At 55.3% G+C, this 114,884-nt stretch carries 113 protein-coding genes and 1 pseudogene (1 of these 114 only partly in view); 83 read left to right on the forward strand and 31 right to left on the reverse strand.

Annotated elements, in window-relative coordinates; translation table 11 throughout:
• The 9 genes in view from ACN1CO_RS03085 to ACN1CO_RS03125 are tightly spaced (at most 28 nt apart) and all read left to right on the forward strand, a layout consistent with a single transcriptional unit that may run on beyond the window.
• Positions 1-1,568, forward strand: partial view of a hypothetical protein gene (locus tag ACN1CO_RS03085; protein ID WP_419137568.1) — the 3' portion only. The gene continues 109 nt to the left of window position 1, outside the view; the window shows 1,568 of its 1,677 coding nt (coding positions 110-1,677); its start codon lies beyond the left edge, outside the window; the stop codon is at positions 1,566-1,568.
• On the forward strand, positions 1,565-2,035 hold the full coding sequence (locus ACN1CO_RS03090) for a phage tail protein (protein ID WP_242634072.1): 471 nt from the start codon (positions 1,565-1,567) through the stop codon (positions 2,033-2,035). The genes ACN1CO_RS03085 and ACN1CO_RS03090 overlap by 4 nt, the downstream gene beginning before the upstream one ends.
• Complete coding sequence (locus tag ACN1CO_RS03095; protein WP_419137570.1) at positions 2,010-2,225, forward strand: tail protein X; 216 nt, start codon at positions 2,010-2,012, stop codon at positions 2,223-2,225. The genes ACN1CO_RS03090 and ACN1CO_RS03095 overlap by 26 nt, the downstream gene beginning before the upstream one ends.
• Before the next feature lies 1 nt (position 2,226).
• Entirely contained in the window at positions 2,227-3,318 is a 1,092-nt protein-coding gene (locus ACN1CO_RS03100) for a late control protein D (RefSeq protein ID WP_419137571.1), read from the forward strand.
• A 28-nt stretch (positions 3,319-3,346) separates the two neighbouring features.
• Entirely contained in the window at positions 3,347-3,694 is a 348-nt protein-coding gene (locus ACN1CO_RS03105; RefSeq protein ID WP_419137573.1) for a GPW/gp25 family protein, read from the forward strand.
• Positions 3,684-4,598 (forward strand): baseplate assembly protein, encoded by a 915-nt coding sequence (locus ACN1CO_RS03110; protein ID WP_419137575.1) that lies wholly within the window; start codon positions 3,684-3,686, stop codon positions 4,596-4,598. Before ACN1CO_RS03105 ends, ACN1CO_RS03110 begins: the two co-directional genes overlap by 11 nt.
• Positions 4,591-5,145: a phage tail protein I gene (locus ACN1CO_RS03115; RefSeq protein WP_305819899.1), complete on the forward strand. Its 555-nt coding sequence runs from the start codon at positions 4,591-4,593 to the stop codon at positions 5,143-5,145. Before ACN1CO_RS03110 ends, ACN1CO_RS03115 begins: the two co-directional genes overlap by 8 nt.
• Positions 5,146-5,147: 2 nt before the next feature.
• On the forward strand, positions 5,148-6,563 hold the full coding sequence (locus ACN1CO_RS03120; protein WP_419137578.1) for a phage tail protein: 1,416 nt from the start codon (positions 5,148-5,150) through the stop codon (positions 6,561-6,563).
• A 3-nt stretch (positions 6,564-6,566) separates the two neighbouring features.
• Entirely contained in the window at positions 6,567-7,004 is a 438-nt protein-coding gene (locus ACN1CO_RS03125) for a tail fiber assembly protein (protein ID WP_419137580.1), read from the forward strand.
• Between the two features lie 36 nt (positions 7,005-7,040).
• On the opposite strand, the gene ACN1CO_RS03130 is transcribed toward ACN1CO_RS03125, so the two are convergent.
• On the reverse strand, positions 7,041-8,126 hold the full coding sequence (locus ACN1CO_RS03130; protein WP_419137582.1) for an acyltransferase family protein: 1,086 nt from the start codon (positions 8,124-8,126) through the stop codon (positions 7,041-7,043).
• Positions 8,127-8,733: 607 nt separating this feature from the next.
• Here ACN1CO_RS03130 and ACN1CO_RS03135 point away from each other — a divergent pair.
• On the forward strand, positions 8,734-9,594 hold the full coding sequence (locus ACN1CO_RS03135) for a hypothetical protein (RefSeq protein ID WP_419137584.1): 861 nt from the start codon (positions 8,734-8,736) through the stop codon (positions 9,592-9,594).
• A 372-nt stretch (positions 9,595-9,966) separates the two neighbouring features.
• On the opposite strand, the gene ACN1CO_RS03140 is transcribed toward ACN1CO_RS03135, so the two are convergent.
• Together ACN1CO_RS03140 and ACN1CO_RS03145 are read right to left on the reverse strand one after the other, a co-directional pair.
• The gene (locus ACN1CO_RS03140) at positions 9,967-10,371 is read right to left on the reverse strand and encodes a hypothetical protein (protein ID WP_419137586.1); all 405 of its coding nucleotides are present in this window, start codon (positions 10,369-10,371) and stop codon (positions 9,967-9,969) included.
• Positions 10,368-11,234 carry a hypothetical protein gene (locus tag ACN1CO_RS03145; RefSeq protein ID WP_419137588.1) on the reverse strand — a complete coding sequence of 289 codons (867 nt, stop codon included), beginning with the start codon at positions 11,232-11,234 and terminating at the stop codon, positions 10,368-10,370. Before ACN1CO_RS03145 ends, ACN1CO_RS03140 begins: the two co-directional genes overlap by 4 nt.
• Positions 11,235-11,942: 708 nt before the next feature.
• Here ACN1CO_RS03145 and ACN1CO_RS03150 point away from each other — a divergent pair.
• Positions 11,943-12,281 (forward strand): phage repressor protein, encoded by a 339-nt coding sequence (locus ACN1CO_RS03150; RefSeq protein WP_419137590.1) that lies wholly within the window; start codon positions 11,943-11,945, stop codon positions 12,279-12,281.
• Between the two features lie 306 nt (positions 12,282-12,587).
• Here the strand turns inward: ACN1CO_RS03150 and ACN1CO_RS03155 are convergent, their stop codons facing one another.
• Positions 12,588-13,016 (reverse strand): hypothetical protein, encoded by a 429-nt coding sequence (locus tag ACN1CO_RS03155; protein WP_419137592.1) that lies wholly within the window; start codon positions 13,014-13,016, stop codon positions 12,588-12,590.
• A gap of 282 nt (positions 13,017-13,298) precedes the next feature.
• On the opposite strand from ACN1CO_RS03155, the gene ACN1CO_RS03160 reads away from it, so the two are divergent.
• Positions 13,299-14,144 (forward strand): substrate-binding domain-containing protein, encoded by an 846-nt coding sequence (locus tag ACN1CO_RS03160; protein ID WP_419137594.1) that lies wholly within the window; start codon positions 13,299-13,301, stop codon positions 14,142-14,144.
• A 33-nt stretch (positions 14,145-14,177) separates the two neighbouring features.
• Here the strand turns inward: ACN1CO_RS03160 and ACN1CO_RS03165 are convergent, their stop codons facing one another.
• Positions 14,178-14,369 carry a hypothetical protein gene (locus tag ACN1CO_RS03165; protein WP_419137596.1) on the reverse strand — a complete coding sequence of 64 codons (192 nt, stop codon included), beginning with the start codon at positions 14,367-14,369 and terminating at the stop codon, positions 14,178-14,180.
• A gap of 193 nt (positions 14,370-14,562) precedes the next feature.
• Between ACN1CO_RS03165 and ACN1CO_RS03170 the strand changes: the two genes are divergently transcribed.
• Entirely contained in the window at positions 14,563-14,763 is a 201-nt protein-coding gene (locus tag ACN1CO_RS03170; protein ID WP_003849972.1) for a DUF6404 family protein, read from the forward strand.
• A 35-nt stretch (positions 14,764-14,798) separates the two neighbouring features.
• Here the strand turns inward: ACN1CO_RS03170 and ACN1CO_RS03175 are convergent, their stop codons facing one another.
• From ACN1CO_RS03175 to ACN1CO_RS03190, 4 genes are all read right to left on the reverse strand, one after another.
• Entirely contained in the window at positions 14,799-16,304 is a 1,506-nt protein-coding gene (locus ACN1CO_RS03175; RefSeq protein ID WP_419137598.1) for a SulP family inorganic anion transporter, read from the reverse strand.
• Between the two features lie 138 nt (positions 16,305-16,442).
• Entirely contained in the window at positions 16,443-16,703 is a 261-nt protein-coding gene (locus ACN1CO_RS03180; protein ID WP_090962383.1) for a biofilm/acid-resistance regulator YmgB/AriR, read from the reverse strand.
• A gap of 393 nt (positions 16,704-17,096) precedes the next feature.
• Entirely contained in the window at positions 17,097-17,504 is a 408-nt protein-coding gene (locus tag ACN1CO_RS03185; protein WP_419137601.1) for a DUF2000 family protein, read from the reverse strand.
• Between the two features lie 40 nt (positions 17,505-17,544).
• Positions 17,545-18,393 carry an AraC family transcriptional regulator gene (locus ACN1CO_RS03190; protein WP_419137603.1) on the reverse strand — a complete coding sequence of 283 codons (849 nt, stop codon included), beginning with the start codon at positions 18,391-18,393 and terminating at the stop codon, positions 17,545-17,547.
• Positions 18,394-18,538: 145 nt separating this feature from the next.
• Here ACN1CO_RS03190 and ACN1CO_RS03195 point away from each other — a divergent pair, with 145 nt between their 5' ends.
• The 23 genes from ACN1CO_RS03195 (at position 18,539) to ACN1CO_RS03305 (ending at position 37,949) form a co-directional block, all read left to right on the forward strand.
• The gene (locus ACN1CO_RS03195) at positions 18,539-18,970 is read left to right on the forward strand and encodes a MarR family winged helix-turn-helix transcriptional regulator (protein ID WP_090962378.1); all 432 of its coding nucleotides are present in this window, start codon (positions 18,539-18,541) and stop codon (positions 18,968-18,970) included.
• 2 nt (positions 18,971-18,972) lie between these two features.
• The gene (locus ACN1CO_RS03200) at positions 18,973-20,658 is read left to right on the forward strand and encodes an MFS transporter (protein ID WP_419137606.1); all 1,686 of its coding nucleotides are present in this window, start codon (positions 18,973-18,975) and stop codon (positions 20,656-20,658) included.
• On the forward strand, positions 20,655-21,749 hold the full coding sequence (locus ACN1CO_RS03205) for an HlyD family secretion protein (protein WP_419137608.1): 1,095 nt from the start codon (positions 20,655-20,657) through the stop codon (positions 21,747-21,749). The genes ACN1CO_RS03200 and ACN1CO_RS03205 overlap by 4 nt, the downstream gene beginning before the upstream one ends.
• Positions 21,749-23,131 carry an efflux transporter outer membrane subunit gene (locus ACN1CO_RS03210; protein WP_419138962.1) on the forward strand — a complete coding sequence of 461 codons (1,383 nt, stop codon included), beginning with the start codon at positions 21,749-21,751 and terminating at the stop codon, positions 23,129-23,131. The genes ACN1CO_RS03205 and ACN1CO_RS03210 overlap by 1 nt, the downstream gene beginning before the upstream one ends.
• Before the next feature lie 269 nt (positions 23,132-23,400).
• Entirely contained in the window at positions 23,401-23,787 is a 387-nt protein-coding gene (locus tag ACN1CO_RS03215; protein WP_419137610.1) for a hypothetical protein, read from the forward strand.
• Positions 23,788-24,017: 230 nt separating this feature from the next.
• On the forward strand, positions 24,018-24,749 hold the full coding sequence (locus ACN1CO_RS03220; protein ID WP_419137612.1) for a beta-ketoacyl synthase chain length factor: 732 nt from the start codon (positions 24,018-24,020) through the stop codon (positions 24,747-24,749).
• Complete coding sequence (locus ACN1CO_RS03225) at positions 24,742-25,542, forward strand: lysophospholipid acyltransferase family protein (protein ID WP_419137614.1); 801 nt, start codon at positions 24,742-24,744, stop codon at positions 25,540-25,542. The genes ACN1CO_RS03220 and ACN1CO_RS03225 overlap by 8 nt, the downstream gene beginning before the upstream one ends.
• Before the next feature lie 13 nt (positions 25,543-25,555).
• Complete coding sequence (locus ACN1CO_RS03230; RefSeq protein ID WP_419137616.1) at positions 25,556-25,813, forward strand: phosphopantetheine-binding protein; 258 nt, start codon at positions 25,556-25,558, stop codon at positions 25,811-25,813.
• A gap of 16 nt (positions 25,814-25,829) precedes the next feature.
• A complete protein-coding gene (locus tag ACN1CO_RS03235; RefSeq protein WP_136198985.1) occupies positions 25,830-26,084 on the forward strand; it encodes an acyl carrier protein in 255 nt (84 codons plus the stop codon).
• A gap of 6 nt (positions 26,085-26,090) precedes the next feature.
• Entirely contained in the window at positions 26,091-26,654 is a 564-nt protein-coding gene (locus ACN1CO_RS03240) for a hypothetical protein (RefSeq protein WP_419137618.1), read from the forward strand.
• Positions 26,651-27,970: an AMP-binding protein gene (locus tag ACN1CO_RS03245; protein ID WP_419138963.1), complete on the forward strand. Its 1,320-nt coding sequence runs from the start codon at positions 26,651-26,653 to the stop codon at positions 27,968-27,970. The genes ACN1CO_RS03240 and ACN1CO_RS03245 overlap by 4 nt, the downstream gene beginning before the upstream one ends.
• Positions 27,957-28,304 carry a 3-hydroxyacyl-ACP dehydratase FabZ family protein gene (locus tag ACN1CO_RS03250; RefSeq protein ID WP_419137620.1) on the forward strand — a complete coding sequence of 116 codons (348 nt, stop codon included), beginning with the start codon at positions 27,957-27,959 and terminating at the stop codon, positions 28,302-28,304. The genes ACN1CO_RS03245 and ACN1CO_RS03250 overlap by 14 nt, the downstream gene beginning before the upstream one ends.
• Positions 28,298-30,007: a glycosyltransferase family 2 protein gene (locus ACN1CO_RS03255; protein ID WP_419137622.1), complete on the forward strand. Its 1,710-nt coding sequence runs from the start codon at positions 28,298-28,300 to the stop codon at positions 30,005-30,007. The genes ACN1CO_RS03250 and ACN1CO_RS03255 overlap by 7 nt, the downstream gene beginning before the upstream one ends.
• Entirely contained in the window at positions 30,000-30,413 is a 414-nt protein-coding gene (locus tag ACN1CO_RS03260; RefSeq protein ID WP_031594668.1) for an acyl-CoA thioesterase, read from the forward strand. The genes ACN1CO_RS03255 and ACN1CO_RS03260 overlap by 8 nt, the downstream gene beginning before the upstream one ends.
• On the forward strand, positions 30,407-31,015 hold the full coding sequence (locus ACN1CO_RS03265; protein ID WP_419137625.1) for an outer membrane lipoprotein carrier protein LolA: 609 nt from the start codon (positions 30,407-30,409) through the stop codon (positions 31,013-31,015). Before ACN1CO_RS03260 ends, ACN1CO_RS03265 begins: the two co-directional genes overlap by 7 nt.
• Entirely contained in the window at positions 31,002-33,308 is a 2,307-nt protein-coding gene (locus tag ACN1CO_RS03270; RefSeq protein ID WP_419137627.1) for an MMPL family transporter, read from the forward strand. Before ACN1CO_RS03265 ends, ACN1CO_RS03270 begins: the two co-directional genes overlap by 14 nt.
• Positions 33,305-33,877 carry a DUF3261 domain-containing protein gene (locus ACN1CO_RS03275; RefSeq protein WP_419137629.1) on the forward strand — a complete coding sequence of 191 codons (573 nt, stop codon included), beginning with the start codon at positions 33,305-33,307 and terminating at the stop codon, positions 33,875-33,877. The genes ACN1CO_RS03270 and ACN1CO_RS03275 overlap by 4 nt, the downstream gene beginning before the upstream one ends.
• Positions 33,874-35,034 (forward strand): beta-ketoacyl-[acyl-carrier-protein] synthase family protein, encoded by a 1,161-nt coding sequence (locus ACN1CO_RS03280; protein WP_419137631.1) that lies wholly within the window; start codon positions 33,874-33,876, stop codon positions 35,032-35,034. Before ACN1CO_RS03275 ends, ACN1CO_RS03280 begins: the two co-directional genes overlap by 4 nt.
• Entirely contained in the window at positions 35,024-35,500 is a 477-nt protein-coding gene (locus ACN1CO_RS03285) for a 3-hydroxy-fatty acyl-ACP dehydratase (protein WP_419137633.1), read from the forward strand. The genes ACN1CO_RS03280 and ACN1CO_RS03285 overlap by 11 nt, the downstream gene beginning before the upstream one ends.
• Positions 35,497-36,228 (forward strand): 3-ketoacyl-ACP reductase FabG2, encoded by a 732-nt coding sequence (locus ACN1CO_RS03290; RefSeq protein WP_419137635.1) that lies wholly within the window; start codon positions 35,497-35,499, stop codon positions 36,226-36,228. Before ACN1CO_RS03285 ends, ACN1CO_RS03290 begins: the two co-directional genes overlap by 4 nt.
• Positions 36,225-37,460: a beta-ketoacyl-ACP synthase gene (locus tag ACN1CO_RS03295; protein WP_419137637.1), complete on the forward strand. Its 1,236-nt coding sequence runs from the start codon at positions 36,225-36,227 to the stop codon at positions 37,458-37,460. The genes ACN1CO_RS03290 and ACN1CO_RS03295 overlap by 4 nt, the downstream gene beginning before the upstream one ends.
• 133 nt (positions 37,461-37,593) lie before the next feature.
• Positions 37,594-37,737, forward strand: a complete 144-nt coding sequence (locus ACN1CO_RS03300) for a hypothetical protein (protein WP_165439225.1) — start codon at positions 37,594-37,596, stop codon at positions 37,735-37,737.
• Between the two features lie 38 nt (positions 37,738-37,775).
• A complete protein-coding gene (locus ACN1CO_RS03305) occupies positions 37,776-37,949 on the forward strand; it encodes a hypothetical protein (protein WP_010246427.1) in 174 nt (57 codons plus the stop codon).
• Here the strand turns inward: ACN1CO_RS03305 and ACN1CO_RS03310 are convergent, their stop codons facing one another.
• Positions 37,950-39,107, reverse strand: coding sequence for a beta-glucosidase (locus tag ACN1CO_RS03310; protein WP_419137640.1), 1,158 nt, complete (start codon positions 39,105-39,107; stop codon positions 37,950-37,952).
• 155 nt (positions 39,108-39,262) lie between these two features.
• Here ACN1CO_RS03310 and ACN1CO_RS03315 point away from each other — a divergent pair, with 155 nt between their 5' ends.
• Positions 39,263-40,723, forward strand: a complete 1,461-nt coding sequence (locus ACN1CO_RS03315) for a phospholipase D family protein (RefSeq protein WP_419137642.1) — start codon at positions 39,263-39,265, stop codon at positions 40,721-40,723.
• Positions 40,724-40,891: 168 nt separating this feature from the next.
• On the opposite strand, the gene mdoC is transcribed toward ACN1CO_RS03315, so the two are convergent.
• The gene (gene mdoC / locus ACN1CO_RS03320) at positions 40,892-42,034 is read right to left on the reverse strand and encodes a glucans biosynthesis protein MdoC (protein WP_419137644.1); all 1,143 of its coding nucleotides are present in this window, start codon (positions 42,032-42,034) and stop codon (positions 40,892-40,894) included.
• 268 nt (positions 42,035-42,302) lie between these two features.
• On the opposite strand from mdoC, the gene ACN1CO_RS03325 reads away from it, so the two are divergent.
• From ACN1CO_RS03325 to ACN1CO_RS03335, 3 genes are all read left to right on the forward strand, one after another.
• On the forward strand, positions 42,303-43,838 hold the full coding sequence (locus tag ACN1CO_RS03325) for a glucan biosynthesis protein G (RefSeq protein ID WP_175501468.1): 1,536 nt from the start codon (positions 42,303-42,305) through the stop codon (positions 43,836-43,838).
• Positions 43,831-46,383, forward strand: coding sequence for a glucans biosynthesis glucosyltransferase MdoH (mdoH, locus tag ACN1CO_RS03330; protein ID WP_419137646.1), 2,553 nt, complete (start codon positions 43,831-43,833; stop codon positions 46,381-46,383). Before ACN1CO_RS03325 ends, mdoH begins: the two co-directional genes overlap by 8 nt.
• 130 nt (positions 46,384-46,513) lie before the next feature.
• Positions 46,514-46,753, forward strand: coding sequence for a YceK/YidQ family lipoprotein (locus ACN1CO_RS03335; protein WP_419137648.1), 240 nt, complete (start codon positions 46,514-46,516; stop codon positions 46,751-46,753).
• On the opposite strand, the gene ACN1CO_RS03340 is transcribed toward ACN1CO_RS03335, so the two are convergent.
• From ACN1CO_RS03340 to ACN1CO_RS03350, 3 genes are all read right to left on the reverse strand, one after another.
• Positions 46,744-47,145, reverse strand: a complete 402-nt coding sequence (locus ACN1CO_RS03340; protein WP_419137650.1) for a MysB family protein — start codon at positions 47,143-47,145, stop codon at positions 46,744-46,746. The two genes, ACN1CO_RS03335 and ACN1CO_RS03340, sit on opposite strands and share 10 nt — an antisense overlap.
• Before the next feature lie 131 nt (positions 47,146-47,276).
• Positions 47,277-47,543: a hypothetical protein gene (locus ACN1CO_RS03345; protein WP_255434135.1), complete on the reverse strand. Its 267-nt coding sequence runs from the start codon at positions 47,541-47,543 to the stop codon at positions 47,277-47,279.
• A gap of 536 nt (positions 47,544-48,079) precedes the next feature.
• Positions 48,080-49,003 carry a Kdo(2)-lipid IV(A) acyltransferase gene (locus tag ACN1CO_RS03350; RefSeq protein ID WP_419137652.1) on the reverse strand — a complete coding sequence of 308 codons (924 nt, stop codon included), beginning with the start codon at positions 49,001-49,003 and terminating at the stop codon, positions 48,080-48,082.
• 253 nt (positions 49,004-49,256) lie between these two features.
• Between ACN1CO_RS03350 and ACN1CO_RS03355 the strand changes: the two genes are divergently transcribed.
• Positions 49,257-50,306 carry a rhodanese-related sulfurtransferase gene (locus ACN1CO_RS03355; RefSeq protein ID WP_419137654.1) on the forward strand — a complete coding sequence of 350 codons (1,050 nt, stop codon included), beginning with the start codon at positions 49,257-49,259 and terminating at the stop codon, positions 50,304-50,306.
• A gap of 39 nt (positions 50,307-50,345) precedes the next feature.
• On the opposite strand, the gene ACN1CO_RS03360 is transcribed toward ACN1CO_RS03355, so the two are convergent.
• The 9 genes from ACN1CO_RS03360 to grxB all read right to left on the reverse strand — a co-directional run bounded on the left by ACN1CO_RS03360 (position 50,346) and on the right by grxB (position 56,730).
• Positions 50,346-50,921 (reverse strand): YceI family protein, encoded by a 576-nt coding sequence (locus ACN1CO_RS03360; protein ID WP_419137656.1) that lies wholly within the window; start codon positions 50,919-50,921, stop codon positions 50,346-50,348.
• A gap of 1 nt (position 50,922) precedes the next feature.
• A complete protein-coding gene (locus ACN1CO_RS03365) occupies positions 50,923-51,498 on the reverse strand; it encodes a cytochrome b (RefSeq protein WP_419137658.1) in 576 nt (191 codons plus the stop codon).
• A 295-nt stretch (positions 51,499-51,793) separates the two neighbouring features.
• Positions 51,794-52,906, reverse strand: a complete 1,113-nt coding sequence (gene solA, locus ACN1CO_RS03370; protein WP_419137660.1) for an N-methyl-L-tryptophan oxidase — start codon at positions 52,904-52,906, stop codon at positions 51,794-51,796.
• Between the two features lie 94 nt (positions 52,907-53,000).
• Positions 53,001-53,255: a biofilm formation regulator BssS gene (gene bssS / locus ACN1CO_RS03375; protein WP_003849911.1), complete on the reverse strand. Its 255-nt coding sequence runs from the start codon at positions 53,253-53,255 to the stop codon at positions 53,001-53,003.
• A 246-nt stretch (positions 53,256-53,501) separates the two neighbouring features.
• Positions 53,502-53,774, reverse strand: a complete 273-nt coding sequence (locus ACN1CO_RS03380; protein ID WP_419137662.1) for a hypothetical protein — start codon at positions 53,772-53,774, stop codon at positions 53,502-53,504.
• Positions 53,775-53,918: 144 nt separating this feature from the next.
• Positions 53,919-54,164 (reverse strand): DNA damage-inducible protein I, encoded by a 246-nt coding sequence (dinI, locus tag ACN1CO_RS03385; RefSeq protein ID WP_003849907.1) that lies wholly within the window; start codon positions 54,162-54,164, stop codon positions 53,919-53,921.
• 62 nt (positions 54,165-54,226) lie between these two features.
• Positions 54,227-55,270, reverse strand: coding sequence for a dihydroorotase (gene pyrC, locus ACN1CO_RS03390; protein ID WP_419137665.1), 1,044 nt, complete (start codon positions 55,268-55,270; stop codon positions 54,227-54,229).
• Positions 55,271-55,403: 133 nt separating this feature from the next.
• A complete protein-coding gene (locus ACN1CO_RS03395) occupies positions 55,404-55,967 on the reverse strand; it encodes a lipoprotein (RefSeq protein ID WP_419137667.1) in 564 nt (187 codons plus the stop codon).
• Between the two features lie 115 nt (positions 55,968-56,082).
• On the reverse strand, positions 56,083-56,730 hold the full coding sequence (gene grxB, locus ACN1CO_RS03400; RefSeq protein ID WP_419137669.1) for a glutaredoxin 2: 648 nt from the start codon (positions 56,728-56,730) through the stop codon (positions 56,083-56,085).
• A gap of 298 nt (positions 56,731-57,028) precedes the next feature.
• On the opposite strand from grxB, the gene rimJ reads away from it, so the two are divergent.
• The 4 genes from rimJ (at position 57,029) to murJ (ending at position 60,859) form a co-directional block, all read left to right on the forward strand.
• Complete coding sequence (rimJ, locus tag ACN1CO_RS03405) at positions 57,029-57,619, forward strand: ribosomal protein S5-alanine N-acetyltransferase (protein WP_419137671.1); 591 nt, start codon at positions 57,029-57,031, stop codon at positions 57,617-57,619.
• Positions 57,620-57,635: 16 nt separating this feature from the next.
• Complete coding sequence (locus tag ACN1CO_RS03410) at positions 57,636-58,277, forward strand: DUF480 domain-containing protein (protein WP_419137673.1); 642 nt, start codon at positions 57,636-57,638, stop codon at positions 58,275-58,277.
• A gap of 1 nt (position 58,278) precedes the next feature.
• Positions 58,279-59,199 (forward strand): Gfo/Idh/MocA family protein, encoded by a 921-nt coding sequence (locus ACN1CO_RS03415; protein WP_419137675.1) that lies wholly within the window; start codon positions 58,279-58,281, stop codon positions 59,197-59,199.
• A 121-nt stretch (positions 59,200-59,320) separates the two neighbouring features.
• A complete protein-coding gene (murJ, locus tag ACN1CO_RS03420) occupies positions 59,321-60,859 on the forward strand; it encodes a murein biosynthesis integral membrane protein MurJ (RefSeq protein WP_419137677.1) in 1,539 nt (512 codons plus the stop codon).
• A gap of 68 nt (positions 60,860-60,927) precedes the next feature.
• On the opposite strand, the gene flgN is transcribed toward murJ, so the two are convergent.
• From flgN to flgA, 3 genes are all read right to left on the reverse strand, one after another.
• Positions 60,928-61,359, reverse strand: coding sequence for a flagellar export chaperone FlgN (flgN, locus tag ACN1CO_RS03425; protein ID WP_090962254.1), 432 nt, complete (start codon positions 61,357-61,359; stop codon positions 60,928-60,930).
• A 5-nt stretch (positions 61,360-61,364) separates the two neighbouring features.
• Positions 61,365-61,676: a flagellar biosynthesis anti-sigma factor FlgM gene (flgM, locus tag ACN1CO_RS03430; protein ID WP_419137679.1), complete on the reverse strand. Its 312-nt coding sequence runs from the start codon at positions 61,674-61,676 to the stop codon at positions 61,365-61,367.
• Between the two features lie 104 nt (positions 61,677-61,780).
• Complete coding sequence (flgA, locus tag ACN1CO_RS03435) at positions 61,781-62,440, reverse strand: flagellar basal body P-ring formation chaperone FlgA (protein WP_419137681.1); 660 nt, start codon at positions 62,438-62,440, stop codon at positions 61,781-61,783.
• Positions 62,441-62,594: 154 nt separating this feature from the next.
• Here flgA and flgB point away from each other — a divergent pair, with 154 nt between their 5' ends.
• The 11 genes from flgB to flgL all read left to right on the forward strand — a co-directional run bounded on the left by flgB (position 62,595) and on the right by flgL (position 72,566).
• Entirely contained in the window at positions 62,595-63,008 is a 414-nt protein-coding gene (gene flgB / locus ACN1CO_RS03440) for a flagellar basal body rod protein FlgB (RefSeq protein ID WP_013357439.1), read from the forward strand.
• Between the two features lie 2 nt (positions 63,009-63,010).
• A complete protein-coding gene (flgC, locus tag ACN1CO_RS03445; protein WP_010246371.1) occupies positions 63,011-63,415 on the forward strand; it encodes a flagellar basal body rod protein FlgC in 405 nt (134 codons plus the stop codon).
• Positions 63,416-63,427: 12 nt separating this feature from the next.
• The gene (gene flgD / locus ACN1CO_RS03450) at positions 63,428-64,102 is read left to right on the forward strand and encodes a flagellar hook assembly protein FlgD (protein WP_419137684.1); all 675 of its coding nucleotides are present in this window, start codon (positions 63,428-63,430) and stop codon (positions 64,100-64,102) included.
• 26 nt (positions 64,103-64,128) lie between these two features.
• The gene (gene flgE, locus ACN1CO_RS03455; RefSeq protein WP_419137686.1) at positions 64,129-65,385 is read left to right on the forward strand and encodes a flagellar hook protein FlgE; all 1,257 of its coding nucleotides are present in this window, start codon (positions 64,129-64,131) and stop codon (positions 65,383-65,385) included.
• A 20-nt stretch (positions 65,386-65,405) separates the two neighbouring features.
• Positions 65,406-66,161 carry a flagellar basal body rod protein FlgF gene (locus ACN1CO_RS03460; protein ID WP_010669843.1) on the forward strand — a complete coding sequence of 252 codons (756 nt, stop codon included), beginning with the start codon at positions 65,406-65,408 and terminating at the stop codon, positions 66,159-66,161.
• A gap of 17 nt (positions 66,162-66,178) precedes the next feature.
• Positions 66,179-66,961 carry a flagellar basal-body rod protein FlgG gene (gene flgG, locus ACN1CO_RS03465; RefSeq protein WP_090962243.1) on the forward strand — a complete coding sequence of 261 codons (783 nt, stop codon included), beginning with the start codon at positions 66,179-66,181 and terminating at the stop codon, positions 66,959-66,961.
• A 60-nt stretch (positions 66,962-67,021) separates the two neighbouring features.
• Positions 67,022-67,732 (forward strand): flagellar basal body L-ring protein FlgH, encoded by a 711-nt coding sequence (locus ACN1CO_RS03470; RefSeq protein WP_419137689.1) that lies wholly within the window; start codon positions 67,022-67,024, stop codon positions 67,730-67,732.
• A 9-nt stretch (positions 67,733-67,741) separates the two neighbouring features.
• Positions 67,742-68,851 carry a flagellar basal body P-ring protein FlgI gene (locus ACN1CO_RS03475; RefSeq protein WP_090962241.1) on the forward strand — a complete coding sequence of 370 codons (1,110 nt, stop codon included), beginning with the start codon at positions 67,742-67,744 and terminating at the stop codon, positions 68,849-68,851.
• Positions 68,851-69,813, forward strand: a complete 963-nt coding sequence (flgJ, locus tag ACN1CO_RS03480) for a flagellar assembly peptidoglycan hydrolase FlgJ (protein WP_419137691.1) — start codon at positions 68,851-68,853, stop codon at positions 69,811-69,813. The genes ACN1CO_RS03475 and flgJ overlap by 1 nt, the downstream gene beginning before the upstream one ends.
• Before the next feature lie 123 nt (positions 69,814-69,936).
• A complete protein-coding gene (gene flgK, locus ACN1CO_RS03485) occupies positions 69,937-71,586 on the forward strand; it encodes a flagellar hook-associated protein FlgK (protein ID WP_419137693.1) in 1,650 nt (549 codons plus the stop codon).
• A gap of 14 nt (positions 71,587-71,600) precedes the next feature.
• Positions 71,601-72,566: a flagellar hook-associated protein FlgL gene (gene flgL, locus ACN1CO_RS03490; RefSeq protein ID WP_419137695.1), complete on the forward strand. Its 966-nt coding sequence runs from the start codon at positions 71,601-71,603 to the stop codon at positions 72,564-72,566.
• 215 nt (positions 72,567-72,781) lie between these two features.
• Here the strand turns inward: flgL and rne are convergent, their stop codons facing one another.
• Complete coding sequence (gene rne / locus ACN1CO_RS03495) at positions 72,782-76,198, reverse strand: ribonuclease E (protein ID WP_419137697.1); 3,417 nt, start codon at positions 76,196-76,198, stop codon at positions 72,782-72,784.
• 573 nt (positions 76,199-76,771) lie between these two features.
• On the opposite strand from rne, the gene rluC reads away from it, so the two are divergent.
• Complete coding sequence (gene rluC, locus ACN1CO_RS03500; protein WP_419137699.1) at positions 76,772-77,728, forward strand: 23S rRNA pseudouridine(955/2504/2580) synthase RluC; 957 nt, start codon at positions 76,772-76,774, stop codon at positions 77,726-77,728.
• Positions 77,729-77,741: 13 nt separating this feature from the next.
• On the opposite strand, the gene ACN1CO_RS03505 is transcribed toward rluC, so the two are convergent.
• Positions 77,742-78,329, reverse strand: coding sequence for a Maf family protein (locus ACN1CO_RS03505; RefSeq protein WP_419137701.1), 588 nt, complete (start codon positions 78,327-78,329; stop codon positions 77,742-77,744).
• 140 nt (positions 78,330-78,469) lie between these two features.
• Here ACN1CO_RS03505 and yceD point away from each other — a divergent pair, with 140 nt between their 5' ends.
• The 14 genes from yceD to ptsG all read left to right on the forward strand — a co-directional run bounded on the left by yceD (position 78,470) and on the right by ptsG (position 90,678).
• Positions 78,470-78,991, forward strand: a complete 522-nt coding sequence (yceD, locus tag ACN1CO_RS03510; RefSeq protein ID WP_283545701.1) for a 23S rRNA accumulation protein YceD — start codon at positions 78,470-78,472, stop codon at positions 78,989-78,991.
• A 14-nt stretch (positions 78,992-79,005) separates the two neighbouring features.
• On the forward strand, positions 79,006-79,176 hold the full coding sequence (rpmF, locus tag ACN1CO_RS03515; protein WP_003849870.1) for a 50S ribosomal protein L32: 171 nt from the start codon (positions 79,006-79,008) through the stop codon (positions 79,174-79,176).
• Between the two features lie 25 nt (positions 79,177-79,201).
• Complete coding sequence (plsX, locus tag ACN1CO_RS03520; RefSeq protein ID WP_419137705.1) at positions 79,202-80,242, forward strand: phosphate acyltransferase PlsX; 1,041 nt, start codon at positions 79,202-79,204, stop codon at positions 80,240-80,242.
• On the forward strand, positions 80,243-81,196 hold the full coding sequence (locus ACN1CO_RS03525; protein ID WP_090962220.1) for a beta-ketoacyl-ACP synthase III: 954 nt from the start codon (positions 80,243-80,245) through the stop codon (positions 81,194-81,196).
• 16 nt (positions 81,197-81,212) lie between these two features.
• Complete coding sequence (gene fabD / locus ACN1CO_RS03530; protein ID WP_419137708.1) at positions 81,213-82,145, forward strand: ACP S-malonyltransferase; 933 nt, start codon at positions 81,213-81,215, stop codon at positions 82,143-82,145.
• A gap of 10 nt (positions 82,146-82,155) precedes the next feature.
• Positions 82,156-82,890, forward strand: a complete 735-nt coding sequence (fabG, locus tag ACN1CO_RS03535) for a 3-oxoacyl-ACP reductase FabG (protein ID WP_419137710.1) — start codon at positions 82,156-82,158, stop codon at positions 82,888-82,890.
• Between the two features lie 154 nt (positions 82,891-83,044).
• On the forward strand, positions 83,045-83,281 hold the full coding sequence (acpP, locus tag ACN1CO_RS03540) for an acyl carrier protein (protein WP_003849865.1): 237 nt from the start codon (positions 83,045-83,047) through the stop codon (positions 83,279-83,281).
• An 85-nt stretch (positions 83,282-83,366) separates the two neighbouring features.
• On the forward strand, positions 83,367-84,608 hold the full coding sequence (gene fabF / locus ACN1CO_RS03545) for a beta-ketoacyl-ACP synthase II (protein WP_419137713.1): 1,242 nt from the start codon (positions 83,367-83,369) through the stop codon (positions 84,606-84,608).
• Positions 84,609-84,699: 91 nt separating this feature from the next.
• Entirely contained in the window at positions 84,700-85,515 is an 816-nt protein-coding gene (gene pabC, locus ACN1CO_RS03550; protein ID WP_419137715.1) for an aminodeoxychorismate lyase, read from the forward strand.
• Positions 85,512-86,531 (forward strand): cell division protein YceG, encoded by a 1,020-nt coding sequence (gene yceG, locus ACN1CO_RS03555; protein ID WP_419137717.1) that lies wholly within the window; start codon positions 85,512-85,514, stop codon positions 86,529-86,531. Before pabC ends, yceG begins: the two co-directional genes overlap by 4 nt.
• A complete protein-coding gene (gene tmk / locus ACN1CO_RS03560) occupies positions 86,521-87,153 on the forward strand; it encodes a dTMP kinase (RefSeq protein ID WP_419137719.1) in 633 nt (210 codons plus the stop codon). The genes yceG and tmk overlap by 11 nt, the downstream gene beginning before the upstream one ends.
• Positions 87,153-88,142, forward strand: a complete 990-nt coding sequence (gene holB / locus ACN1CO_RS03565) for a DNA polymerase III subunit delta' (protein ID WP_419137721.1) — start codon at positions 87,153-87,155, stop codon at positions 88,140-88,142. The genes tmk and holB overlap by 1 nt, the downstream gene beginning before the upstream one ends.
• Before the next feature lie 18 nt (positions 88,143-88,160).
• Positions 88,161-88,952 (forward strand): metal-dependent hydrolase, encoded by a 792-nt coding sequence (locus ACN1CO_RS03570; RefSeq protein ID WP_419137723.1) that lies wholly within the window; start codon positions 88,161-88,163, stop codon positions 88,950-88,952.
• 289 nt (positions 88,953-89,241) lie between these two features.
• Positions 89,242-90,678 carry a PTS glucose transporter subunit IIBC gene (gene ptsG, locus ACN1CO_RS03575; protein WP_283545692.1) on the forward strand — a complete coding sequence of 479 codons (1,437 nt, stop codon included), beginning with the start codon at positions 89,242-89,244 and terminating at the stop codon, positions 90,676-90,678.
• A gap of 54 nt (positions 90,679-90,732) precedes the next feature.
• Here ptsG and ACN1CO_RS03580 read toward each other — a convergent pair whose 3' ends face one another.
• Positions 90,733-91,872 carry a glycoside hydrolase family 88/105 protein gene (locus ACN1CO_RS03580; RefSeq protein WP_419137725.1) on the reverse strand — a complete coding sequence of 380 codons (1,140 nt, stop codon included), beginning with the start codon at positions 91,870-91,872 and terminating at the stop codon, positions 90,733-90,735.
• 3 nt (positions 91,873-91,875) lie between these two features.
• Positions 91,876-93,474, reverse strand: a complete 1,599-nt coding sequence (locus ACN1CO_RS03585) for an MFS transporter (protein WP_419137727.1) — start codon at positions 93,472-93,474, stop codon at positions 91,876-91,878.
• Between the two features lie 360 nt (positions 93,475-93,834).
• On the opposite strand from ACN1CO_RS03585, the gene hinT reads away from it, so the two are divergent.
• From hinT to ACN1CO_RS03635, 10 genes are all read left to right on the forward strand, one after another.
• Positions 93,835-94,185 carry a purine nucleoside phosphoramidase gene (hinT, locus tag ACN1CO_RS03590; protein ID WP_009090851.1) on the forward strand — a complete coding sequence of 117 codons (351 nt, stop codon included), beginning with the start codon at positions 93,835-93,837 and terminating at the stop codon, positions 94,183-94,185.
• A gap of 15 nt (positions 94,186-94,200) precedes the next feature.
• The gene (locus tag ACN1CO_RS03595; RefSeq protein ID WP_090962192.1) at positions 94,201-94,569 is read left to right on the forward strand and encodes a YcfL family protein; all 369 of its coding nucleotides are present in this window, start codon (positions 94,201-94,203) and stop codon (positions 94,567-94,569) included.
• Between the two features lie 11 nt (positions 94,570-94,580).
• The gene (gene lpoB, locus ACN1CO_RS03600) at positions 94,581-95,177 is read left to right on the forward strand and encodes a penicillin-binding protein activator LpoB (protein ID WP_419137730.1); all 597 of its coding nucleotides are present in this window, start codon (positions 94,581-94,583) and stop codon (positions 95,175-95,177) included.
• Positions 95,164-95,976, forward strand: coding sequence for a thiamine kinase (gene thiK / locus ACN1CO_RS03605; RefSeq protein ID WP_419137732.1), 813 nt, complete (start codon positions 95,164-95,166; stop codon positions 95,974-95,976). Before lpoB ends, thiK begins: the two co-directional genes overlap by 14 nt.
• Before the next feature lie 39 nt (positions 95,977-96,015).
• Positions 96,016-97,056, forward strand: a complete 1,041-nt coding sequence (nagZ, locus tag ACN1CO_RS03610) for a beta-N-acetylhexosaminidase (protein WP_419137734.1) — start codon at positions 96,016-96,018, stop codon at positions 97,054-97,056.
• A 37-nt stretch (positions 97,057-97,093) separates the two neighbouring features.
• Positions 97,094-97,636 (forward strand): alpha/beta hydrolase YcfP, encoded by a 543-nt coding sequence (gene ycfP / locus ACN1CO_RS03615; RefSeq protein WP_419137736.1) that lies wholly within the window; start codon positions 97,094-97,096, stop codon positions 97,634-97,636.
• Between the two features lie 212 nt (positions 97,637-97,848).
• The gene (locus ACN1CO_RS03620) at positions 97,849-99,153 is read left to right on the forward strand and encodes an NAD(P)/FAD-dependent oxidoreductase (protein WP_419137738.1); all 1,305 of its coding nucleotides are present in this window, start codon (positions 97,849-97,851) and stop codon (positions 99,151-99,153) included.
• Between the two features lie 590 nt (positions 99,154-99,743).
• Positions 99,744-101,462, forward strand: a complete 1,719-nt coding sequence (locus ACN1CO_RS03625) for a ShlB/FhaC/HecB family hemolysin secretion/activation protein (RefSeq protein WP_419137740.1) — start codon at positions 99,744-99,746, stop codon at positions 101,460-101,462.
• Positions 101,463-101,501: 39 nt separating this feature from the next.
• Positions 101,502-112,157, forward strand: coding sequence for a hemagglutinin repeat-containing protein (locus ACN1CO_RS03630; protein ID WP_419137742.1), 10,656 nt, complete (start codon positions 101,502-101,504; stop codon positions 112,155-112,157).
• Entirely contained in the window at positions 112,154-112,642 is a 489-nt protein-coding gene (locus tag ACN1CO_RS03635; RefSeq protein WP_419137744.1) for a hypothetical protein, read from the forward strand. Before ACN1CO_RS03630 ends, ACN1CO_RS03635 begins: the two co-directional genes overlap by 4 nt.
• Before the next feature lie 42 nt (positions 112,643-112,684).
• Here ACN1CO_RS03635 and ACN1CO_RS03640 read toward each other — a convergent pair whose 3' ends face one another.
• Complete coding sequence (locus ACN1CO_RS03640) at positions 112,685-112,900, reverse strand: SymE family type I addiction module toxin (protein ID WP_419137746.1); 216 nt, start codon at positions 112,898-112,900, stop codon at positions 112,685-112,687.
• 359 nt (positions 112,901-113,259) lie between these two features.
• On the opposite strand from ACN1CO_RS03640, the pseudogene ACN1CO_RS03645 reads away from it, so the two are divergent.
• A pseudogene (locus tag ACN1CO_RS03645) lies at positions 113,260-113,452 on the forward strand (hemolysin); the annotation flags it as partial.
• Between the two features lie 580 nt (positions 113,453-114,032).
• A complete protein-coding gene (locus tag ACN1CO_RS03650; protein WP_419137748.1) occupies positions 114,033-114,596 on the forward strand; it encodes an Ail/Lom family outer membrane beta-barrel protein in 564 nt (187 codons plus the stop codon).
• The last annotated feature ends 288 nt before the right edge of the window (positions 114,597-114,884 follow it).

Here is a 114,884-nt window from a genome sequence, read left to right on the forward strand (position 1 = left end):
GAAAAGAATCCGAGCGTCTTACTAAGGACCAGACAAAACTCGCCACCGAGATCAAAAAAGCCAAGTTGGCTGGAAACAGCATCAGCGATTTGAAACGTCAGTACAGTTCGGTGACGCGTGAGATACGCAAAACCGAGGCCGAACAGCAAAAACTGAACCGCCAGATTCAGCGTGGTGAACGGATTAATGCCTTTAAAGGCAAGGCGGGCGGGCTTTTCAGGCGCGGTTTAAACGTCGGTGGCCACCTTGGGGGCATGGTGGCACCTGGTCTTGGGATTGGCGGCGGCGGTGTGGTTGCCACCGCGCTGGCGTCACTCATTGCGCCAGCGGCCACCAATGCAGAAACAGCACGGCAGACGGGTGTGGCGCGCAGCTATGGCGTTGATGTAGAGACCTATAACGCGTGGGACTCGCTGGCAAAACAGTACGACATGACCGGCGAGAATTTTGGCGATCTCTTTGAGGAGTACCTGCACAAATCCGGGGAGTATAAGCAGAACGGCAAGCAGGGTGCGCTGCAGGACGCCTTTGAAACGCTGGGGTTCAAAGCGGGTGACATGGCTGGCCTGAGCGACATGGCGCAGTTCAGTAAAATCATTGAGCGTGCGCTGAGCCTGAAAGATGAGTCAAAAGCCTCGTTCGCTCTGGATTCTCTTTTCGGCGGCGAGGCCAGCAAGTTGTTGATGCTGGTGAAACAGTCCGGCAGGAGCTATCGCGACTTAATGGATGAGCAGCACCGCTATAACCTCGTCACCAAAGCGGGTGCTGACGGCGCGGTGGAGGGCAATAAAGCGGTTGAGAACCTTAAAACCGTTCTCTTCAGCGCCGGGGCGGAGATATCGGGACAGCTTGGCAATCAGCTTGCTCCCCACATCAGGGAACTGACTGATGATTTGGCTGAGTGGTTTAAAGGCGGCGGCATCAGCAGGGTCGTAAAATTTCTGCGCGATGATCTTTATCCCGGCGTACTGACGTTCGGCCAGGGCGTGGTGTATGTCGGGAAAATTATTTATGCCCTGGCTAAAAAACTCTCCTGGCTGCTACCAGATGAGCGGGGGGATCAAAAAAATGTTTTGAAATCGCTGGCGATGACGGGATCGGTCGATATCGCCAGACTGACGGCAAAACGTAACGGTCAGGAAGAGTGGTTTGATCAGCAGTTGAAGCAGCACCCGGAATTGCCGGAACAGGTTAAAAAATCTTTTACCGCTACCCGTAGTTTTTTCAACGATGACGATGAGACGTTTGATAAATCGCTCGATCCTTTTCTGACTGCGAAGAAAGAGGGATTGCCGGATTTCACGGATGCCCTGAAAAACAATTCTGCAACGTCGGATACTCAGTTAGGCAGGAGCTGGGATGACTTAAACAGTGGTCTTGCTGCAGCTGACAGTCAGCAGAAAGCGTATCAGATGACCGATAACCGGAAATTTGAATACCGGTTCGAAATCAACGGTGCGCAAGGACAGAGCGAGCGTGGGATTGCCGACGAGCTGGAGTCCATTACCAAAACCAACCCGGCATTCACGGGAGATAACAGCATGCTGGATGGAGGCGCTATCTGGTGAGTGAAATAATCCCTTTAATTGAGGCATCCGGACAGGCACAGCAGTCCGCCATTCGTGGTAGTCAGGCTGACCGCGTCATGATGATGCTGGGCGATTTTGCCTTCTCTATTGATACCACAGCGTTTAAATCACTTTCACGTGAGGCTAGCTGGAACTGGAGTGAACAGGAGAGGATAGGCAAACAGAGTCTGCTGCAGTACACAGGAAAACCCGGGCGGACGGTGCGGCTTGATGGCGAGGCACATGCGTTCTTTCGTAACGGCGTGGATGCGGTTAATGACCTTTACGACCTGGCTGATTTGGCTCAGCCCCAGTTGCTGGTGAGTGGTGAGGGCGATGTGCTGGGCTGGTGGGCGGTAACTCAATTCAGCGATACAACTGATCGGTTCCTGCCGGGAGGCGGACACCGTAATAAAAACTGGACGATGACGTTAAAACATTATGCCGACGATATATCAAACCCGTGATGGCGATGTGCTGGACGCTATTTGCGCAGATCATTATGGCACTGCAAATCTCTCATCCAACGTTTCAGCGGTACTGGAGGCAAATCGGGGGCTGGCAGACAGGGATGCCATTCTTACTGCAGGAGTCGCTATTACGTTCCCGGACCTGACCACGCCGGTTACTGATTCGGCATTTAGTTTATGGGATTAACATGGCTGAACAGATTGTAAATCCAGAGTATGCGCCAGCATTCAGTGTAAGCGCAGAGGGCAAGGACATTACCCGCGCTCTGCAGGAGTGTCTGAGCGAACTAACCCTGACGGATAATGGCGGGGCAACAGCCAAAGCGGATGAACTTAAAATCACGCTGATTTCTCAAACTCTGCCACTGCCATCTAAGGGAGCACGTTTAAGGGTGGCGATGGGCTTTAATGATCAGCTGGTCGATAAGGGGTGGTTTGTTGTTTCGGGGGTGGGCAGTAGTGGGCCACCTCGCCGCGTTGAAATCTATGCCACTGCCGCACCAATGAACGCCCAGAAACATCCCGGTAACGTGCTGAGCCACAAAACGCGAAGCTGGGATGATATCCGGCTGGCCGATCTCGTTAAAACCGTTGCCACAGAAAATGGACTGAAACCGAAAGTGGCCGCAGAACTCGCAGAAATTCATATCGATCACATCGACCAGGTTGCAGAGTCAGACGCGAATCTGATGTCGCGGCTGGCGAGAATGTACAATGCAATCAGTAAACCCGCTGGCGGGTTCTGGTTATTTCTGAAGCAGGGTGCATCGAAAACCGCTACCGGAAAATCGACAGGAAGCATCACGATTAGCCCTGATGAACTGTCCACCTGGTCATACAGTGAAGGTCAGCGCGGCAGCTCAACCGGGTCAGGGCAGAAAAAAGAGAAAATCAGCGTGCGCTATTTTGATGAGGCTGACGGCAGGACGAAAACCACATCCGTAGATCACGATGGCCCGGCACTGACTAACCCCTACACCCAGCCTAAAAAATCCGCAGCAGACCAGCAGGCCAAATCCCGCAAAACTCAGGCACAGCGTAACGAAAAGAAAATGACGCTGAACGGTCCATGTCGGCCCAGACATATTGCGCTAACCGCAGAGTCCGGCGTGATTACGTCTGGGTTTGGTTCCAGAGAGGATCGCTCGTGGCTGGTGGAATCCCTGGTTTTTTCTCTGACGCCATCGGGGCTGAGTTTCACCTATAACCTGGTGGTAAACATTAAAGCAAAGGGCAAGAAGGGCAAAAAAGACAAAACTGGCCCAGCCTATTTCGGTTAATCCCCCTCTACGCTAACGGATAACTCTCATGAACGGTGTAAATATCCGGACGGGCAAACGCCTGTCGGGTTCGGCGCATCTGCGCCAGTCGTGCAGCGACATTCTGACCACGCCGATAGGCAGCAGGGTTTTAGTTCGCGATTACGGCAGTGAGCTGCCGGATTTGGCAGATGCGCCTCGTGACGATCTGACCCGGTTACGGATTATTGCGGCCACTGCAAAAGCCCTGGCGCGCTGGGAACCGCGACTGCAGGTGACGCGGGTTGTTGTTTCACTTCCCGACGATGAATCCACGTTCATTGTGGATGTTGAGGGAATCAATAAAGAAAGCGGCACCCCAACAACTACCGGAGACATAGCTATCAATGGCAATTAGTTCTGATGTTATTAATCTGTCTGAGCTGGAGGTTCCGGACGCCATTATCGTGCCTGACGCGTCAAACATTTTTGCCCGGTGGCTGGCGCGTCTGCGCGAACTGGACCCGGAGTTTGATGCGCTGGTGGAGTCGGACCCAGCCTATAAACAGGGCGAGGTAAATGCGTATCAGCTGACGCTGGCATTTCAGCGCGTCAATGACGCCGTGCGTGCCGTATTTCTGGCAAGCGCCAGAGGTGCAGACCTGGATCAGATTGGTGCAAATTTCAATGTTAAACGCTATGTCATTACTCCTGCTGACCCTGATGCTGTTCCGCCTGTGGATGCGGAACCGGAGGACGATGATGCCTACCGGGAACGTATCCAGCTGTCATGGGCGCAGCTTAATACCGCAGGAGCGCGTAACGCATATCGCTTTCATGCGCGGTCGGCTGATGCTGACGTGCTGGATGCAGATGCATACGGGCCAGAGGATCACAGCCGTCCGGGAGAGGTCGACGTATACGTGCTGTCGAGAACGGGTGACGGCACAGCCCCTCAGACACTTCTGGATAAAACGGCAGCCAATCTGAGCGCTGATGAGGTTCGCCCGCTGACGGATTTCGTGAGCGTTAAAAGCGCGATCATACAGCGATACAGCATCACGGCAGAGCTGGAAATCCCCGATGGGCCGGATGCGCAGACGGTGCTGGATAATGCGATCAGCGTTGCATCGAGTTACGCAGCACTCTCTCACCGAATTAATACGGTCATACCTTTGTCCGCCATCTATGCCGCTCTGCAACAGCCTGGTGTGGTCAGGGTGAGGCTGGCAAGCCCTGCAGCAGATATTGAGGCTGAGATGGGGAAAGCGCCGTGGTGTCAGGCAATCAGCGTCACGATAAGAGGGTCTGGGAATGGCTGATAAATTTCGCTCGCTGTTGCCACAGAACGCTCTTCATCAGGAGCGAGCGCTGGAGCAGGCATCACGGGAACAGATTCTCGCCATCAAAACCGGCATGGTCAGAAGCGTTAAAAGTGCAGATGACTGCCCTTACCATCTGCTGCCCTGGCTGGCATGGGAGCTATCGGTCGATTTCTGGGATGAAAGCTGGACTGAGGAAGAGAAGCGCCAGGTCTGCCGCGATGCTGCCTATGTGCATCAGCATCGTGGCACTGCAGGCGCTGTTAGGCGTGCGCTGGGGGCGGTGAGCCTGCCCACTACAGTTATTGAGTGGTGGCAGGAAAACCCGCGCAGAGCGCCGTACACGTTTCGGATTGAGGTCTACAGCCTGCAGGGCATAGATGACAGCCTGTATAGCCGCATACGGCGTCAGGTGAATAAGGCTAAAAATTTACGCAGCTATCTCAGCAGCATTGATGTGATCGCTGACGTTGGCGCAGCAGGAAATTATTACACAGGCGGTGCGGTAACTGCGTACATCGACGCTGTGATTCAGACTGGAGAATAATCGTGGCAGAGCAATATTACAGCATCCTCACGAACCGGGGAAAAGAGCTGGAGGCGGCGTCGTCTGCAAACGGCACGCCGGTCGTTATCAAAGATTTTGTAATCGGTGATGGTAACGGGAAGGCCGCAACGCCAAATCCGTCGCAAACTGCACTGATTCGTGAAGTATACCGCCATGCTATATCCGGGCTGGACGTATCTCAGGAGCAATCTAACCAGTGGGTAGCTCATCTCGTTGTTCCGGCTGATGTGGGCGGGTTCACTATTCGTGAAGTGGGACTGTTAACTGATACCGGAGAACTCTATGCAGTGGCGAATTGCGCTGCCATTGAAAAGCCGGTCAGCGGTATCAACGTCAGCCTGCAGTTTCGTTTGGCCGTAAATGAAACCGCCAGCATTGAACTTAAGGTGGCCACAGGCGATGGCTTGTTTTTGAGGCAGGACGCAAATCTTAGTGACCTGAATAATATTGCTAAAGCGCTGGAAAATTTAGGGCTGAATCTCGTCGGTAACTGGCAAGCCGTGCAGGCTAACGGCGGTAAACATTCGTCCGGCAAACACCGTATTTACATGGATTGGAATGATGGTGACCGCAAATTATATATAACCGTTGATGAAACGGACGTCGGCGAGTTGTTCTCAACGCAAAATCCTCCCACAGCAGCGCAAACTGGCGCATATCCCCGTACGGGAGGGAATCTGGATGAAGAGGCAAGCATTTCTCTGATATCTAACTCAAAAAATCCCACTACAGGCACTGTGATTTATTCGCCCATGTACCGCGTTGTAATAAAGGGGCGAGGTGGCGATCAGGATTTTAAAGACGGTGCTAGTGGATTTATGCGGATCGTCGAGGAGGTCGGGACTCGGGCCTATTTGCAGCTCCAATGGGATGGGTTCGGCACCATACATGAGTTCAGGTTTGATCAGAACGGCAACACACAAATTTATGGTAAAGCCTACACCGGCAGCGGAGCCAGTTTTCTGGCTGAGGACGGCAATGTCTATGGCCCCGCATGGGGCGGCTACCTTAGCACTTGGGTGGACGCACAAATCGGCGGGCAGATAAGCAACAACAACAATTGGGTTAACAATACTTTTCAGCCAAGAAATACCGGTAACCCAGGGGGAGGCTGGTGGAGAGACAGCGCAACTGGTTTGATTATTCAGGCTGGTACGGTAGCTGTACCTGTATCGGGCAGCGCTGGTAGCGCCTCATTCTCGTTTCCACTGGCGTTTCCCAACGGTGTGGTATCGATTGTTGGCAGCACTGCGGATCAAGCGTCATCAGCTGGGTATGTAGCCTGCGCTGCATTTCTTAACCTGAGCACGACTGGGGCATACGTTATGGTTGATACTAACGCCTCGCGAAATATGGACCGAACTCAATACGTTCGATATATAGCCTATGGAGTTTAATTAATGGAAAGCGATAAATATTACTATAGCGCCAAGACAGGTGGTTTTTATCGGGAGTCCGATAGAGGTTTATATGAAAACACCAATTCCGGCTGGCCTGAAGACGCGGTGGTTATAACAAATGATGAATATAAATCTTTGTTTGAGGGGCAGGCGGTTGGGAAAATAATTACAGCTGACAGTAAGGGTAAGCCGACTCTCAAAAATCCCATTATTGAATGGAATGAAATAGCAGAAACGCAGCGGCAGAGCCTGCTTAGTCAAGCAAACACGACCATTGCTGATTGGCGTACAGAGCTTCAATTAGATGTTATAAGTGATTATGATAAGGCTATTCTTATTAAGTGGATGGCCTACATTAAAGCTCTTAAGGAATTAGATCTAAGCACTATCCACGACGAGTCAGGGTTAAGCTTGGTCACATGGCCCAGCAAACCATGAATTAAAATAATTGCCGCCGTCTCAGGCGGCTTGATTTTAGCTAACTGCAATAACTGGCTTGTGGAGTTTATTTAACAATTTCCTTCTCAAATAATTACTTAGTCCTATCTCGAATAACTTATAAAAAGCCATCGAGAACAACGCAGTAAAGATTAATGCCAGAATTGCTGTTGTTACTCCCGTAAATGAACCGTGGTAATGACGGGAGATGAGCTTCCGAGCCAGAGATAGACCATGTGGATGCATTAAATAAATAGAAAATGATATTGTGCCAATTGATGTTAAAAGTTTAGGAGGGTTTATTCCATATTGATATTCATAACATGAAAGCGAAAGTAAGAGAAAAAATGAAGCTGCCGCAAAATCATAATTACCGTTCCCCGGAGTATTGCCGAAGCCCAAGGTAATATAGATAAAGTATGTAGTAGCTAAGCATATAACCGCCCAGCCCGCATACATAGAGGGATATAGTTTCATGTTGACTGCAATGTAGCCGATAAATATACCCGCCACAAACTCTAACATCATGCCATTGGTTGTCAGAGCTAAATAACCGTGATAGCCATAATTAATGTTAGATAACGGTATGCCATAATCATTAACCAAGCGTGGCAATGCGACGAATGAAACTATAAATACAGTGAGTACAGTATATTTATGCTTTCGAAAAAGAAGAGCGAATCCACAGATAGTATAAAAAACGAATTCATAATTTAGGGACCAACCTACAAACAGCCTTGGATAGCCGAAGTAAGGAGCGGCCTGAGTAATATCAGCCGGAAGGAACGAAAAAGAGCGAAAAGTTGAAGACCATTTATCCCATGAATTCCCGGCTATGAAAAGTGTGGCTATAAAGTATGGCGGAAAAATACGGCATATTCTTTTTATCAAAAAAATCTTTGACGATTTCATTCCATTGTTTTCATTTAATGTAACATAGTAAACAATAAATCCGCTTATCATAAAAAATAGGTCAACCCCGATAGCACCCTGAGCAAATAGCCAGTTAGCTACAGGAAAGTCCGTGGCGAGGTCGGTTCGAAAATGGAACATCACAACCAACATTGCTGCAAGACCGCGTAGAGATTGAATTGAATTTAACTTTTCATTAGTGCTGTGCATGCTGAATAAAAATCCCTTTGAGAATACTAATGTTGGGATTAATGATATCTGGCAAATATTCTCAATATTTGAGTTAGATCATTGCTACATGAAAATAATCTAACTAAGGAGTTTTTTTAACCACTTCTCAATTCATCGAACATTTGGAACGCGCCTCGAAAATTCCAACTGTCCGCGTGCAGCTAGTGAATTATGAAGCTACCCTGACGCCTGATTTAATAAGGGGGCACTATGGATCAGCGATTCGAGGAACAGGCACACGACGCAGCATGTAGGGTTATGGGGGAGGCTGTCTGGCAACTCATTGCCACAGGGCAGGCAGTATCGCAGGAGTCAATAGCCAGAATGGTTGTTAAGTTTTCAGAGCACCCAGCAGAACTAGCGGAGAGCATAGCGCTGTCAGTGCTCAATGGCACATGATCACTACCAAGACAAACAGTTGCAACTTCTATCTTTGCAGGCAGTCTAGAGATCCGCTTTGTGCCAGAAGTGGACACTGTTAAAACTATTCAAAAGGTATGAGTAACGATTTGGTTTTGTTCTTTAAGGAATTACTGATAGTGTTAGTTGCGCATTGTTTACAGTAGCATTATCTTAGGAGGAGAGTATGGACCATATGGTTTTAGTTCTTGATGAATCTGGTGCGAAGGGATACGCAGATAAAACTGAAGAATTTGAAGGCGACTTGGGAGTTATGGCTGGGTTTTTATATACCCGGCAGGAAATGCTCAAGATAGAGCTGATGTTGAGTCAAATAATCAAGCCTTTTAACGAGCACGTTGCGGGTAAGCTCCATATTGCCGAATTGAAAAAAGAACATCAAAATGAACTAAGAGACCTAATATTTTCAAATTTACGCCTTATTAAATTAAGGTGGTTTTATAAAGCAATTTACAGCCAAGGTTTTCATCAATCAGAATTTAAAGAAAAAAGGGGTGGTATAGGCAATGTGAACGCATCACTCCATGTTGCGTTATTCAGCCAAGTATTTCTCCACAGCCTTATGCTGGCAGCATCAGTTAATAAACTGAACCTTAACCTTTTAGTGGTAACCGATACTATCGATAATGGTGTTTTGAATAAATTCAAGAAGGAAGCTAACTATCTTATAGATGTTATAATGGGTAAAAAGAGGGAGATTTTCAGACATGTCAAGAGTGAAGTTGACGGCAAATATAATAAAGAATACGCTAGCATATTAACGTCATCAGATTTAATCCCTAAATTCGAAAAAATCCAATTTGAAATTAAGTGCAAAAATACACCTTTAACACTTGCCGCTGATGTTTTGGCAAATTCGGTTTACTATTATTTACGCAAGGAACCAAAAGTAAATAAAAGTTCATATCTTAATAATTTAAAGGCTATAGCTGATCATCCATTATCGGATTTAGCGTTGGTGCAAAAAGACGAAAATGATATATTACCCATACTTGATATTATTTACCGCCGAGAATGCCCTAAGTAATGACCTTTATTTTACATAATAAAAAAAAGACATGATTGATATTGCGATTGGTACTTTCAATCCAGAACGAAAATTTATTAATATAGTTCAAACATCTTATTTTTATTACCACGCCCGGTTGGCCGCCGGTTCCCCGGTGATTCATACAGATTGCTGTTAGCAATGTCTGCGGATCGCTTATAGCGGACGTTGGCCAGCACATAATCAGCTTTGTGCCAAAAGTGGAAATCGCTCTGCGGCTCATACTAGCCAACACGAGCAAAATTTGCCGTCCTTCTAGTCAAGTCGGTTTACTCCCATAGACCTGATATGAAGGGAGTTTAAGATAATATATCCACTTGAGGAGGGATATTTTTTTAGGTGAGTGGATTTTTAATCCCCGGCCGTTTCTTCTTTTTTACTGTCTATATCTTTTTTTTCGAGAGCATTAATACGCTTGTAAATTGCCTCTGAATACATGAGTCTTTTCTGATGATCGGGCAAATCTACACTATGAATTAGATTCAAAGTTTGCATTATGTCCTCACTCAAAACTTTTCCCGTAAAACCTTCTTTAAGCGTCTTGCTATGTATGAGTAAGTAACCTAGCAGTGAGAAAAAGAATTTTGTACTCCGGCTATGTGAGCTTTGTAAAAGTTCAAATAATATCGGATAGGCATCAAACCCAAACCAAATAACCATGCCTACCAGTACGCCGACGGCACTTCTTATCGGGTAATTGAAAAATAATACGCTCAATGCTTTATTCGACCAGCGGCTCGCGTCATCTTTATTCATTGGTAAATACCTCCGACAATACCAATGGGAGGCATGTTTGACTCATGAGCAATGTCTTTGAATATCTTGCGTTTATTACCGCCAGGTCCATTAAGATCTAAATCTTCTTTATTGTTCTCAATGTATTGCAGGAGCTGAATCGCTTCAAATCTATTTGCGCCAAAGTAACCCATGTTTACCCGATATGTTAACAAATATTCTTTTATAAACAATAAGATGTAGCCCGCAGCAGGGATCAAAATTAAGTTATGCAGGGTAGGGAAAAAGAAGTAGGAGAGTCCGGCTGAAGTTGCGGTTGCAAAAATAAGGATATTTTTAGCCCAGAAGAGTTCCTGCCTTTTGGCGACAAGAAAAAGCTGAGTCAATGTGTGGTTTTTTAAACGCTCATCAAGTTTTTTCTTATTTTCTTCAGTCGAAGTTGGGATTGCTTTCTCAGCAACTAGCAATCTATCAACTGCATCAGTGTCAAGGACAATTCCTTGGTTTTTATATTTTTGAACCAGACCAATTAGGATTTCTTTTCTAGCGAGACTGATTGGTTTACCATGCGCCTCATCGTGAATAATTTTCTTTAACTCACGCTCAACTTTGCTCATTAGTATAATCTTATGACTTTTTTTAACTTTGCGAGACGTATAAAGAATATCAATATTTATATTGACATCTTTTTTTATCTGTTCTGTTTTTTTATTCGATCTCTTTTCAAAAAACGATGCTATTAGCCCTCCGATAGCGGCACAAATACTCACTGTAAAGGGAGCAGTTATTACATCCTTAGGCAGAATAATAATCATTAAAATCAGTATACAGCACGCAATTGAAAGTGCGGATATGACTTTATTACGATTTCGATTTTTGGACATTCCTGCAATTCCCTCACATCACTTTGGACGAGAACATTTTTTGCCCCATAACGCGAGATTGTTGTTTGAGCAAGTTTAGATGACTATAACTAGCTTTTGGCCGACTTTTTAGTAGATAGTCATGACATGAGCAAGATAACGTTAAGAACCTTTACTTTTCAATAAAAATTTATCCTGATCCCAATAATTATGACAGAAAAATTTGAGTAATAAGTTCGCTTTGAAAGTAGTTGCAGACTTCCGATCCTCGCTCATATAGGACAGGTGCGGACTCAATAATGTGTTAATCGCATCAGCCTGCGGGGTGGTTGATTTGAGATTAGTCACTCACTCTTTCAAGCGCCAAAAACAAAAACCTTGTGGCATCAGACCCTTTACAAATCTGTATCTCACTTCACCTTGCTCGAATCCCCCTTTAGATATTACTGTTTATATGTACAGTATTTTTCTAAAGGGGGGATTTATCATGCCGAGAGACAGCGAAATCACGCCAGCGTTCGTTAGGGCTATAAGGAAAGATAGCCGGGGGCGTCAGGTGCTGACCACCGGAGCATTCCAGAAACAGTTGCACGACGTGAATCACATATGGACGCTAAAACAGTGCAATCAGTGGATCAGATACTATCAGCCGCATTTTATGGAACTGGTAACTGAGGAGCGTGAGAACAAAACTTGGGCGTTACGCAACATGGGTTATGTGAGGTAAATATGGGATTTCCATCACCGGCACAAGACTATGTTGAAGGACGCATTGACCTTAATACGCTCCTGATGCCTCATCGCACCAACATGATATTCATGGAGACACCAGAGGGATTTGTGATCGTTGATCGTTCTCTGAAAACTAAACCAGGCGACACAGTGGCATTCCAAATTGGTGAGTATCAGCTCGACGTTAACCTGCGGCTGGGCAAAATGTTTAGCTCGGGGATCATCACTCAGGATGGTGAAACCATCGATGGCGAGGGGCTGGAAGGGGTTATCGTGCTGGGTAAGGTTACGGCAACGGTTCTGGCTGTTTATGAGCCGTGTAGGCCTATAATTTGAGCGATTTTCTTCATAATATAGCCCCATAACCATCTCTAAGCTATTGAATCTATTAAGGTAGCTTTTGGGGCTATATTATGAAAAATTAGCTTAATTAATTGATTTAACTGGTTAAAGTGCCTGATTTAAAATCCCTCGGCTTATGGCTGTGCGGGTTCAAGTCCCGCCCCGGGCACCATATTTCTGCCACAGAAAAAAGAATAAAAAGTAATATGCAGTAATGTCGTAACCGCCCAAGGGCGGTTTTTTTGTGCCTGAAAACTGGGGTAACTGACACTGCACCTGCCGTTAGCGCTTCAGGCTGCATCACGCCTCAGAGCTGAACACCAGTTCGTCATCCGTGTCACTCACCAAAACCATTCGCTGCGCCTCACCGCTGGATGAAACAAACGTCACTTCATGTCCGATGCTGATAGCCTCAAAGGCGTCGGTGGGCTGTGACTGCTTCCGGATCTCCAGTAACATCCTTGATGAGTAGGGTTTGTCACTGACCGTATCAATATGATAATTGGCCGTAAAATTCAGTTCGGGTTGATCAACCACGTAAAATTGTCCTGAAGGCATAGTCTTGACCTCTGTTTGATGATGGCCGTAGTTCCGGCCGGAACAGGCTGCCTGAAACATAAGGTTAGCTGAATAATCAATGCCGACAGGCGAAGGCACCTCTTTTTTGGTTTCAGACGACGGTTGCTGAAAATAGCTGCCGCTTGCGCTTGCCTGATCACAGAGTGACACTACCCTTGTTCACACAGCGCGGCTTTTCCAGGCACGCCATTCGGGCATGGTATAAAGGTATTACTGCAACTCTTTAGGGGTTGACGATGCGGGTTCAACTCCTGCTGCCCGGTCCATCTTCTGTATCTGATGACTTCTGTTCCATCTCTCCTGTTCAGCCACTACAACCCAATTACATCTGATTTCACTCATTTTTGCGGCCTGCGTCGAATGCCATAACCTGTTGAAACAGGGTGGTTTACCGTAAAGTGGTGGATATTATTTGCCGTCGCAGAGAAGCCCATGATTACATCTTCTACCCCTGACTTCACGGGTTCGGCTTTACCCCCGGTTATCGGTGTTGTCGCCAGCCCGTTGCTCAATCCGTATCAGCAGAAAGTGCTGGACGAGGTCTCGCGCCAGCTTAATGAACGCGGTGTCATTACCGTGCTGCTTAGCGCCGGAAACGACGAGGAACTCACAGTTCTCATCCGGCAGGCTGCGCCCCTTGCGCTGCGGGGTTTGCTGCTGCTACCCGGCAGCAGGGTAACCGATTCCTGTGATCTGTCCGTCCTTGAGATTGATGCTGAACCCGAACTGCAGGCGGATGCGCTGCGGGCGGGGAAAGTGACAGCAGAGTCACTGCTCGCACAGGAGCACCAGCGGTTTGGCTTTATGCAGAGTCAGCCCGGTGAAAGCGCGCAAAAACAGGGTTACACCACCACGTTGCAGGCAGCGGGCAGGGCATTGAACGCCGAACTGCTTGCGGAGGGTGCTGATCGTGAGGGCGGTTATCAGGCGATGATGCACTATCTGAAAAAGACCCGAGCTTCTGAGCGTATTCAGGCACTCTTCTGTGAAAGCGATCTGCTGGCCTTTGGTGCAATGCAGGCGATCCGTGATTTCGGTCAGGGTGCCCATCTGGCGGTGGCAGGATTTGGAGACAGTGAGGAAGCCCGAAGTTCTACCTGGCATCTCACCAGCTGGTCACCTGATATCAGGCAAATCACGGGCAACGCAATAGATCGCTGGCTGGGCCAGCAGGCAGAAAACAGCCCTGGAGAGGGGCAACTAAAGCAGCGTCACTCCCATTTCGGCAAAATCGTGCCGGGCGAGATGTCAGCCTGCGGCTGCGCCTTTCGGCATTAGCCAGCCTGCAAAATGCAGACTGGCTGAATAATATTACGCCTGCGGCTGTCCTGCCGGGCCAACACCGCCCGGTGCGCCAACCGGCTGCTGCCCGCTCGGTGGAGGCGGTGCGGCTTTGCCAGGTTTTGGTGGTGGTGGGGCGTCTCTGCCCGGTGGTGGTGGTGCACAGGCGGTGAGTGTGGCAAGGACAGCCAGCGTCGATAACAGGTAAGCAGTACGTTTCATCGTAATTCCCTGATCAGTTAAGCGGAACGTTGAGTATAGAGAATCACCACAAAATCGCCCGACCAGGGCTAAACGCCTGTACTACAGGGCGAATGAGTAGTGATTATATGAGACGCCTCGCAACTCGCGCATGATGGCAATGCGTTTCGGACAGGAGCAGGCTAAGGTAGCGCTTCATTTAAGAGGAGTCGTTATGAATGGCATTATGAAGTTCGTCCGCGGATGGCTGGTGTTCTCTGTACTGTGGGGCGTGTTCATGTGGTTTATGTCATGGCATCAGCAGGGCAAAGAGCCTGGTCTGGCGATTCTGACAAGTCTCTACGCCGGTTTAATCTATCAGGCGCTGATCACCATGGTTGGCCGCTACCGGGCGCGGCGACAACAGGCTGAGTAAAGTCTGCTGCCTGAGAGGCAGCAGAACGGAGTCATTTAGCCAAAATTACCGGTCAGGCGCTGATGGAAGTCAGTGCTGCGCGGATCCAGCCCCTCAATCGTCACTTCCGTACCATAACGCTGATAGCGATATTCAATACCATCCAGCGCCGCGACGCTGGATGCATCCCAGATCTGCGCGTGCGTTAAGTCGATAGTCACTTTTTTCGGGTCATGCGCATAATCAAAATGCTCAAACAGATCGTTGCTGCTGGCAAAGAACAGCGGACCGCGCACCTCATAGCGTACCGACTCGCCATCTTCGCTCAGCTGGCGTTCCGCATGAATCACGTGCGCAATACGGCGGGCAAACAGCAGCATCGCCAGGATCACCCCAGCCAGTACGCCCAGTGCCAGATTACCTGTCCAGACCGTCACCGCCACCGTCAGCACCATAATCAGCGTCTCTGACCACGGCATACGTTTCAGCGTCGCGGGCTGCAGGCTATGCCAGTTAACGGTTTTCACCGCCACCACCATCATGATCCCGGCCAGTACCACCATCGGGATTTGCGCCATAATCCGGCTGAGTCCTGTCACCAGTAACAGCAGCACCAGACCGGCGGCTACGGTAGAAACGCGACTGCGCGCCCGGCCCAGCTCAACATTGACGATGGTCTGACCGATCATCGCGCATCCGGCGATACCGCCATAAAATCCCGCCAGAATATTCGCCACACCCAGCCCCCAGGATTCACGACGCTTACTGGAGGGGGTATCGGTCAGGTCATCGACCAGTTTGGCGGTCAGCAGTGACTCCATCAATCCGACAAAGGCGATGCTCAGTGCGGTAGGCCAGATAATCTGCAGGGTCTGCAGGTTAAGCGGCACCAGCAGGCTGTTAAAACCGGGCAGGCCGGGACTCATCGGCCCCTCATCGCCTACGTTCGGCATGCGATAGCCCATTAACAGCGCGACGCCCGTCACCACTACAATGGCAACCAGCGGCGAAGGAACACTTTTTAACAGGCGTGGCAACAACAGTACGATAGCCAGGGTCACGGCAAAGAAGATCCACACCAGTGATGACTGGCCCCAGACATGTGGCACCTGAGCAAAGAAAATCAGCACGCCCAGCGCATTCACAAATCCCAGCATCACCGAGCGGGGAATATAGCGCATCATGCGCGCCAGGCCAGCCACGCCAAACAGAATCTGAATCACGCCGCCCATCACTACCGCGGGCAGAATATATTCCACGCCATGCAGATGGACCATCGGCCCGATCACCAATGCTACAGAGCCGGCAGCGGCTGTCACCATCGCCGGGCGTCCGCCCAGTATCGACAGCGTCAGGCAGAGCACGACCGAGGCGACCAGGCTGACTTTAGGGTCTACACCGGCAATAACGGAAAAGGAGATTACTTCAGGGATTAATGCCAGCGCGGTAATCACCCCGGCCAGGCATTCGCGGGTCAGCAGTCCAGGCGAACGCAGAACGCGGCCCACACTGATATCGCCCGCCACAACGTCGGTTGCGGCAACATCATTGGTTTGAGTCATAAAGGTTTGCAGGCTCTTTAGTTGTTTTGCTCCCGCGCGAAGGGCGGGAAGATTTTGATAATGGTGAGGGGCAGATAGTACCGGGCGACTGGCGAAGATGCCAGAAAAAGGGGGGCGACTCCTTCCGTGGAGTCAGTCTTACAGTGAGAAATCGTCCGGGGTTTTATGGACCACCAGTTCGAGCAGCTGCCGGTAGATATCCAGCATCTCCCTGTCACTTTCCAGTTCCAGCCGATGAATGAGTTTGGAAATAATTGCTTTATTATTCACTGGCATGCCTGACTGCAGGATCTCTGCAACAAGGATACCCAGCATTTCCATCTCGCTGGCAGGTTTATTGGCCGCAGGGTTAAAATAATCAGCAATTTCCTGATTAGTCCGGGGAAGAATATATTGCATGTGTAAGCCCTTCAGAACAGCCCGATTCCGGTTCGGATGTCAGGACAAAAGCGATCAAAAAAACCACCGCATGGACAGATGCGATGGTACCAGTGTCACAAATTGATCAAGCAAAAAATAACCTCTGAAGGTGGAAATCCACTGACACCTTCAGAGGCGACGCAAATGCATCATTCGTTACAGAGTCGCATGACAACTCGTGGCGCTAAAGTTATACAATGAAGGCCAATCTGTACAATCGAATCCTTTAACAAAAGGTGCTATTTGACACTTATCAGCAGGTTATAAGGATTATTCCTAAACCTAAATTGTACAGATAACCTATACAAGCGGCGGAATTGACGCCCGGAGTGGGTAAAAACGGAAAGCCCTGGCCAGCTTCCCGCAAAAAGATTAACTGAATAACGCCAGTTTTGCCGTCAGCTTACGCAGGGCTTTTTTATCCCCGACGATGGCGATGCCGAGCAGACGCCATTGTTGACGGGGTTGCTGTCGCAGCACGGCGCTCAGCGCCTGATAATCGGTGGTGGACTGTCCCTCTTCGGGAAACAGCACCAGGTCCAACTCAGCCTGTTCACACTGTTCCCGCAATGCACTGAGCTGTTCGTCGGTGGCGGACAGCACCGGAATCCCGGTGGTGATTAAACCGGGAGAAGGGCGGCTCTCCGCATCCTGAAGGCTATCGCCAACCAGCGCCGGATGCCGTTGACCCAGGGTTAAGGCCATCACGGCGGCGGCATTGGTGGCTTTGCCTGGCGGCAGCGTGGCATTGAGTATCATCACACATCGTGGGTCTTGCATTGCGCTTCTCCTGACTAAAAAACGCATTGTGGCAAGAGGCTTAAGCCAGGTCTGGAAGATTTGTGCAGGCGTGCTGATAACGCGCAGGGGAGAGCTGGCAGGCGCGTTTAAACCAGCGGCCAAGGTGACTCTGATCGGCGAAGCCCAGCGCGGCAGCGACATCGGCAACCGGCTGGCCCTGCGCCAGCTGACGGCGCGCCTGGCTCAGCCGCCACTGCACCAGCCAGGCGTGCGGCGGCAAACCCCAGTACGTCTGAAACAGGCGTGATAAACGGAAACGATCCACCTGCAGCTGCTGCGCCATCTGCGCCAGGCCGGGATTATCCGCATGATGGGCAATCAGCCAGTCACGCGCCTGCAGCGCCAGCCGGACATCTTTATCCACGGGCTGCGCGGGGAGTGACCTCTGCCGGTGCGGAGTAAGCTGACCGAACATCCGTTCCATCGCCGCCTCTTTGATGATGGTGGGATGGTTGTGCCATAGCGCATCAAATGCGTGCCAGACGGCATACGCCAGCGGGCGATCGTCACGCAGCGTAGCGGCAAATCGAAGCTCGTGCGGTGAGGGGACATCAGCCTGCTCAGGAGCGAGGTGCTGTACAATCTGCTGCGGTGAAAGATAGAGCATCCGGTAGGTGAAGCCGCTGTCGTTGATGGCATCACCATCATGCAGCTCCTCCGGCTCAAGCATAAAAACGGTGCCGGGACGGCTCTGATGCTGTTTGCGCCGCGAATGAAACTGCTGTACACCTTGCTCGGTCACGCCAATCAGATAACTGTCGTGCCAGTGGGGATCATAGGCGTGGCCGGTAAAGTGAGCGCGCAGGGCCTCAATACCGCTGACAGCATCACGGCGCAGATCGACCCAGTTTGTTGATGCCTGTTTCATATTCTCTGGCTCCCGGTTGCGGCCTCTGGACATTCTGCCGCGATCCACTAATTTTTAACAGACCGGGCGCTTTTCAATCGCGTTTCGCTTTGCGTATAATAACGTTGACTCTCAATTAGATCTCTTACTATTAGGCTGCTAACATTTGTCTCAGAACACGCGTACCTTTACCCACTTACTGCATCTGACCGCACATGCCTGGCGCCTGGCGGTGGATCGTCACCTTAAAGATAGCGGCTTGAGCATGAGCAGCTGGATGGCCATCGGATTGATCGCCAGTGAACCGCAGCGCATGACGCAGACCGAGCTAGCGCAGATGCTGGGGCTGGAAGATGCCAGCATGGTGCCGCTGGTTGATCGGCTGGTAAAACAGTCACTGCTGACGCGGGTACAGCCGCCAGAAGATCGACGTAAACGTCATCTGGTGCTGACTGACAAGGGTAACGAAGCGTTCGCTAAAGTGAAAACCGAGGCTGATGCACTCCGCACTGAAATGCTGGCCGATATCGATCCCGATGATCTGGCCGTGACCGAACGCGTACTGCAACAACTGCTGAGCCGCATGGGAAGTATGTAGCAGTGGCAAAGCGAAATCCCTACGCTGCACGCGAGTGGTTACCGCACGAAAAACCGATGATGCCGGGCTCGCCTTCAACGCCGCTGCATTCGATGCCGAAGCGCGTGGCGTTTGGTCTGATCGGTTTACTGATCTCCCTGACCGGTGCACTAAGTAACGCGCTGGTCACGGCGAATCTGGTTAACCTGCAAGGCACCTTCGGGGCCTGGTCGAATGAGATTGCGTGGCTGCCTGCAGTCTACGTGATGGGCAACATCTCTATTAATCTGCTGCTAGTCAAGTTCCGGCAGCAGTTTGGCCTGCGTGTCTTTACCGAGGCGTTTCTGGTGCTCTATGTGCTGGTGGCGTTTTTCCACTTATTCGCCAACGACCTCAGTTCGGCGATCATTGTGCGCACCGCTCATGGCATGGTGGCGGCGGCGCTCAGCTCACTGGGTATCTTCTATCAGGTTCAGGCCTGGCCCGCGAAACATCGGCTTAAAGCGCTGGTAATTGGCCTGACGGTCTCGCAACTGGCTATTCCGCTGGCGCGCTTATTCTCGTCTGAATTGCTGCAGCTCAACGAGTGGCGCGGTCTCTATCTGTTTGAACTCGGTCTGGCGCTGATTGCGCTCGGCGGGGTGCTGATGGTCAAACTGCCGCCGGGCGATCGCATCAAAACCTTTGAGAAGATGGATTTCCTGACCTTCATCCTGCTGGCACCCGGCATGGCGCTGCTGTGCGGCGTACTGACGCTGGGCCGTATTGAGTGGTGGTTCACCACGCCGTGGCTCGGTATCTGCACCGCGATCGCCCTGACGCTGATTGTCGCGGCGATCGTCATCGAACATAACCGGCGCAACCCGCTAATCAACACCCGCTGGCTCAGCAGCGGCATGATGCTGCGGCTTGGCATTGTGATGATCATGATCCGTATCGTACTGGCGGAACAGAACACCGGCGCAATCGGCTTTCTGCAGCAGATTGGTCTGCAGAACGATCAGATGCGCGGTCTGGCGCTGGCGATCATGGCCGGGGTGATCGCAGGCATCGCCGCCAGTGCGCTGACCATCAAGCCCAATCATCTCAACTGGCCGATTGTCGCCTCGCTGGTAGTGATGATTATCGCCTCGCTGATGGATGCGCAATCCAGTCCGCTGACCCGTGGCTCCGAGATGTATTTCAGTCAGTTTTTGCTCGGCTTCAGCAGCGCCTTTTTCATGGCACCGGCGATGCTGATGGGTATTGGCAGCGTGGTGACCCAGCCGAAAAACCTGGTGAGCTTTGTGGTGTTGTTTGGTATGAGTCAGAACCTGGGCGGGTTAATCGGCTCGGCGATTCTGGGCACGTTTCAGGTCTGGCGGGAAAAATATCACTCCAGTCTGCTGGGCGATCAGCTCTCCCTGCTCGATCCTAACGTTACCGAACGGCTCAGCCAGTACAATGCGCTGTTTAATTCGCTGGTAGGTGATGACGTTCTGCGCGGCGCGCAGAGCACCAGCCAGTTACAGACGGTCGCCACGCTGCAGGCCAACGTGCTCGCTTATAACGATACCTACCTGTTAACCGCCGCGCTGGCACTGGTCACCCTGATGTGGGTGATGTGGCGTTTAACCCGGCGTCGTTATCTGGACTGGCGTCAGGCACAATTTAACCTGCGTGAGCAGCACCAGCTGGCCGCGTTACAGGAATCAACGGAGAAACAATGAGTCAGCAGGATGAGCTTCAGGCGGCGGAACGCGAACGCGCGAATCGCCGCCGTATTCTTTCTATCGCCGCAGGCAGCGGCATTGTGATCATTGGCGTACTGGTCATCCTCTATGCCTGGCAACTCTGGCCCTTCACCAGCGCAATCGAAAGCACCGAGAATGCCTACGTGCGCGGCCAGGTGACCTTTATCAGCCCACAGGTCAACGGCTATCTCACCTCGGTAGAGGTGATCGATCTGCAGCCGGTGAAAAAAGGGCAGCTGCTGATGACGATCGATGACCGTATCTATCGCCAGCGGGTGCATCAGGCACAGGCGCAACTGGCGATGAAGCAGGCGGCACTGAACAATAACCTGCAGCAGCGGCGCAGCGCGGAAGCGACAATCGAGAGCAATAAAGCGGCGCTGGAGAATGCCAAAGCTCAGGCGCTGAAAGGCGGCTTCGATCTGAAGCGCGTTGAAAATCTTACGGCGGATGGCTCGCTGTCGGTGCGCGAGCGTGATGCTGCCCGTGCCGCCAACGCCCAGGCCCAGGCGCAGGTGCGGCAGGCTGCCGCCCAGATCGCCGTCGCTCAGCAGAATCTGCAGACCGTCATCGTCAACCGCGACGCGCTGGAAGGCGATGTTGAGAGCGCCCGCGCCGCGCTGGAGCTGGCTGAGATCGATCTGGCGAATACGCGGATTACCGCGCCCGACGACGGCCAGCTCGGTCAGCTGTCGGTGCGTACCGGCGCCTATGTCACGGCGGGTACGCGCCTGACCTCGGTGGTGCCGAATCACAAATGGATCATTGCGAACCTGAAAGAGACCCAGCTGGCCCATATCCGGCCTGGCCTGCCGGTGACGATTCGCGTTGATGCGCTGGATGGCAAACGCTTTAACGGTCAGGTGGAATTTATCTCTCCGGCCGCAGGCTCCGAGTTCAGCGCCATTTCCCCCGACAATGCCACCGGTAACTTCGTTAAAATTGCGCAGCGCATTCCGGTGCGCATCCGCATCGACGAGCAGGATATGCATCAGCTGCGCCCGGGTATGTCGGTCGAAGTCAATATCGACACTGCCGCCCAGCCGGCGGGTGAGGATGCACGATGATGCGGCGCGGCTTACTGGTTAGCGCGCTGACGCTGGCACTGACAGGCTGCGCTACGCAGGTTGAAAAGGCTCCGGCCTCTCTGCCGATCCCTGAGGCCTGGCGCAATAGTGTCGGGCCAAAGGCTGCGCCGGAAGCAGAGTGGTGGCGTGCGTTTCATGATGAGTATCTCAACCGGCTGGTGACGCAGGCGCTGCGCAATAATCCGGATATCCTCACGGCGCGATCCCGGGTTGATCAGTATCGGGCCCAGCTGCGTGCCACGCAGGGTGATAACTTTCCGACCCTGAGCGCCGGCGTAGCCGCGACCCGTGAGCGTACGCTCTCGTCAGTGACGGGCCAGCCGTATGAAACCGATGTTTTCCAGGGCTTGTTACAGGCGAACTACGAGGTCGATCTCTGGGGGGCGCGCAGCAGCAGTATCTCGGCATCGCAGGCGAGCTTAGCGGCGCAGCAGGCCGCCGCGTCCGCCGCGGAGCTGACCATCGCCAGTTCGGTGGCGTCGGGTTATCTCAATCTGTGCGCACTGGATGAGCAGCTGCGGGTAACGGAAGCGACGCTGGCGACCCGTAACAATTCGCTGCAGCTGGCACAGCGTCAGTTCGAAACCGGCTACACCTCCAGGCTGGAGTGGATGCAGGCCGCCTCGGAATATCAGTCGGCCAAAGCGCAGATGCCGCAGTTGCAGCATCAGATCACGCAGCAGGAGAATGCGCTGAGCATTCTGGTGGGCATGAATCCGCGAACGATTGCCCGTCGTCAGCAGTTCGACCAGATTTTACCGCAGCAGATGCCATCGTTGCTGCCATCTGAGCTGCTTAATCGCCGCCCGGACATTGTGCAGGCGCAGCGTCAGTTACTGGCCGCCGATGCCAGCCTGGCCTCATCGCGCGCTAAGCTGCTGCCGGGGCTGAACCTCACCGCCACCGGGACCCTGCAGAGTTCAGTGCTGCACCAGCTCGCGGACGATCCGTTCCGGCTCTGGAGCGTGGGCGGCAGCATCCTGGCGCCGCTGCTGAACCGTGAAGCACTGACGGCACAGGTTGATGTCTCAATGGCGACGCGCAATCAGGCGCTGTATGGCTATGAAAAGGTGGTGCGCAATGCCTTCTCGGAAGTTAACGATGCGATAGATGCCATCCGGCAACGTGAAGCACAGCTTCAGGAGCTGCAAAAGCAGGAAGCCTATGTGACAGAGGCGCTGCGCATTGCCCGCAATCGCTATCAGAACGGCTACGCCTCTTATCTGGATGAACTGGATGCGCAGCGAACCCTGTTTTCAACCCAGCTGAATCGGGTGACCGTTAAAAATAACCTGCTGCTGGCGCAGATCGATCTCTACCGCGCACTCGGCGGTGGCTGGACACCGGCCTCTACACCATAATTGCCGGGGCCGATCCAGCCGCAGCCAGAGTTTCTGCGGCCGGGATCGGCCCTTGCGCCGTCGCAGCGACGGCGCACTTTGCCCCGCGTTAATCCTCTAAATAGCCACTAAAAACCTGCGCATACTTCTGCTTACCTGTCTTTACATTCGATGGTATCATGCGCGGGTTTTAAACCAGCCAGACGGAAAAGCGCACGTAAAGTTAAATCAGCGCCAGGCGAGCTATCCGTTTAATTCACTGATATAAATAATAAAAGAAGGGATTCATCATGAATAAAAAAAATATTTTCACGCTGGCCGTCGTTGCTGCGTTATTAACCGGCTGCGCGCGCACTGCGCCGATTCACAATGTGAATCAGACCCTCACTCAGCGCTACACCGACAACCAGATGAAACTGGCGATCATTGAGGCGGGTATCAGCCGTAAATGGGTGATGACTCCCGTTTCTCCTGGCGTGATCAATGGACGTCTGGCGCAGCGTGATTTCGTGGCGAACATCCGTATCACTTACACCAGCCAGAACTACCGCATCGATTACGTCAGCAGTGACAACCTGAAAGCGGAAGGGGGTGAGATCCACAATAACTACAACCGCTGGATCGCCAATCTCGACCAGGATATTCAGTTACGACTGTCGGCCCTGGCCGCTCAGTAATGCGCGTGCTGTCGCAATGATTTGTCGACAGACGATCTAAGCATAAAGTTCTGCGGCAGCCGGCCGACAAATCAGATGAGCTGCTATTGCTGAATCACTGAATAAACCTCTACCGTGAAGGCCCGTTACGGAATCGGCAGAGGTTTAGCGGTACGCACTTTTTTTGCACAGGGCAGGAGTGACGATCCGATGAACGCCGACTCCACACGTATGACGAAAAGAGTGTTGAGATGAAACTCGCTTACTCACTGGTCGACTGGCAGGCTCTGGCTCCGGGATTACACGGGCGCGAGGCCTGGCAGGACTGGGCGCAACAGGGCAACGTTATTGACCCCTCAGAGGCGATGGCGAAACCGCAATTTTTACCGATGATGACGGCACGTCGTCTGAGCGGCGGCAGTCGTGCGGCGGTAGAGTGCGGGCTGGCGCTGCTGGCGCGGCAACAGGTGGACGCTATCGTCTTTACCAGTCGTCACGGTGAGCTGGAGCGTAATCTGAGAATTCTTCATACGCTGGCGGATCAGCAGTCGATGTCACCCACAGATTTTGCCATGTCGGTTCACAACTCGGCGGTTGGCAGCCTGACCATTGCGGCCAAAGCGCCGCTGGTCTCCACCTCTATTGCAGCCGGTATCGACTCCTTTCAGCAGGGATTGATTGAAGTCAGCGCTCTGCATCAGGCGGGCTATCAGCAGGTGCTGCTGGTCGATTTTGACGGCGTCGTGCCTGACTATTATTTGCCGTGGCTGGCGGAACAGCGCATCAACTTCCCCTATGCGGTAGCGCTGCTGCTGCGGGCGGGTGAACAGCTGCACTGCACGGGCCGCGCCGGAGGAGACGAAAGGGCTGAAACACGGTTGCCTCAGAGCCTGCGTTTTCTGCAGCAGTGGCTGGCGGCGTCACCCGTCTTCAGCCTGGCAGGCGAACGCCTGACATGGCACTGGGAGAGAAATCATGGCTGATTGTTCACAACCGGCGCCGTTCGCGGGAAGCCGTGTTAACTATTACTGGCGACTGGTGATGACGGCGGTGAGTTTTACGCTGTTTGGCCTGGGTGGCCTGCTGCTGTCATTAGTGGGTTTCAATCTGCTGCTGCTGGTTCAGCGCGATTCGCTGCGCCGCCGCCTGCTGGCCCGACGCGCTATCGCCTTTAGCTTCCGCTGCTTCCTGCGTTTCTGCCGGACGTTCGGCGTCTACGACTACCGCATTGAAGGTGCCGAGTTGTTACAACAGGATCGCGGATGCCTGATTGTCGCCAATCATCCGTCGCTGATCGACTACGTGATGATCGCCTCGGTGCTGCCGGAGATGGATTGTCTGGTGAAAGCCGATCTGCAGAAGAACCCTTTTATGCGCGGGGTGATTCGCGCCGCTGATTATCTGATTAACAGTGAAGCGGAGACGCTGTTGCCGGACAGCCAGCAGCGACTGGCGCGCGGCGACAATATCCTGATCTTTCCGGAAGGTACCCGCACCCGCTACGGTCAGCCGCTGACCCTGCAGCGCGGGGCCGCGAATATCGCGGTGCGCGCCGGTTGCGATCTGCGCGTGGTTCATATCACCTGCACCCAGCGTATGCTCGATAAACAGAGCCGCTGGTATCAGATTCCGCCGGTAAAACCGCTGTTTACCGTGCGAGTACAAAAGCGAATCGACAGCCAGTCGTTTTGTGAAAGCAATCCCGATGCGCAGCCGCTGGCCGCGCGTCGCCTGACCCGCCACTTAGAGCAGGCGCTGGTCCCCCAGAACAGGTAAGACGAAAACCGGTATGGATTCATTAATTAACGATATCAAACAGATGATAATCGACACGCTGAACCTTGAAGATCTCAGCCCCGATGATATAGAGACCGACGCTGCGCTGTTTGGCGAGGGACTGGGGCTGGACTCAATTGATGCACTGGAACTGGGCCTGGCGGTGAAAAATCGCTATGGCGTGGCCCTCTCTGCGGAGAGTGAAACCCTGCGAGCCCATTTCTTCTCTGTTGCGACGCTGGCAGCGTTCGTCAACCAACAGCGCAGCTGAAAGCGGAGACTACCTTATGATGAACAAAGAAGAGATTTATCAGGAAGTGGCTTCACTGCTCACCAGCCTGTTTGAAATTGCACCTGAGGATATCCATCCCGAGGCACGTCTGTATGAAGATCTCGAACTCGACAGCATTGATGCCGTTGATATGGTGGTTCACCTGCAAAAGCGTACCGGCCGTAAAATCAAACCGGAAACCTTCCGCGCGGTGCGTACCGTGCAGGATGTGGTGGATGCTGTAGAACAACTGATGCGCGAAGACGCCTGATCCGTCGTGCCTGCTGCTACTCTTCGCCTGCTCAATCTGCTTACACTGCTGGCCTGGCCCTTGCTGGTCTGGCTGGCACTGACCCAGCCGCGCTGGCAGGGACTCTTCTGGCTGCTGGCGCTACTGTTTGGCCTGCGCTGGCTGCAACTGCGCCGTCAGCAAAATGCGATGGGTGCGGTTATGGGCTGGCTGGCGCTGCTTGGCGCGCTGCTCTGTGTCAGCAGCCAGCTGTTACGCGCTCAGCACCTGCTGCTGTGGTATCCGGTGGCGGTCAATTCGGCGATGCTGCTGGTGTTTGGTGCTTCCCTCTGGAGCGCGATGCCGCTGGTGGAGCGTATTGCCCGGCTGCGTGAGCCGGAACTCCCTGCCGCTGCAGTGCCTTACACCCGCCGCGTTACCCAAATCTGGTGCCTGTTTTTTATCGGCAACGGCAGCATGGCGCTCTGGACCTGTCTGCATGGCGATCTGCGGCTCTGGACGCTGTGGAACGGCGGCATCAGCTATCTGTTAATCGGCGTGCTGATGGGCGCTGAATGGCTGGTGCGGCAGCGCGTGAGGCGAAAAGCATGAGGGTGGCCGACTGGCTGACGGGAGACGACCGCGAGGTCGCCTGGCGAGGCGATCAACCGCTGATGCTCAGCGCGATGCAGCGTCAGGTGCTGGCTTTCAGCCAGCGTTTAGCGACACAGCCTGGCACTCGCTGGGCGCTCTGTTTTGATGACAGCTACCGTTTCTGTGTGGCGCTACTGGCATGCTGGTATGCCGGTAAAACGCCGGTGATGCCGGGTCACAGCCGCGCTGCCCTGCTGGATGAGATGCAGGAGCAGCTGGATGGCGTGCTGTGCGACATGCCGCTGGCGGTAAGCCTGCCGCTGCTGATGTGCGACGACGCAGAAGCTACGGGTCAGTTGCCGCCGCTGCCGGCGTCATCAGCGCTGGTGCTCTTTACCTCGGGATCTACCGGCGCGCCGCGTCAGGTGGTGAGGTCTCTGGCGGTGATGGAGCAGGAGAGCCGCTGGCTCAGCGCCCTGTGGGGCGAACAGCTGCGGGGCTGCCGGGTCATCGCCTCGGTCAGCCATCAGCATCTCTACGGTTTATCGTTCCGGCTTTTCCTGCCGATGATGCTCAGGCTGCCGTTCTCCGCCCAGCCGCTGTTTTACGGCGAACAGCTGGCGCAGCTTCCGCGCGACAGTCGCTATGCTTTTATCAGCAGCCCGGCCTTTTTATCGCGGCTGGACAGCACGCTTGTCGCGCCCGCCTGTGAACTGATTGTCTCTGCTGGTGGTGCGCTGCGCGGGTCGGATGCGGAACAGGTCTGGCAGCGCTTTGGCTGTCAGGTCAGTGAAATCTATGGCAGCACCGAAACTGGCATTCTGGCCTGGCGTCAGTGCGATCGGGCCGACGCGCCCTGGCGCAGCTTCCCTGAGGTCAGGCTCAAGCAGGTGATGCCCGAACGCTGGCAGGTCTGGTCGCCGCTGATTGCCGGTGAAAACGGTCTGCCACTCGACGACAGACTAAATATGCAGGCGGATGGCGGATTTCAGCTGGCAGGACGTCACGACCGCATCGTGAAAATCGGTGATAAGCGTATCTCACTAAGCGAGATTGAGCGTCGCCTGACCGACCTGCCGGGAATCGAAGATGCCGCGGCGCTGGTGATAACGCGTCATGAGCGTCAGGCGATTGGTGTCGTGCTGTCGCTGAACAGCACGCTGGGTGAGGCGGTTCTGCATCAGCGCAGGCAGCAGTGGAAACGTCAGCTGCAGCGCTGGCTCGAACCGCTGGCGATGCCGCGCTACTGGCGGATTGTCGCCACCATTCCGGTCACCCCCCAGAGTAAACGCGCCTGGCCGCAAATAGAGGAACTTTTTCATGTTGCCGATTGAACGCAGCCGGGAACGGCAGGCTGACAGCGTCACGCTGACCCTGCAGGTTGAGGCCGGACTGTTCTGGTTTCAGGGCCATTTTCCGGAACTGCCGATTCTGCCCGGTGTGGCGCAGCTCGACTGGGTAATGCACTACGGAGTGTCACTGCTCGCGCCCGGCAAACAGTTTGCCGCCGTTGAAAACATCAAATTTCAGCAGCCGGTACCACCCGACTCGCTATTACAGCTGCGTATTGACTGGGACGCTGAAAAATCGCGCCTGAGTTTCCGTTACAGCCTGCTGACTGACGGCGGTGAGCAGAGCGCCAGCAGCGGGAAGATCGCGCTGTGTTAAGCACGGCATTTTCACCCTGCGTGGTGATCCCCTGCTACAACCACGGCGCGATGATGGCGTCGGTGCTGGCGCGGCTGGCCCCCTTTAATCTGCCGGTGATCGTGGTGGATGACGGCAGCGATGCGGCGACGCAGCTTCAGCTGGCGACGTTAAACGCCCCGCAGCTCAGCCTGCTGCGGCTCGACAGCAATCAGGGTAAGGGTGCTGCGGTGATCCACGGCCTGCGGGCTGCGGCGGCACGTGGCTTTACCCATGCGGTGCAGCTCGACGCAGACGGCCAGCATCAGGCAGAAGATCTGCCGCTGATGCTGGCGGAAGCTGAGCGCTTTCCGGATGCGCTGATCTCCGGTCAGCCGCTCTATGACGATTCGATCCCCAAATCACGACTTTATGGTCGCTATATCACCCACTTCTGGGTCTGGATCGAAACGCTGTCGCTGTCGATCCGCGATAGCATGTGTGGCTTCCGCGTCTATCCGCTGGCTGCGACGCTGGCGCTGTGCGATCGCCGGGCTATCGGCCAGCGCATGGATTTCGACACCGAAATCATGGTGCGGCTTTACTGGCAGGGTACCCGCAGTCGCTTTATCACGACCCGCGTCACCTATCCGGCAAGCGGCCTGTCGCACTTCGATGCACTCTATGACAACCTGCGCATCTCCTGGATGCATACCCGGCTGTTCTTCGGCATGCTGCCGCGTATCCCGCGCCTGCTGGCGATGCGTAAAGCGCCAGCGCACTGGTCTGTGGAAACAGAGCGGCGCGGACAGTGGGGATTACGCTTTATGCTGGCAGTCTATCGCTACGGCGGGCGGCTGCCCTTTACGCTGCTGCTCTGGCCGGTTGTCGCGGTCTACTGGCTGAGCGGTCAGCGCGCGCGAAGCGCTTCCCGGCAATGGCTGGCGCAGGTCACCGCCGCCGCACAGCAGCGACAGGTTGCGTTACCGCCCCGGCTAAACAGCTATCGCCATTTCCTGCGCTTCGCCGGGGCGATGCTGGATAAAGTCGCCAGCTGGCGCGGCGATCTGCGCTGGGGGCGGGATATCGATTTTGCACCAGGTGCGGAAGCGGTGATCCGCGCACCCACAACCCAGGGCAAGCTGATCCTCGCTTCCCATCTTGGTGACATCGAAGCCTGTCGAGCGATGGCGCAGCAGGTCAGCGGACTGGTGATTAATGCACTGGTGTTTACCGATAACGCCCGACGTTTTCGGGCGGTACTGGAAACCATCGCCCCGCAGGCGGGGGTGAATCTGATGCCGGTGAGTGATATCGGGCCGGATACCGCGATCCTGCTGCAACAGAAGCTGGATGCGGGTGAATGGGTGGCAATTGTCGGGGATCGCACCGCGGTGAATCCGCAGCGCGGCGGCGAGCGTCGGGTAATCTGGAGCGATTTTCTGGGCCGGGCCGCACCGTTTCCGCAGGGGCCGTTTGTGCTGGCGGCCGCGTTGCGCTGTCCGGTGCTGCTGATGTTCGCCCTCCAGCAACAGGGTAAACTGCATATCCACTGCGAGCCATTTGCCGATCCGCTGCTGCTGCCACGGGCGCAACGTCAGCAGGCGCTGCAACAGGCGGTCGATCGCTACGCGGAACGACTCGCCCATTATGCGCTGCTGGCGCCGCTCGACTGGTTCAACTTTTTCGATTTCTGGACGCTGCCTGATCAACAGGCGCACCACAAGGAGTCTGACCATGACTGAACATCATGCTGAAGTCGTGCTGACCGTCTCATTCCACGACTGCGACCCGATGGGCGTGGTCTGGCACGGTAACTATTTCCGCTTTTTCGAAGTGGCGCGCGAAGCTCTGCTGCGCAGCATTAACTACAGTTATGCCGAGATGGCCGCCAGCGGCTACGTCTGGCCGGTGGTCGATACCCGGGTTAAATATCGCCAGCCACTGCGCTGCGAAGAGACGATCCGCGTCAGCGCCCGGATTACTGAATATGAGAACCGCCTGCGTATCGACTATGAAGTGCGAAACGCTGCCGGTCAGATCACCACAAAAGCGCATACGCTGCAGGTGGCGGTAGAGCAGGAGAGTCAGGCTCTTTGCTTTGTTTCGCCCGACATTTTACTGGAACGTTTAGGAGTGAAAGGATGCTGAAAATAGTGCTTACCGGCCTGCTGCTGTGGGCCAGCGCCGCCAGCGCGCTCACCCTGGATCAGCTGCAGCAGCGTTTTGCCAGCCAGCCGGTGATCCGGGCAGACTTTACCCAGACGCGCACCATTTCAGGTATGCGTCAGCCGCTGGTGTCGCACGGACAGATGCTGATAGCCCGCGAGCAGGGGTTGTGGTGGCATCAGCAGACGCCGTTTGTGATGACGCTTTTGCTGGATGACAAGCGCATGGTGCAGAGCCTCAGCGGCCAGAAGCCGCAGGTGATCACCGCCGACAGCAATCCGCAGATGTTCCAGTTTAATCACTTGTTGCGGGCGCTGTTCCAGGCCGATCAGAAGGTGCTGAACGAAAACTTCAGCGTGGCCTTCAGCGATCGCGGCAACGGAGCCTGGACGCTGGATCTGACGCCTAAAGCCGCGCCGCTCAACAAAATCTTCAACCGTATCTCGCTGGCGGGCAGCGCCTTCCTGGATAGCATCAACCTGGACGATAAGCAGGGCGATAAAACCCAGATTCAGCTCAGCAACACCCGTATTGAACCGCCGCAGTTAAGCGACGAGGAGAAGGCGCGTTTTGCCGGGCCGTAACGATCGGCTGCTGGCTATCCTGTGGCTGGCTCTCTGCTTGCTGCTGGCGACAGCGCTCGCCTTTCTGCTGCCGCGCAGCCAGCTTAACAGCAGCGTGCTGTCACTGCTGCCGCAGCAGAATCTGGGCGCGGCACCGCCTGCGCTGCAGCAGGGTTTTATGCAGCGGCTGGATCGCCAGATGGTCTGGCTGGTTTCACCCGGTGAGCAGGACGATCCACAGGTCGCCGCCTGGTGGCTGGCTCAGCTGCGTGCGCTGCCAGACCTGAAACAGGTGCAGGGCGATCTTGATGCGCAACAGCAACAGCAGTGGGGCCGCTTTGCCTGGCAACACCGTAACGGCCTGATTGATGAGGCGACGCGCAGCCGGTTGCAGAACGGCGGCGGGGCGCAGGCCGACTGGCTGCTGGCGCAGCTCTTCTCAGCCTTCTCGGGCGTCAGCAGCAAAGAGTTGCAGGGCGATCCTTTGATGCTGGTGCGCGGTTCACAACTGGCGCTGGCCCAGAACGCCGGGCGGATGACGCTGCATGATGGCTGGCTGACCGTAAAAGATGAGCAGGGTCAGCAGTGGTATTTTCTGCATGGCGAGCTGGCGAACAACGCCTTCAGTATGCAGCAAAGTCATGCCCTGGTTACCCGGCTCAGCGCGCTGGAACAGCAGCTTAAAAGCCGCTGGCCGCAGGCAAAACTGCTGACGCGGGGCACAGTACTGTTCAGCGACAACGCCAGCCAGCGTGCGCAGCATGATGTCAAAACGCTGGGCAGTGTGACGCTGGGTGGCGTCGTTCTGCTGGTGCTGCTGGTGTTCCGCTCGCTGCGTCCGCTGTTGCTGACGGTGACCTCTGTGGCGATTGGCGCGATGGCGGGCACGGTGATGACGCTGCTTTGCTTCGGCGAGCTGCATCTGATGACGCTGGTGATGAGCCTGAGTATTGTCGGCATCTCGGCGGATTACACGCTCTATTATCTCACCGAGCGGATGGTTCACGGCGATCAGCAGACGCCGTGGCAGAGCCTGCGCAAAGTGCGCGGCACGCTGCTGCTGGCACTCGCGACTACCGCCATAGCCTGGCTGCTGATGCTGCTGGCGCCGTTTCCGGGGCTGCGTCAGCTGGCGGTGTTTGCCGCCAGCGGCTTAACCGCTTCCTGCCTGACGGTGATTCTGATCTATCCATGGCTGGTCCGCGGATTACCGGTGCGCCCGGTGCCGCTGATGGTGCCACTGGCCCGCTGGCTTGCGGCCTGGCGTCGTCAGCGTGGGCTGCGTGTCGGATTACCCGTGGCGATGGCGATCTTCGCCCTGGCCGGAATCGCCCAGCTGAAAGTGGATGATGACATCGCGCATCTGCAAAGTGCGCCTGCGCAACTGCTGGAGCAGGATCGCCAGCTCGCTACCCTGACCGGACAGCGCGCCGATCAGACCTGGTTTGTGGTCTGGGGCGATGACGCACAGCAGACGCTGCAGCGGCTGGAAAAACTGGCACCGGACCTGCACCAGGCGCAGCAGCAGGGCTGGTTGCAGCGCTATCGTCTGCTGCCCCTGCAGTCGCTGGCGCAACAACAGCAGGATCTTCAGCTGCTGAAGCAGGCTGCCCCGACGATTATAGCCCGACTGCAACAGGCGGGGATTGCGCTGGCTGCGCCGGATCTGACCCCGATGGCGGTGACGCCGGATGTCTGGCTGGCGAGTCCGCTGAGTGAAGGCTGGCGTCTGCTATGGCTGACGCTGCCGGACGGGCAGAGCGGCGTTCTGATCCCCACCAGCGGTGTAAAAGACAGCGCCGCTCTCGCAGCGTTGGCTAAGCAGCACCCGGGCGTCAGCTGGATTGACCGCAAATCCAGTTACGACTCGCTGTTCAGCTTCTGGCGTTCCCTCCTCAGCGGCTTACTGGCGCTGGCGCTGCTGCTGATTACCCTGAGTTTTGTGCTGCGGCTGGGGTTAAAGGCAGGCTTACGTAGCGCGCTGCCGTCGTTGCTGTCGCTGGCGATGGCGATGGCAACACTGGGCTGGATCGGCGCATCGCTCAACCTGTTTGCGCTGCTGGCGCTGATTCTGGTGCTGGGCATTGGCATTAACTACACGCTATTTTTCAGCAACCCACAGGGGACGCCGCTGACCTCGTTGCTGGCGGTATCGCTGGCGATGATCACCACCTTACTGACGCTGGGAATGCTGGTCTTCAGCAGCACCAGCGCGATTGCCAGTTTTGGCACCGTATTATGCAGCGGCATCTTCAGCGCGTTCCTGCTGTCGCCGCTGGCGATGCGACCCACCCGATCAAGGAGTAAACGATGATCCGCGCCGCCTTTATTCTGCTGACGGCTCTGCTGCTCAGCGCCTGTGCCGGCCATGCACCGGACAGCAGTCGTCCCACCGCCTGGCTGAAGCCGGGCGTGAAGGTGACGCTGCCACCGCCGGGCATCCGTCCGGCCTTTCAGCAGCAGCAGTTGCTGACCGGGCAGGTTAAAGGTCAGAGTCAGTCACTGCTGGTGCTGCTCAGCGCCGATGAACAGCAAATCGATCTGGCCGGGCTCTCTTCGGTGGGTATCCGCCTGTTCAGCCTGCGCTACGATGCCAGCGGTATTCACACTCAGCAGCTGATGCCGCTGCCGCAGATGCCACCTGCCAGTCAGGTGCTGGCGGACATCATGCTCAGCTACTGGCCGCTGGATGTGTGGCAAAAACAGCTGCCGCCAGGCTGGACGCTGCAGGATCAGGGGTTAAAGCGACGGCTGTTCGATGCCGATAACCAGCTGGTGACCGAAATCGATTATCTGCAACGCGGTAATCAGCGCCAGCCGATCAGCATTCAGCAACATGCCTTTGGCTATCAGATCCGCATTCAACATCTGGACGCCTCATGATTTACATCTCTGCCATCGGCATGCTGAATGCCCTGGGTAATGACAGTCAGCAGATTGCAGACAGCCTGAAGAAAGGTGAGGCACCCGGCATGCAGCTGCGCTATGGCTGGCTGAGCGGTGACCGCGCCTGCTGGCTCGGCAGGGTTGAAGGCGAGCTGCCACCCATTCCTGCTGCCCTGAGCGCGCACAATACCCGCAATAACCAGCTGCTGCTGGCCGCGCTGGCGCAGATCCGTCCGGCACTCGATGCGGCGATCGCCCGCTACGGTGCCAGCAGAGTGGCGATTGTGCTGGGCACCAGTACCTCGGGCGTGGATGAGGGCGATCAGCAGATTCGCGGCAACCAGCCCGATTATCACTATCAGATGCAGGAGCTGGGCGATCCTTCACGTTTTCTGGCGCACTATCTGCAGCTGGATGGTCCGGCCTATACCATTTCCACCGCCTGTTCCTCCAGCGCCCGCGCTATGATCAGTGGCGAGCGGCTGATTGCGGCGGGGCTGGCGGATGTCGCGCTGGTGGGCGGTGCGGACTCGCTGAGCCGGATGCCGATTAATGGCTTCGACAGCCTGGAGTCGCTCTCTGAACGTCGCTGTGCGCCGTTCAGCCGCGATCGTGATGGCATTTCAATTGGCGAAGGGGCCGCGCTGATGTTGCTGACGCGCGAACCGCAGCCGCTGGCGCTGCTGGGCGCAGGCGAATCTTCTGATGCCTGGCACATGTCCGCGCCGCATCCGCAGGGTGAGGGCGCTGAACGCGCGATGCGCATGGCACTGAAACAGGCGAATCTGTTGCCGCAGCAGGTCGGCTATATCAATCTGCACGGCACAGCGACGCCGCTGAACGACCAGATGGAAGCGGCTGTCATTGCGCGCCTGTCTGGCAATGTGGTGCCGTGCAGCTCGACCAAACATCTGACCGGCCATACGCTCGGCGCAGCGGGAGTCTGTGAAGCCGCACTCAGCGCGCTGATCCTGCTACACAATCTGCCGCTGCCCGCCCAGGATTTCAGTGAGGCGGCGCAGGATGAGACGCTGCCGGATTGCGGATTGCTGTTACAGCCGCAGGCGCTGCAACGGCCGGTCATCGCCTCGAATTCATTCGCCTTTGGCGGCAATAATACCTGCCTGATTCTGGGACGCCTTGATGGACATTAATTCTCCCGCGGCACTGTGGCTGCCGCACGCTGCGCCGATGCTGCTGCTTGATCAGCTGAGCGCCGTTGATGAAGACCAGGTTCACTGTCAGGTATCAACCTGCGCCGGTGGCGTACTGACACCGTTTCTGACGCCACAGGGCGAACTGCCTGCCTGGTTTGGCGTCGAGATGATGGCGCAGACCGTGGGCGTCTGGTCGGGCTGGCACGCAAAGCAGGGCGGCGCAACCCTCATCCCGCCCGGTATGCTGCTGGGCGGACGCGGCTGGCGGGCCGAGAAGCCGCTCTTTCCCGCGGGTGTCACGCTGGATATCCGAATGACGCTGCTGATGCGCGATGACCGCATGGGCAGCTTTGAGGGCGACATTCGTTATGGCACGCAACGGCTTGCCAGTGGTCGTCTGAACACTTATCAACCCAATGAAGCAGAGTTACAGCAATTGATGTCACAAGGAAAACAGCCATGACAGATTCGGTATTAGTGACGGGTGCCAGTAAAGGCATTGGCCGCGCCATTGCGCTGCGTCTCGCCCAGGATGGCTATCAGGTTATCGTGCATTTCAACCGCGATCGCGCAGGCGCTGAGCAGTGCCTGCAGCAGATCGAAGCCGCAGGCGGCAGCGGCCGTGTGCTGGGATTTGATGTCGCTGACCGGGCGGCCACCCGCGCCGCGCTGGAGGCGGACATTGAGCAACACGGTGCCTACTATGGCGTGGTGAGTAATGCCGGTATCACTCGTGATGCGGCGTTTCCCGCCCTGACGGATGAGGAGTGGGACAGCGTGATCCACACCAATCTCGACAGTTTTTACAATGTAATCCAGCCCTGCGTGATGCCGATGATCGGCCTGCGCCGTGGTGGCCGCATTATTACGCTCTCATCGGTCTCCGGGATGATGGGCAATCGAGGTCAGGTCAACTACAGCGCGGCGAAAGCGGGCATTATCGGGGCCACCAAAGCGCTGGCGATTGAGCTGGCGAAACGCAAAATCACCGTTAACTGCATCGCGCCGGGTCTCATCGACACTGGCATGGAGGGAATGGAACCTCAGGTGATTGAAGAAGCAATGAAAATCGTCCCGATGAAGCGCATGGGCGCGGCTGAAGAGGTCGCCGGGCTGGCGAGTTATCTGATGTCCGATATCGCTGGTTACGTGACGCGTCAGGTGATTTCAATTAATGGAGGCATGCTGTGATTCAGCGGGTAGTCGTAACCGGTATGGGCGGTGTGACCGCCTTTGGTGAATCCTGGGCAGAAGTCTCGGCGCGTATCCGTGCAGGCCGCAATGCGGTGCGCTTTATGCCCGAGTGGCAGATCTACGATGGGCTGCATACCCTGCTCGGCGCGCCCGTGGATAACTTTGAACTGCCTGCGCACTACACCCGCAAGCGTATCCGCGCCATGGGTCGCGTTTCGCTGCTGGCAACCCGTGCGACCGAGCTGGCGCTGACCCAGGCCGGTCTGATTGACCACCCCGTGCTGACCAGCGGAGAAACAGGTATCGCCTACGGCTCTTCGACCGGCAGCACCGGTCCGGTCAGTGAGTTCGCCACCATGCTGACGGAAAAGCACACCAACAATATTACCGGCACCACCTATGTGCAGATGATGCCGCACACCACGGCCGTCAATGCCGGGCTGTTTTTCGGCCTGCGTGGCCGGGTGATCCCGACCTCCAGCGCCTGTACCTCTGGCAGCCAGGCGATTGGCTATGCCTGGGAAGCGATTCGTCACGGTTATCAGACGGTGATGGTCGCCGGGGGGGCGGAAGAGCTCTGTCCGTCGGAAGCGGCGGTGTTCGACACCCTGTTTGCCACCAGCCAGCGTAATGATGCACCGCACACCACGCCTGCACCTTTTGATCAGCAGCGTGATGGTCTGGTGATTGGCGAAGGCGCCGGTACGCTAATTCTGGAGTCACTGGAACATGCCCTGGCGCGTGGCGCCACGATTTACGCCGAGCTTACCGGTTTCCACACCAACTGCGACGCCGCGCATATCACGCAGCCGCAGCGTGAAACCATGCAGATCTGCATCGAGCGGGCGTTGCAAAGCGCCGGTATTACAGCCGCAGACGTCGGTTATGTGAATGCGCACGGCACCGCCACAGAACGGGGTGACATGGCCGAAAGTCTGGCGACAGCGGCGGTGTTTGGCGAATCCACGCCGATCTCCTCACTGAAGTCCTATTTTGGTCATACGCTGGGTGCCTGCGGGGCGCTGGAAGCCTGGATGAGCATTGAGATGATGCGGGAAGGGTGGTTTGCGCCAACGCTTAACCTGACGCAACCGGCCGCCGACGGCGGTCAGATGGATTACATCATGGGTGAGCCGCGAGAGCTGGAGACCGACTATATCCAGAGCAATAACTTTGCCTTTGGTGGGATAAATACCTCCCTGATCTTCAAGCGCTGGCGCGGCGTCTGATCTCCGGCCCGTGCCGTGCTGGCACGGGCCAGTTTATTTTTCGGACGAAAGAACCGGACGATAAACCGCCTTTCCTCTACACTGTCACTCACCGCTTCACTTCCGGCGGCCCCTATTTTTTCACAGGATAGTTATGTCTTTGCCCTCGCCACCCGACGATCACGATGAGCCAATTCGCCAGTCACTTGACGATGCGCACTTTGCGATAGTGGTGCTTGCGGTGACCTCGGTAACGCTTATAATCTTTGTCCTGATGATTACGCTCTGGATGAGCTGACACGCACTGGATTCAACGGATTGAATAAGGAGAAGGCGATGGACTCCGGAGATGACAAATTAATCGCAATTATCGGTTTGCTGGCGGCCTGCCTCATCGGGGTCACCTTCCTGTTTACTATGGTCTGGCTGACCGACGTACGTCATCCTGCCGATCCCTCCCTCGACGTTCGCTCCTGTTACCCCAAAAAGCCCCCCTCTCAGCATGTCTGATTACGCATTACGCGTGGCAAATTTAATCTGCTGACTGCGTAACACCAGCGACAGAGACTCATGCAGGTTACGGTTGCCATTCGGATCGGCTAATCCCAGCAGCGGACCCGGCGAACGCCGATCATCCGCCCAGGCGGGATACTCCACCACCGGATAGAGCGAAATGCCCTCCACCGCAATGCCCTGATCCAGCGCCACAGCCACGTTTTCACTGATCTCCTGCAGCCAGGGGGCGCGCGCGTCGCCCTCTGCGCCGGTTTCGGCAATCAGCATCGGCCGCTGGTAGCGCTGCCAGCACTGCGCCAGCAAAATATGCAGCGGAACACGCGCCGGATCCTCCAGCGACATGGGCTGATTGGGGAAAAACCAGTGGTTGTCGGGATAGTAGTTCAGGCCGAGAATATCCAGGCAATCTTCACTGCCGCCTAACTCTTTATCGACGCGACCGGCCAGCATATCCCAGGCTTCGAACTGTGCCTGATGCTGGGCATCGGCATAGGGTTTGCTGTCGGGGTTATCGGGATGATGGGCAATTTGTACCAGCGGGTCGGTCAGGACAAAACGTGCTTCCGGATAGACTTCGCGAATGGCATGAATGGCGGCCAGCGAGGCGCGGACCAGCTGACGCTTCAGCTCTTTACCGCGATTCGCAGCATGAGGATTTAACCAGGCCACATCCGCCCCGGCCCATGACCAGAATGAGATTTGATTCACCGGCGTAAAGAAGGGGTGTTCGATGCCTTCATCGCGCATCAGTTGTGCCATCGCGCGGGCGAAACGACTAAAATGGTCAACAAATTCGGCTTTCCAGATATTAAGATGATCGGGATAGCCAAAGTGCGCCAGCTCCCAGATGATCTCCATCTGCTGTCGTCGCGCCGCTTCTACCATCGGCAGAAAGCTTTGCCAGTCATACTGTCCGGGGATCTTTTCAATCAGATGCCAGCGCGCACCGTCTCGCGCGGTGAGCAGATGCTGCTCAGCCAGCGCGGCATAATCTTTTTCCAGCAGCATATCGTGGCCGCTGGTGGAGACCATATCGAGCCGTTTGCCCGGCGTACGGCAGGCGGTGGAGCAGGGGAAACTTCCCTGGAAAAAGCTGCGAAACAGGCTGGGATGGTAGCGCTGGCGGGTATCTGTAAGGGGTTGATGAGACATATTCCTCTCCTGCCGGGCTAATGCCGGTCACAGATCGTCCGGTTAAGTCTAGACTAAAAAACGCCCGTGACCGCCTGCTCATTCGGAACAGAGGTATAGCGCCAGAGGTCGGGCCGGGGAATAATAAAAATAACTGCATTTTACAGGGAATTGTCATGACCGAAGCGTTTGAGCTCTCCCAGCCATTGGAACGTAGCAGCTGGCTGGAAACACAGCTGGAGCCAGAATGTCAGCGCCATCCGGGGCTGAGCGGTGTTCATCAGCTGAGCGACGGACTGGATGCTTTTGCTGCCCGCTATCTGCTGATACAAAAAGCGGAGCGTTCACTCGATATTCAGTACTACATCTGGCAAAACGATCTCTCTGGCCGGTTGCTGTTCAGCGCCTTGCTGGAGGCGGCCCGTCGCGGCGTGAAGGTGCGACTGTTGCTGGATGACAACAATACGCCGGGCCTGGACGATACGCTGGCTCAGCTCAACCGCCATCCCAATATCGAAGTGCGGCTTTTTAATCCGTTCTCGTTTCGTACCCTGCGTGCGCTGGGCTATCTCACCGATTTTGCCCGTCTGAACCGCCGCATGCACAACAAGAGCTTTACGGTGGATGGTGTCACGACCGTGGTGGGTGGACGTAATATCGGCGACGAATATTTCGGCACCGGCAATGAACCGCTGTTTGCCGATCTGGACGTGATGGCCATTGGCCCGGTGGTGAAAGAGGTCGCAGAGGATTTTGAGCGCTACTGGCGGAGTAAGCCGGTCTCGCCATTGCAACAGGTGCTGGATGAAGATGAACCGGAAGAGGACAGTGTGAGTCTGCCACCCGAATGGCGTCACAGTGAACCGGTACAGCGCTACCTTCAGCGACTGGAAAACTCTTCGCTGCTGCAGGAGCTGGAAGAGGGCACGCTGGACCTGACGTGGGCAAAAGCGCGCCTGCTGAGCGACGATCCGCGTAAAGGGCTGGGCAAAGCGCGCGCCAGAAGCCTGCTGCCGCAGCGGATGCTCGAGGTGATTGGCACGCCGCAGGAGCAGTTCGATATTATCTCTGCCTACTTTGTGCCGACCCGCGCTGGCGTTGCACAGTTGCTGTCGCTAAGGCGTAAAGGGGTGAAAATTGCCATTCTGACCAACTCGCTGGCGGCCAACGATGTGTCGATTGTGCATGCCGGTTACGCCAAGTGGCGCAAGAAACTGCTGCGGCATGGTATCGCACTCTATGAGCTGAAACCGCAGGCGGGCGTGCCCGATGCCCCGCACGACCGGGGCTTAACCGGTAACTCTGGCTCGAGTCTGCATGCCAAAACCTTCTCAGTGGATCAAAAGACGCTGTTTATCGGCTCATTTAACTTCGATCCCCGCTCCGCGGTGCTGAATACCGAGATGGGGCTGGTGATCGAGAGTGCGGCGCTGGCCGCAGAGACGCATCAGCGCTTCAGCCAGTCCATGCGCGATCGGGCATGGACGCTGCGGCTGGATAAGTGGGGAAGGGTCAACTGGCTGGAGTATCCGGATGAGCCGCAGCAGATCGTGCACAAACACGAGCCTGGCTGCTCCTGGTGGCAACGGCTTCAGGTGCGATTGGTGTGGAGACTGCCGATTGAGTGGCTGCTGTAAGATCCAGGATGGACCCTGCGCGGGCTCAGGGAGCATACGCCCTTCGCAAAGACGCAAAACCCGCCATCCATGGCGGGCTCAGCGCGGGCCATCCCTGGCCCGCTATGCTTTGCTACTGGCGTTTGCTCCCATCGCTTTAAGTTTTTGTGCTGTCTGTATATAACAGCATCAATTCCCTTGTCCGGCCTGTTTACGCTCAAACTTCCCGGAGAACAGGAACCGCAGCAGCGGGATGCGCAGGTGAATCTCATACAGCAGAAACGCAATGCCAAACACCATCAGCAGGCCAACGAAGAAGCCCAGCGTGTTGTTTTCAATCCGTGGCGTGACATAAATGCCATACAGCAACGTCAGCGGATGGTGCACCAGATAGATAAACAGCGACGCATTGACCAGATACATGATGCGCGGCGAATGGGCGTTCAGCAGTTTGTGACCGAAGCAGAAGCAGACGTTCAGCATGCAGAGGCCCATCAGCGTCGTGATAATCGCGTCCAGCTCATACAACCAGCCATCGCCACTGCTCAGACGCTGATTAGCACAGTAGGCGACAAACATCACCACCGCGCCAATCCACATCACCGGATTAAACCGCACAAACAGCTGCTTGAGCGGTGGATGCTTCCACGCCAGCGCGCCCAGCATAAAGAACGGCAGATAGAAGAGCGTCTGCATCACAATAAAGTTGAACAGGCCATCCATCAGCCAGTCAGGCTGGAAAATAAATACCAGACGGCGGAACACACACCACACCAGTGCCCACGCCAGCACGCCAGCGGTCAGTGTGCCCCAGCCAACCCGGGAGTAATCAATGGTGCGATGCTGATCGCGCAGCCAGCGGAACGTCACCATACCCAGCGTGGTCAGCATCACCAGCACGACCAGGAACCACAGATGCGAAATCAGCTCCCATACCAGGTTATTAAACTTCTGATAGGGCGTGAATCGGGGCCAGTCAGCCAGCTTATCGGTCCACTCTTTCAGCATGAAAAACTGCGGCAGCGTGAGCAGCGGAACGGCGGTGAGGAGCGGGATCCCCACACGCTCCAGTCGCACTTTCAGGAAGCGACGCGGCTGATAGCGCAGATACAGCATGTAGGAGAAGTATCCCGAGATGACAAAAAACACCTGCATACGAAACGCATGAATAAAATCGTTCAGCAGCGTCAGCCAAAGTGAGGCCTCATGACTGTTTACTGCCCATTTCTGCGCGGAGTAGATGAGGGAAACGTGAAACGGCACCCCCAGTAACATCAGATACGCGCGGATGGAGTCGAGGAAGTATTCACGTTCAGGTTTTACAGTACTCATAAAGTTCCAGTTCGTTAGTACGTTTAGCCGGTTTCACCCTGAAACCGGATTATGCTCTGTGAAAATTCTACCTGGGATAAACCAGGTATACTATCAGTGGAATCCGTAGTGTCTAATTGTCCTAAAAGTAGCGTAATGCCAGACGAAATGCGGGAACAATGTTGCGCATAAGCTGTCGGAAAACCGAATAATCCTTTAAGATAAACGGGTTTGATTTAAGCACACGAAAGGGGGGGATGTGCTGACTAAAGAAAAAAATAAAGCCGGACTGATGAAGGTACGCTGGATTGGTACTGCAGTTCTGCTGGCGTTGTACGCCAATAACAGTTGGGCGTTTAACATCGATGATGTAGCCAAACAAGCCAAAGCGTTGGCAGGGAAAAGCTTCGAAGCGCCTAAAAGCAATTTACCCTCTCAATTTCGTGAAATGAAATTTGCTGATTACCAGCAGATCCAGTTTAACCACGATAAAGCGTATTGGGGCAAACTGCGCACGCCATTCAAGCTGGAGTTCTATCATCAGGGTATGTATTTCGATACTCCGGTGCAGATCAACGAAGTGACCGGCAGCGCGGTGCGCGAGATTAAATACAACCCCGATTATTTTAATTTCGGTAATGTAAAACATGACGCGGAAGCGGTGAAAAACCTCGGATTTGCGGGTTTCAAAGTGCTTTACCCACTCAACAACAAGGGTAAAAACGATGAGATCGCCAGCTTCCTGGGCGCGAGCTATTTCCGTGTGATCGGTGCCGGTCAGGTGTATGGCCTGTCGGCGCGTGGCCTTGCCATCGATACGGCCTTGCCGTCCGGTGAAGAGTTCCCGCGCTTCAAAGAGTTCTGGATTCAGCGTCCTAAACCACAGGACAAGCAACTGGTGATCTACGCACTGCTCGATTCGCCGCGTGCGGCGGGTGCGTATCGCTTTGTGCTGCATCCGGGTGAAGCGTCAACGGTTGACGTGCAGTCAAAAGTTTACCTGCGTGATAACGTCGGCAAACTGGGTATCGCACCGCTGACCAGTATGTTCCTGTTTGGTCAGAACCAGCCTTCAACGGTGAACAACTTCCGTCCGGCACTGCACGACTCTGATGGTCTCTCTATCCATAATGGCAACGGGGAGTGGATTTGGCGTCCGCTGAATAACCCGCGTCATCTGGCGGTGAGCACCTTCACCATCGAGAATCCGAAAGGTTTTGGTCTGCTGCAGCGTGGGCGTGACTTTGACAACTATCAGGATCTCGATGACCGCTACGACCTGCGTCCAAGCGGCTGGGTTGAGCCAATCGGCGACTGGGGTAAAGGCCGGGTTGAACTGGTTGAAATCCCGACGGCTGATGAAACCAACGACAACATCGTTGCGTTCTGGACGCCAGAGACGCTGCCAGAGCCTGGCAAAGAGATGAACTTCAAGTATCGTCTGCACTTCTCGCGCGACGAAAACCAGCTGCACTCCGATGATACCGCCTGGGTCAAAAACACCCTGCGTTCAGCGGGTGACGTGAAGCAGTCTAATCTGGTGCGTCAGCCGGATGGCACCGTGGCTTTCACCATCGACTTCGTGGGTAAAGACATGAGCAAGATGGCGGAAAACAGTCAGGTGGCACCGCAGGTCAGCGTCGGTAAAAATGCTGATGTGGTTGAGCAGAGCGTACGTTATAACCCGGTCACCAAAGGCTGGCGTCTGGTGTTGCGTCTGCGTGTGAAAGATGCCAAGCAGTCCACAGAAATGCGTGCGGCCTTGGTTAGCGGCGACAAGACATTGACGGAAACCTGGAGCTATCAGTTACCTGCCAATGAATAAATCGACTTTTACACCTCAACGTTATGTGGAATCTCTGCCGCTGGATGCGGCAGGGAAGGCTCGCCTGAGCGTCTCATTGCAGAATGCCGGCGAGTTCCACTTCATCCATGATGCGCTGGGAAGGGATGTCGCAGCCAGTGATCGTCCCGATGATGCGCCGTTAAAATCGGTCTCATCGCGGGTTGAAATGGCCTGGCCCGATTCGCTGGCCGACGGTCAGCAGTTGGGTAAAGATTATCTCGACCGCACTACGCTGAAGGCGATGCCGAAGGTCAAACGCTCACTGATGTTCCCGGAAGCGTGGCGTACCAACCCGGTCGCCCGTGCCTGGGACTCACTGCGTGGACACAAAACGATTCCGCGTTATACCAACGCGGAAGAGCGGCGTGCCGAAGAGAAGTGGCGTCATGTGGGTTCGATTCGCCGCTACATTCTGTTGATCCTGACGATTTTCCAGACCGTGGTCGCCACCTGGTATATGAAGAGTATTCTGCCTTATCAGGGCTGGACGCTTCTGGACCCGATGGAGATGATCAACCAGAACTGGCAGCAGTCAGTGATGCAGATCCTGCCTTATCTGTTGCAGACCGGGATCCTGTTCCTGTTTGCGATACTCTTCTGCTGGGTCTCTGCCGGCTTCTGGACGGCCCTGATGGGCTTCCTGCAGCTGCTGATTGGACGTGACAAATACAGTATCTCGTATTCAACGGTTGGAGATGAGCCGCTTAATCCGGAACATCGTACCGCGCTGATTATGCCGATCTGTAATGAAGACGTTGAGCGTGTCTATGCCGGTTTACGTGCGACCTGGGAATCCGTGGTTCGCACCGGTAACGCTGAACACTTTGACGTCTACATCCTCAGCGACAGCTACGATGCGGATATCGCCATTGCCGAACAGAAAGCCTGGATGGAACTGGTGCGGGATGTCGGTGGGGCAGGCAAGATCTTCTATCGTCGTCGTCGTCGTCGTGTGAAGCGTAAAAGCGGCAACATCGATGACTTCTGCCGTCGCTGGGGCAGCAACTACAGCTACATGGTCGTGCTGGATGCCGATAGCGTCATGAGCGGTGAGTGTCTCACCGGTCTGGTACGCATGATGGATGCGAACCCGAATGCCGGGATCATCCAGTCGTCGCCGAAAGCATCGGGTATGGATACGCTGTATGCACGTTGTCAGCAGTTTGCGACCCGCGTCTATGGTCCGCTGTTCACGGCTGGTCTGCACTTCTGGCAGCTGGGCGAGTCTCACTACTGGGGTCACAACGCGATTATCCGCGTGAAACCCTTTATTGAGCACTGTGCGCTGGCTCCGTTACCGGGCGAGGGCTCCTTTGCCGGTTCGATCATGTCGCATGACTTCGTAGAAGCTGCGCTGATGCGTCGTGCTGGCTGGGGTGTCTGGATTGCCTATGACCTGCCGGGTTCCTATGAAGAGCTGCCACCGAACCTGCTGGATGAGCTGAAGCGTGACCGTCGCTGGTGTCACGGTAACCTGATGAACTTCCGCCTGTTCCTGGTTAAAGGGATGCACCCGGTTCACCGTGCGGTGTTCCTGACCGGTGTTATGTCTTACCTGTCGGCTCCGCTGTGGTTTATGTTCCTGGCGCTATCCACTGCCTTACAGGTGGTGCATACGCTGATGGAACCGACTTACTTCCTGCAACCGAGGCAGCTGTTCCCGGTCTGGCCGCAGTGGCGTCCGGAGCTGGCGATAGCGCTGTTCTCCACCACCATGGTGCTGCTGTTCCTGCCGAAGATGCTGAGTGTAGTGCTGATCTGGTTTAAAGGATCGAAGGCCTACGGTGGCCCTCTGCGCCTGCTGGCTTCACTGGTGCTGGAAACGCTGTTCTCGGTGCTGCTGGCACCGGTGCGTATGCTGTTCCATACGGTGTTCGTCGTCAGCGCTTTCCTTGGCTGGGAAGTCGTGTGGAACTCACCGCAGCGTGATGACGATGCCACTCCGTGGAGCGAGGCGTTTAAACGTCACGGTTCGCAGATGGCATTGGGTCTGGTATGGGCGACGGGTATGGGACTGCTGGATCTTAACTTCCTGTGGTGGCTGGCGCCGATTGTCTTCTCACTGATCCTGTCGCCGTTTGTATCGGTGATGTCGAGCCGCTCAACCCTGGGTATCAAGAGCAAGAAAGCCAAACTGTTCCTGATCCCGGAAGAGTACTCGCCGCCGCAGGAGCTGGTGGATACCGATCGCTATGTGGTGCTGAACCGTGAGCGTGCGCTGGAAAATGGCTTTATGCATGCCTTGTTCCATCCTGCCTTTAACGCACTGGCAACCGCACTGGCGACATCGCGCCACCGCCAGAGCCAGTTACTGGACTATGCCCGTGACCGTCGTGTGGATCAGGCGCTGAGCGATTCGCCGGATAAACTGGGTCGCGAACAGCGTCTGCAGTTGATCAGCGATCCGGTGGTGCTGGCCCGTGTCCATACCCGACTATGGGAAAATGCGGACAAGTATCATCAGTGGGTCGAGAGTTATCAGAAGCTTAACCTCAACCCGAACGCGCTGGCAAAAAACGCGTAATCTGAAAAAGCGGCAGCGATGCCGCTTTTTTTATCGGATTAAAACAGCGATTCGCTGATAAATTATTTGCTGGCAGTCACCGCGAGTAGCGCGTGACGATCTCAACGGCTGTGTATGGCGGATATCAGTGGTGAAAGCGTTCTTAAAGGCTGGAGTTGTCGCAGCAGGGGTGCTCTGCTTAAGCGGATGCGGCAGTATTATCAGTCGCACCATCCCCGGGCAGGGGCACGGTAATCAGTACTATCCCGGCGTACAGTGGGATGTACGCGACAGCGGGTGGCGGGTCTTAACGATCCTCGATTTACCGCTGTCGCTGGTGGTTGACACCCTGTTGTTGCCGGTGGATGCCAGTCACGGTCCTTACGAGTAACTGCGATCGGAGTCGCTGTTATCATCTTCCCACTCTTGTGCTGCGGCTTCACCCTCTTCGGTGTCCAGCGGCGGCTCAAGCTGGAATTCGCCGTCATCCCACTCGTGCAGGGTATTTTCCGCTAACCACTCCTGACGCAGTTCAACTTCATCAAAGTCAGCATCAAAGATCGCCTGTGCGGCTTCACCGCTGCGGAAGGGCAGACATTCGCCTGCTTCACCTTCATCGGCCATAAACTCAGCCTGCCACATGATATCGCCATCCTGCATCACATACTTCTGCAGGCCAAACTGGCTGATCGATGCTTCTGCTTCATCTACCTCAGGGTTATTAGCGAGGTACTCTTCACGTGCAGCATCAATCGCTTCCTCTAATGTACTGTACATGCTCATCGATCTTCTCCTTACCGGGTTCAATAACTGCAGATTCATTGGATTTCAGTGAAGGATAGACGAAATTCAGGGGAGGGAAAGGGCGGGCTAGTGCAACTGGCGGGAAATAAACCATTTCCCGCCAGTCAGGGTCAGATCATCTTTTGCGGGAAGTGCAGAACGGGTTGAACGGAGTCATGAATCACGGGGGCTGAGTAACGGATACAACATTTTATACAGGGCTTAACTTTCTTAAAGTTAATTCTGGCGATAGAGAGTGCCTGACTCAGATTATATAAGGTGCCGATGAATATGACCTCTTCTTTGTCAGGCATACGTTTGCACCCCTTACGATGAAGAAAATGATAATTGTCCTGATCGGTACCAATAGTGACGTAATAGTAGAGACCTTTGTTCATATTAACTGTCCCATTAGAGGTTTGCTGTGTTGTCTTTTTATAATTTTGGCCAGAGCCGTTAAACGTCTGACTGTCACGAAAGAAACTACCGATAAGCTTAAATGACTTCAAATTCCATAACGGTCTATCGGGCTGTTAAAAAAATGTAAAATGGAATATAAGCCAAATTCTCAAGGCAATAGCTTGTAAAATAAGTTAATTTTTATCGATTCATAAGCGGTGAGATACCGTTAAGAGCAGCTAAATAGGATTAGGCCTGGCATGCAGAATAATCAGCGCCATAACACATTTAATAAAGGTCGCTGCAATATTAATTAATATTATCCGAAACAGGCTACATGACGCCTGCCGGCCTGTTAATTGATTAGCGATTTTAACTTCAGACAGATAAAAATTATATTATGAATATAGAGGTTTATTAATGGCTGGACCTGCGGTTTCGCTTAAAAGCGGAGTCAGCAATGCGCGACCTATTTATTTAGCAGGGAGTGGAGTAAAACGCGCTAAATGCCTGGCGGACATTCAGCGCGAACACATTAATAGCGGGACGGTTCGCCCTCGGGGCGGGTTTTAAAGCGGCGGTGGAGCCACATGTACTGTTCAGGTGCCAGCAGCACACCTTCTTCAACCACCTGATTCATTCTGGCTGCGGTCGCGACATCACTTTCCAGCGAGAATTCGCCGCTGATGTCGGGCAATATCATCAGTTCATAGCCGCGACCGCCAGGCAGACGACGCGGCACGAAAGGAATGACAGCCGGTTTACCGGTGCGGATCAGCAGATGCGTTCCCACCGTGGTGGCCGCCTTTTCCACGGCAAAGAAGGGCACAAAGACGCTGCTGCGTGGGCCATAATCGTGATCGGGTGCATACCAGATAATGTCGCCGTGCTTCAGCGCCCGGATCATGCCTTTAAGATCTTTACGGTCCAGCATGCTTTTGTTGGATCGCATGCGGCCTTTAACCTGCAGCCAGTCGATCAATTTGTTGTCATTAGGGCGATAGACACCAATGCCTGGATTGTGGATACCAAACATGCGCGCACCAATTTCCAGCGTCAGAAAGTGCATGCCGATGAGCAGCACGCCGCGCTGACTGTCGCGCGCCTGCTGAATATGCTCCAGCCCTGAAGGCTTATGCCATTTATTGATGCGCCAGTCAGGCCAGAACCACGCCATACCGGTTTCAATTAATCCCATGCCAACCGATTCGAAATTGTGCTTAACCATCGCTTCGCGTTCATTGAACGGCATATCCGGAAAACTTAATTCCAGATTACGACGGGAGATATTGACGCGCTGCTTCATAAAACGCATCCCAATACGACCAATATTGCAGCCGAGAACATAGAGCAGGGGATAAGGAAGTAGCACCAAAAGATAAAGTGAAGCGACACCCAGCCAGGTCAGCCAATAGCGCGGGTGAAGCAGTTCTCGTGAAAACTGAGGCAACTGGGTCATGTGAAAGAGTATTTTCCTGCGTCGCGCACCGTGCGGTGCTGATATCTCATTGATTTTGGCTATTGTGCCAGTTTTTATCGTGCGTATAAATATCACTGGCAGAACAGGCTACTGCAGGCTGGCGTTAACAATCCAGATGGCGCCGGAAAAAACAGCAATTAATGTTCAATTCTGACACTGGCCTTTGCATCCCGGTGAAATCAGGTATCATGTGCCCGCTAAATTTCTCCTATTGATAACAGGAAAGAACACCATGCCAGTGTTACATAACCTCGTTTCCAATAAAGAGCTGAAGGCGCGCATGCTGGCTGAAACTGAGCCGCGCACTACTGTCTCTTTTTATAAATATTTCCAGATTGCCGATCCTAAAGCATTCCGTGACGCGCTCTACCTTGGCCTGACGGCACTTAAGGTGTTTGGCCGCGTCTATGTGGCGCACGAAGGGATTAATGCGCAGATCAGCGTGCCCGCCAGCCAGTATGAAAAGATGAAAGCATGGCTGTATAGCTTTGATCCGGCGCTGAACAACCTGCGCATGAATATTGCGCTGGATGATGATGGGAAATCGTTCTGGGTATTGCGTCTGAAAGTGCGTGACCGCATTGTCGCGGACGGTATTGAAGACGACAGCTTTGATGCCAGCGACGTGGGTCAGTATCTGAAAGCGGCCGAAGTTAACGCCATGCTGGACGATCCTGACGCCCTGTTCGTGGATATGCGTAACCACTACGAATATGAAGTGGGTCGCTTCGACAATGCGCTGGAAGTGCCCGCTGATACCTTCCGCGATCAGCTGCCGATGGCCGTTGATATGCTGCAGGATAAGAAAGACAAAAAGATCGTGATGTACTGCACCGGCGGGATCCGCTGTGAAAAGGCCAGCGCCTGGATGCGGCATAACGGCTTTGAGGATGTCTATCACATCGAAGGCGGCATCATTGAATATGCCCGACGCGCGCGTGAGCAGGGTTTACCGGTACGCTTCAAAGGCAAAAACTTTGTGTTTGATGAGCGGATGGGTGAGCGCATCTCTGACGACGTGCTGTCGAACTGTCATCAGTGCGGCGAACCCTGCGACACTCACGTCAATTGCGTGAATGACGGCTGTCATCTGCTGTTTATTCAGTGCAAAAACTGTGCAGAGAAGTTTGAGAACTGTTGCAGCCCGATCTGTCAGGAAGAGGCAAAACTCTCTCCGGAAGAGCAGCGTGCTCGCCGGGCGGGACGTGAAAATGGCAACAAAATCTTTAACAAGTCGCGTGGCCTGTTAAATATGACCATTCCCTCGCCAGTGAAAAAATAATCATGGCCGCCTGAAGTCAGCTTCAGGCGGCGTATTGTTTTACTGACGCACACCTTCAACCGAAATCATCAGCTGAACCTTCTGCGACGCTGGCCCCAGATCTTTGGTGATGTTGAAATCTTTCAGCGCAATTTCTCCCTCGGCTTCAAAGCCAGCGCGGTAGCCGCCCCACGGGTCTTTACCTTCACCCAGCATTTTCGCCTCCAGCGTCACCGGTTTTGTCACGCCATTCAGCGTAAGATCGCCGGTAATTTTCAGCTCATCACCCTCTTTCTTCACCTCTGTGGATTTGAACGTGGCCTGCGGGTTTTTGCTGGTGTTCAGGAAGTCAGCGCTGCGCAGATGCTTGTCACGTTCAGCGTGGTTGGTATCGACGCTACTGGTGTTAATCGTGACGTCGACTTTATCTGCGGCTGGATTCTTCTCATCAAAGGTGAAGCTGCCATCGAAATCTTTAAAGGTGCCGTAGAGCCAGCTGTAACCCAGATGCTGAATACGGAACTGAATAAAGGCGTGCTGGCCTTCTTTATCGATTTTGTAGTCTGCGGCATTGGCCGTCATTGAGCCGAGCAGCAGGCTGGCACCGGTCATCGCCAGCAGAGTCTTCTTGAACATATTATTGATCCTTTTCAGAGGGAGAAGGGATGCGTAAACCTGACATCCGTTTTAAGGTGATATCGTGATCGATAAAGTGATGTTTTAGCGCAGCCAGACCATGCAGCACTGACAGGACCACAACCGTCCAGGCCAGCCAGAGGTGAATGTCGCCGGCAAGGTCAGCCTGTTCGCCTGCACCGCTGAACAGCGCGGGCAGGGTAAACCAGTTAAATACAGCGATCGGTTTGCCATCGGCGGTGGAAATCAGATAGCCACTGATCAGAATGGCCAGCAGCAGGGTATACAGCAACAGGTGCGCCACCACCGAACTGATGCGCACCAGCGGGGAATAACTGCTCAGCGGTTTGGGCGGCGGTGAAATAACACGCCACACCAGGCGAACAATCAGCGTCAGCAACAGAATCACGCCAATGCTTTTATGAATTTCCGGTGCGTCGTGGTACCAGCTATCGTAGTAGCCCAGTCCTGTCATCCATAATCCCAGCGCAAACATGGCATAGATCGCCAGCGCCATTGACCAGTGCAGCAGCACGGCAACCAGTCCAAACTGATGAGGTAAATTGCGTAATAACATAATGTGGTTTTCATAAGAAATAATCTGAAATAAGCATCCACATTATGAAATATAAAAGCAATCGTCCTTACGCTTCTATAAGTTTTAATTTCTATTGTGAAACGGTTGAATAAAAAGGGCGGGAGATGCGCAATATTACTGAATGAGTTATCAGGGGCGGGAGGCTCGTCAACTAAAAAGAGCGGCAATTAACCCTAAGGGTCAAATAAAACAGCGCTGTTATGTCAGTATCGTTCAGTTCCCGTCAGTTAATGTCAGTCGGGCGGCACCGTCCTGATGCCACCCGTTATCAGAGTCAGAAGCGTGAAAGGCGGAAAGGCGTCAGGTCAAAGGAGAACGATTTATTCTGAGCGAATTCCGCAGCCAGTTCGCCTAATACGCTGGCAAATTTAAACCCGTGTCCGCTGAGTCCGGTAATTAATAAGCGATCGGGTTCACCCGGCAGAGTATCAATAATGAAGTCTTCATCCGGGCTGAAATCGTAGCTGCAGGCTTCGCCATGCAGACAGACACCCACGCCGGGTAAAAAATGACGGAGGAAACCAAAGGCTTCACTGCCATCGGCCGCTACCGCGCCAAAAGGTTTACGATCCTCCGGCTGCTGCATCAGCTGACCGCCATCATGACGACCCACTTTCAGGGCGTTGTTATCCGCCGGGAAGCCATAAAACTGGCTGCCATCCGCCATTTCCACGGTAAAGCCGGGAAACTTATTGTTTTCGCTGTAGCGACCATCAGCCTGATACCAGGCAAACACTTTACGCGTTGGGGCGACCGGCAGGTCAGGGACTAATTTACCGACCCAGGTGCCGGCGCTGACCAGCATTTTGCGGCCCCGGTAGATACCATCCAGGGTGGTGACCTGCTGCAGATCGCCATCACGACCCAGTTCAGTGACCGGGCAGTTAAACAGCTGCGCACAGCCCGCCTGTTCCGCAAGCTGAATCCAGCTGCGAACGGCCTGCTCACACTTTAGATAACCGGACTCCGGCTCAAAGACGCCCAGATAACCTTCAGGTACGTTGATTTGCGGCCAGCGCTTGCGCACTTCATCGGGCTGCATCACCTCGATGTTGAGCTGCCAGCGTGAGGCGCTGTCGATAACGTTCTGAATAAAAGGCGACTGAATCGGCGCAAGGTTGAGTACGCCGCTGCGATGCATGATGCGTTCACCGGCACGCTGTTCCAGCTCATCCCACAGCGTCTGCGCCCGCAGGACCAGGGGAACATAGCGTTCGCCTTCACCATAGGCGTGACGAATCAGCCGGCTCTCGCCATGATGCGTGCCCTGATTGTGGGGAGGATGGGCGCTGTCGATCATGAGTACCGACAAACCCGCCTGAGTGGCATAGTAGCCTGCGGCTGCGCCCACTGAGCCGCTGCCGACGACGATAAGATCATAAATCATGGTAACTACGCTCTAAGAGTCAGATAATCAAAAGCATACCAGAAACAGAAACGAAAAAGGCACCCCTGAGGGCGCCTCTTTGATGCGGCAGAAATTAATGCTTATTGAGGAGTCGTTCTATCTGCTCGGCTGATTCTATCTTGGCGATGCCCGCTTCGAGAATCGAGATAAACTGCCTTGCCACATCCGTTGTCAGCCAGTAAGTCGGGCCAACATCCGCTTCTTCTTCTTTTTGATCCTGCGACGACAGCGAGTGCAGGCGGATCATCATGGCGTCATAGCTATCAACGGTACTGATATCCCAGCCCACCAGCGGATGAGTCTGAATAACGTCTTTTCTTCTGTCCATTATAACCTCCTTATTACTCGTTAAACGAAGTGCATGGTGAGGTTCAATGCGGCTTTTTTATTCCAATAGCGAAACAATTATAACAGTAAACCAGGGAGTCACTGCTTTAAAAAGGCCGTGAGTCAGCTTCTCACAGAATATTTGCGTTTGAAAGGCGGGGGGGAAAAAATAAAATGCCTGGCGGGCAGGCATTCTAATCACTATTCAATGGGCCGGCAAAACGCGGGTTAAGCCGCGTGAGCGTGCTCAGAGTGTCGGGGCTTCCGGCACAATACCGCCGCCGCGTTTCTGCAATGTTTCTGCCAGACGGGCAAAGTGCTGCTGAAGCTGCTCATCATGGTTTTGATTTTGGGCTTCCAGCGACAGATTGTGCACCAGCAGCTGACTGGCACGATCGTCAAGACAGAAAATCAGACTGGAAAAAGCATTTTCCAGCACCGTTAAACGACGCTTTTGATCACCAATCAGTGCTAACAACTCACCAAAGGTCATCGCCTCTTCCGGTTTATCAGTAGTCATGGTGCGCACCTCCTGTTATGCGTGACGAGCGCAAGGATAGGGCATTGATCATTCAGAGTCTAGATGCAGAGAGAGGGAAGTGCGAGAGGGGAGAAAAGATAAAAAAACCGGGTGGCGACACCCGGAAAAAAAGCACAGTGGCGGTTAATCAGTAATGAACCAGTCATCAGCGCTTTCCCACGTCTGCTGCAGGATTTCGCTGATCTGGTCGCGCGTCTCTTTTCCACCGCCCAGCACGCTGAGATTGTTGGCACTGGCGTAACGTACCTTGACGTGATTGGTCGAGTCAGGGAACTGTTCATCAATGCGGCGCGATAATTCATCGCTTAACGCTTCAATCGCGCCAGCAGGAAGAGGTCGGGTATTGGATACGGTAATTTCAACGCGCATAATAGCCTCCGGTTAAGATGCTGTATATATTTACAGTATCGATGGGCCGGAGGCAAGTAAAATTATGCGATGCGCCAGTTCAGGGTTTCACCTGCCAGGAATGGCACCAGTGAGTGGCTGCCGAGTGCAATTGACTCTGGCACCTGCCAGGGTTCACGCACCAGCGTAATCGTCCCTTCATTCAGCGGCAGGCCGTAGAAACGCGGGCCATTTTCAGAACAGAACGCTTCAAAATGCGCCAGCGCGTTCAGCTCTTCAAATACGGTAGCGTAAGCGGGCAACGACGTCGGCGCATTAAAGACGCCGGCACAGCCGCAGCTGGCTTCTTTGAGATGACGCAGATGCGGCGCGGTGTCGGTGCCGAGGAAGAAGCGAGGATTTCCGCTCGCCACTACTTTGCGCAGCGCCTCCTGATGCACGTTGCGTTTAAGAATCGGCAGGCAGTAGAGGTGTGGACGAATCCCGCCCACCAGCATGTGGTTGCGGTTAAACATCAGATGCTGCGGCGTAATGGTCGCGCCCAGCGTCTCATCAGCATCAGCGACATAGTCAGCGGCGTCCTGCGTCGTAATGTGCTCCATCACCACTTTCAGTGCCGGAAACTGGCTGCGCAGCGGCACCATCACCGTTTCGATAAACCGGGCTTCGCGGTCAAAGATGTCGATATGCGCATCGGTCACTTCACCGTGGATCAGCAGTGGCATACCGAGCTTCTGCATCCGCTCCAGCACGCGGGCGATCGACGCGATATTGGTCACGCCATGGCTGGAGTTGGTGGTGGCGTGTGCCGGATAGAGCTTAGCCGCGGTAAACAGACCCGCGGTAAAGCCGCGCTCAAGCTCATCAGGATCCAGCGAGTCGGTCAGATAGCAGGTCATCAGCGGCGTAAAGGCGTGATCGGCAGGCAGCGCCGCCAGGATGCGATCGCGGTACGCTTCACCTGCCGCTACGCTGGTCACCGGCGGCACCAGGTTAGGCATCACAATGGCACGACCATTCACCGCGCTGGTATAGGGCAGGACCGTTTTGAGCATCTCATCGTCACGCAGATGAATATGCCAGTCGTCAGGGCGACGCAGGGTAAGTTGCTGAGGTTGTGCTGTCATCAGTGAAGCTCCGGCAGAAGGGAAACAAAAGGCGTGTTTTGGCCGGGGTCTAAGCATAAGGATTCAGGCAACCGTTTGCACCTGCTTTTTATGCCGGTAATGAAAATCCGCGCCAGGGGCGCGGAGATTGGAGTTACTGCGTGAAGGGAATGACCAGTTCGCCGGGTTTCACTTCCAGCCCTTTGGCAAACTTCTTCGCCAGCGACTCGCCTTTGCTGCGGTCAGCACTCAGGACGTAAGCCGGGGTCTGATCGAAATAGCTTTTCAGCGACTGATTCAGATAAGGGGTCAGCGTCTTCATGATGGAGGCCATTTTTTCCGGCGCAACCTGCGCATCAACAATCTCCAGATCGCGCAGATAGATGGCGCCCTGCTGCTGGTCATAGACCGGCTGAGCACGCATCTTCAGTTGCATATCGGCCTGCTGCGGGCCAAACAGCGAGGTCACGTTGATTTTTGCGTTGCCGGAGAGTGTCACTTTACCCGGCTCTTCGCGGCCAATCTGACTGGTCAGGTTGTTCAGCACAATGTGCGCGTTAACCAGTCCGGAGACGCCAATATCTTTCTCGTAGTTGTTGTGCTTCTGCAGCGCCTGATTCACTTCCTGTTCGCTGATAGTGTATTGCGTCAGTTGATTACAGCCGCTCACCAGCAGCGCGATCAACAGGGCCGTCAGCCCGAAAAATGCCTTTTTCATCGATCTTTATCCTGAATATCAGAGCCAGTAAACAGGGCATAGCCTGCCTGAATGCGTGGCGGGTGTCATCAGGAAAGAGATGAGAAACGCCGCAGCGTCTCTCATCGGGGCAGGATTAGTGGGCTATCGAGGAGAGCAGATTGACCTGGGTCTGTTTGGCCATATTATCGCGGTAGTCAGCGACCCGTGCGGGCCAGTCGATACCGGCCACCAGCGTCAGCGAGCGCAGCAACGGGAAGAGATTGAAATCATCTTCCGACAGCTCGCCGTTTACCGCATTAGGTTGTTCGATTAACTTGTCCAGCTTGCGCAGATCCTGGCTGACATTTTTAATCAGCCCGGCTGAGTGACTTTTCAGCGTCCCGAAATCACCGATGCTGGCCTGCTTTTTAGTGCGGAAATAGTCACGCGCCTCCGGGGTGGCGAATTCGGCAAACGCGGCGTCTGCAATGCGCGGCAACAGCAGCTTATTCACGTAGCTGTTCATGTGACGCAGCCACTCGCCAATCGCCGGGTTCAGTGCGCCGGTGATCAGCGGTTCGCGATCCAGCTGATCGACGTAATGCACGATCTCCATGCTCTCAGGCATCGCACTGCCATCCTGCTTTTGCAGAATCGGTGCCATTTTCTGACCAATCAGTCGTTTCGGCGTCTCTTCATCGTCGTTGAGCATCACCACCAGCTCAACCGGCTTATTTTTCAGGCCAAAAATCATTCGCGCTTTTACGCAGAAAGGGCAGTGGTCATAGATATAGAGCTTCATCCTGATCTCCCGTGTTCAGAGGTTGACTGTTTAACAGAATGAATCAATTCATCCTGTTTTCGGGCGCGTAAAAAGTATGGAAGAGATTACCCCACAGGGCAAACCGGCCTGTCAGATGCGTGACCGGATCGGCGGCTGAAGCCGCCTGTACAGTTTGTTGACCGCTGCGATAACAGAGCAAAATCAACCTCTTTATGGCGAAACCGCTGTAACGTTTTACCGCAGCCCAGGCGGCGGTTATAGTGAAAGCCGGGTAATGACGGCTCAGCTCTATCAGCCATTGATTTCAGGAGTCAGGATGTTTGGCTATCGTTCTGCCGCGCCCAGGGTGCGATTAACCACCGATCGTCTGGTGGTCCGTCTGGTTCACGAACGTGATGCCTGGCGAATGGCAGATTACTATTCGGAAAACCGCCTGTTTTTAAAACCCTGGGAGCCGGTGCGCGATGACAGCCACTGTTATCCGTCGGGCTGGCAGGCACGGCTCGGGCTGATTTCCGACATGCATAAGCAGGGAACGGCCTTCTATTTTATCCTCATGGACAGCGATGAAACCGAAGTGCGGGGCGTGGCGAACTTCAGCAACGTGCTGCGCGGATCGTTTCACGCCTGCTACCTCGGCTATTCACTGGGCGAAAAGTGGCAGGGACAGGGCCTGATGTTTGAAGCGTTGCAGTCGGCTATCCGCTACATGCAGCGCCAGCAGCATATTCACCGCATCATGGCGAACTACATGCCGCACAACCAGCGCAGCGGCGATCTGCTGGCGCGACTCGGCTTTGAGAAAGAGGGTTACGCTAAAGATTATCTGCTCATTGACGGACGCTGGCAGGATCACGTGCTGACAGCCTTAACCCTGCGGGAATGGACGCCTGACCGGCGTGGATAATAATGAGGATGCGAGCATGAAGATGGTTTTATCGGCGCAGGCAATGCGCGTGCTGGGCTGCCTGCTGGAGAAGCAGGTGACGACGCCGGAACAGTATCCACTGTCACTGAACGGTGTTGTGGTGGCCTGTAATCAGAAATCGAACCGCGAGCCGGTAATGGAGCTGAGTGAAAGCGAGGTACAGAATCAGCTCGACCTGCTGGAAAAACGGCATCTGATCACGGCCAGCAGCGCCGCCGGACAGCGGGTGGTGAAATATGAGCAGCGTTTCTGTAACTCTGCGTTTGGCGCGCTAAAGCTCAACAGCGCGGAAGTCGCCCTGCTGACCCTGCTGCTGTTGCGCGGACCCCAGACACCCGGTGAGCTGCGCACCCGCAGCGGACGTCTGCACGAGTTCAGTGACGTCAGCGAAGTCGAGCAGACGCTGGAAGGCTTAATGCAGCGTGACGACAGTGCTCAGGTAATCCGATTGGCGCGGGAGTCAGGTAAGCGCGAAAGCCGCTTTATGCATCTGCTGGGCGATGAACGTGATCAACCGCAGGCCGCCGCTGACGCCCCAGAAGAGCAGGGCGATCTGGCGGCACGCGTTGCCACACTGGAGCAGCAGGTCGCAGAGCTTCAGGCCCAACTCACCCAACTGCTGCAAACGGAGAGCTGAGATGACATTACGTATTGGCGTGGTGGGATTAGGCGGCATCGCGCAGAAAGCCTGGCTGCCGGTGCTGTCGGCGGCGACAGACTGGACGCTGGTGGGCGCCTTTTCCCCAAACCAGGCCAAGGCCGGCCCGATCTGCGACAGCTACCGCATGCAATGTTTTGGCTCACTGAATGATCTGGCTGCTGCCTGTGACGCGGTCTTTGTCCACAGCAGCACCGCTACGCACTATGAAGTCGTCAGGGCGCTGCTGCTGGCAGGAAAAGATGTCTGCGTTGATAAGCCGCTAGCTGAAACCCTGGAGCAGGCTGAAGCGCTGGTGGCGCTGGCGGAAAAACGTCAGCGTAAACTGATGGTGGCGTTTAACCGCCGGTTCGCGCCGCGCTATCAGCAGCTGCGGGCGGAGATGGCTGGCGCGACTTCTCTGCGGATTGAAAAGCACCGCAGCGACAGCGTCGGGCCACAGGATCTCCGCTTTACCCTGCTCGACGACTACCTGCATGTGGTGGACACCGCACTCTGGCTGGGCGGCAAACCGTTCCGCCAGGTTCAGGGGCGCATCGACACCAACGAACAGGGCCAGATGCTCTATGCCGAACACCATTTCAACGTTGAAGGATTAACGATCACCACCAGCATGCACCGGCGTGCAGGCAGCCAGCGCGAGCGGATCAGCGCGGTGTGTGACGGTAAATGCATCGACATCAGTGAGATGCGCGACTGGCAGGAAGAAAGTGGCGACGGCCTGCTGATTACGCCGCCACCGGCCTGGCAGAGCCATCTGACGCAGCGCGGTTTCAGCGGTGCAGCGCGCCATTTCATCGACTGCGTACAAAATCAGACGAAGCCTGAAACCAGCGGTGAGCAGGCACTGATGGCGCAGCGTGTGGTGGAAAAACTGTGGCGTGAGGCGACCCGCGAATAACGCCTTGTAACACTCCGTGCTGGTCATTTCCCTCCGTGGCAGTAGACTGTCGCCGGGCATCCTCAGGTGCCCGCGCTAATTCTCCTTTTTTGCCGATTCTTTTCAGGATGCGCCGTCAATTATGAATTTGTTGAAATCGCTGGCAGCGGTCAGTTCAATGACCCTGTTTTCCCGCGTACTGGGCTTTGCCCGTGATGCTATCGTGGCGCGGGTGTTTGGTGCCGGAATGGCGACCGATGCCTTCTTTGTTGCGTTTAAACTTCCCAATCTGCTGCGGCGTATTTTTGCTGAAGGCGCATTTTCTCAGGCCTTCGTGCCGATTCTGGCTGAATATAAAAGTAAGCAGGGCGAAGAGGCGACGAAACTGTTCCTGGCTTACGTCTCCGGGCTGCTGACGCTGGCGCTGGCGCTGGTCACCGTAGCGGGCATGATCGCGGCACCCTGGGTCATCATGGTCACGGCTCCCGGCTTTGCCGACAATGCCGATAAGTTCGCGCTGACCAGCTCGCTGCTGCGGGTGACCTTCCCCTACATTATGCTGATTTCGCTGGCGTCGCTGGCGGGCGCGGTGCTCAACACCTGGAACCGCTTCTCGGTGCCAGCCTTTGCGCCGACCCTGCTGAACGTCAGCATGATTGGTTTTGCGCTGTTTGCCGCGCCGCACTTCCATCCACCGGTTATGGCGCTCGCCTGGGCCGTGGTGGCGGGTGGTGTGCTGCAGCTCGGCTATCAGCTGCCACACCTGAAGAAGCTCGGGATGCTGGTGCTGCCGCGCCTGAATCTGCGTGACGCGGGCGTCTGGCGGGTGATGCGTCAGATGGGCCCCGCCATTCTGGGTGTCTCTGTCAGCCAGATCTCGCTGATCATCAACACCATCTTCGCCTCGTTTCTGGTGTCAGGTTCGGTCTCCTGGATGTACTACGCCGACCGCCTGATGGAGTTCCCCTCCGGCGTGCTGGGCGTGGCGCTGGGCACCATTCTGCTGCCGTCGCTGGCCAAAAGCTTCGCCAGCGGCAATCATGATGAATATTCCCGACTGATGGACTGGGGTCTGCGCCTCTGCTTCCTGCTGGCATTACCCAGCGCGGTTGCGCTGGGTATGCTCTCCGGCCCGCTGACTGTGGCGCTGTTCCAGTACGGTAAATTCACTGCGTTTGATGCCCTGATGACGCAGCGCGCCCTGATCGCCTATTCCGTCGGACTGATGGGGCTGATCGTGGTCAAGGTGCTGGCACCGGGTTTCTATTCCCGTCAGGACATCAAAACGCCGGTGAAAATCGCGATTATCACGCTGCTCATGACGCAGGTAATGAACCTGGCGTTTATTGGCCCGCTGAAACATGCCGGTCTGTCACTGTCGATTGGTCTGGCGGCCTGTCTGAATGCATCGCTGCTCTACTGGCAGCTGCGTAAGCAGAAGATCTTTATGCCGCTGCCGGGCTGGAGCAGCTTCCTTACCCGTCTGCTGATCGCCGTGGTGGTAATGGCTGGCGCGCTGTTTGCCATGCTGCAGTGGATGCCAGCCTGGGATCAGGGCGCGATGCTGTGGCGACTGTTGCGTCTGGCTGCGGTCTGTGCGGTAGGCGGCGGGGCTTATTTCCTGGCGCTGGGGCTGCTGGGCTTCCGGCTGCGCGACTATGCGCGGCGCACGGCTGTGTAAGTCAGAGCGTAAAATCAGACAATAAAAAATCCCGCACCAGGCGGGATTTTTTTACGCTACTTTTCGGCTCAGGCTTTACGGCTTAACGTCGCCTGGCCTTTACCCATACCATCCGGGCCATAGAAGGCCTGGGTCTGATGCGGCTTCAGCACTTCAAGCGCATTCTCGGTGTAGCGAATCTGATGTTGCAGCAGCATGCCATTATGGACATTGGCATCCTGCAGACGACGGGAGTGCTGCTGGATACTGTCCCAGCGACGCGCCATGTCATTCTGCCCACGATAAGGTGCCGATGTCGCCTGACTCTGTTCAGCGGTGCGGCGCATCTCATCCAGATAGTTCAGCGTGCTGAGCAGCGCACTTTTATCTTCGGTGATACGCTGCAGCAGGTTGCTGTTAATGTTTCCGGCAGCCAGCTGCTGCTGCTCTTCTTCCAGCACGGCTGACAGTGACGCCAGCACGTCCTGCATCTTATCTAATGTGGTCTGCAAATTACTCATGGGAATTAATTACCCTCTAAATACGCCTTGGTGTCGGCAATCAGCGCATCGGCGATTTTGCCGGTATCCATCTTCAGTTCGCCATTACGAATGGCGGTTTTCAGTTGTTCAACGCGCTCGACGTTAATATCTTTGCTGCTCGGCTGCATCAGCTGCGACTGCGCGCTGCTCAGGCTCACCTGGGCGGCTGCCGGGGTCGTGGCTGCTGCTGCCACCGGGCTGGCGCTCTGGCGCACTTTGCTGTTACCGGACTCACTGCTATCGCGGCTCTGTACGGTGCTGGCGGGTTTCAGAGGTTGCGTTCTGTCAATGCTCATGTTCGGGCTCCTGTACGGTCAGGGGAAGTCTGCCACCTGAATCAGAATAGCGTTATCGCTTCGTTGATTCTTCTATCGGCAGCACTACGGGCTTCTTTAACACTTTACAGCGTTATAAGAATATTCCCATCTTCCCGTACCTTACCGCTGACAACCTGACCATTTCCCATCCGGACCCGAACCGACTGCGAACGGGCGGCGTTATTCAGCGCCTTACCCTCACCGCTGGCGTCAAATCCATCGCCGCTGGCGATGACCATCACATTCTGACCTGCCTTGACCCGCCATGGCTGACGCAGCGTAGACGGATTAATTGGCTGTCCTGGCTGGATGTCGCGCAGCACCACAGCATCGGCGACAGAGTCGGCACTCAGCAGGGCGCGGGCGGGCAGCGTATCAAGGCGGCCGGTCTGCAGAGTGAAATCACTCTCGCTGACGCTACTGCCCTGGCTCAGCAGTCGGTTCGCCACCAGATAAGAACCGGTAACCTGAACCTGAACCTGAATATAACGGCGATTCTCATCGCAGTTTGCCGCCACGCTCATATTGCCCCACAACCGGCTATTGCCGGGCAGAGTGAACTTTGGCGTCTCACAGGCTGGCCACTGTTCCTTCGGCGTGCGTACCACCACGACCATGCCATCAGCATGCTGGGCGTCACGCGCTTTAAAAAATTGATTCAGTTGTGCATTGAGATCACCGGCAGAAGCCGGCAGAGCGATCACGACCAGCAGACTGGTCAGCAGGGTCAGATATCGACGCATTGTGCTTTTCCTCACTGATAATGGCGACAAGTGTACCCCTTAAGAAAAATCCTTAATTGTCAAAATAGCGGTCATTTGAGGCCCTATTCAGACGATGACGTCTTGCTTTTTCCAATTAAGCTGCGAACTCAAAATTTTCATACGCGGAGGAAACATGCTCGACAAACTGGATGCGGCGCTGAAATTTGGTACGGAGGCCCTCAACCTGCGTGCTCAACGTCAGGAGATCCTGGCGTCAAATATTGCCAACGCCGATACCCCTGGTTATCAGGCCCGGGATATCGACTTTGCAAGCGAGCTGAGTCGGGTGATGTCCAATGGCCGTGCGGAAGGCAGCAGCATGGCGTTAAAAGTCACGTCAGCTCGCCACATTGAAGCACAGACAAACGGCGCGCCATCGATGGATATGCTTTATCGCATTCCTGACCAGCCGGCTGCCGACGGCAACACCGTAGATATGGACCGTGAGCGTACGCAGTTCGCGGATAACAGCCTGAAATATCAAACCGACCTCACCCTCATCAGTAGCCAGATCAAAGGCATGATGAGCGTGTTACAAGGGCAATAATTATGGCCTTGCTGAATATTTTTGACATTGCCGGCTCAGCGATGACCGCGCAATCACAGCGATTAAACGTCAGTGCCAGTAACCTGGCGAACGCCGACAGCGTCACCGGCCCCGATGGTAAGCCTTATGTGGCCAAGCAGGTGGTCTTCCAGACCGATGCAGCGCCAGGTTCAGCCACCGGCGGCGTGAAAGTGGCAAGAGTCGTGGATGACCCCACGCCAGCGAAGCTGGTTTATGACCCAGGTAATCCGATGGCAGATGCCAAAGGCTACGTGAAGATGCCGAACGTGGATGTGGTTTCTGAAAGCGTCAACACCATGTCGGCGTCACGCAGTTACCAGGCCAACGTCGAAGTGCTCAACACCGTGAAGTCGATGATGATGAAAACCCTGACCCTCGGGCAATAACGGAGAAAATTTATGGCTATCGCGGTAGGCGTTAACGAAAGGCTGGACCCCACGGTCCTCAGCTCTTCCAACACCAGTGGCACCGGCAATAATGCGCAGGATCTGCAGAACCAGTTCCTGACCATGCTGGTGACGCAGTTAAAGAACCAGGATCCCACCAATCCAATGGATAACAGCCAGCTCACCACGCAGCTGGCACAGATCAATACCCTGAGCGGCATTGAAAAACTGAACACCACGCTGGGATCGATCTCCGGCCAGATCACCACCAGCCAGTCACTGCAGAGCTCCACGCTGATTGGGCATGGCGTGATGGTCAATGGCGGACAGATTCTGGTCGGCAAGGGCACCACAACGCCATTTGGCGTTGAGCTGGCCTCTGCCTCAACCGGCGCATCGGCCACGATTAAAGATGCCGGTGGCAACGTGATCGACACCGTCGATCTGGGCGCGCTCAGTGCTGGCGTCCACACCTTCTCGTGGGACGGCAAGCTGACCGATGGCTCTGTCGCGCCGGATGGTAAATACAGCGTTGCGATTGCTGCAAGCAATGGCAACACACAACTGGTGGCACAACCGCTTAACTACGCCTACGTCAATGGGGTGAGTACTGCGAATAACACCACAAAACTGGATCTCGGCACCATGGGCTCCGCCACCCTTGACGACGTACGTCAGATTCTCTGATTAATCGGTAAACAGGAAACAAATAAATGTCATTTTCCCAAGCGGTCAGCGGCCTTGGTGCTGCTTCAAGTAACCTTGATGTCATCGGTAACAACATTGCCAACTCCGCAACTGCGGGCTTTAAATCGAGCACCATCGCGTTTGCCGATATGTTTGCCGGTTCTAACGTCGGCCTCGGCACCAAAGTGGCTGCGGTAATCCAGAACTTTAACGACGGTGCGACCACCACCACCAGCCGTGGCCTGGATGTTGCGCTGAGCGGTAACGGTTTCTTCCGTATGACCGACAGCAGCGGCGGCGTCTTCTATTCACGTAACGGCCAGTTAACGCTGGATGCCAACCGTAATCTGGTCAACACCCAGGGTCTGAACGTGACCGGCTATCCGGCCAGCGGTTCCCCGGCCACCATCCAGGCCGGTGCTAACCCGGTTGCGCTGCGTATCCCTACCGAGCAGATGTCAGCCCGTGCGACTACTACCGCCGGTCTCGTTGCCAACCTGAACTCAACGGATACCACGCCAACCGTCACTACCTTCTCGACGGCGAACGCAGACAGCTACAACAAGAAAACCACGGCAACCGTGTTCGACTCGCAGGGTAATGACCACGCGCTCGACATGTATTTCGCGAAAGACACCACCAGCAACAGCTGGACCGTGCGGACCATTGATGGCACCACCGGCACCTCCGCGGGTGACTTCAGAATGGCGTTTGACACCAGCGGTAAGCTGACCAGCGTTTCTAAGCTGGATGCCAGCGGCGCGGTTGTGAGCACCACCACTGATGGCACTGTCGGCCTGACGCTGAACGTGGGCGGCGCCAATGGCGCAGTAGCCAATCAGCCAATCAACCTGAGCATGCTGGGCAGCCTGCAGCAGAACACCGGCGCCACCAACTTTGGCAGCCCGACCCAGGATGGTTATGCACCTGGCGATCTGACCAGCTACGCAATTAATGATGACGGCACCATCACCGGCAGCTATTCAAACCAGAAAACCCAGTTGCTGGGTCAGATTGTCCTGGCGAGTTTCTCTAACCCGGAAGGTCTGCAGTCTAAGGGTGACAACGTCTGGCAGGCGTCAAGCGCATCAGGTCAGGCAGCAGTCGGTCTGGCTAACACCGGCACCTTTGGTTCACTGACCGCTGGCGCACTGGAATCGTCCAACGTCGACATGAGTAAAGAGCTGGTGAACATGATCGTAGCGCAGCGTAACTATCAGGCGAATGCGCAGACCATCAAAACTCAGGACCAGATTCTCAACACGCTGGTTAACTTACGTTAATTCGCTAACAGGATTGCCATATGGATCACGCGATATATACCGCGATGGGCGCGGCCAGCCAGACGCTGGATCAGCAGGCGGTTACCGCCAGCAACCTCGCCAACGCCTCTACACCCGGTTTTCGTGCGCAGCTGAATGCGCTGCGCGCGGTGCCGGTGAGTGGCTGGTCGCTGCCGACCCGTACGCTGGTCGCCGCCTCGACACCAGGCGCCGACATGAGTCAGGGCGCGATGGATTACACTGAGCGTCCGCTCGATGTGGCGGTGCAGCAGGATGGCTGGCTGGCAGTGCGAACTGCTGACGGCAGCGAAGCCTATACCCGCAACGGCAATATGCAAATCAGTCCGACCGGTACGCTGACGGTTCAGGGCAATCCTGTGATGGGCGATGGCGGTCCGATTGTGATCCCGCAGGGCACGGAAATCACCATTGCGGCTGACGGCTCGATCACCGGGCTGAATGCCGGTGATTCACCGAACGCCACGGTTCAGCTGGGTAAGCTGAAGCTGGTCAGGGCAACCGGGCAGGAGCTGCAGCGCAGTGATGACGGCATGTTCCGTCCTACTGCGTCGACGCAGGCAACCCGCGGTGCTGCGCTGCAGGCCGATGCCACCATGCAGGTGATGCCTGGCGTGCTGGAAGGCAGCAACGTCAAACCGGTAGAAACCATGGTCGATATGATCGCCAACGCCCGACGTTTTGAGATGCAGATGAAAGTCATCACCAACGTCGACGAAAATGAACAAAAAGCCAACCAGCTCCTGAGCATGGGTTAAGGCACGAGGATAACAACATGATTCGTTCTTTATGGATCGCTAAGACCGGTCTTGATGCGCAGCAGATGAACATGGACGTCATTGCCAACAACCTGGCAAACGTCAGCACCAACGGCTTTAAGCGTTCACGTGCCGTGTTCGAAGATCTGATGTACCAGACCATGCGCCAGCCGGGCACCCAGTCATCAGAACAGACGACGCTGCCATCCGGTTTGCAGATCGGTACCGGTGTCCGTCCGGTGACGACTGAGCGTCTGCATACTCAGGGCAACCTGTCGCAGACCAGCAACTCAAAAGATATCGCCATTAACGGCCAGGGTTATTTCCAGATTCAGATGCCGGATGGCACCTCTGGCTATACCCGTGACGGCGCGTTTCAGGTTGATCAGAACGGCCAGCTGGTCACCAACTCCGGTTTCCCGGTACAGCCAGGCATTACCATTCCGGCCAACGCCACCAGCATTACAGTGTCGCGTGACGGTGTGGTCAGCGTGACGCAGCAGGGTCAGGCTCAGGCCGCGCAGGTCGGTCAGTTAACGCTGAGCACCTTTATGAATGACGCCGGTCTCGATAGCGTGGGTGAAAACCTCTACAAAGAAACGCAGGCATCGGGCGCACCGACAGACAGCACCCCAGGCCAGAACGGTGCGGGTCTGCTCTATCAGGGCTACACCGAAACCTCAAACGTTAACGTGGCGGAAGAGCTGGTCACCATGATCCAGACGCAGCGCGCCTACGAAATCAACAGCAAGGCGATCAGCACCTCTGATCAGATGCTGGCGAAATTAACGCAGCTTTAATCCCGAACAGGGCCAGCCCGTGCTGGCCTGAAACAAAGACATTAATAAGGTCGTGACGCCGTGGCGAAGCAACAGATTCTCAAGCCTGGACATTGGTTAGTTGCCTCGTTGCTGCTAACTCTTAACGGATGTGCCCTGGTCCCGCGTACTCCGCTGGTCGAAGGTGCAACCACAGCGCAACCTATGCCGTCCGCGCCACCGGTGGTCAACGGCTCTATATTCCAGGGCGTCGCGCCGCTTAACTACGGCTATCAGCCGCTGTTTGAAGATCGTCGTCCACGCAACATTGGCGATACCCTGACCATCACGCTGCAGGAAAACGTCAGCGCCAGCAAAAGCTCCTCAGCCAATGCCAGCCGCGATGGCAGCAACAGCCTTGGTGTGACCGGGGTACCGACCGGTCTGGCAGGCCTGGTGGGTGCGGCTGGCGAAAAAGCCAATCTCAGCGCCGAAGGCAAAAACGATTTCGCAGGTAAAGGCGGCGCATCCGCCAATAACACCTTTACCGGCACCATTACCGTCACCGTGGATCAGGTCCTGTCAAACGGCAACCTGCACGTGGTCGGTGAAAAACAGATCGCCATTAATCAGGGCACGGAGTTCATTCGCTTCTCGGGCGTGGTCAACCCACGCACCATCAGCGCCAGTAACGCCGTGTTATCTACCGCTGTCGCCGATGCACGTATTGAGTACGTCGGAAATGGTTACATCAATGAGGCGCAGACCATGGGTTGGTTCCAGCGTTTCTTCCTGAACATCTCGCCGATGTAAGAGGTTTCAATGAAAAAGTTAACGCTGTTACGCGCCGGGCTGGCGCTGCTGCTGGGCGTAAGCCTGCTGGCCAAAGCCGATTTGATTCGTGATTTAACCACGGTACAGGGCGTACGTGATAACCAGCTGCTGGGTTACGGCCTGGTGGTGGGTCTGGATGGCACGGGTGACCAGACGACTCAGACGCCATTTACTACGCAGACTGTGAGCAACATGCTGTCACAGCTTGGCATTACCGTTCCGACCGGAACCAACATGCAGCTGAAAAACGTGGCGGCCGTTATGGTCACTGCGAAACTGCCGTCGTTTGCCCGTCAGGGACAGACGCTGGATGTGGTGGTCTCATCACTGGGTAACGCCAAAAGCCTGCGCGGCGGCACACTGTTAATGACGCCGATGAAAGGGGTCGATAACCAGGTCTATGCGCTGGCACAGGGTAACATCCTGGTCGGTGGTGCGGGTGCCTCAGCGGGCGGCAGCAGTGTTCAGGTTAACCAGCTGAACGGTGGCCGTATTACCAGCGGCGCGACCGTTGAGCGTGAACTGCAGAGCAACTTTGGTACGCAGAACACCATCAACCTGCAGCTTAACAGCGAAGATTTCTCGATGGCGCAGCGTATTGCTGATGCAATAAACGCCCGTGGCGGTTACGGCGCAGCGCAGCCGCTGGATGCCCGTACCGTGCAGATCCGCGTGTCGCCGAATAATGGTGCGCAGGTGCGTCTGCTGGCTGAAATCCAGAACATTGATGTCTCGATTCCGGTTGAAGATGCCAAAGTGATCATCAACTCCCGTACCGGCTCAGTCGTTATGAACCGCGAAGTGACGCTGAATCAGTGTGCTGTCGCGCAGGGTAACCTGTCAGTGACGGTTAATCAGCAGCAGAACGTCAGTCAGCCTGACACACCACTGGCCGGTGGTCAGACGGTGGCGACGACGCAGACGCAGATCGATCTGCGCCAGACCGGCGGTGCGCTGCAACGTGTTAATGCCAGTGCCAACCTGAACAACGTGGTGCGTGCGCTGAATGCGCTGGGTGCGTCACCTATCGAACTGATGTCGATTCTGCAGTCGATGCAGAGTGCCGGCTGTCTGCGTGCCAAACTGGAAATTATCTGATGGCTGATATGCAATCTGTAACGAGTGCGGCTTTCGACAGCCGCTCCCTGAATGACCTTAAACGCCAGGCGAGCAACGATCCGAAAGGACATGCGTTGCAGGTGGCGCGTCAGGTCGAAGGGATGTTTGTACAGATGATGCTGAAGAGTATGCGCGAGGCGTTGCCGCAGGACGGGATTATGGGCAACGAACAGACCAAACTCTTTACCTCTATGTATGACCAGCAGATTGCACAGGAGATGGGTAAGCGCGGCCTCGGCCTGGCGGAAACCATCGTTAAACAGATGCAGCCCGCCACCGCGCCGGACGAAAAGGCCGGTACGGTGCCGATGAAGCTGGATAACAGCTTTATTCTCAGCACCAGCGGCGCCACACCCATGGCCACGCAGCAGCTGGAGCAGATTGTGCGTAAGGCGATGCCGCGTCTGCCGCCGGTCGCGTCACCGACGGGCCTCCCCAGCGACAGCCGCGAGTTTATCGCCCAGCTGACGCAACCGGCGCAGGCAGCCAGTCAGCAGAGTGGCATTCCTCATCACCTGATTCTGGCGCAGGCTGCGCTGGAGTCGGGCTGGGGCCAGCGTCAGATCCTGACCCGCGACGGCAAACCGAGCTACAACGTGTTCGGAATTAAAGCCAGCGGCGACTGGAAAGGTGACACCACCGATATCATGACCACGGAATATGAGCAGGGCGAAGCGAAGAAAGTCCATGCCAGCTTCCGCGTCTACAACTCCTATTTCGAGGCGCTGACCGACTACGTCAAACTTCTGACCAAAAACCCACGCTATGCGGCGGTGACCAACGCCACATCCGCAGAGCAGGGTGCGCAGGCATTGCAGGCGGCAGGTTACGCCACCGATCCGAAATATGCGCAAAAGCTGGTGGGAATGATTCAGCAATTTAAAAGTATGGGCGACAAAGTCGTCAAAGCGTACAGCCAGGACATGGGCGACCTGTTCTGATCATTGCGCCTCAAGTTTCACTTAAGCAAGCCGATAACATCCCTATAGCCAGAAGCGTTTTCGCCTGCTGGCGCCCACTTTGATGTCTGCCAGCCCGGTTGACGGGGAACGTAAGGAACCGAGATGTCCAGCATAATTAACTCCGCGATGAGCGGATTGAGTGCCGCGCAGGCCGCTCTGAGCACCACCAGTAACAACATTTCCAATTACACCGTGGCGGGCTATTCACGTCAGACCACGGTACTGGCGCAGGCGAACAGTACCCTGCAGGGCAATAGCTATTATGGTAACGGCGTGAATATCACCGGTGTACAACGTGAATATGATGCATTTATTGCCACGCAGTTACGCGGTTCCAGTGCGAACTACAGCGCAGTAAACACTCAGCACAGCCAGATTTCTAACATTGACGACCTGTTGTCGACGTCGACGACCAGCCTGTCTACTTCGCTGCAGGGCTTCTTTACTAACCTGCAGAACGTGGTCAGCAACGCCAACGATCCGTCAGCGCGTCAGTCCATGCTCAGCAATGCACAGGGTCTGGTCAGCCAGTTCCAGACCTCGGCGCAATACCTGAACAATATGCAGAACAGCGTCAATGCGGACGTTGGTTCCAGCATCAAGCAGGTCAACACGATTACCAGCCAGATCGCCGATCTTAACAAGCAGATTGGCAAACTGAGTACCGCTAACGGTGCCACACCTAACGATCTGCTCGATAAGCGCGATCAGCTGGTGAATACCCTGAATAACGTGGTGGGTGTCACGGTATCGCAGCAGGATGGCGGCTACACGGTCGCGATGGCGAATGGCCTGACGCTGGTAAACGGCGACAAATCTCACGATCTGGTTGCGATGCCTTCCAGCAGCGATCCGACACGCACCACTATCGGCTATGTCGATAAGCAGGCGGGCAACGTCGAGATCCCGGAAAAATTGATCACCACCGGTTCACTGGGCGGTCTGCTTGCATTCCGTACTCAGGATCTGGATCTGGCTCAGAACCAGTTGGGTCAGTTAGCGGCGGCGTTTACGACCAGCTTTAACGATGTCCACAAGCAGGGCTTTGACAGCAACGGCAATCAGGGCGTCGATTTCTTCAATATCGGCAGCCCGCTGGTGGTGAGCAACAGTAAAAACAGCACCGCCGCATCCGTCACCGCTGAGTGGACCGATACCAGCGCGCTTAAAGCCACAAACTATAACGTCAGCTTTGACGGTACTAACTGGAGCGCCACCCGTGCTTCGGACAGCACCGCCGTGACCATCACGCCGGGTACCGATGCCAGTGGCAACACCACGCTGAGCTTTGATGGCCTGAAGCTGACTGTCGCCGGTACGCCTGCACCCGCTGCCAAAGATAGCTTCCTGGTGAAGCCGGTGCAGAACGTGGTTAACGACATGTCCGTCGCGATCACCAATGAATCTCAGGTGGCCGCAGCAGGTGCCGTTGGCGGTGAAAGTGATAACCGCAATGCGCAAAAACTGTTGAGTCTGCAGGACGCGAAGCTGGTCGGCGGCAACGCTACGCTGTCACAGGCTTACGCCACCATTGTCAGCAGCGTCGGTAACAAAACCAGTTCACTGGCAACCACCAGCGATACTCAGAAAAGCGTGGTCAGTCAGCTGACCGAACGCCAGCAATCGGTCTCAGGCGTAAACCTCGATGAGGAGTACGCCAACCTGACTAAATATCAGCAATATTACATGGCCAATGCGCAGGTGCTGCAGACTGCCAGCACCGTGTTTAATGCATTGATCAATATTCGCTAAGGGCAGGAGATAACATGCGAATCAGTACAAATATGATTTTTGAGCAGCAGGTGCGTGGCATCACTGACTCACAGGCCTCCTGGCTGAAATCAGGCGAGGAGCTCTCCAGCGGCCGCCGTGTTAATAATCCTTCGGACGATCCGATTGCTGCGTCCCGTGCTGTGGTGTTGTCACAAACCCAGCAGCAGGGCAAACAGTATGAGCTGGCGCGTACCTTTGCCGAGCAGGGCCTGTCACTGGAAGAGAATACGCTGAAAGGCGTCACCGATGGGGTCATTGCTGCGCAGGGACTGATCGTCAACGGTTCAACCGGTACCCTGAGCGATAGTGACCGTGGATCGATTGCCACACAGCTGGAGGGTATTCGCGCCCAGTTGCTGAACCAGGCAAACAGTCAGGATGCCAATGGCCGCTATATTTTTGCCGGTTATAAAACCGACAGTGCGCCATTTGTAGATACGGCAGGCACCGGCGTAAGTTACGCAGGCGGCACCGATGCGATCACCCAGAAGGTCGACACCAGCCGGACCATGACCGTGGGTCATACCGGTGACAATATCTTTATGGCGATCTCCGGCAATGCCAAAAAAGAGCCGGATGGCAGCGCCAGCGAAACCAATGTATTTAAGATGCTGGATAGCGCCATTGCGGCACTGAAAGTGCCACAGGAGGGTGCTGACGCCGCAACCAAACAGACTTTCCAGGATGCGATGGATAAAACCAACCGTGGCCTGGGTAACTCGCTGAATAATGTTTTAACGGTGCGTTCTGAGATTGGTACTCAGCTTTCAGAGATCGATACGCTGAATGCCCAGGGCGATGATCGCAGTGTGATCTATAACTCGCAGATGAGTGACCTGGTTAACGTGGATTTAACGGAAGCCGCTTCCAGCTACACCATGAAGCAGACGGCACTTCAGGCGTCTTACAAGACCTTTACTGATATGTCCAAGATGTCGCTGTTCCAGATGAATTCGTAGTCTGACAAGAAATTTTGAGCGTACTTTAACCGGATGCGCTTACTTTTTCCCACCCTCCCGCTAAAGGAGGGTGGGATTTTTTTGCCTGCAATTCAGCCGCTGGCAGGAACAGCAGGCATTAAAAGCGAATTGATTTAACGCGGCTGACAGGCAGAATCGCAGCCATAAAAAACCCCGGCTCAGAGGCCGGGGTTCAGTTCACAACAGCTTATGCGTTACGGCTTGGTCGCCGGGGCAGTGGCCTGATGGGTGGCGCTATGACCACCTGCAGAACCGCGACCGTCGAACTCATACGGTGCACGTACCCAGTCACTCTGCGGAGCAGGTTGTGACTGCCAGACTGGCGCAGGCGCTTTAGTCATCGGCGCAGAAGCAAAGTGCTTCCAGCGTGTACCATCATCTGGCACAGCTGCAACAGGCTCGGCCGCAGTCACTGGTGCTGCAGGCGCGATATCACGTGCGGCAACCGGTGCATGAGGTTCAGTGACTGGCGCAGTTTCAGCTTCTGCTGCGACCGGCGCTTTCAGCACTTCTTCAACTTCAGCTGCGATCTCTTCGCTGACATCGGTAGCTGACTGCTCCGCAACCTCTGCAGGCTGTGCAGTCTCAACCGCAGGCTGTGCAACCTCTGCAGGCTGAACAGTCTCAACGGCAGGGGTCACAACTGGCGCTTCAGCGACGGGCTCAGCAGGCACGGCTTCAGCCGCCACCGCTTCTGCTTTCGCTTCATCGGCAGCCGGAACAACAGAAGGCTGCTCGTCAACCGGGGCGTCGATAGCACGGGTATCATCAGTGTTAACGACCGGCACGGGCGTTTCTGCCTGCGGTTCGGTGTGTTGCACGGATGCTTCCTGAGCAGCAGATTCAACGGCGGCAGCAACTGGCAGCGCACGGGTGGCCTCTGCTGTCTTTTCCGCGTTGTACGCTGGTGTCTCGTGCGTCACATTCTGAACCTGCTCTTCGCTGGCCTGACTCACCGGATAGCGAATCCAGACTTTACCGGATGCCATCTCTGGTGAGGCAGCGGCAGCCGCCAGAGGCATGGCTGACTGAGTCGGGTAACGCTCATCACGGTAACGACGACGACGCTGTCCGCTGACGCGCAGATGGCGCGGCGAACGACGTGAGCGACGCGGCATATTGGCGTTATCACGATTGTCGTTGTCATCCTGCTCGTCACTCTGCTGCGCCTGGAACTCAGGCTGCGGCTGTGCAACTTCAACAGGCTGAGACTGACGCACTTCAGCAGGCTGGGCAAAGTCGCTGGCTTCGGCTGGCATAGGTGGACGGTTATCATCAACACGTACCTTCTGGTACAGCTGACGCGGCTTACGACGCGGCATAACCTGCACGCGCTCATCATCCTGCACCTCGACCACGTCCGGAACTTCAGCGACCACTTCCGGCTGCTCAGCCACTTTGGCGGCTTCTTCACCGGCGCGTTTCTCTTCCTGACGACGACGCTGACGCTCTGCACGCTGTTCACGGCGTTGTTGCTGCTGCTCATCACGCTGCTGGCGCGCTTCTTCGCTCAGTACCGGACGCTCTTCGCGCACTTCACCTGGCTGAGACTCACGCTTGTTACGACGGTTGTTATTGCCATCGCGCGGCTCGCGATTTTCACGTGGCTCGCGGCTTTCGCGCGGTTCACGGCTTTCACGCGGCTCACGACTTTCTCGTGGTTCACGGCCTTCACGCGACTGGGCGTTATCACCGTTACGCGGCGTACGCTCACGACGATTGTTATTGCGACGGTTGTTATTGTTGCTGCGGCGCTCGCCACGGCCGTTGTTGCTTTCCTGCTCGCTTTCAGATGCTTTCTGCGGTTCAGCAACCTCAGCAGCTACTGGTGTGGCGGCAGGGGCGTCATCACCTGCGAACATTTTCTTCAGGCCGCCAAGCAGACGTCCGAAGAAACCGGTGCTGACGGTAGCCGGTGCAGCCACAGTTGGGGCGGCTTTTGCTGCCGGCTGAACTTCAGCGCGCTGCGCTTCTGGCTCAACTTCGACCGGGGCCGGAGGGGCATCAGGCATCACAAAGGCGGCCAGAGCAGGCTGCTCTGGACGACGGCGCTCAGCATGTTCCTCATCAGACGGCATCGCCATTTCGGCTTCATGCAGCTTCGGCAGATGATAGCTCAGGGTCTGCGTCTCTTCGCCATTGCGCACACGCAGCACGGAATAGTGTGGGGTCTGCATCTTGTCATCAGGAACGATGATCGCCCGCACGCCACCCTGGCGTTTTTCAATCGCGCTCACCGCTTCACGTTTTTCGTTCAGCAGGTAAGAGGCAACCTGAACCGGAACAATGGCGTGAACTTCTTTGGTGTTGTCTTTCAGCGCTTCTTCTTCAATCAGACGCAGAATGGACAGCGCCAGTGACTCGTTATCACGAATGGTGCCGGTACCGCTACAGCGTGGGCAGACGTGATGACTGGATTCACCTAATGACGGGCTCAGGCGCTGACGGGACATCTCCAGCAGGCCGAAACGTGAAATGTGGCTGATCTGAATGCGGGCGCGGTCCTGACGGACAGCTTCACGCAGACGGTTTTCAACCGCGCGCTGATGGCGTACCGGCGTCATATCGATGTAATCGATAACGATCAGGCCGCCCAGGTCACGCAGGCGCAGCTGACGGGCAATCTCATCGGCCGCTTCAAGGTTAGTGTTGAAGGCTGTCTCTTCGATGTCACCGCCGCGCGTTGCGCGTGCTGAGTTGATATCGATAGCGGTCAGCGCTTCGGTACTGTCGATCACAATCGAGCCACCGGAAGGCAGGCGGACTTCACGCTGGAAAGCGGATTCGATTTGCGATTCGATCTGATAGTGGCTGAACAGCGGGATTTCACCGGTGTAGAGCTTAATTTTGCTGCTGAAGTCCGGACGGCCCAGCGCAGCGATGTGCTGACGCGCCAGTTCCAGAACTTTCGGGTTATCGATAAGGATTTCACCGATGTCCTGACGCAGATAATCGCGGAAGGCACGCACGATCACGTTGCTTTCCTGATGGATCAGGAACGGAGCAGGGCGGTTCTCAGCGGCTTTCTTGATCGCTTCCCAGTGCTTAAGACGGAAGCTTAAATCCCACTGCAGCGATTCGGCGGATTTGCCGACGCCCGCGGTGCGGACAATCAGGCCCATGCCTTCCGGCAGATCCAGCGCCGACAGCGCTTCTTTCAGTTCGGTACGATCGTCACCTTCGATGCGGCGGGAGATACCGCCTGCACGTGGGTTGTTCGGCATCAGTACCAGATAGCTGCCCGCCAGAGAGATAAAGGTTGTCAGCGCCGCGCCTTTATTGCCGCGTTCTTCTTTATCGATCTGAACAATAACTTCCTGTCCTTCACGCAGCACGTCTTTAATATTCGGACGACCATGCGCGTTGTAGCTTGAAGGGAAGTATTCGCGGGAGATTTCTTTTAAAGGGAGGAAACCGTGACGCTCTGCGCCGTAATCGACAAACGCAGCTTCAAGGCTGGGTTCAATGCGAGTGATTTTACCTTTGTAGATGTTGGCTTTCTTCTGTTCGTGTCCAGGACTTTCAATATCCAGATCGTACAGACGCTGACCGTCAACCAGGGCAACGCGCAACTCCTCCTGCTGAGTTGCGTTTATTAACATTCTTTTCATCGTGACTTACTCGTTATTCTTTCATGAGTGATTACAGCTGCGGGCATAGTTACCCTGGACGAGTATCAACCGATGGCCCCGTGACTTAGTGCAATGTCGTCAACCTCACGGTTATCGACCGCGCGAGGGGCGCAAATAACGTCGGTGGCCTGTTTTTCATAAGGGAAAACAGCACCAGATAGTGGAAATGCCTGAGAGAATAAAGAAAACCCGTGCATCCCATACTGTTGTCCAGGCCGCAACCCGCAGCCCGCTAAGTGCCTGATTTCGCATTACGTCTTACGCCATTGCTGCGTGTCTGCTCAATCCGGCAAAATGACAATTTCGCTCGTTTTCTGCCCTGAAATGCTTCAGGTAAGAAACTCAAACATTATTCCATTGCTAACCTTCATATAGCAAGGCGACTTTAGCCAGCTTGTGAAGTTTCTTTACATTTAAAGCGCTAATGTGTCGGACAAAGCAGCACTTTGCTGAAAAAGCCAGCAGAGAGGCGACCTGCCGTCACATCAACTCCTGAGTTAAGCACAGAAAAAGGGGTGGCGCTATCAGGGGACACTATTTAGAATCGCCGCCATGAAAACAGAGAATCCCGGCGTACATTTTGTCGCCATCACGGCTGAAAATGCCGGACAACGTATTGATAACTTTTTGCGCACCCAACTCAAGGGTGTGCCAAAGAGCATGATTTATCGCATCGTACGCAAAGGCGAGGTGCGGGTGAATAAGAAACGCGTTAAGCCAGAGTACAAGCTGGAAGAGGGCGATGAGGTGCGCATTCCGCCGGTTCGGGTAGCGGAACGCGACGAAGACGCTGTTTCTCCCAAACTGGCGAAAGTCGCCTCACTGGCCGATGCCATCCTCTTTGAAGATGAGTCGCTGCTGGTAATGAACAAGCCTTCCGGCACCGCAGTACATGGCGGTAGCGGACTCAGCTTCGGCGTCATTGAAGGATTACGTGCCCTGCGACCTGAAGCGCGCTTCCTGGAGCTGGTGCATCGCCTGGATCGTGACACATCCGGCATTCTGCTGGTCGCTAAAAAGCGCTCGGCGCTGCGTTCCCTGCATGAGCAACTGCGTGAGAAGGGGATGCAGAAAGATTATCTGGCCCTGGTGCGCGGCAACTGGCCGTCACACCTGAAAGTGGTTCAGGCACCGCTGCTGAAAAATATCCTGCAGAGCGGTGAGCGCATCGTGCGCGTCAGCAGCGAAGGTAAAGCGTCGGAAACCCGCTTTAAAGTGGAAGAGCGGTTTGAGTTTGCCACGCTGGTGAAAGCGAGTCCGGTCACCGGACGTACTCACCAGATTCGTGTGCATACGCTGCATGCTGGTCATCCCATCGCCTTCGACGATCGCTATGGTGAACGTGACTTTGACAGTCAGCTGGCGTCAACCGGTTTAAAACGCCTGTTCCTGCATGCAGCGGCGCTGACCTTTACCCATCCTGGTACCGGTGAAGTGATGCGGGTCGAAGCGCCACTGGATAATGGGCTGCAGCAGTGCCTGAATAAACTGCGTCAGATGAAAGCCTAATCGCCTTCCGGCATCAGTCCGTTAAAGGATTGATGCCGACTTTGTGCAACATCTCATTCAGCGCAATCAGCGGCAGTCCGACCAGCGTATTAGGATCGCGACCTTCCAGCCGATCAAACAGACAAATCCCCAGCCCTTCACTTTTAAAACTGCCCGCACACTGCAATGGCTGCTCCTTTTCCACATACCCGGCGATTTCAGCGTCCGTTAGCGTGCGGAAATGAACCACAAAGGGCTCACAGCAGCGCAGCAGTTGGTTACTGTCCGGATGGAAAAGGGCCAGACCGGTATAAAAAGTAATGGCCTTACCGCTGGCGGCACGCAACTGTGCCCGCGCATTCTCAGCTGTATGAGGTTTACCGGTAATCTGGCCGTCGAGCACGCAGACCTGATCCGAGCCGATAATCCAGTGACCAGGATGCGTTTTTGCCAGCGCCTGCGCTTTTGCCGCGGCAAGGCGAGTCACCAGCGCTTCGGCATTTTCACCGGGCTGCGGTGACTCGTCCACCTCAGGCGCGGCGGTAATAAAAGGCACGCCCAGTTTGTGTAGTAAGGCCTGTCGGAAGGGCGAAGTTGAGGCTAAAAGAATCGATGGTGTCATTTTTTTTCAATAGTGATAGCGAATTGGTGACAGTCATTTTAAACTGTGCGCCGCACTGGATGCGAATAGTGGTTGAAAGATGCTGTTTAACGGCCTTTTTCTTTGACTCTATGACATTACAAAGTTAATATGCGCGCCCTATGCAAAAGGTAAAATTACCCCTAACGCTGGACCCTGTCCGCACCGCTCAGAAGCGCCTTGATTATCAGGGTGTCTACACATCTGTACAGGTGGAGCGTGTGGCCGAGTCGGTCGTTAGTGTGGACAGTGATGTGGATTGTGCCATGTCGTTTGCGGTTGATAACCAACGTCTGGCGGTACTGACGGGTACTGCTGAAGTACACGTGACGTTGCGTTGCCAGCGCTGCAACCAGACCTTTCCCCATCACGTAAAAGTGAGTTACTGCTTCAGCCCTGTCTCTTCTGAAGAGCAGGCCGAGGCATTACCGGAAGCGTACGAGCCGGTCGATGTCAACGAGTTTGGTGAGATCGATTTGCTGGCGGTTGTCGAGGATGAACTGATTCTCGCGCTGCCGGTCGTTCCGGTGCACGATTCTGAACACTGTGAAGTGTCCGAGGCGGACATGGTCTTTGGCAAACTGCCTCCTGAGGCGGAGAAACCAAATCCATTTGCCGTATTAGCCAGTTTAAAGCGTAAGTAATAGGAGTAAGGTCCATGGCCGTACAACAGAATAAACCCACCCGTTCTAAGCGTGGTATGCGTCGTTCGCACGATGCGCTGACCACTGCTGCACTGTCAGTAGATAAAGTTTCTGGCGAAACTCATCTGCGTCACCACATCACTGCGGACGGTTACTACCGCGGTCGCAAGGTTATCGTTAAGTAAGTTTCTTGCTTAGCAAGGCGATACCTTGACACGTTTGACCCTGGCGATTGATGCCATGGGCGGGGACTTCGGTCCCTGCGTGACAGTGCCTGCAGCATTGCAGGCACTGGCCTCTCATTCGGAGCTATTCCTTCTTCTGGTCGGACATCCCGACACCCTCACGCCATTGCTTGCCAAAGCGGATTCCTCCCTGACGGGGCGTTTGCAGGTTATCCCTGCCGAATCGGTTATTGCAAGTGATGCGCGGCCCGCTCAGGCCATCCGGAACAGTCGCGGCAGCTCGATGCGTGTGGCGCTGGAGATGGTCAAAGAGGGACGTGCTCAGGCCTGCATCAGCGCCGGGAATACCGGTGCGCTGATGGGGCTGTCGACACTCTTATTAAAACCGCTGGATGGGATTAAACGTCCGGCGCTGATGTCTGTTTTACCGCATCAGCAGCAGGGTAAAACCGTGGTGCTGGATCTGGGCGCGAATGTTGACTCAGACAGTGCGATGCTGGTGCAGTTTGCTGTGATGGGGTCGGTGATGGCTGAGCACGTGCTTGGTATTCCACGGCCCCGTGTCGCGTTGCTCAATATTGGTCATGAAGAGACCAAAGGGCTGGAAACCATCCGCGACGCCGCGGTAGTGCTGCGAGAATCACCGCAAATCAACTATATTGGTTACCTCGAAGGTAACGAGCTGCTCACCGGTAAAACGGATGTGATGGTCTGTGACGGTTTTGTCGGAAACGTCACGCTGAAGACCATGGAAGGCGTGGTAAGAATGTTTCTTTCTCTGCTGAAGTCATCAGGGGAAGGTAAAAAACGGTCATGGTGGCTGACGTTGCTGGGACGCTTAATCCAGAAACGTCTGGCGAAGCGCTTCGGGCAACTCAACCCTGACCAATACAATGGCGCTTGTCTGTTAGGATTGCGCGGAACAGTGATCAAGAGTCACGGCGCAGCAAATCAACACGCCTTCGCCGTGGCGATAGAACAGGCAGAGCAGGCGGTGAGGCAGCAAATTCCCGAGCGAATTGCTGCGCGCCTTGATGCTGTATTAGCCAGGAGTGACAAAGCCTAGATGTATACCAAAATTATCGGTACGGGCAGTTATCTGCCCAGCCAGGTTCGCACCAATGCCGATCTGGAAAAAATGGTGGAGACGTCGGACGAGTGGATTGTTACCCGTACCGGCATCCGTGAGCGCCGCATTGCAGCGCCTGACGAAACCGTCGCCACCATGGGATTCAGCGCGGCGCAACGCGCCCTTGAAATGGCTGGCATTGACGCGAACGAGATTGGGCTGATTATTGTCGCCACAACCTCTTCCAGCCATGCCTTCCCAAGCTCCGCCTGCATGATCCAGCAAATGCTGGAGATCAAAGACTGCGCAGCGTTTGACCTCGCTGCCGCCTGTGCAGGTTTCACCTATGCTCTGAGCGTGGCCGATCAATACATCAAAAATGGCGCGGTTAAGCATGCTCTGGTGATTGGCGCTGATGTCCTCGCGCGCGCACTCGATCCGGAAGATCGCGGCACTATTATCCTGTTTGGTGATGGCGCTGGTGCGGTTGTGCTGGGTCAAAGCGAAGAGCAGGGGATTATCTCTACCCATCTTCATGCTGATGGTCGCTACGCCCAGTTGCTGACGCTGCCTTATCAGGATCGTGCCCATCAGGATCAGCCTGCCTATGTCACCATGGCAGGCAACGAAGTCTTCAAGGTCGCCGTCACCGAGCTGGCTCACATCGTTGATGAAACGCTGCAGGCTAATAATCTCGATCGCGAAATGCTGGACTGGCTGGTGCCGCATCAGGCTAACCTGCGCATCATCAGTGCCACCGCGAAAAAACTCGGCATGACCATGGATAAAGTGGTCGTCACGCTGGATCGTCATGGCAATACCTCTGCCGCATCGGTGCCAAGCGCACTGGATGAAGCGGTTCGTGATGGCCGCATCAAACCCGGACACCTTATTTTGCTGGAAGCCTTTGGTGGTGGATTCACCTGGGGTTCTGCGCTGGTTCGCTTTTGATTGACAGGAACGAAAGATGACGCAAATTGCATTTGTTTTTCCCGGTCAGGGTTCACAGACCGTGGGCATGCTGACTGAATTAGCCGCGACTTATCCGTTGGTGGAAGAGACCTTCCGTGAAGCCTCTGATGCGCTGGGATATGATCTGTGGCAGTTAGTCAGTCAGGGTCCGGCTGAAGAGCTGAACAAAACCTGGCAGACTCAGCCTGCGCTGTTAGCCGCCTCAGTGGCCATCTACCGTGTCTGGCAGCAGCAGGGCGGCGAACAGCCTGTCCTGATGGCCGGTCACAGCCTGGGTGAATATTCAGCGCTGGTTTGCGCCGGTGTGCTTAACTTTGCTGATGCAGTGAAGCTGGTAGAACTGCGCGGCAAACTGATGCAGGAAGCGGTGCCCGAAGGCACCGGCGCGATGCAGGCGATTATTGGCCTGGATGACGCGGCTATTCGCAAAGCCTGTGAAGAAAGCGCGCAGGGCCAGGTTGTCTCACCGGTTAACTTCAACTCGCCAGGCCAGGTGGTCATTGCGGGTAACAAAGAAGCCGTTGAGCGTGCAGGCGCTGCCTGTAAAGCTGCGGGCGCTAAGCGTGCCCTGCCACTGCCGGTCAGCGTGCCTTCTCACTGCGCACTGATGAAGCCTGCTGCCGATAAACTGGCGGTTGCGCTTGAAAGCATTACGTTTAATGCCCCTGCGGTGCCGGTGATCAACAACGTCGATGTGAAAGCTGAAACCGACGCTGCGGCTATCCGTCATGCGCTGGTTCGTCAGCTCTACAGCCCGGTTCGCTGGACCGAGAGCGTGGAAGCGATGGCAGCACAGGGTGTGACGCAACTGCTGGAGATGGGTCCAGGTAAAGTCCTGACCGGACTGACGAAACGTATTGTCGATAGCCTCACAGCGGCTGCCGTTAACGATACTGCATCCCTGACGGCTGCACTCGGTAAGGAATAAGAGGAAAATCATGAGCTTTGAAGGTAAAGTTGCGCTGGTTACCGGCGCGAGTCGCGGCATTGGTCGTGCGATTGCAGAAACCCTGGCGGCACGTGGTGCTAAAGTGGTCGGAACTGCAACCAGCCAGAGTGGCGCCGACGCCATCAGTGCTTACCTTGGCGACAAGGGCAAAGGCCTGTTACTGAACGTGACTGACGCTGACTCAATCAGCACTGTTTTAGAGAATATTCGCGCTGAATTTGGCGAAGTGGATATTTTAGTCAATAATGCAGGCATTACGCGTGATAATCTCCTCATGCGCATGAAGGACGATGAGTGGGCGGATATCCTCGATACCAACCTCACATCGGTATTCCGCCTTTCTAAGGCGGTTCTGCGTGCCATGATGAAAAAGCGCGTGGGCCGTATCATCACCATTGGTTCCGTTGTTGGAACCATGGGTAATGCGGGCCAGGCAAACTACGCGGCAGCAAAAGCGGGTTTGATTGGTTTTAGCAAATCACTGGCGCGCGAAATCGCGTCACGTGGCATTACCGTCAACGTCGTGGCTCCAGGCTTTATTGAGACTGACATGACGCGGGCACTGAACGAAGATCAACGTTCCGGTATTTTGGCGGAAGTGCCTGCGGGTCGCTTAGGCGATGCTCAGGAAATCGCCAATGCTGTTGCATTTTTAGCCTCTGACGAAGCAGCCTACATCACTGGTGAAACGCTGCACGTCAATGGCGGAATGTACATGGTCTGATAAATCACGAAATCATTTGCTTTATTTGCGGTTAAAACCGCAAAATAACGCAAAATCGTGGTTCGACCAGCCGGGATTTTGTTGCATCTTTTTCACCATTTTATACACTACGAAAACCATCGCGTAAGCGAGTTTTGATAGGAAATTAAATAGTATGAGCGATATCGAACAACGCGTTAAGAAAATCATCAGTGAGCAGCTGGGTGTGAAAGAGGAAGAAGTCACCAACTCTGCATCTTTCGTAGAAGACCTGGGTGCCGATTCTCTTGATACCGTTGAGCTGGTGATGGCTCTGGAAGAAGAGTTTGATACTGAGATTCCAGACGAAGAAGCTGAGAAAATCACTACCGTTCAGGCAGCGATCGACTATATCAATAGCCATAAAGGCTAATGAATATCTTCAGGCGGTCGCTCGACCGCCTGATTTTTTTGTTTGTCCCACATAGTTCCCTATTTCCCCTCCCTGGAGGACGAACGTGTCTAAGCGTCGTGTAGTTGTGACTGGTCTTGGCATGTTGTCTCCTGTCGGCAATACCGTAGAGTCTACCTGGAGTGCTCTCCTTGCCGGTCAGAGCGGCATTACCCTGATCGACCATTTTGATACCAGTGCTTATGCAACACGTTTTGCAGGTCTGGTAAGAGATTTTAATTGTGATGACTACATCTCGCGTAAAGATCAGCGCAAGATGGATGCCTTCATCCAGTACGGCATTGTGGCCGGTATGCAGGCCATGCAGGACAGTGGTCTGGTGATTACCGACGAAAATGCAGGCCGTATGGGCGCAGCAATTGGCTCCGGCATCGGTGGTTTAGGTCTGATTGAAGAAAATCATACTTCACTGGTCAACGGCGGCCCGCGCAAAATCAGCCCATTCTTTGTGCCTTCAACCATCGTTAACATGGTGGCGGGTCATCTCAGCATCATGTATGGCCTGAAAGGTCCAAGCATCTCTATCGCGACAGCCTGTACCTCTGGTGTGCACAACATCGGTCATGCCGCACGTATCATCGCTTATAACGATGCTGACGTGATGCTGGCAGGTGGCACTGAGAAAGCCAGTACGCCATTAGGCGTGGGTGGTTTTGGTGCAGCACGTGCTCTCTCAACCCGTAACGAAAACCCGCAAGCGGCCAGCCGCCCGTGGGATAAAGATCGTGACGGTTTTGTACTGGGTGACGGCGCAGGCATTGTGGTACTCGAAGAGTACGAACATGCGAAGAAACGTGGTGCGAAAATCTACGCTGAAATCGTAGGTTTTGGTATGAGCAGCGATGCCTATCACATGACTTCACCACCAGAAGATGGTTCAGGTGCCGCGGCGGCCATGATCAATGCGCTGCGTGATGCTCAGCTTACGCCAGAGCAGATCGGCTATGTCAACGCGCACGGTACCTCCACGCCAGCCGGTGATAAAGCGGAAGCGCAGGCGGTGAAATCGGTCTTTGGGGCAGCAGCCAGCAGTGTAATGGTCAGCTCAACCAAATCAATGACCGGACACTTACTGGGTGCCGCAGGCGCTGTTGAATCGATTTACTCGATTCTGGCACTGCGCGACCAGGCCGTTCCACCGACCATTAACCTGGACAATCCGGATGAGGGCTGTGATCTCGACTTCGTGCCTCACACCGCGCGTCAGGTTTCTGGACTGGAGTACACGCTGTGTAACTCCTTCGGTTTCGGCGGAACCAACGGTTCGTTGATCTTCCGTAAAGTGTAATCGTTGTAGATTGCTAAAAAGGCCCGCGATGCGGGCCTTTTTTTATCCTGCAAAATGCGCTGAAATCAGGGGTTACGCTCAGGAGAGAACGATGTGGATTAACGGGTTAAAACAATCGATGCTGGCCGCCCGCGATCGCGGCCTGCAGTTCGGGGATGGCTGTTTTACCACCGCCGCCGTGCGTCAGGGTAAAATCGTGCTGCTGGAACGCCACATCCAGCGCCTCAAAGAGGGCTGTGAACGGTTATGGATCACTGGCGTCGACTGGTATCAGCTTGAGACAGAGATGAAACAGGCCGCGCAGGATCAAACCCAGGCGGTGCTGAAAGTGATTATCAGCGCGGGCAGCGGCGGACGGGGTTACAGCCGGCGCGGCTGTGGTGAACCTACTCGCATCGTCTCACTGGCACCCTGGCCGCAACACTATGCCGAACTACAGCAGCGGGGTGCTTCACTTCGGATCAGCCCAATCCATCTGGCGCGTAATCCCCAGTTTGCCGGTATCAAGCACCTTAATCGCGTGGAGCAGGTGATGATCCGGGCTCATCTTGACCAGACAGACGCCGACGAGGCGCTGGTGCTTGACACTGAAGGTTGGGTGGTGGAATGCTGTGCGGCCAATTTATTCTGGCGTCACGGCACGCAGATTTTCACACCTGATCTCTCAGCGTCGGGCGTGGATGGCATTATGCGGCGGAGTCTGATGGCGCAACTTGCTGCCGCAGGTCAGGCTTGCCAGGTAGTGAAAAGCGAACCGGCGCAGCTGCTGGCCGCCGATGAAGTGGTGATATGTAACGCACTGATGCCGGTTCTGCCGGTCCGACAGATAGAAGCGGTACAGTTTACTGAGCGCTCGCTGTTTAATCAGCTGCGGGCAAGCTGTGAAAAGATAATGGATGCATCATGATTCGAAGCAAAAAAATTCTCGTCGGCCTGCTGGCGATTGTGGGTCTCGCGGCTGTGCTGAGTTACTGGCAGGTTAAGCAGTTTGCAGCCACCCCGTTAACCATCAAGCAGGAAACGATCTACACGCTGCCCGCCGGAACGGGCCGTGTCGCGCTTGAAGCGCAGCTGGAAGAGCAAAAGATTATTCCACATAGCTTCTGGTTTGGCGCGCTACTGCGCCTGGAGCCGGACCTGGCGACCTTCAAGGCGGGGACCTATCGCCTTGAGCCGACCATGACCGTACGCTCGCTGTTACAGCTGCTGGCCAGCGGAAAAGAGGCGCAGTTTCCGGTGCGGTTCGTGGAAGGTCAGCGGCTGAAAGAGTGGCTGAGCGAGTTGCGTAAAGCGCCCTATATCCGCCACACCCTGAAAGACGATCAATTCGCCACCCTTGCCAGCGCACTCAAAGTGGAGCCTGAGCAACTGGAGGGCAACTTCTTCCCGGACACGTATCTCTACACGGCAAACACCACGGATATGTCGCTACTGCAGCGCGCGCATGAGCGGATGAAAAAAACCATTGATGAGGTGTGGCAGGGACGGGCGGATAATCTGCCTTATAAAACCCCACAGGATCTGGTGACGATGGCCTCCATCATTGAGAAAGAGACCGGCGTCAGCGAAGAGCGCGCACGCGTAGCCTCGGTGTTTATCAATCGCCTGCGAACCGGTATGCGGTTGCAGACCGATCCCACCGTCATCTATGGCATGGGCGACAGCTATAACGGCACGCTGACCCGCAAAGACCTTGAGACCGCCAGCGCGTATAATACGTACATCATCAATGGTCTGCCGCCTGGCCCGATCGCCATGCCGGGCAAAGCCTCACTGCAGGCAGCGGCGCATCCCGAGAAAACCAACTATCTCTACTTTGTGGCAGACGGTAAGGGCGGGCATACGTTTACTACCAATCTTGCCAGCCATAACAAGGCGGTGCAGGTTTACCGGCAGACGCTGAAGGAAAAAAATGAACAGTAAGTTTATCGTCATTGAAGGCCTGGAAGGCGCCGGAAAGACCACTGCCCGTGATGCCATCGTCGCCACGCTGCATGCCCGCGGTATCACCGATCTGGTCTTTACCCGCGAGCCTGGCGGCACGCCGCTGGCAGAACAGCTGCGGGTTCTGGTCAAACAGGGGAATGAGGGTGAGCAGGTGACGGACAAAGCGGAACTGCTGATGCTCTATGCGGCGCGGGTTCAGCTGGTGGAGACCGTGATCAAACCGGCACTGGCTCGTGGGGCCTGGGTGATTGGTGATCGTCACGATCTTTCCTCTCAGGCTTATCAGGGCGGCGGCCGTGGACTCGACAGCGATCTGATGCAGACGCTGCGCGATGCCGTTTTAGGGGATTTCCGCCCCGATCTGACGCTCTATCTGGATGTGACACCTGACATCGGTCTGCAGCGCGCCCGTGCGCGTGGTGAGCTGGATCGCATTGAGCAGGAGTCGCTACGCTTCTTTGAACGCACCCGCGCGCGTTATCTGGCACTGGCCGCAGAGGATCCCACCATCCTTACCATTGATGCCACCCAATCACTGACAGAAGTGACTGCGTCACTTCAGGCGGCGCTGGATAGCTGGCTGGCGGAGCAGGCGTGATGAACTGGTATCCGTGGCTGAATCAGCCTTACCGTCAGGTGATTAGCCAGCACCAGGAAAATCGCGCGCATCATGCGCTGCTGATCCAGGCGATGGCAGGTATGGGCGATGAGGCGCTGGTCTGGGGGATGAGCCGCTGGCTGATGTGCCAGCAGCGGGATGGCCTGAAAAGTTGCGGGGAGTGCCACGGTTGCCAGCTGATGCAGGCTAATACCCATCCTGACTGGTATCGCCTTGAGGCGGAGAAGGGCAAAAGTACTCTTGGCATCGATGCGGTGCGCCAGGTGACGGAAAAGATGTATCACTTTGGTCAGCAGGGCGGCGCGAAAGTCGTCTGGCTGCCGGATGCCGCCCAGCTTTCGGAAGCGGCAGCCAACGCCCTGCTGAAAACCCTTGAAGAGCCGCCTGCCAACAGCTGGTTCTTCCTCAGCAGCCGTGATCCTTCACGTCTGCTGGCCACGCTGCGCAGCCGCTGCATGACGCTGCATCTGACGCCGCCCGACGAAGGACAAAGTCTGCTCTGGCTGAAGAAGCAGTCTTCGCACGATGAGCAGATGCTGCTGGCGGCGTTGCGCCTGAGTGCGGGCGCACCCGGTGCGGCGCTGAGTCTGCTGGAAAACGGGCCGTGGCAGGCCCGCCAGAAGCTCTGTGATGCGCTGCCCGCAGCGTTGCAGCAGGACATCCTGCAGTTACTCCCTGCGCTCAACGCGGACGATGCGCCAGCGCGTATCGGCTGGTTGCTCTCTTTACTGCTGGATGCAATGAAATGGCAGCAAAATGCCGGTCAGTGGCTGAGTAATATCGATCGCCAGGATGTGGTGCAGTTGCTGGCCGGATACTTTTCTGCCAGCGCGCTCAACAGCAGCACCCAGGAGTGGATGCGCTGTCGCGAGCAGTTACTGCATGTGGCGTCGGTAAATCGCGAACTATTGCTGACCGATCAGCTCCTGAGCTGGGCTGACAAACAGAAGCCTGCGCAGGTGTGCTAAACTTATCTGAGAGTAATTATGTTTATTGTGGATTCCCATTGCCATCTCGATGGCCTGGACTATGAAAAGAACCATCGTGACCTTGATGATGTGATCGCCAAAGCGGCGGCACGTGATGTGAAGTTTATGCTGGCCATCGCTACCACGCTGCCGGGTTTTCATACCCTGAAAAGTCTGGTTGGCGATCGGAAAAATATTGCGCTCTCCTGCGGCGTGCATCCGCTGAATCAGGAAGAAGCCTACGATGTTGAAGAGTTTCGCCGGCTCTCTGCCGATCCTCAGGTGGTGGCGCTGGGTGAAACCGGGCTGGATTATCACTATCAGCCAGAAACTAAAGATCAGCAGCAGCGCTCGTTCAGGGAACACATCCGCACGGGTATCGCACTGAACAAACCGATCATCGTTCACACCCGTGATGCACGCGAAGATACGCTGGCGATTTTGCGTGAAGAGCAGGTTGAGCGTTGCGGCGGCGTGCTGCACTGCTTCACTGAGGATCAACCCACCGCAGCGAAGCTGCTGGATATGGGCTTCTATATCTCCTTCTCCGGTATTGTGACCTTCCGCAATGCCGAACAGCTCCGCGAAGCTGCGCGTTATGTGCCGCTGGATCGGATGCTGGTGGAGACGGATTCACCTTATCTGGCGCCGGTGCCATATCGTGGCAAAGAGAATCAGCCCGCTTATACGCGCGATGTTGCCGAATATCTGGCCGTATTAAAAGGTGTGGATATGGAAACCCTGGCCGCCACCACCACGCAAAACTTCTCCACGCTGTTTCATATCCCTATGAGCAAGCTGGGCGCCTGATCGGCTTTTATTTCAGCCTCTGTAATTAATCTGTAACCTGCTTATATGACCCTGTTTTTTCTGACAGGGTCAGCTTTTTATCGCCGATTACTCGTGCGGATCAGTCAGAAATTTCGTAAAGTGCGCGCCTGTGATTGTCGAAACGTGATAGCCGTCAAAGTAACAAACCGGGATTTATTTTACCCTTCGTAATAAATCAAAAGGCGGTCACCGCCAGCCCGGCAAAGAATCCTCCCTCTTTGCCACGCGCACTGCGCAAATATGCACTCATACTCAGGAGCTTCACGCTATGTTCAAAAATGCTTTTGCCAACCTTCAAAAGGTTGGTAAATCGCTGATGCTGCCGGTATCGGTTCTGCCGATTGCTGGTATTTTGTTAGGGGTCGGTTCAGCCAATTTCAGCTGGTTACCTGCAGTGGTTTCGCATGTGATGGCAGAAGCGGGTGGATCGGTGTTCGCCAACATGCCGTTGATTTTTGCTATCGGTGTGGCGCTGGGCTTCACCAATAACGATGGCGTTTCGGCGCTGGCAGCGGTTGTTGCCTACGGCATCATGGTGAAAACCATGGCGGTCGTTGCACCGCTGGTGCTGCATCTGCCTGCGGCGGAGATCGAAGCTAAACACCTCGCTGACACCGGGGTACTGGGCGGTATTATTGCCGGTTCCATCGCCGCTTACATGTTCAACCGCTTCTACCGCATCAAGCTGCCAGAATATCTGGGCTTCTTTGCCGGTAAACGCTTTGTGCCGATTATCTCTGGCCTGGCGGCGATTGTACTGGGCGTGCTGCTCTCCTTTATCTGGCCACCTGTTGGTGCCGCGATCCAGGAGTTCTCACAGTGGGCGGCTTATCAGAACCCGGTCGTAGCCTTTGGTATCTATGGCGTCGTTGAACGCGCACTGGTGCCATTTGGTCTGCATCACATCTGGAACGTTCCTTTCCAGATGCAGATTGGTGAATACACCAATGCGGCAGGTCAGGTGTTCCACGGCGATATCCCACGCTACATGGCAGGTGACCCGACCGCAGGTAAACTCTCTGGCGGCTTCCTGTTCAAAATGTACGGCCTGCCAGCGGCAGCCATTGCTATCTGGCATTCTGCGAAACCTGAAAACCGTGCCAAAGTCGGCGGCATCATGATCTCTGCTGCGCTGACCTCATTCCTGACCGGTATCACCGAACCGATTGAATTCTCATTCATGTTCGTCGCGCCAATCCTGTATGTGATCCATGCGCTGCTGGCCGGTCTGGCATTCCCAATCTGTATCCTGCTCGGAATGCGTGATGGCACCAGCTTCTCACACGGTCTGATCGACTTTATCGTGCTGAGCGGTAACAGCAGCAAAATCTGGCTGTTCCCGATTATCGGTATTATCTACGGCCTGATTTACTACACCGTGTTCCGCGTACTGATCGCCAAACTGGATCTGAAAACGCCTGGCCGTGAAGAGAGCAGCAGCAGCGAGCAATCTACCGCGACCGGTACTGAGATGGCGGGCAAACTGGTGGCCGCATTTGGTGGTAAAGAAAACATCACTAACCTGGATGCCTGTATCACCCGTTTACGTGTCAGCGTCGCCGATGTGGCGAAAGTAGATCAGTCTGAACTGAAAAACCTCGGCGCCCGTGGCGTAGTGGTTGCCGGTTCCGGTGTACAGGCGATTTTCGGAACCAAATCCGATAACCTGAAAACCGATATGGATGATTACATCCGCAGCATGTAATGAGTGACAGAGATGAAAAAGCCCCGCTTAGCGGGGCTTTTTTTTGGCCGGGAGTCAGAGGTAAACGCGCAGATACTCGGTCAGACAGAGCAGGGCCATCGCCTGTCCGTAGGGCATGGAGGTCAGGGGAACCGTGCGATAGTAATCCAGATTACTGCCCATCGCGGTGCCAAAGGAGACCTGCTTCAGCTCGCCATCCTCATCAATATTGGCAATCACGCCGCGCAGCGCTTTTTCTGCCACCTCCAGATACTCAACGGGCAGATAACGCTTACGTACCGCTTTCAGAATGCCATAGGCAAATCCAGCGGTGGCAGAGGCTTCCGGGTAGCTCTTCGGATCATCAAGCAGGGTGTGCCACAATCCGCTGCTGTGCTGGCAGCCCTTCAGTGCTTTGACCTGGCTTTCCAGTACCTGCTGCAGGAAGCGGCGGGTAGCATGATGTTCAGGCCAGTTCATCATCTCCAGGAAGTCGGGAATGACAATCGTCACCCAGCTGTTGCCGCGCGCCCAGCGTGCATCAGCAAAGTTATGGCGGCCGTCGAAGTTCCAGCCGTGGAACCATAAGCCGGTTTTGCGATCCATCAGATACTGGGTATGCAGCAGGAACTGGTAGCTCGCTTCCTCAACCCACTCATCACGTTTCAGCAACTGGCCAATCTTAGCCAGCGCCATTACGCTCATCATCAGCGTATCGTCCCAGAGCTGCTGCGTGTTCTCATTGTTATAAACAATGTGCTGCAGGCCGCCCTGTTCGGTGCGCGGCATCTCATACATGATCCACTCGGCCCAGCGCTCCAGCACCGGCCGCAGCGCAGCGTTGCCGGTCTCTTCGTAACGATAAGCCAGCGTCAGAAAGGGACAGGCTGTATTCACATTTTTGGTCGGCGTGCCTTCTGCCAGACGCTGGGTGAACCAGTCATCAATGATCGCCAGCGTCTGCCGATCGGCGGTTTGCTGATAGTAATGCAGCATGCCATACAGACCAATGCCGTGTGTCCATTCCCAACCCGCCCAGCCTTTAGTATCAATCACCCGGCCATCGTCCAGCCGCAATAGAAATTCGCCTGTCTCATCGGTGATGTTAACCAGATTCTGTGTCAGCTTTTGAATCAGCTGTACCAGTTCGCTGCGTGGCAGCAGATGCTCAGGTTGGCACAATAATTTGCTGTGTTTAACGGGAAATACAGTCATGGTTTATTCCTGTCGTTTTAAGGTCGGGTTTAAAGAAGAGGTTACAGCCGGATGCGCGGCGAGTTTTGCTGGCGCAGGCTTGTTGCGGTTAAGGAAGCCAATGTTGTTGTTGCCCCACAGATTCTCGTAAGGCATGCCTGCCAGCGTTTCCACAATGCCACGCGCTTCCGGAGTGATGTTTTCCGGCACGATGCGGCCCGCTTCGCGCATCTTCAGCGTCTCCTGGCGCAGGACGGTGTGCGTCTGCAGATTCAGCTTAAAGCGCAGGGAGACGATAAAGCCGCAGGTCAGCACGGCCACGGTTCCGACGCTCAGAATCGCCAGAATAGTGTGGCTGACACCGGGTACCTGAGTGGCCTGGCCAGAAACAAAGCCGGAGAGCTGCAGCACGATGCCGACCAGCATCACCGCACCCGCCTGGGATGCTTTACGTGTCAGGGTCATGATGCCGGCAAAAATTCCTTCGCGGCGCTGACCGGTGATCACCTCATCCACATCGGCGATATAGGTGTAGGTGTTCCATGGCACATAATTGATGCCGCCACGTCCCAGGCCTGCCACGGCGGAGATCACCAGCAGCAGCGACATGCTGTCATTCATTCCTGCGTACCAGAGCCCGGCATAGGAGAGGGCCGCGACGCCGAACAGCACAGCTACCATACGGTAGGCGGGTGCAGGTCCCATGCGGATGCAGAGCGGGATCATTGCCATCACGGCAATAAACTGTAAGACCGCCATGGTACCCATCAGGCTGGAGGCGACCTGGGCACTCTGCATCAGCACAAACACCACGTACCAGGTAAAGACGGCGTTAAACACATCCTGGGCGATATAGCCGCCGAGATACATGCCAAGGTGCTGGCGGAAGATGCGGATGCGTAAGGTGGAGGCCAGCTCGACATAGAGCCGCTTGAGGTTTTGCATCAGCGTCAGCTGCTGCTTCTCCTGCTCGGCACGGCGTGATTCAGCAGAAAAGTCATTGGGATCACGCTCCCAGGTAAAGCACCACACCAGCGTCAGCACCAGCGCGCAGATCACCGAGAACACCAGGCTGGCGTAGAAAAAGGAGTCCGGATTATCTTTGCCCAGCATGCCCAGCAAAATACCGGGCAGAAACGCCGCCAGAATGGCCGACAGCTGCGCCAGACCAATACGCGCACCGGAGAAGCGGGTCTTCTGTTTGAAATCGTCGGTCATTTCCGGCACCAGCGTTTCATAAGGCACCAGGATCATGGTGTAGACGATATCAAACAGCAGATAAGTGCAGAGATACCACCAGAAACTCATGTCGCTGACCCACATCAGGCTATAACTGAATACACAGGGTATGCCGAGCAGGATAAAGAATTTGCGGCGGCCAAAGCGTTTGCCCAGCCAGGTTGAACCGAAGTTATCGGTGAGAAAGCCCATCAGCGGGCTGACCACGGCATCCAGCACGCGGGCAGCGGCGAAGATCAGCGTTGCCTGAATCGGGGTTAACCCACAAAAGGTGGTGTAAAAATAGAGCAACCAGGCGGCGGTCAGCGCCGTGGTGCCCGCTCCGAGAAAATCTCCGGAACCATAGGCCAGATAGTGGCCAAGACCAATTTTACGTGAGCGCATGTCTGATGCTCCTTGATGTTATATGGCGGTTTATCCCTGGTGACGCCGGACATCTCACCCGGACTGATTAGCAAAGTAGAGCTGACGCAGTGGCTAAACCTTCGCAATCTGGCAAGCACTGGCGCTGAAGTGGCAATCAGACAAAGAAAAGGGTGGCGGAATTCTAATTTATAAAACAGCGTTTCATTTTTCTGTGATGACTGCTGCTTTACTGGCATTCAGAATGGCCTTTCGGCCATGGAGAGTGGGGGCTGCTGCAAAGGCAGGCGAACAATGCAAGAAAAGTGGTCCTGAGGTTGAAAGAAAACAAATTTCTCCCGCATACTGATTGATTACGACTCAGGCTAAAGGAATTGCACCATGGCTGAAGAAACCATTTTTAGTAAAATTATCCGCCGCGAAATCCCCGCTGATGTGGTTTATCAGGACGAGCTGGTCACGGCCTTCCGCGACATTTCGCCCAAAGCGCCGACCCATATTTTAATTGTGCCGAATGTCCTGATCCCAACGGTGAACGAGGCGGAAGCCGCGCATGAGCATGCGCTGGGACGCATGTTTACCACGGCGGCGAAGATCGCCCGCCAGGAAGGTATCGATCAAAATGGTTATCGTCTGATTGTGAACTGCAATCAACATGGTGGTCAGGAGGTTTATCACATTCATATGCATCTGCTGGGCGGTGAACCGCTGGGTCCGATGCTCTCTAACTGATAACGGAAACGTGCTATGCGATCCTGGCTGACTGGCCTGCCGATCCTGCTCTGCCTGACGGCCTGTAGCAGTGATAAACCAATGATCAATACCTCACAGTCACTGGTGATGGAGTCCTCTGTGTTGTCAGCAGGGATCATTACCGATGAGCCGACGCTGGATGAGAACGATGGGCTGAAACGTGCTACCAGCGTGCTCTATAATCAGCGCGAAACACCGGTTGTTGTGCACTATCGTTACTACTGGTACGACGACAAAGGGCTGGAAATCTCCCCGCAGGAACCGGCGCAGACCGTCACCGTTCCGCCGCAGGGCAGCATTGTCGCCGCCTCGCAAATGGGTAACCTGACTGCCAGCAAGGTTCGTCTTTATCTCTATCTTTAAGGATTTTCATCGTGATACGCAGTATTAATCTTACCGGAACGCTTCTGATGGCGCTCATTCTGACCGGCTGTGTCGTAAAACAGCAGCAGCAGCCTGCACCGGTTGAACCGACTCAGCCTGCTGAGCCAACGCAGCCCGTTCCGCAACCTGAACCGGTACCACAACCGCAGCCTGTGCCGCAGCCACCGAAACTGGTCACTATCAACTGGGATGCGAGCGTTCAGCCGCTGGTGGCGCAGATGTTACAGGCCGCCAGCGCCGAGCCGGGCAGCGTGTTGCTGGTGGATCGGATCAAAAACAGCACCAACGGCTCGCTGCAAAGCGACAAAGCTACGGCCGCTATCCAGAATGCGCTGAATAACAACGGCAAATTTACCCTGGTCTCTGCCGACCAACTGGCGCAGGCAAAGCAGACGCTGGGATTATCGCCGGATGACAGCCTGAACTCGCGCAGTAAAGCGATCGGTCTGGCGCGCAACGTTAACGCCCAGTATGTGCTCTACAGCAACGCGCGCGGCGATGTTAAATCGCCAACCCTGCAGATGCAGCTGATGCTGGTTCAGACCGGCGAGATCATCTGGTCCGGCAACGGCGTTGCACAGAATTAATCCGGCTTTCCAGCGGTTAATTCAGCAGGTCACCGGCGAATCAGAACGGGCATCCATACTGCCGCTGGCCGGTCTGACCGGACACAGCCAGAAGATTGTCAGCCCGCGCGGCACCTTTATCGCGCGGGCGACTCCGCACCCGGCCATTCCTTTTGTGGATCGGCAGCGCGAATTCCGTCTGTTGCGAAAGTTGCGGACCAGCGGACTGGCTCCGCAGCCCGTGGCGGGCCATCGTCAGGGGATCATCCTGACCTGGTGCGCAGGCGAGACACTGGATGAACAACGCTTCAGCCAGCAGCGTCCGCAGATCGTGGCCCTGCTGCGACAGCTGCATCAGCAGCCGCTGACCGGCTATCGTCTGGCATTGTTGCCGCTGTTATGGCGCTACTGGCAGCTGACGCCACAGCGGCATTACCACTGGCTGCGGGCGCTCAGGCGTCTGACGCAGCAGGGTGAACCCAGGCCGATGAGGCTGGCACCGCTGCACATGGATCTGCATGCCGGGAATGTTATACAAGGTCCCGAAGGTCTTTGTCTGATCGACTGGGAATATGCCGCCGATGGCGACGTAGCGCTGGAGCTGGCGGCCATCTGTGCCAGCGATGCGCAGCACCAGGCCGACTGGCTGGCTGACTATGCTGCGGCGATGCAGCTGCCGCTTCCCGCGCTGGTGCAGCAGGTCAGACGCTGGCAGCCCTGGCTGCATTTGCTGATGGCCAGCTGGTATCAGCTCCGCGCCGGTCAGAGTGAAGACGAAACATTACACCAGCTGGCCCGACAGAGCTGGGAACGGATTTAATCGCGTTATGCAGCTGCGTAACGCTACAGGATTCAGGTTATGAGATCACATTTACCCGGCCCTCTGATGCTCGACGTTGAGGGCTATGAACTGGATGGCGAAGAGCGCGACATCCTGAAGCACCCGCTGGTAGGCGGCTTAATTTTATTTGCCCGAAATTATCACGACCCGGCGCAGCTGGCAGAGCTGGTGCGGCAGATACGCGCCGCCTCTCACTCTCGCCTGGTCGTTGCGGTGGATCAGGAAGGCGGTCGCGTGCAGCGTTTCCGTGACGGCTTTACGCAACTGCCCGCCATGCAATCCTTTGCCGCGCTTCACGATGCAGAAACCGCAGGTGAGATGGCGCAGCAGGCAGGCTGGCAGATGGCGGCCGAGATGATCGCGATGGATATTGATATCAGCTTCGCGCCGGTACTCGACATTGGTCATATCAGCGCTGCAATTGGCGACCGCTCTTTTCATGCCGATCCGGCCATCGCCCTTGCCGTTGCCCGCCGCTTTATTGCGGGGATGCACGAGGCGGGCATGAAGACCACCGGCAAACATTTCCCGGGGCATGGCGCAGTCAGCGCTGATTCGCATAAAGAGACGCCACGCGATCCGCGCGACGAAAAAACGCTGCGTGAACATGACATGGCGATCTTCAGCAAGCTGATTACCGAACAGGCGCTGGATGCGATTATGCCTGCACACGTCATCTACACCGACGTTGATCCGCTGCCTGCCAGCGGCTCGCCATACTGGCTGAAGACCGTGTTGCGCGAGCAGCTGGGCTTTGGCGGCGTGATTTTCTCCGACGATCTCTCGATGGAAGGTGCCGCCGTGATGGGAAGCTATCCTGAGCGGGCGCAGCAGTCCCTTTCTGCCGGATGCGACATGATTCTGGTCTGCAATCAGCGCCAGGGTGCTATCAGTGTGCTGGATAACCTGATCCCGGTCGGGTCAGAGCGGGTCACGCAGCTGTATCATCAGGGCAGGTTTACCCGCGATGAGCTGCAGGCTACGCATCGCTGGAAAAACAATGCCCAGCAACTGAGTGCGCTTCAGGAACGCTGGCTGGCTCACAAGGCGACGTGGTAAGCAGTAACTGCCCGGCGCTATCTCACTGAGGATTATCATGATCATCTATCTGCACGGTTTTGATTCCAACAGTCCGGGCAATCACGAAAAGGTGCTGCAACTACAGTTTATCGATCCTGACGTCAGGCTGCTCAGTTACAGCACCCGCCATCCGAAACATGACATGCAGTTTCTGTTGAAAGAGACCGATAAGATGCTGACACTGTCCGACGACGACCGCCCGCTGATTTGCGGCGTCGGGCTGGGCGGCTTCTGGTCAGAGCGCATCGGTTTTTTGTGCGGCATCCGCCAGGCGATCTTCAATCCTAACCTTTTTCCGCAGGAGAATATGGAAGGGAAGATCGACCGGCCGGAGGAGTATCAGGATATCGCCACCAAATGCGTCAGCGATTTTCGCGAGCGTAATCGCGACCGCTGTCTGACCTTCCTTTCCCGTCATGACGAAGCGCTGGACAGCCAGCGCATCGCCGATCAGCTGCATCCATTTTATGAAATCGTCTGGGATGTGACGGAAGGGCACAAATTCAAAAACATATCCCCACATCTTCAGCGGATAAAAGCTTTTAAAACATTAAGTTAAAACCGTCAGGCACCGCAGGGTGCCTGTTTTCGTTACGTAATTATCTGAGTTTTATTTCCGCGCTTTGATGTATATCAATATTCTTATGTTCTCCTCTTCCCGCCATGCTATTCTGCCCGCAGATTGCGATTTTAACTTCGCCAACCCTATGTTTCTTAAGGTTTAATTTAACCTTTGGTTAACTTTTGGTTCACAATTTGAGGGGGTCTTTGTTGACTACGTCTGTTAAGAGAATTGTTATTGTCGGAGGGGGAGCGGGCGGCCTGGAAATGGCGACGCAGCTGGGCCATAAACTCGGTCGTAAAAAGAAAGCCGAGATTATCCTGGTTGATCGCAACCACAGTCATTTGTGGAAGCCGCTGCTGCACGAAGTGGCCACCGGCTCAATGGATGAAGGCATTGATGCGCTGAGCTATCTGGCTCATGCCCGCAACCACGGTTTTGAGTTCCAGCTTGGCTCGCTGACCGATATCGATCGCAGCCGCAAAGTGATTCGCCTGGCCGAAGTGCTGAATACGCAGGGCGAAGTACTGGTGCCACAACGTGAAGTGGCCTACGACCAGCTGGTCATGGCGCTGGGCAGCACCTCAAACGATTTCGGTACGCCGGGGATTAAAGATCACTGTATCTTCCTGGATAATCCGCATCAGGCGCGTCGTTTCCATAACGAAATGCTCAACCTGTTCCTGAAATTCTCCGCCAGCGAAGGCCGGGTCGAGAAAGTTAACATCGCCATCGTGGGCGGCGGGGCAACAGGCGTTGAGCTGTCAGCTGAATTGCATAACGCGGTGAAACAGCTGCACAGCTACGGCTTCAAAGGCCTGGGACGCGAAGCGCTGAATGTGACACTGGTGGAAGCGGGTGAACGTATCCTGCCTGCACTGCCACCACGCATCTCTGCTGCGGCACATCAGGAGCTGACCAAGCTGGGCGTGCGCGTGCTGACGCAGACCATGGTCACCAGCGCCGAGCGTAATGGCCTGAATACCAAAGGCGGTGAGTTTATCGAAGCCGATCTGATGGTCTGGGCGGCAGGAATCAAAGCGCCTGACTTCCTGAAAGAGATTGGCGGACTGGAAACCAACCGCATCAATCAGCTGGTGGTCAAAGAGACGCTGCAAACCACGCTGGACGATGACATCTACGCGATTGGCGACTGCGCCTCCTGCGCCTTGCCGGGCGGCGGTTTTGTACCACCGCGCGCCCAGTCAGCGCATCAGATGGCCTCACGCGCCATGGACAACATTCTGGCGCAGCGTCACGGTAAGCCGCTGAAAGCCTATGTCTATAAAGATCATGGCTCGCTGGTATCGCTCTCCCGCTTCAGTACGGTCGGCAGCCTGATGGGCAACCTGATGCGCGGCTCAATGATGGTGGAAGGGCGCATCGCGCGCTTTGTCTATATCTCGCTTTACCGTATGCACCAGATTGCGCTGCACGGCTACTTCAAAACCGGGCTGATGATGCTGGTCGGCAGTATTAACCGGGTTATTCGTCCCCGGCTGAAGCTGCACTAAGCAACAGCAATAACGCTGGCTAATTAATGTTAAGCCTCCTCCTTTATGAGGGGGCTTTTTTTATGTCCTGGAGAAGCCCCTGAAACAGACGCTGGCGCAGGAGAGTGCGATATCGACTAAAGCAAAATGCATTCATAATTTTGACTAAAGTAAAATTTTATGAGCATGGCAGGGTAGTATGTTGGCGATGCCTGAAATGCGTACCATTAATAACAAGAGAATAACCGATAGAATATTTGCTATAGCCAGAAAAATTTTCAGGTAACGAGTTCGGCTACTTCAGCTCTGTCGTTAGCCCGGCTACAAAGCTGGTCTCTGACGCGCTGAACGAATGGCTAATCCCTTGTTATTCATTGGCTAAAAATATCCGTCTCTGCGCCTTTAGCTAATCCCGGCGATTCGTCAGACTCAATAACCCCTGAGATACGGGTAATTACTGGTACTTTTTTAAATGGCCTGTCCCACTAACTTTTGTAAGCTTAGTGTAAGTTTTTCTGTAATTTTACTTGTGGTTTTTGATTCCAGCGCCATAATGTGCGCTGGAAAGCACTCATATACATTTTGTTACATCTTAACCACATGGATCGGTTATGCAGCCCCAAAAAAATGGAGTTTTAACAACGCTGGCACCTTTGCTGTGCGCTCTGCTGATTAATACCCTGCCAGTTTGCACTGTGCAGGCGGCACCGGGTGATGAGCAATTACAACATCAGCAGGAGCAACAAAAAGCGCGTCAGCAGCGGCTGATGCCACAGGTGCCTGATGTGCGTCTCTCAGAAACGGTTCCGGCACCTTCCCACCTGAAGTTCCCGCAGGAAACACCCTGTTTTGTTATTCAGCAGGTCACTCTGTCCGGGCAGGAGGCGCTGCCGCACTGGGTGCCTCTGCAGCGTCTGGCCAGTCAGGCCAATGGTCATTGTCTCGGCGTAAAAGGCATCAGCCAGTTAATGAGCACGCTGCAAAACCGGCTGATCAATCATGGCTGGGTCACTACGCGCGTGCTGGCTCCGCAGCAGGATCTGCGCCAGGGCGTGCTGCAACTTCTGATCGTGCCTGGCAAAATCCGCAGTGTGGAACTGTCACCCTCATCATCCCGCTATGTCAGCCTGTGGCCGACATTACCCGCCCATGCAGGCAATCTGCTGGATTTACGGGATATTGAACAGGGGCTGGAAAACCTGCAGCGTCTGCCGACAGTAGAGGCGCATATGGCGCTCCGTCCTGGCCTCAACCCAGGTGAAAGTGACATCGTGATTGAACGCACGCAGCGCCGTTTCTGGCGACTTGGCGCATGGCTGGATGATTCCGGCACCGAAAGTACCGGGCGCTATCAGAGCGGGATTATGCTGGCGCTGGATAACCCGACCTCCCTCAGCGATCTCTTCTACCTGACCGCCAGTCGCGACCTGGGATTTGCTGGCAGAAAAAGCAGCAAAAGCCTGTCGGGACATTACTCGGTGCCTGTCGGCTACTGGCTGTTTGGCCTTACCGCCAGCGACTACGACTACCATCAGACAGTCGCCGGTTACAGCCGCGATTTTCTCTACGCCGGAAAGAGTCGCTCGCTGGATGTGCAGGCCAGCCGGGTGATCTACCGCAATGCCGCTGCCAAAACCACCGTCAGCGCCGATGTACTGGTTAAAGAGTCGCGCAACTTCATCAACGACACCGAAATCAGCAGCCAGCAGCGCCGGACCAGCGCATGGCGACTCGGCCTGTCGCACCGGCACTACATCGGTCCGGCGACGCTGGACGCCGGTGTCAGTTATCAGCGTGGTACACGCTGGTTCGGTGCGCTGCCCGCCTGGGAGGAGTCATATCAGGACTCTACCTATGCCACCGCGCTTTCTAAAATACTGACCTGGCAGGCGGGACTTACCACGCCGTTCACGCTGGGTAATCAGCGTTTAAGTTACAACATCCAATATCGTCGCCAGATGAGCAACACCCCGCTGACACCGCAGGATGAGTTCGCGATTGGCAACCGCTGGACCGTGCGTGGTTTTGATGGTGAACGCACCCTCAGTGCCAGTCGCGGCTGGACCGTTCAGAACACGCTGGCCTGGCAGACGCCGCTGCCCGCTCAGGAGCTTTACCTGGGTGCCGACTATGGCGAGGTGGGCGGCAACAGCGCCTCCCAGGGTGGACCTCTGGGACGACATCTGGCGGGCGGCGTCATCGGATTGCGCGGCGCGATCACGCCCGCCAGCCTGAGCTACGACTTTTTTGCCGGGATTCCTCTGTCGAAACCGGACGGCTTCAAAACCGATCCTGTCACCTATGGTTTCAGCGTGAACTGGAACTACTAAACCTTTTATCGATATTGCTGACAATGGACTGTGCGCATTATGAATAAACTCTGCTATCGCCTTATCTTCAACCGGGTTCGCGGCATGCTAATGGTGGTGTCTGACATCACCCGTAGCGGCTATTCACGTGTTGCCCGAAGCCCGAAGCGCACCTCATATGCAGAGGCGAGGGTGCGGATCTCACCGCTCAGCTTTGCACTCTGGCTGGCAGCGGGCGTGGTCAGTCTGCCGGTGCAGGCCAACATTGTGGCAGACAGCAGCGCGCCGGGCAGCCAGCAGCCTACCGTCATGGCCACCGCAAATGGTCTGCCGCAAATCAACATTCAGACGCCCAATAGCCAGGGTGTTTCCCGCAATCAGTACAGCCAGCTCGACGTTGACGCGCGCGGCGCAATCCTGAACAACAGCCATCAGAACACGGCTACTCAACTGGGTGGCATGGTGGCAGCTAACCCCTGGCTGTCAAAGCAGGAAGCCACGGTTATCCTCAACGAAGTCAACAGCCGTAATCCCAGCCAGCTTAACGGGTTTATCGAAGTAGCCGGTAAGCGGGCTGCGGTAGTTATTGCAAACCCGTCAGGCATTACCTGTAACGGCTGCGGATTTATCAACGCCAGCCGCAATACGCTGACTACCGGACAGGCGCTGATTGAAAATGGCCAGCTCAAAGGCTTCGATGTTAATGGCGGCCGAATCAATATCGAAGGTCAGGGCCTGAATGACAGCGATGCTGACTACACCCAGATCATTGCGCAGTCGGTAGCGGTTAACGCAAAAGTTCATGCCCGCGAACTCAATGTGGTCACAGGCAGGAACCAGGTTGCGACCGAAGGTACCGTCACTACGGTGAAAGCGGATAATGGAACGACACGACCTGAATTTGCGCTCGACGTCGCGGCAATTGGCGGCATGTATGCCCATAAAATCACCCTGACCGGCACTGAAAAGGGCGTTGGCGTGCGTAATGCCGGTGAACTGGGTGCCAGCGCCGGTGAACTGCACCTGACCGTGGATGGCAGACTGGAGAACAGCGGCACGCTGCAAAGTCAGGCTGCGCTGCAGATCGCCAGCACTGGCGACCAGGAGAACCGCGGCAACATCGTGTCACAGCAGGATGTCTCGCTGGCCTCCAGCGGCACGCTGCGCAACAGCGGGCTGGTGAGCGCAGGCCGTAACGCGACACTCTCCGCCAGCACCATTGAGAGCACCGCTGAAAGTACGCTGGCTGCAGGCGTTGGCGGCAATGAGACGCTGAGCCAGCCCGGTAATTTGCTGCTGACCAGCCAGGGCGAGCTTAAGGCGCGGGGTAAAAACCTGGCGCACGACCAGATTCAGGCGCGGGGCAGCCGGGTCGATCTTGCCGGGAGCCAGACCTCAGCCGATGCCATCGCGCTGACCTCTACGCAGGCGGATATCAGCACCCAGGGCGCCACGGTGGCGGGCCGTACACTCGGGATTCAGGCTGCGACGGCGCTTAACAATGATGACGGCAAACTGGCGGCGGGCAGCCTCGCTGTCGCGGCACAAAACGTCAGTAACAATCGCGGCCTGCTGCGCCAGCAAAACCGCGAAGCCCTGACGATCTCCACGGGGTCGTTGCTCAACAATCAGGGCACGCTGAGCAATGAAGGCGATACCCGGCTGCAGGCAGAGCATATTGAAAACCGCAGCGGGCTCATCGCAGGTAACGGTGACTTACTGCAGCTGGATACGCCATGGCTGGATAATCAGGGCGGCACCGTGCAGCTGGCGGGTAATAATGGCGCGCTGAACCTTAATGCGACCCGGCTGGAGGGCAATCAGGGCAATCTGCTGTCAGCGGGTGCGTTAACGCTCAGCGGCGACAGGCTCGATCTCTCACAGGCACACACCCAGGCAGAGTCGCTGACGCTGACGGCGGGCACGCTGGATCACCGTCAGGGTCTGCTGTCGCAGCGTGGCGCTGGCGAGATGGCGATCGCGGTTTCGGGTGACACAGACAACCGCGGTGGACGGATTGAGAGCGGCGGTAATCTGCATTTTGCATCAGGCAGCCTGGATAACAGTGGTGGCACGCTGCTGGCTGCTGGCAGCGGCGATCTGCAACTGGATGTTCAGGAGACCCTGACGAACGCGCAGGGTGCGCTGCAGGCCAGTCACAATCTGCAACTCACCAGCGCAAGCCTGAATAATCAGCAGGGCCTGATTGCTTCAACTGGCGGTGACGCTACGCTGATGACCCGCGAGGCTATTGATAACACCCAGGGTCGCATCGAAGCGGGTCAGCAGGTTACTTTGCGCAGTCAGGCGCTGGATAATCAGCGTGGAACCCTGCTCGGCCACGGCGTGACCATCGACACGCAGCAGGGTGAACTGAACAATACTGGCGGTAACCTGGTCGCCCGTACCGATCTCAGCATTTCCAGCGGGACAACGGACAATCACAGCGGTCTGATCCAGTCAGGCGGCGATCTGACACTTGATACCCACGGACAGGCGCTGATTAACCGTGACAGCGGTAAAGCAGGGATAATCAGCGGTGGCGCACTTGCCCTTAACAGTGGCGACCTGGATAACCAGAACGGCGTCATCGCCGCTGCCTCGGCGGCCAACATCAGCAGCGGCCTGCTGACCAACATTGACGGCACACTGATGTCTGATGGGGCGCTGACGCTGAAGACCGGCGCGCTCGACAATCAGCGAGGCTTATTACAAGCGGGTCAGGCGCTCTCACTGGATACTCACGGCGCGCAGCTGAACAACAGCGCCAGCGGCGATCGCGGGGGCATTGTGGCGCGCGGCAATCTGCAACTCTCAACCGGAAAGTTAGCCGGTGATCACGGCGTCATTCAGGGACAAAACCTGGTGATCGATACGCAGGGTCAGTCCGCTGATTTCAGGTCTGCTTTGCTCAGCGCCAGAGGCGAACTATTGCTGAGCAGTGGCGCGCTGGATAACAGCGGCGGGCGACTGCAGTCCGGCGGTGATATGCAGCTTAATACACACGGAGAGGCGCTGAATAATGCGGCATCAGGCGGCGTTATTGCGGGGGCTAATCTGCATATCAGCAGTGGTGATCTTGATAACAGCACGGGCTCGCTGGTCTCGGCGGGCACTATGCGGCTCACCAGCGGTGGACTGAACAACGTCGATGGGATTATTAATGCCGATCATGGATTAACGCTGGAAAGCAGCAGCGTGGATAACCAGCGCGGCCTGCTTCAGTCGGGTGAGGCGCTGTCCGTCAACACCCAGGGCGGCGAACTGAATAACCGCGACAGCGGCGAACGCGGTGGCATTGTTGCAGGCGGCGATCTGCTGATCTCCAGCGGCCAGATTGATGGCCGTAGCGGGGTGATGTTGGGACAGAATATTCGCATCGATACTCATCAGCAGACCTTCGACCACCAACAGGGTCAACTGGGTGCTAAAGGCACCCTGCAACTGGATAGCGGACTCCTCAACAACCGGGCAGGCAGGATTGAGTCGGGTGGCGATCTGCAACTGGACACCCACGGCAACAGCCTGATCAACCGTGACAGCGGAGCCGCAGGCGGCCTGTTCAGTGCGGGCATGCTGAAGCTCTACAGCGGCGCATTGGATAATCTGCGCGGCTTCATCACCGGCCATAGCGGCGCGCAGGTTGTGACGGGCGATATCAACAACCAGTCCGGCACGCTGACGGGTGGCAAAGGGCGGCTCGATCTCACCAGCGGGGAGCTGCAAAACCAGGGTGGCCTGTTACAGGCTGGCAGCGACATGACGCTGGACACCCAGGGGCACGCCCTGATCAATCGCGACAGTGGTGACCAGCGCGGTATCGTTGCCCTCAACAGTCTGGATCTGCGCAGCGGGGCAATTGATAACCAGACGGGTTTCATTGCCGCCGGACAGCAGGCATCACTCAGCGCCAGTGAACTGAACAACAGCCAGGGACAGGTCGCAGGCAATGGCGGGCTGACTTTCAACGGTCAGGCGCTGAACAACAGTGACGGTAAACTGCAGTCGGCGGGGGGTATCACCCTCACCACGGCAGGTCAGACGCTGACTAACCAGCGCGGACTTATTGCCGGTGCCGGTAACCTCAATATTGAAAGTGGCGCGCTGGATAACCAGCAGGGACAGATTCAGGGTGGCACCGATCTGACGCTCAATGCGGGACAAAATGCGCTGCTTAATCAGGCGGGCAAACTCCTTTCGGCAGGCACGCTATCGCTGACGGCGGGTCAGTTGGTCAACAATGACGGCCTGGTGCAAAGCGTCGGCAACGGCACCCTGTCGCTGAGCCAGCAGCTGGATAACCGTAGCGGGATGATTCAGGGCGGCCAGCAGATGACGATCACCACGCCATCGCTGATCAACCGCGATACACGACAGAGCGGTAAAGGCATTGAAGCGGGCAGTTTAACCATCGAAACCGGCACGCTGGACAACAGCCAGGGCGCTCTGCGCGCAAAACAGAGGCTGGCGCTTACCGTGCAACAGGCACTGGATAACGTCAGCGGGCTGATCTCGTCAGCGGATACGCTGACTATTCAGGACTCAGCCCAGGGGCAGGCGCTCGCCATCAACAATCAGCAGGGCACGCTGATTGCTGATAAAGAGGCGCAGATCAACGCAGCTTCCCTGAGTGGCGACGGACAGGTGTTGTCGCAGGGGAATCTTGGCATCACGCTGGCAGGTGATTTCCATAACCTCTCAGAGGTCAAAGCTAACGGCACGCTGCGCCTGACGGCGGGCGGAAACGTGACCAACGATGGCACCCTCGCTGCTCAGCAGGCGCTATTCCTTACCGCGCAAAATATCAGTAATCAGGCAAATGGCGAGATCAGCGGCGGGCAGACCGAAATTACTGCAGCCGACACCCTGAACAATCGCGGTCTGATTGACGGCGGACTGACACACCTGGTTGCGGGCGTCCTGAATAACAGCGGCACCGGCCGTATCTATGGCGATCACATTGCCATTGCAGCTACGCTGCTCAACAACCTCAGTGAAGCGGGCAAAGCAGCGGTGATTGCGGCGCGGCAGCGACTGGATATTGCGGCTGGCACGCTGAACAACCGCGACCATGCGCTGATCTACAGTGATGGCGATCTGCACATTGGCGGCCAGCTGGATGCGAATAATCAGGCCACCGGACAGGGGCAGCAGCTCAACAATGACGGGGCAACAATTGAGGCCGGGCAGGATGCCACGATCAGCATGGCGGAAATCAACAATACCAACCGCCACCTGACCACGCAGGTCGTTACGACCGAAGATAGCCAGCATCACGACGCGGTGCTAAAAGGCCACACCGATCGTTTTGACTGGGCCGACGTGGATACCAGCAAAAAAAACAAATATGGCGTGCACACGGCAAAAATGCCGGATGGCACCAGCGGCAGCGAGTTTTATGAGTATGACTACCGGCGGATAGTGAAAGAAACCCAGATTCTGGAGAGCGATCCGGGCAAGATTCTGTCGGGCGGTAACATGACCTTTAGCGCCGGCCGTCTTAACAACCACGACAGCCAGATTGTCGCGGGTGCTGTGCTCGGCGGTCAGATAGGCGAGCTGAATAATCAGGCGACAAAAGGAACGCGCGTTACCACGGACGACGGAAAATCGGTTCGCTGGTACGCGAAGAAGAAGAAAAAGAAACTGGGTGGAACCAAAACGTCGCAGGGCAAAGATAAGAAAAACTACCGCCCGGCGCCCGTGACGGAAACCATCGATCTGCAGACGCTGAGCTGGCAGGAGAATGCCGCGCCGCAGGGAAATGGCTATCAGACCGGCAACCGCCAGCAGCAGGGCGTCACCACGCAGGCTGACCGCATCGGCACACCTGCTCTCCAGCAGGCGGTTGCGGCAGTGGCGCTGAGTGCCACGGATAGCGGCAGTGCGTTACTGCCAGCCGGATTACGCTATGACAGTGCGCTGACGCTGGACAAGCTCGGCAGCCTCAAAGACCGGCCACTCCTGTTACCTGCCGGGCAACAATTCTCGCTGACACTGCCAGCAACGGTCGTCGACGGACAGACGATTACGCCGGTGATCCGCGCCGTCTCACCTGATATCCGGCTGCCGGATAACAGCCTGTACCAGCTGCAACCTGGCAGTGACAGCCATTACCTGGTCGAGACCGATCCGCGCTTTGTTAATCAGAAGCAGTGGCTCAGCAGCGACTATATGCAGAACGCCCTGACCACCGACAGCAGCCGGATCCTGAAGCGGCTGGGCGATGGTTATTACGAGCAGCGACTGGTGCGCGATCAGATTATCCAGCTGACCGGCAACCGCTACATCAGCGGGTACGGCAGTGATGAAGATCAGTATCGCGGACTGATGAATAATGGGGTAGCCTTCGGCAAAGCCTTCGAACTGGAACTTGGTGTGGCGCTGACCCCGGCGCAGATGGCGCTGCTCACCAGCGATATCGTCTGGCTGGTGAATCAGACCGTGACGCTGCCGGATGGCACACAGCAGACCGTGCTGGTACCGCAGGTTTATGCGAAGGTGAAAGAGGGTGACTTAACCGGCGACGGCGCGTTGATCGGGGGCGGTAGCGTGGCGCTGAATGCCCGCAACGACATCACTAATAGCGGGACCATTAAGGGCCGCGACGTGACGCAGCTGACGGCGCAGTCGCTGACCAACAGCGGCTACATCAGCGGCAACACGATCAATCTCACCGCCCGTCAGGATATTACTAACCTCGGCGGCGTCATCAGCGGTGATAAGCAGGTGTCGCTGCTGGCCGGACGGGATATTACCAGCCAGTCAACGCTGCGCGGCGACGGCACTGACCGCTGGATAGATCGTCCGGCCGGTATCTACGTGCAGGGCACCGACGGTGCGCTGACGCTGAGCGCGCTGAATAACATCACCCTGGCCGCCAGCGATATCGGCAACGCCGGAGAGAAGAGCACCACGAAGATTCAGGCGGGCAATGACCTGACGCTCGGCACCCTCAGCACGCAGCACACTGAAAATGACAGCTGGAACAGCAGCAACTACCGTCGCCTGTCACAGCAGAGCGATGCCGGGTCACGCATCACCGCCGGCGGCGCGCTGCAGCTGAGTGCCGGACAGGATATCCGCGCTATGGCAGCGGACGTCACGGCGGGCGGGGCACTGATCGCCAGCGCCGGACGCGACATCGTGCTCAGCGCGGGCAACAGCCGTACCGATCTCACCGAACACAGCAGGCAGTCAAGCAAAGGGCTGCTGTCGGGCAGCAGTCTGGAAACCCACGACGAACTGCACAGCAGCGAGGCGCTCAGTACCACGCTGAGCGGCGACAGCGTCCGGCTTCAGGCGGGCCGCGACATTGCCGTGACCGGCAGCAACGTCGCCGGTACGCAGGATGTTGCCCTGACCGCCGGCCGCGATCTCAGCATCACGACCGCCACAGAAACACGTGATGAAGTGCATCAGCGCGAGGAGAAAAAATCTGGCCTGATGGGCACCGGCGGCATCGGTTTCACCGTGGGTCAGGCGATGCAGAAGATCAGCACCGACGCCAGCGGCACACTCAGCCGCGGCAGCACGGTGGGCAGCAGCGACGGAAGCGTCACCCTCAGTGCCGGTAACCAGCTTAACGTGCACGGCAGCGACGTGATCGCCGGTAAAGATCTCTCCCTGAGCGGCAGCGACGTGACCCTCAGTGCGGCCGAAAACAGCCACACCGCACTGACGAAAACCGAGCAGAAGCAGAGCGGGCTGACGCTGGCGCTGTCCGGCACGGTGGGCGCGGCGCTGAACACGGCAGTGCAGTCCGCCCGTACCGCCGATGAGAGCGGCGATGACCGGCTGAAGGCGCTGCAGGGCACCAAGGCGGCGCTGACGGCGGCCCAGGCTGCGCAGGCGTACCAGATGGACGGCGCGCAGACCGACGCGGCGAACGCCAGAAACACCGCCGCAGGCCTGAAGCCGGGCGACAAAGGTTATGAAGAAGGCTCCACCAACTCGATCGGCATCAGTCTTTCTTACGGCAGCCAGTCGTCGAAAAGCGAGACCCGCACCGAAAGCCGTGAAGCGCAGGGCAGCACGCTGGGCGCGGGCGGTAACCTGGCCATCACCGCCACCGGCGCACAGCCGGGCAGCGCGGGCGACATCCTCGTGCAGGGCAGCCAGCTTCAGGCGGGCGGCGACCTCGGGCTGACGGCGAAAAACGACATCAGCCTGCTTTCAGCGCAGAACAGCGAGCGCACCGACAGCACTAACAGCAGCAAGGGCGGCAGCCTGGGTATCGGCCTGACTGCCGGGTCGGGCGGCTACGGCATCAGCGTTTCAGCCAGCGTCAACGCGGGCAAAGGCCGCGAGAACGGCAACGGGGTGACCCATACCGAGACTACGCTCACGGCGGGCAGCGGGCTGAGCCTGAACGCCGGGCGCGACACCACGCTGACCGGCGCACAGGTGCGCGGGGACAGCGTGAAGGTGGATACCGGCCGCAACCTGACGTTGACCTCAGAGCAGGACAGCGACCGCTACGACAGCAAGCAGCAGAACGCCAGCGCGGGCGGCAGCTTCACCTTCGGCTCGATGACCGGCTCCGCAAGCGTCAACCTCAGCCAGGACAAGATGCACAGCAACTGGCAGAGCGTGGCCGAGCAGACCGGCATCTTTGCCGGGAAGGGCGGCTTTGACGTGACGGCGGGTGAGCACACCCAGCTGAACGGCGCGGTCATCAGTTCCACCGCGACCGCCGATAAGAACCGTCTTGACACCGGCACGCTGGGCTTCAGCAACATAGAGAACCACGCGGACTATAAAACCGAGCACCAGAGCGTGGGGATGAGCACCGGCGGCAGCATCGGCAGCCAGTTCGAAGGCAACATGGCGAACGGCCTGCTGGCGGGGCTGAACGGCAGCGGCAGCGCCTCGTCGGTGACGAAGGCGGCGGTGAGCGACGGCACCCTTATTATCCGGGATAAGGCGAAGCAGACGCAGGACGTGGCGGACCTGAGCCGCGACGCGGCGGGTGCGAATCCGGGGCTGGATAAAATCTTCGATAAGGAGAAAGAGCAGCGGCGGATGGAGACGGCGCAGCTGCTGGCGGAAATCGGCAGTCAGGCGGGCGACATCGCGCGGACGCAGGGCGAGATTGCGGCGACGAAAGCGGCCACGGAGAAGATGAAGAACATCTCGCCGGACCAGAAGAAGGACGCCGAGGCGCAGTGGCGGAAAGCGAATCCGGGTCAGGAGCCGACCGCGGCCGACATCACCGGACAGGTCTATCAGACGCTGTACAACCGGGAGATGCTGGCCGGCGGAATGGGAACCGGCGGCCCGGTGCAGCAGGGTATCAGCGCGGCGACGGCGGCGATTCAGGGCCTGGCGGGCGGCAACATTGCCCAGGCGGTGAGCGGGGCGGCCGCACCTTATCTGGCGGAGCAGATACACAAGCTGACGACCACGAAAGGCCCGGACGGCAAAGAGGTGGTGAACGTTCAGGCAAACCTGATTGCGCACGCGGTAGTGGGCGCGGTGACGTCATACGCGTCGGGTAATCCTGCACTTGCGGGTGCTTCTGGCGCGGCGATGGGCGAGTACATCGCGCAGCAGATGTATCCGGGGGTCAAGCGCGAAGACCTGAGTGAGGAGCAGCGGCAGACCATCAGCGCATTGGGGACGCTGGCGGCGGGCCTTGCGGGCGGCGTGGCCGGAGACAGCACGGGCGGTGCGGTGGCGGGCGCGCAGGCGGGTAAAAATGCGGTTGAGAATAACTGGCTGCACGTTAACGAAAAGACAGAACTTGAGATAGCGAAGCAAAAACTCAAGAGCAACGACCCGGCAGAGCGTGAGCAGGCACAGCAGAAGATAAACGACCTTCGTGAGAAAGACATCAGTCGTGATAAGAAAGTGATGGATGCCTGTGGTAATGGCAGGGCTGCCAGTCCCGGATGTGCTTCGGCAAGGCTCGAAGCTTATTCGGCCAAAAATGAGTATGAAACCGGAAACTACAATAACAAAGTCAGCGATATGTATCCGGATGCTTACGGGCAGATCGTCAGCCTGCTGAATATCACCAGTGTTGATGCGCAGAATCAGCAGCAGGTTAAGGATGCGATGGTTAACTATGCCATGACGCAGTTTGGTCTGGACAAGGCAAAGGCCGAGCAATACGTCTCGACTTATGATGGGATGAAAATTGTTGCCGCTTCGATGACGCCAGTAATAGGTTCTGCTGCGGCCAGTAAGATAGAAGCTCTGGCTGGTAAACAACGGTTGTCTAATAGTTTTGAAGTTAGCTCACTTCCAGATGCTAATGGGAAAAATCACATCACTGCTGTAAAAGGCGATGCAAAAATACCTGTTGATAAAATTGAACTGTATATGCGTGGAAAAGCGTCTGGTGATTTGGAGTTATTGAAGAAAGAATATAACTTATTAAAGGATTTGCAGATTAGCAATCAGAAAGAGTTTGCTAAAACACTTGGTGCGAGAGAGAAACTTAACAAGCTCAATGATCAAATTTATAATGTTGAAAGATCACAAGAAATGGCTCGAGTTTTGAATAATGCAGGGATACAAGATAATGCAAAGAACAATGCCATGATTATGGATAACTTATTGAATTCTGCGAGTGGTGTTACACCATCTAATCGAGAAACATCTATTGTAGTCTCTGGTCCAGGTGGAAATGTCAGGATATATGCGACGTGGAAACTTCTACCTGATGGATCAAAGCGATTAGCTACTGTTAAAACAGGAGCATTCAAATGATAAGCAATAAGGACAAAGAAGCTTTAATAAAAGGTATAAACAGCTATTTAATTAATGGCTGTGCCGATATTGAATCTTTTGAAGATCCAGTTAGTGAGGTGGTTGATTACCTCAATGCTCTTTTTTCAATAGATATTGGATTAGCTGAAGATATGTGTAAAAAGACACTGAAGACAAAGCATGTTGACAGTTCTTTTTTTAAAGCGCTCTGTCTTAATGATTTACTTTTATCTGAGGATGAATGGTCGTTTGCATTTAATTATCTTTTAAATGAAACTGAAAGAGTAAGCATTCCTGAGCTTGAAAAGGCGCTGTTCTATTTTTACTGTGCAAAAAATGAGACAGATCCTTATCCTGCACCTGAGGGATTATTCAAAAAGCTAATGAAAAGATATGAAGAATTGAAAGATGATCCTGATGCAAAACTTTACCATCTTCATGAAACGTATAATGATTTTGTAAAAGCTTACTCATTAAGTCACTGAAGAAACCCCGGCCGCACAGCGCCGGGATTTTTTATCTGCCGATCACTCCCCAGCCAGCCGGATGATCAACTGCCCCGGCCCGGTGATCACCTCGATCTTCTGCCCGGTCGTAAAACCCAGCGCTTCCAGCCAGCGGCCTTTGATGGTGAGCTGCGGCAGTGGGTTCGGCTGGCCCCTATTAGGCCGGTATCCCACTCTGTAATAATGCGCAGCGGTTGTGGACGTGCGGGTCCCTGACTTATGATGCATGTCAGCCATAATTAACTCCCAATCAGTTAGTTGTGGTCAGCGGGCTGCTGGTGTTCCACCACCTTCAGCCCGCGCTAAAAAATCTCTCGTTATATGCTTCCTGTTCCGTTTTTAACTGTTTAAATATACACCTCCTGCCGCGTAAACTCGCTGAAAGCTAAGTAATAAATTGCGAGCTGTCTCTGAAAACCAGATAGTTTTTCTCCGGGCTGGCTTTCGTTCATTTTTTCTTCCTGTAGCCTTCTGTATTAACTATTACGGGTGGCCTTTCATGCTGTGAATCCGCGTTAACCCGCTTTTATTCTGTCTTCTGGGTTACGCCCATATATCCACCAAAACCGGTAATAAGGGTTGCGACATGACACAGTTTTGACGTGACAGCACGTGAGCACACCTGGCAGAACGGTGCGGTGATAGACTCCACCGCCACCGCCGATAAGAACTTCTCGGCACCGACACGCTGGGCTTCAGCAACATTGAGAATCACGCGGACTACAAACCGAGCACCAGAGCGTGGGCATGAGCACCGGCAGCAGCATTGGCTGTCAGGTTGAGGGTAATTCCTTTTGGGAAAATACAGGTGTTATCTTTCCGAATACCTTCATTTATTCAGAGAGGTTTAAATAGAACTGTAACTTAGTCTTTTAAAGGGTTGGGAACATTTCAGGCAAGTTAATAATCTGCGTTAATGGATTGTATAAGGCAGGATAATTTTCTGGATGTATGTGGCGTAATGGTTTTCAGGGTTTTTTTGCTTTTATATGGCAACTCGGTCTTGATACCTATAATTCTTTTTGGTCTAATAATGCCATTAAGAGTTGATTGATAACTAACCGCGAGGATGAGTCCTGTGGTTGAATTCATTACTTAACCTAAATTAAATGGCCGAAGTGCCATTTAATAAGGCTGGATTTTAAGTTTTACATTGAATCAGGCCTGCTTGCTTTAAAAAATCCGGGTATAAATAGATGCTCTCCGACCGATCTGAACATCAGGCGCGGAGCGCTACATGAAATTCCTGTCCGATACAGACGGATTGATAAAAACTCTATCCTGTCCGTCGGGAATTGGTGATTCAGGGAACGAAGTCCTGCGTTAAGCGCAGGGAAATAATGTTAAATTATGAAAAGGAATTAATTACATGACCTCTAAAATGACAACGCTGGCATTACTGTGTGGCGGTCTGCTTGTGGGCAGCAATGCGCTGGCTGATAATCACACCATCTCGGTTGGATATGCACAAAGCAAAGTTGAAGACTTTAAAAACATCCGTGGCGTTAACGTTCAGTATCGCTATGAATGGGAGTCTCCTCTCAGTGTGATTGGCTCATTCAGCTACATGAAAGGCGATGAAAGTTTTTCTGAGCGGGAAGATTTTTATGGCGATGTTAGCGGATATGATGGAAAAACCAAAGTGAAATATTACTCACTGATGGCAGGTCCTGCATATCGCATCAATGACTACATCAGCTTCTATGGATTAATTGGTGTTGCCCATACCAAAGTGGATGAGAACTTGACTTATCCCGGAGTCTATTCCGAAGAATATAGCGAAAATAAAACCTCTTTTGCCTATGGCGCTGGCGTTGTCGTGAATCCTATCAGCAATCTCTCTGTGAGTGTTGGATATGAAGGTACTCGCGTAAAATATAACGAAGATGTTGCCATCAATGGTTTTAACATCGGCGTTGGCTATCGTTTCTAAGTTGCCTGAAGCCTGTAACCCCGGCCGTCTGGCTGGGGTTATTTATTCCTGCGCCGGGTAAGTGAGGGGCAGACGGCGAATTTGCTTTAAATGTTTTCATGTGCAAACTGATAACGTGACTGCCTGCTTTATTTCCGATTAGTTATTATTAGCTGATTGATTCTACTATTATTATCCATAATTCCCTGAAACTGTCAGTGCGGCTTTCCAGCCTCAGAACTCTCCTAAAAACTGGTCCTGATAGCAAAGTGACCAATTTCCTCCATTTATCTGATGTTGCATTTTCGG

Source organism: Pantoea sp. R13S299 (assembly GCF_048515925.1).
Taxonomy (GTDB): Bacteria; Pseudomonadota; Gammaproteobacteria; order Enterobacterales; family Enterobacteriaceae; genus Pantoea.

Excerpts from the sequence above, each read along its gene's own strand:
- mdoH (WP_419137646.1), top strand. The coding sequence starts at position 43,831 with ATGAATAAATCGACTTTTACACCTCAACGTTATGTGGAATCTCTGCCG.
- ACN1CO_RS03180 (WP_090962383.1), bottom strand. The coding sequence starts at position 16,703 with ATGCAATATATTCTTCCCCGGACTAATCAGGAAATTGCTGATTATTTT.
- flgM (WP_419137679.1), bottom strand. The coding sequence starts at position 61,676 with ATGAGCATTGACAGAACGCAACCTCTGAAACCCGCCAGCACCGTACAG.
- ACN1CO_RS03105 (WP_419137573.1), top strand. The coding sequence starts at position 3,347 with ATGAACGGTGTAAATATCCGGACGGGCAAACGCCTGTCGGGTTCGGCG.
- ACN1CO_RS03110 (WP_419137575.1), top strand. The coding sequence starts at position 3,684 with ATGGCAATTAGTTCTGATGTTATTAATCTGTCTGAGCTGGAGGTTCCG.
- ACN1CO_RS03570 (WP_419137723.1), top strand. The coding sequence starts at position 88,161 with ATGTTTATTGTGGATTCCCATTGCCATCTCGATGGCCTGGACTATGAA.
- ACN1CO_RS03360 (WP_419137656.1), bottom strand. The coding sequence starts at position 50,921 with ATGTTCAAGAAGACTCTGCTGGCGATGACCGGTGCCAGCCTGCTGCTC.
- ACN1CO_RS03285 (WP_419137633.1), top strand. The coding sequence starts at position 35,024 with ATGGACATTAATTCTCCCGCGGCACTGTGGCTGCCGCACGCTGCGCCG.
- flgC (WP_010246371.1), top strand. The coding sequence starts at position 63,011 with ATGGCCTTGCTGAATATTTTTGACATTGCCGGCTCAGCGATGACCGCG.
- ACN1CO_RS03585 (WP_419137727.1), bottom strand. The coding sequence starts at position 93,474 with ATGCGCTCACGTAAAATTGGTCTTGGCCACTATCTGGCCTATGGTTCC.
- ACN1CO_RS03150 (WP_419137590.1), top strand. The coding sequence starts at position 11,943 with ATGGGATTTCCATCACCGGCACAAGACTATGTTGAAGGACGCATTGAC.
- holB (WP_419137721.1), top strand. The coding sequence starts at position 87,153 with ATGAACTGGTATCCGTGGCTGAATCAGCCTTACCGTCAGGTGATTAGC.
- ACN1CO_RS03130 (WP_419137582.1), bottom strand. The coding sequence starts at position 8,126 with ATGCACAGCACTAATGAAAAGTTAAATTCAATTCAATCTCTACGCGGT.
- flgB (WP_013357439.1), top strand. The coding sequence starts at position 62,595 with ATGCTCGACAAACTGGATGCGGCGCTGAAATTTGGTACGGAGGCCCTC.
- flgE (WP_419137686.1), top strand. The coding sequence starts at position 64,129 with ATGTCATTTTCCCAAGCGGTCAGCGGCCTTGGTGCTGCTTCAAGTAAC.
- ycfP (WP_419137736.1), top strand. The coding sequence starts at position 97,094 with ATGATCATCTATCTGCACGGTTTTGATTCCAACAGTCCGGGCAATCAC.
- ACN1CO_RS03210 (WP_419138962.1), top strand. The coding sequence starts at position 21,749 with ATGCGGCGCGGCTTACTGGTTAGCGCGCTGACGCTGGCACTGACAGGC.
- ACN1CO_RS03175 (WP_419137598.1), bottom strand. The coding sequence starts at position 16,304 with ATGACTCAAACCAATGATGTTGCCGCAACCGACGTTGTGGCGGGCGAT.
- ACN1CO_RS03305 (WP_010246427.1), top strand. The coding sequence starts at position 37,776 with ATGGACTCCGGAGATGACAAATTAATCGCAATTATCGGTTTGCTGGCG.
- solA (WP_419137660.1), bottom strand. The coding sequence starts at position 52,906 with ATGATTTATGATCTTATCGTCGTCGGCAGCGGCTCAGTGGGCGCAGCC.
- rimJ (WP_419137671.1), top strand. The coding sequence starts at position 57,029 with ATGTTTGGCTATCGTTCTGCCGCGCCCAGGGTGCGATTAACCACCGAT.
- ACN1CO_RS03300 (WP_165439225.1), top strand. The coding sequence starts at position 37,594 with ATGTCTTTGCCCTCGCCACCCGACGATCACGATGAGCCAATTCGCCAG.
- ACN1CO_RS03235 (WP_136198985.1), top strand. The coding sequence starts at position 25,830 with ATGATGAACAAAGAAGAGATTTATCAGGAAGTGGCTTCACTGCTCACC.
- ACN1CO_RS03140 (WP_419137586.1), bottom strand. The coding sequence starts at position 10,371 with ATGAATAAAGATGACGCGAGCCGCTGGTCGAATAAAGCATTGAGCGTA.
- ACN1CO_RS03100 (WP_419137571.1), top strand. The coding sequence starts at position 2,227 with ATGGCTGAACAGATTGTAAATCCAGAGTATGCGCCAGCATTCAGTGTA.
- ACN1CO_RS03280 (WP_419137631.1), top strand. The coding sequence starts at position 33,874 with ATGATTTACATCTCTGCCATCGGCATGCTGAATGCCCTGGGTAATGAC.
- ACN1CO_RS03625 (WP_419137740.1), top strand. The coding sequence starts at position 99,744 with ATGCAGCCCCAAAAAAATGGAGTTTTAACAACGCTGGCACCTTTGCTG.
- ACN1CO_RS03410 (WP_419137673.1), top strand. The coding sequence starts at position 57,636 with ATGAAGATGGTTTTATCGGCGCAGGCAATGCGCGTGCTGGGCTGCCTG.
- tmk (WP_419137719.1), top strand. The coding sequence starts at position 86,521 with ATGAACAGTAAGTTTATCGTCATTGAAGGCCTGGAAGGCGCCGGAAAG.
- ACN1CO_RS03185 (WP_419137601.1), bottom strand. The coding sequence starts at position 17,504 with ATGCAAGACCCACGATGTGTGATGATACTCAATGCCACGCTGCCGCCA.
- ACN1CO_RS03190 (WP_419137603.1), bottom strand. The coding sequence starts at position 18,393 with ATGAAACAGGCATCAACAAACTGGGTCGATCTGCGCCGTGATGCTGTC.
- murJ (WP_419137677.1), top strand. The coding sequence starts at position 59,321 with ATGAATTTGTTGAAATCGCTGGCAGCGGTCAGTTCAATGACCCTGTTT.
- nagZ (WP_419137734.1), top strand. The coding sequence starts at position 96,016 with ATGAGATCACATTTACCCGGCCCTCTGATGCTCGACGTTGAGGGCTAT.
- ACN1CO_RS03225 (WP_419137614.1), top strand. The coding sequence starts at position 24,742 with ATGGCTGATTGTTCACAACCGGCGCCGTTCGCGGGAAGCCGTGTTAAC.
- pyrC (WP_419137665.1), bottom strand. The coding sequence starts at position 55,270 with ATGACAGCACAACCTCAGCAACTTACCCTGCGTCGCCCTGACGACTGG.
- ACN1CO_RS03135 (WP_419137584.1), top strand. The coding sequence starts at position 8,734 with ATGGACCATATGGTTTTAGTTCTTGATGAATCTGGTGCGAAGGGATAC.
- yceG (WP_419137717.1), top strand. The coding sequence starts at position 85,512 with ATGATTCGAAGCAAAAAAATTCTCGTCGGCCTGCTGGCGATTGTGGGT.
- ptsG (WP_283545692.1), top strand. The coding sequence starts at position 89,242 with ATGTTCAAAAATGCTTTTGCCAACCTTCAAAAGGTTGGTAAATCGCTG.
- flgG (WP_090962243.1), top strand. The coding sequence starts at position 66,179 with ATGATTCGTTCTTTATGGATCGCTAAGACCGGTCTTGATGCGCAGCAG.
- ACN1CO_RS03265 (WP_419137625.1), top strand. The coding sequence starts at position 30,407 with ATGCTGAAAATAGTGCTTACCGGCCTGCTGCTGTGGGCCAGCGCCGCC.
- flgK (WP_419137693.1), top strand. The coding sequence starts at position 69,937 with ATGTCCAGCATAATTAACTCCGCGATGAGCGGATTGAGTGCCGCGCAG.
- ACN1CO_RS03395 (WP_419137667.1), bottom strand. The coding sequence starts at position 55,967 with ATGAAAAAGGCATTTTTCGGGCTGACGGCCCTGTTGATCGCGCTGCTG.
- pabC (WP_419137715.1), top strand. The coding sequence starts at position 84,700 with ATGTGGATTAACGGGTTAAAACAATCGATGCTGGCCGCCCGCGATCGC.
- ACN1CO_RS03310 (WP_419137640.1), bottom strand. The coding sequence starts at position 39,107 with ATGTCTCATCAACCCCTTACAGATACCCGCCAGCGCTACCATCCCAGC.
- ACN1CO_RS03380 (WP_419137662.1), bottom strand. The coding sequence starts at position 53,774 with ATGACTACTGATAAACCGGAAGAGGCGATGACCTTTGGTGAGTTGTTA.
- grxB (WP_419137669.1), bottom strand. The coding sequence starts at position 56,730 with ATGAAGCTCTATATCTATGACCACTGCCCTTTCTGCGTAAAAGCGCGA.
- ACN1CO_RS03345 (WP_255434135.1), bottom strand. The coding sequence starts at position 47,543 with ATGAACAAAGGTCTCTACTATTACGTCACTATTGGTACCGATCAGGAC.
- ACN1CO_RS03340 (WP_419137650.1), bottom strand. The coding sequence starts at position 47,145 with ATGAGCATGTACAGTACATTAGAGGAAGCGATTGATGCTGCACGTGAA.
- ACN1CO_RS03220 (WP_419137612.1), top strand. The coding sequence starts at position 24,018 with ATGAAACTCGCTTACTCACTGGTCGACTGGCAGGCTCTGGCTCCGGGA.
- hinT (WP_009090851.1), top strand. The coding sequence starts at position 93,835 with ATGGCTGAAGAAACCATTTTTAGTAAAATTATCCGCCGCGAAATCCCC.
- ACN1CO_RS03475 (WP_090962241.1), top strand. The coding sequence starts at position 67,742 with ATGAAAAAGTTAACGCTGTTACGCGCCGGGCTGGCGCTGCTGCTGGGC.
- ACN1CO_RS03215 (WP_419137610.1), top strand. The coding sequence starts at position 23,401 with ATGAATAAAAAAAATATTTTCACGCTGGCCGTCGTTGCTGCGTTATTA.
- rluC (WP_419137699.1), top strand. The coding sequence starts at position 76,772 with ATGAAAACAGAGAATCCCGGCGTACATTTTGTCGCCATCACGGCTGAA.
- fabD (WP_419137708.1), top strand. The coding sequence starts at position 81,213 with ATGACGCAAATTGCATTTGTTTTTCCCGGTCAGGGTTCACAGACCGTG.
- ACN1CO_RS03525 (WP_090962220.1), top strand. The coding sequence starts at position 80,243 with ATGTATACCAAAATTATCGGTACGGGCAGTTATCTGCCCAGCCAGGTT.
- ACN1CO_RS03635 (WP_419137744.1), top strand. The coding sequence starts at position 112,154 with ATGATAAGCAATAAGGACAAAGAAGCTTTAATAAAAGGTATAAACAGC.
- ACN1CO_RS03290 (WP_419137635.1), top strand. The coding sequence starts at position 35,497 with ATGACAGATTCGGTATTAGTGACGGGTGCCAGTAAAGGCATTGGCCGC.
- ACN1CO_RS03460 (WP_010669843.1), top strand. The coding sequence starts at position 65,406 with ATGGATCACGCGATATATACCGCGATGGGCGCGGCCAGCCAGACGCTG.
- ACN1CO_RS03630 (WP_419137742.1), top strand. The coding sequence starts at position 101,502 with ATGAATAAACTCTGCTATCGCCTTATCTTCAACCGGGTTCGCGGCATG.
- ACN1CO_RS03505 (WP_419137701.1), bottom strand. The coding sequence starts at position 78,329 with ATGACACCATCGATTCTTTTAGCCTCAACTTCGCCCTTCCGACAGGCC.
- mdoC (WP_419137644.1), bottom strand. The coding sequence starts at position 42,034 with ATGAGTACTGTAAAACCTGAACGTGAATACTTCCTCGACTCCATCCGC.
- ACN1CO_RS03315 (WP_419137642.1), top strand. The coding sequence starts at position 39,263 with ATGACCGAAGCGTTTGAGCTCTCCCAGCCATTGGAACGTAGCAGCTGG.
- rpmF (WP_003849870.1), top strand. The coding sequence starts at position 79,006 with ATGGCCGTACAACAGAATAAACCCACCCGTTCTAAGCGTGGTATGCGT.
- ACN1CO_RS03230 (WP_419137616.1), top strand. The coding sequence starts at position 25,556 with ATGGATTCATTAATTAACGATATCAAACAGATGATAATCGACACGCTG.
- ACN1CO_RS03115 (WP_305819899.1), top strand. The coding sequence starts at position 4,591 with ATGGCTGATAAATTTCGCTCGCTGTTGCCACAGAACGCTCTTCATCAG.
- ACN1CO_RS03355 (WP_419137654.1), top strand. The coding sequence starts at position 49,257 with ATGCCAGTGTTACATAACCTCGTTTCCAATAAAGAGCTGAAGGCGCGC.
- ACN1CO_RS03275 (WP_419137629.1), top strand. The coding sequence starts at position 33,305 with ATGATCCGCGCCGCCTTTATTCTGCTGACGGCTCTGCTGCTCAGCGCC.
- dinI (WP_003849907.1), bottom strand. The coding sequence starts at position 54,164 with ATGCGCGTTGAAATTACCGTATCCAATACCCGACCTCTTCCTGCTGGC.
- ACN1CO_RS03365 (WP_419137658.1), bottom strand. The coding sequence starts at position 51,498 with ATGTTATTACGCAATTTACCTCATCAGTTTGGACTGGTTGCCGTGCTG.
- flgL (WP_419137695.1), top strand. The coding sequence starts at position 71,601 with ATGCGAATCAGTACAAATATGATTTTTGAGCAGCAGGTGCGTGGCATC.
- ACN1CO_RS03125 (WP_419137580.1), top strand. The coding sequence starts at position 6,567 with ATGGAAAGCGATAAATATTACTATAGCGCCAAGACAGGTGGTTTTTAT.
- ACN1CO_RS03145 (WP_419137588.1), bottom strand. The coding sequence starts at position 11,234 with ATGTCCAAAAATCGAAATCGTAATAAAGTCATATCCGCACTTTCAATT.
- flgN (WP_090962254.1), bottom strand. The coding sequence starts at position 61,359 with ATGAGTAATTTGCAGACCACATTAGATAAGATGCAGGACGTGCTGGCG.
- ACN1CO_RS03580 (WP_419137725.1), bottom strand. The coding sequence starts at position 91,872 with ATGACTGTATTTCCCGTTAAACACAGCAAATTATTGTGCCAACCTGAG.
- ACN1CO_RS03170 (WP_003849972.1), top strand. The coding sequence starts at position 14,563 with ATGAATGGCATTATGAAGTTCGTCCGCGGATGGCTGGTGTTCTCTGTA.
- rne (WP_419137697.1), bottom strand. The coding sequence starts at position 76,198 with ATGAAAAGAATGTTAATAAACGCAACTCAGCAGGAGGAGTTGCGCGTT.
- ACN1CO_RS03205 (WP_419137608.1), top strand. The coding sequence starts at position 20,655 with ATGAGTCAGCAGGATGAGCTTCAGGCGGCGGAACGCGAACGCGCGAAT.
- ACN1CO_RS03245 (WP_419138963.1), top strand. The coding sequence starts at position 26,651 with ATGAGGGTGGCCGACTGGCTGACGGGAGACGACCGCGAGGTCGCCTGG.
- flgJ (WP_419137691.1), top strand. The coding sequence starts at position 68,851 with ATGGCTGATATGCAATCTGTAACGAGTGCGGCTTTCGACAGCCGCTCC.
- acpP (WP_003849865.1), top strand. The coding sequence starts at position 83,045 with ATGAGCGATATCGAACAACGCGTTAAGAAAATCATCAGTGAGCAGCTG.
- ACN1CO_RS03260 (WP_031594668.1), top strand. The coding sequence starts at position 30,000 with ATGACTGAACATCATGCTGAAGTCGTGCTGACCGTCTCATTCCACGAC.
- flgD (WP_419137684.1), top strand. The coding sequence starts at position 63,428 with ATGGCTATCGCGGTAGGCGTTAACGAAAGGCTGGACCCCACGGTCCTC.
- ACN1CO_RS03250 (WP_419137620.1), top strand. The coding sequence starts at position 27,957 with ATGTTGCCGATTGAACGCAGCCGGGAACGGCAGGCTGACAGCGTCACG.
- ACN1CO_RS03160 (WP_419137594.1), top strand. The coding sequence starts at position 13,299 with ATGATTACATCTTCTACCCCTGACTTCACGGGTTCGGCTTTACCCCCG.
- ACN1CO_RS03350 (WP_419137652.1), bottom strand. The coding sequence starts at position 49,003 with ATGACCCAGTTGCCTCAGTTTTCACGAGAACTGCTTCACCCGCGCTAT.
- ACN1CO_RS03165 (WP_419137596.1), bottom strand. The coding sequence starts at position 14,369 with ATGAAACGTACTGCTTACCTGTTATCGACGCTGGCTGTCCTTGCCACA.
- yceD (WP_283545701.1), top strand. The coding sequence starts at position 78,470 with ATGCAAAAGGTAAAATTACCCCTAACGCTGGACCCTGTCCGCACCGCT.
- ACN1CO_RS03415 (WP_419137675.1), top strand. The coding sequence starts at position 58,279 with ATGACATTACGTATTGGCGTGGTGGGATTAGGCGGCATCGCGCAGAAA.
- fabG (WP_419137710.1), top strand. The coding sequence starts at position 82,156 with ATGAGCTTTGAAGGTAAAGTTGCGCTGGTTACCGGCGCGAGTCGCGGC.
- ACN1CO_RS03095 (WP_419137570.1), top strand. The coding sequence starts at position 2,010 with ATGCCGACGATATATCAAACCCGTGATGGCGATGTGCTGGACGCTATT.
- flgA (WP_419137681.1), bottom strand. The coding sequence starts at position 62,440 with ATGCGTCGATATCTGACCCTGCTGACCAGTCTGCTGGTCGTGATCGCT.
- ACN1CO_RS03650 (WP_419137748.1), top strand. The coding sequence starts at position 114,033 with ATGACCTCTAAAATGACAACGCTGGCATTACTGTGTGGCGGTCTGCTT.
- bssS (WP_003849911.1), bottom strand. The coding sequence starts at position 53,255 with ATGGACAGAAGAAAAGACGTTATTCAGACTCATCCGCTGGTGGGCTGG.
- ACN1CO_RS03640 (WP_419137746.1), bottom strand. The coding sequence starts at position 112,900 with ATGGCTGACATGCATCATAAGTCAGGGACCCGCACGTCCACAACCGCT.
- ACN1CO_RS03595 (WP_090962192.1), top strand. The coding sequence starts at position 94,201 with ATGCGATCCTGGCTGACTGGCCTGCCGATCCTGCTCTGCCTGACGGCC.